General features: G+C 61.8%; 126 protein-coding genes and 1 tRNA gene (2 of these 127 cut by a window edge). 68 read left to right on the top strand and 59 right to left on the bottom strand.

From position 1 onward, the window contains the following. Positions 1 to 1,221: the 5' portion of a hypothetical protein gene (locus tag N0P34_RS09505; RefSeq protein WP_275606782.1), read on the bottom strand. It extends 267 nt beyond the left edge of the window; the window shows 1,221 of its 1,488 coding nt (coding positions 1–1,221); the start codon lies at positions 1,219 to 1,221; the stop codon falls past the left edge of the window. A gap of 208 nt (positions 1,222 to 1,429) precedes the next feature. Continuing rightward, positions 1,430 to 3,265: a DUF4214 domain-containing protein gene (locus N0P34_RS09500; RefSeq protein WP_275606781.1), complete on the bottom strand. Its 1,836-nt coding sequence runs from the start codon at positions 3,263 to 3,265 to the stop codon at positions 1,430 to 1,432. 164 nt (positions 3,266 to 3,429) lie between these two features. Between N0P34_RS09500 and N0P34_RS09495 the strand changes: the two genes are divergently transcribed. Next, complete coding sequence (locus tag N0P34_RS09495) at positions 3,430 to 3,861, top strand: MucR family transcriptional regulator (protein ID WP_275606780.1); 432 nt, start codon at positions 3,430 to 3,432, stop codon at positions 3,859 to 3,861. A gap of 85 nt (positions 3,862 to 3,946) precedes the next feature. Here N0P34_RS09495 and N0P34_RS09490 read toward each other — a convergent pair whose 3' ends face one another. Then, the gene (locus N0P34_RS09490; protein WP_275606779.1) at positions 3,947 to 4,402 is read right to left on the bottom strand and encodes a helix-turn-helix transcriptional regulator; all 456 of its coding nucleotides are present in this window, start codon (positions 4,400 to 4,402) and stop codon (positions 3,947 to 3,949) included. Positions 4,403 to 4,646: 244 nt separating this feature from the next. Between N0P34_RS09490 and N0P34_RS09485 the strand changes: the two genes are divergently transcribed. After that, the gene (locus tag N0P34_RS09485) at positions 4,647 to 6,323 is read left to right on the top strand and encodes a DUF4214 domain-containing protein (protein WP_275606778.1); all 1,677 of its coding nucleotides are present in this window, start codon (positions 4,647 to 4,649) and stop codon (positions 6,321 to 6,323) included. Between the two features lie 132 nt (positions 6,324 to 6,455). On the opposite strand, the gene N0P34_RS09480 is transcribed toward N0P34_RS09485, so the two are convergent. The 22 genes from N0P34_RS09480 to N0P34_RS09375 all read right to left on the bottom strand — a co-directional run bounded on the left by N0P34_RS09480 (position 6,456) and on the right by N0P34_RS09375 (position 23,570). Next, positions 6,456 to 6,722 carry a hypothetical protein gene (locus tag N0P34_RS09480; protein ID WP_275606777.1) on the bottom strand — a complete coding sequence of 89 codons (267 nt, stop codon included), beginning with the start codon at positions 6,720 to 6,722 and terminating at the stop codon, positions 6,456 to 6,458. A 4-nt stretch (positions 6,723 to 6,726) separates the two neighbouring features. Next, a complete protein-coding gene (locus N0P34_RS09475; RefSeq protein WP_275606776.1) occupies positions 6,727 to 7,119 on the bottom strand; it encodes a hypothetical protein in 393 nt (130 codons plus the stop codon). Position 7,120: 1 nt separating this feature from the next. Continuing rightward, a complete protein-coding gene (locus N0P34_RS09470) occupies positions 7,121 to 8,236 on the bottom strand; it encodes a hypothetical protein (RefSeq protein ID WP_275606775.1) in 1,116 nt (371 codons plus the stop codon). Next, positions 8,233 to 9,096 carry a hypothetical protein gene (locus N0P34_RS09465; RefSeq protein WP_275606774.1) on the bottom strand — a complete coding sequence of 288 codons (864 nt, stop codon included), beginning with the start codon at positions 9,094 to 9,096 and terminating at the stop codon, positions 8,233 to 8,235. Before N0P34_RS09465 ends, N0P34_RS09470 begins: the two co-directional genes overlap by 4 nt. After that, on the bottom strand, positions 9,068 to 9,265 hold the full coding sequence (locus N0P34_RS09460) for a hypothetical protein (RefSeq protein WP_275606773.1): 198 nt from the start codon (positions 9,263 to 9,265) through the stop codon (positions 9,068 to 9,070). The genes N0P34_RS09465 and N0P34_RS09460 overlap by 29 nt, the downstream gene beginning before the upstream one ends. 10 nt (positions 9,266 to 9,275) lie before the next feature. Beyond that, positions 9,276 to 11,564 carry a hypothetical protein gene (locus N0P34_RS09455; protein WP_275606772.1) on the bottom strand — a complete coding sequence of 763 codons (2,289 nt, stop codon included), beginning with the start codon at positions 11,562 to 11,564 and terminating at the stop codon, positions 9,276 to 9,278. After that, positions 11,561 to 12,190, bottom strand: coding sequence for a phage tail protein I (locus tag N0P34_RS09450; RefSeq protein ID WP_275606771.1), 630 nt, complete (start codon positions 12,188 to 12,190; stop codon positions 11,561 to 11,563). Before N0P34_RS09450 ends, N0P34_RS09455 begins: the two co-directional genes overlap by 4 nt. Next, the gene (locus N0P34_RS09445) at positions 12,187 to 13,110 is read right to left on the bottom strand and encodes a baseplate J/gp47 family protein (protein ID WP_275606770.1); all 924 of its coding nucleotides are present in this window, start codon (positions 13,108 to 13,110) and stop codon (positions 12,187 to 12,189) included. The genes N0P34_RS09450 and N0P34_RS09445 overlap by 4 nt, the downstream gene beginning before the upstream one ends. A gap of 24 nt (positions 13,111 to 13,134) precedes the next feature. After that, positions 13,135 to 13,515: a hypothetical protein gene (locus N0P34_RS09440; RefSeq protein ID WP_275606769.1), complete on the bottom strand. Its 381-nt coding sequence runs from the start codon at positions 13,513 to 13,515 to the stop codon at positions 13,135 to 13,137. After that, positions 13,515 to 13,733 (bottom strand): hypothetical protein, encoded by a 219-nt coding sequence (locus tag N0P34_RS09435; protein WP_275606768.1) that lies wholly within the window; start codon positions 13,731 to 13,733, stop codon positions 13,515 to 13,517. The genes N0P34_RS09440 and N0P34_RS09435 overlap by 1 nt, the downstream gene beginning before the upstream one ends. Before the next feature lie 8 nt (positions 13,734 to 13,741). After that, complete coding sequence (locus N0P34_RS09430) at positions 13,742 to 14,287, bottom strand: phage baseplate assembly protein V (RefSeq protein ID WP_275606767.1); 546 nt, start codon at positions 14,285 to 14,287, stop codon at positions 13,742 to 13,744. Then, entirely contained in the window at positions 14,284 to 15,051 is a 768-nt protein-coding gene (locus N0P34_RS09425; protein ID WP_275606766.1) for a hypothetical protein, read from the bottom strand. Before N0P34_RS09425 ends, N0P34_RS09430 begins: the two co-directional genes overlap by 4 nt. A 4-nt stretch (positions 15,052 to 15,055) precedes the next feature. Next, positions 15,056 to 15,457 carry a hypothetical protein gene (locus tag N0P34_RS09420; protein ID WP_275606765.1) on the bottom strand — a complete coding sequence of 134 codons (402 nt, stop codon included), beginning with the start codon at positions 15,455 to 15,457 and terminating at the stop codon, positions 15,056 to 15,058. Beyond that, positions 15,457 to 16,491 (bottom strand): major capsid protein, encoded by a 1,035-nt coding sequence (locus N0P34_RS09415; RefSeq protein WP_275606764.1) that lies wholly within the window; start codon positions 16,489 to 16,491, stop codon positions 15,457 to 15,459. The genes N0P34_RS09420 and N0P34_RS09415 overlap by 1 nt, the downstream gene beginning before the upstream one ends. 14 nt (positions 16,492 to 16,505) lie before the next feature. Next, complete coding sequence (locus N0P34_RS09410; protein WP_275606763.1) at positions 16,506 to 17,168, bottom strand: head decoration protein; 663 nt, start codon at positions 17,166 to 17,168, stop codon at positions 16,506 to 16,508. A gap of 13 nt (positions 17,169 to 17,181) precedes the next feature. Beyond that, the gene (locus tag N0P34_RS09405; RefSeq protein ID WP_275606762.1) at positions 17,182 to 18,396 is read right to left on the bottom strand and encodes a S49 family peptidase; all 1,215 of its coding nucleotides are present in this window, start codon (positions 18,394 to 18,396) and stop codon (positions 17,182 to 17,184) included. A gap of 10 nt (positions 18,397 to 18,406) precedes the next feature. Further along, a complete protein-coding gene (locus N0P34_RS09400; protein ID WP_275606761.1) occupies positions 18,407 to 18,679 on the bottom strand; it encodes a hypothetical protein in 273 nt (90 codons plus the stop codon). Next, complete coding sequence (locus tag N0P34_RS09395; protein WP_275606760.1) at positions 18,679 to 20,400, bottom strand: phage portal protein; 1,722 nt, start codon at positions 20,398 to 20,400, stop codon at positions 18,679 to 18,681. Before N0P34_RS09395 ends, N0P34_RS09400 begins: the two co-directional genes overlap by 1 nt. A 6-nt stretch (positions 20,401 to 20,406) precedes the next feature. After that, a complete protein-coding gene (locus N0P34_RS09390) occupies positions 20,407 to 22,233 on the bottom strand; it encodes a terminase gpA endonuclease subunit (RefSeq protein WP_275606759.1) in 1,827 nt (608 codons plus the stop codon). Positions 22,234 to 22,240: 7 nt separating this feature from the next. Next, positions 22,241 to 22,759: a hypothetical protein gene (locus N0P34_RS09385; RefSeq protein ID WP_275606758.1), complete on the bottom strand. Its 519-nt coding sequence runs from the start codon at positions 22,757 to 22,759 to the stop codon at positions 22,241 to 22,243. A 71-nt stretch (positions 22,760 to 22,830) separates the two neighbouring features. Continuing rightward, entirely contained in the window at positions 22,831 to 22,986 is a 156-nt protein-coding gene (locus N0P34_RS09380; RefSeq protein ID WP_275606757.1) for a hypothetical protein, read from the bottom strand. Beyond that, the gene (locus N0P34_RS09375) at positions 22,983 to 23,570 is read right to left on the bottom strand and encodes a hypothetical protein (protein WP_275606756.1); all 588 of its coding nucleotides are present in this window, start codon (positions 23,568 to 23,570) and stop codon (positions 22,983 to 22,985) included. The genes N0P34_RS09380 and N0P34_RS09375 overlap by 4 nt, the downstream gene beginning before the upstream one ends. 849 nt (positions 23,571 to 24,419) lie before the next feature. Between N0P34_RS09375 and N0P34_RS09370 the strand changes: the two genes are divergently transcribed. The 9 genes from N0P34_RS09370 (at position 24,420) to N0P34_RS09330 (ending at position 28,485) form a co-directional block, all read left to right on the top strand. After that, the gene (locus N0P34_RS09370) at positions 24,420 to 24,554 is read left to right on the top strand and encodes a hypothetical protein (RefSeq protein WP_275606755.1); all 135 of its coding nucleotides are present in this window, start codon (positions 24,420 to 24,422) and stop codon (positions 24,552 to 24,554) included. Between the two features lie 27 nt (positions 24,555 to 24,581). Beyond that, positions 24,582 to 24,773 (top strand): hypothetical protein, encoded by a 192-nt coding sequence (locus tag N0P34_RS09365; RefSeq protein ID WP_275606754.1) that lies wholly within the window; start codon positions 24,582 to 24,584, stop codon positions 24,771 to 24,773. Positions 24,774 to 24,814: 41 nt separating this feature from the next. Then, a complete protein-coding gene (locus N0P34_RS09360; protein ID WP_275606753.1) occupies positions 24,815 to 25,036 on the top strand; it encodes a hypothetical protein in 222 nt (73 codons plus the stop codon). Positions 25,037 to 25,264: 228 nt separating this feature from the next. Then, positions 25,265 to 25,768: a hypothetical protein gene (locus N0P34_RS09355; RefSeq protein WP_275606752.1), complete on the top strand. Its 504-nt coding sequence runs from the start codon at positions 25,265 to 25,267 to the stop codon at positions 25,766 to 25,768. A 3-nt stretch (positions 25,769 to 25,771) separates the two neighbouring features. Beyond that, complete coding sequence (locus N0P34_RS09350) at positions 25,772 to 25,987, top strand: hypothetical protein (RefSeq protein WP_275606751.1); 216 nt, start codon at positions 25,772 to 25,774, stop codon at positions 25,985 to 25,987. A 90-nt stretch (positions 25,988 to 26,077) separates the two neighbouring features. Beyond that, positions 26,078 to 26,338, top strand: a complete 261-nt coding sequence (locus N0P34_RS09345) for a hypothetical protein (protein WP_275606750.1) — start codon at positions 26,078 to 26,080, stop codon at positions 26,336 to 26,338. A gap of 34 nt (positions 26,339 to 26,372) precedes the next feature. Continuing rightward, complete coding sequence (locus N0P34_RS09340; RefSeq protein WP_275606749.1) at positions 26,373 to 26,783, top strand: MucR family transcriptional regulator; 411 nt, start codon at positions 26,373 to 26,375, stop codon at positions 26,781 to 26,783. A gap of 90 nt (positions 26,784 to 26,873) precedes the next feature. Next, positions 26,874 to 27,137, top strand: coding sequence for a hypothetical protein (locus N0P34_RS09335; protein ID WP_275606748.1), 264 nt, complete (start codon positions 26,874 to 26,876; stop codon positions 27,135 to 27,137). Further along, on the top strand, positions 27,127 to 28,485 hold the full coding sequence (locus N0P34_RS09330; RefSeq protein WP_275606747.1) for a helicase HerA-like domain-containing protein: 1,359 nt from the start codon (positions 27,127 to 27,129) through the stop codon (positions 28,483 to 28,485). Before N0P34_RS09335 ends, N0P34_RS09330 begins: the two co-directional genes overlap by 11 nt. 6 nt (positions 28,486 to 28,491) lie before the next feature. Here N0P34_RS09330 and N0P34_RS09325 read toward each other — a convergent pair whose 3' ends face one another. Both N0P34_RS09325 and N0P34_RS09320 read right to left on the bottom strand, forming a co-directional pair. Beyond that, positions 28,492 to 28,995: a hypothetical protein gene (locus N0P34_RS09325; protein ID WP_275606746.1), complete on the bottom strand. Its 504-nt coding sequence runs from the start codon at positions 28,993 to 28,995 to the stop codon at positions 28,492 to 28,494. Between the two features lie 391 nt (positions 28,996 to 29,386). Further along, entirely contained in the window at positions 29,387 to 31,717 is a 2,331-nt protein-coding gene (locus N0P34_RS09320; RefSeq protein WP_275606745.1) for an AAA family ATPase, read from the bottom strand. A gap of 62 nt (positions 31,718 to 31,779) precedes the next feature. Between N0P34_RS09320 and N0P34_RS09315 the strand changes: the two genes are divergently transcribed. After that, complete coding sequence (locus N0P34_RS09315) at positions 31,780 to 32,280, top strand: hypothetical protein (protein WP_275606744.1); 501 nt, start codon at positions 31,780 to 31,782, stop codon at positions 32,278 to 32,280. A gap of 5 nt (positions 32,281 to 32,285) precedes the next feature. On the opposite strand, the gene N0P34_RS09310 is transcribed toward N0P34_RS09315, so the two are convergent. The 11 genes from N0P34_RS09310 to N0P34_RS09260 are packed head-to-tail and all read right to left on the bottom strand — an operon-like array spanning position 32,286 to position 38,877. Continuing rightward, a complete protein-coding gene (locus N0P34_RS09310; protein ID WP_275606743.1) occupies positions 32,286 to 32,609 on the bottom strand; it encodes a hypothetical protein in 324 nt (107 codons plus the stop codon). Next, positions 32,606 to 33,112 (bottom strand): GcrA family cell cycle regulator, encoded by a 507-nt coding sequence (locus N0P34_RS09305; protein ID WP_275606742.1) that lies wholly within the window; start codon positions 33,110 to 33,112, stop codon positions 32,606 to 32,608. The genes N0P34_RS09310 and N0P34_RS09305 overlap by 4 nt, the downstream gene beginning before the upstream one ends. After that, positions 33,105 to 33,680: a hypothetical protein gene (locus tag N0P34_RS09300; protein ID WP_275606741.1), complete on the bottom strand. Its 576-nt coding sequence runs from the start codon at positions 33,678 to 33,680 to the stop codon at positions 33,105 to 33,107. Before N0P34_RS09300 ends, N0P34_RS09305 begins: the two co-directional genes overlap by 8 nt. Continuing rightward, positions 33,677 to 34,726 (bottom strand): hypothetical protein, encoded by a 1,050-nt coding sequence (locus N0P34_RS09295; RefSeq protein ID WP_275606740.1) that lies wholly within the window; start codon positions 34,724 to 34,726, stop codon positions 33,677 to 33,679. Before N0P34_RS09295 ends, N0P34_RS09300 begins: the two co-directional genes overlap by 4 nt. After that, positions 34,723 to 36,579, bottom strand: coding sequence for a DNA cytosine methyltransferase (locus N0P34_RS09290; protein ID WP_275606739.1), 1,857 nt, complete (start codon positions 36,577 to 36,579; stop codon positions 34,723 to 34,725). Before N0P34_RS09290 ends, N0P34_RS09295 begins: the two co-directional genes overlap by 4 nt. Positions 36,580 to 36,581: 2 nt before the next feature. Beyond that, the gene (locus N0P34_RS09285) at positions 36,582 to 37,118 is read right to left on the bottom strand and encodes a hypothetical protein (protein WP_275606738.1); all 537 of its coding nucleotides are present in this window, start codon (positions 37,116 to 37,118) and stop codon (positions 36,582 to 36,584) included. Positions 37,119 to 37,120: 2 nt separating this feature from the next. Then, entirely contained in the window at positions 37,121 to 37,573 is a 453-nt protein-coding gene (locus N0P34_RS09280) for a hypothetical protein (RefSeq protein WP_275606737.1), read from the bottom strand. Continuing rightward, positions 37,570 to 37,770: a hypothetical protein gene (locus N0P34_RS09275; RefSeq protein WP_275606736.1), complete on the bottom strand. Its 201-nt coding sequence runs from the start codon at positions 37,768 to 37,770 to the stop codon at positions 37,570 to 37,572. The genes N0P34_RS09280 and N0P34_RS09275 overlap by 4 nt, the downstream gene beginning before the upstream one ends. After that, complete coding sequence (locus N0P34_RS09270; RefSeq protein WP_275606735.1) at positions 37,767 to 38,216, bottom strand: hypothetical protein; 450 nt, start codon at positions 38,214 to 38,216, stop codon at positions 37,767 to 37,769. The genes N0P34_RS09275 and N0P34_RS09270 overlap by 4 nt, the downstream gene beginning before the upstream one ends. Before the next feature lies 1 nt (position 38,217). Then, a complete protein-coding gene (locus N0P34_RS09265) occupies positions 38,218 to 38,481 on the bottom strand; it encodes a hypothetical protein (protein WP_275606734.1) in 264 nt (87 codons plus the stop codon). Positions 38,482 to 38,541: 60 nt separating this feature from the next. Further along, on the bottom strand, positions 38,542 to 38,877 hold the full coding sequence (locus N0P34_RS09260; protein ID WP_275606733.1) for a hypothetical protein: 336 nt from the start codon (positions 38,875 to 38,877) through the stop codon (positions 38,542 to 38,544). A 438-nt stretch (positions 38,878 to 39,315) separates the two neighbouring features. On the opposite strand from N0P34_RS09260, the gene N0P34_RS09255 reads away from it, so the two are divergent. The 23 genes from N0P34_RS09255 to N0P34_RS09145 all read left to right on the top strand — a co-directional run bounded on the left by N0P34_RS09255 (position 39,316) and on the right by N0P34_RS09145 (position 50,012). Further along, on the top strand, positions 39,316 to 39,987 hold the full coding sequence (locus tag N0P34_RS09255; RefSeq protein ID WP_275606732.1) for a hypothetical protein: 672 nt from the start codon (positions 39,316 to 39,318) through the stop codon (positions 39,985 to 39,987). Further along, positions 39,984 to 40,235 carry a hypothetical protein gene (locus tag N0P34_RS09250; RefSeq protein ID WP_275606731.1) on the top strand — a complete coding sequence of 84 codons (252 nt, stop codon included), beginning with the start codon at positions 39,984 to 39,986 and terminating at the stop codon, positions 40,233 to 40,235. The genes N0P34_RS09255 and N0P34_RS09250 overlap by 4 nt, the downstream gene beginning before the upstream one ends. 353 nt (positions 40,236 to 40,588) lie before the next feature. Continuing rightward, positions 40,589 to 40,897 (top strand): hypothetical protein, encoded by a 309-nt coding sequence (locus N0P34_RS09245; RefSeq protein ID WP_275606730.1) that lies wholly within the window; start codon positions 40,589 to 40,591, stop codon positions 40,895 to 40,897. Then, positions 40,897 to 41,313: a hypothetical protein gene (locus tag N0P34_RS09240; protein WP_275606729.1), complete on the top strand. Its 417-nt coding sequence runs from the start codon at positions 40,897 to 40,899 to the stop codon at positions 41,311 to 41,313. The genes N0P34_RS09245 and N0P34_RS09240 overlap by 1 nt, the downstream gene beginning before the upstream one ends. Beyond that, positions 41,310 to 42,035 (top strand): hypothetical protein, encoded by a 726-nt coding sequence (locus N0P34_RS09235; protein WP_275606728.1) that lies wholly within the window; start codon positions 41,310 to 41,312, stop codon positions 42,033 to 42,035. The genes N0P34_RS09240 and N0P34_RS09235 overlap by 4 nt, the downstream gene beginning before the upstream one ends. A 2-nt stretch (positions 42,036 to 42,037) precedes the next feature. After that, positions 42,038 to 42,910: a phage recombination protein Bet gene (gene bet, locus N0P34_RS09230; protein WP_275606727.1), complete on the top strand. Its 873-nt coding sequence runs from the start codon at positions 42,038 to 42,040 to the stop codon at positions 42,908 to 42,910. Positions 42,911 to 42,916: 6 nt separating this feature from the next. Continuing rightward, entirely contained in the window at positions 42,917 to 43,408 is a 492-nt protein-coding gene (ssb, locus tag N0P34_RS09225) for a single-stranded DNA-binding protein (RefSeq protein ID WP_275606726.1), read from the top strand. A gap of 9 nt (positions 43,409 to 43,417) precedes the next feature. Next, positions 43,418 to 43,894 carry a recombination protein NinB gene (locus N0P34_RS09220; protein ID WP_275606725.1) on the top strand — a complete coding sequence of 159 codons (477 nt, stop codon included), beginning with the start codon at positions 43,418 to 43,420 and terminating at the stop codon, positions 43,892 to 43,894. Next, complete coding sequence (locus N0P34_RS09215; protein WP_275606724.1) at positions 43,891 to 44,028, top strand: hypothetical protein; 138 nt, start codon at positions 43,891 to 43,893, stop codon at positions 44,026 to 44,028. Before N0P34_RS09220 ends, N0P34_RS09215 begins: the two co-directional genes overlap by 4 nt. 29 nt (positions 44,029 to 44,057) lie before the next feature. After that, a complete protein-coding gene (locus N0P34_RS09210; RefSeq protein ID WP_275606723.1) occupies positions 44,058 to 44,234 on the top strand; it encodes a hypothetical protein in 177 nt (58 codons plus the stop codon). Then, complete coding sequence (locus N0P34_RS09205) at positions 44,231 to 44,686, top strand: nuclease domain-containing protein (RefSeq protein ID WP_275606722.1); 456 nt, start codon at positions 44,231 to 44,233, stop codon at positions 44,684 to 44,686. Before N0P34_RS09210 ends, N0P34_RS09205 begins: the two co-directional genes overlap by 4 nt. Next, entirely contained in the window at positions 44,683 to 45,117 is a 435-nt protein-coding gene (locus tag N0P34_RS09200) for a hypothetical protein (RefSeq protein WP_275606721.1), read from the top strand. The genes N0P34_RS09205 and N0P34_RS09200 overlap by 4 nt, the downstream gene beginning before the upstream one ends. Further along, a complete protein-coding gene (locus N0P34_RS09195) occupies positions 45,114 to 45,563 on the top strand; it encodes a hypothetical protein (RefSeq protein ID WP_275606720.1) in 450 nt (149 codons plus the stop codon). The genes N0P34_RS09200 and N0P34_RS09195 overlap by 4 nt, the downstream gene beginning before the upstream one ends. Further along, positions 45,553 to 46,002 (top strand): hypothetical protein, encoded by a 450-nt coding sequence (locus tag N0P34_RS09190; protein WP_275606719.1) that lies wholly within the window; start codon positions 45,553 to 45,555, stop codon positions 46,000 to 46,002. The genes N0P34_RS09195 and N0P34_RS09190 overlap by 11 nt, the downstream gene beginning before the upstream one ends. Before the next feature lie 11 nt (positions 46,003 to 46,013). Next, a complete protein-coding gene (locus N0P34_RS09185; RefSeq protein WP_275606718.1) occupies positions 46,014 to 46,571 on the top strand; it encodes a hypothetical protein in 558 nt (185 codons plus the stop codon). Further along, positions 46,568 to 47,242 (top strand): hypothetical protein, encoded by a 675-nt coding sequence (locus N0P34_RS09180; protein ID WP_275606717.1) that lies wholly within the window; start codon positions 46,568 to 46,570, stop codon positions 47,240 to 47,242. The genes N0P34_RS09185 and N0P34_RS09180 overlap by 4 nt, the downstream gene beginning before the upstream one ends. Before the next feature lie 7 nt (positions 47,243 to 47,249). After that, positions 47,250 to 47,459 carry a hypothetical protein gene (locus N0P34_RS09175; protein WP_275606716.1) on the top strand — a complete coding sequence of 70 codons (210 nt, stop codon included), beginning with the start codon at positions 47,250 to 47,252 and terminating at the stop codon, positions 47,457 to 47,459. Further along, complete coding sequence (locus tag N0P34_RS09170) at positions 47,452 to 47,676, top strand: hypothetical protein (protein ID WP_275606715.1); 225 nt, start codon at positions 47,452 to 47,454, stop codon at positions 47,674 to 47,676. Before N0P34_RS09175 ends, N0P34_RS09170 begins: the two co-directional genes overlap by 8 nt. A gap of 8 nt (positions 47,677 to 47,684) precedes the next feature. Then, a complete protein-coding gene (locus tag N0P34_RS09165) occupies positions 47,685 to 48,179 on the top strand; it encodes a hypothetical protein (protein ID WP_275606714.1) in 495 nt (164 codons plus the stop codon). Continuing rightward, positions 48,169 to 48,465: a hypothetical protein gene (locus N0P34_RS09160; protein ID WP_275606713.1), complete on the top strand. Its 297-nt coding sequence runs from the start codon at positions 48,169 to 48,171 to the stop codon at positions 48,463 to 48,465. The genes N0P34_RS09165 and N0P34_RS09160 overlap by 11 nt, the downstream gene beginning before the upstream one ends. Next, positions 48,462 to 48,686, top strand: coding sequence for a hypothetical protein (locus N0P34_RS09155; RefSeq protein WP_275606712.1), 225 nt, complete (start codon positions 48,462 to 48,464; stop codon positions 48,684 to 48,686). The genes N0P34_RS09160 and N0P34_RS09155 overlap by 4 nt, the downstream gene beginning before the upstream one ends. Then, positions 48,683 to 48,943: a hypothetical protein gene (locus N0P34_RS09150; RefSeq protein ID WP_275606711.1), complete on the top strand. Its 261-nt coding sequence runs from the start codon at positions 48,683 to 48,685 to the stop codon at positions 48,941 to 48,943. Before N0P34_RS09155 ends, N0P34_RS09150 begins: the two co-directional genes overlap by 4 nt. Continuing rightward, positions 48,915 to 50,012 (top strand): hypothetical protein, encoded by a 1,098-nt coding sequence (locus N0P34_RS09145; protein ID WP_275606710.1) that lies wholly within the window; start codon positions 48,915 to 48,917, stop codon positions 50,010 to 50,012. Before N0P34_RS09150 ends, N0P34_RS09145 begins: the two co-directional genes overlap by 29 nt. Positions 50,013 to 50,270: 258 nt before the next feature. Here N0P34_RS09145 and N0P34_RS09140 read toward each other — a convergent pair whose 3' ends face one another. The 4 genes from N0P34_RS09140 to xylF all read right to left on the bottom strand — a co-directional run bounded on the left by N0P34_RS09140 (position 50,271) and on the right by xylF (position 54,741). Beyond that, a complete protein-coding gene (locus tag N0P34_RS09140; RefSeq protein WP_275606709.1) occupies positions 50,271 to 51,398 on the bottom strand; it encodes an S-(hydroxymethyl)glutathione dehydrogenase/class III alcohol dehydrogenase in 1,128 nt (375 codons plus the stop codon). An 85-nt stretch (positions 51,399 to 51,483) separates the two neighbouring features. Beyond that, on the bottom strand, positions 51,484 to 52,263 hold the full coding sequence (locus tag N0P34_RS09135) for an ATP-binding cassette domain-containing protein (protein ID WP_275606708.1): 780 nt from the start codon (positions 52,261 to 52,263) through the stop codon (positions 51,484 to 51,486). Positions 52,264 to 52,273: 10 nt separating this feature from the next. Further along, a complete protein-coding gene (locus N0P34_RS09130) occupies positions 52,274 to 53,593 on the bottom strand; it encodes a sugar ABC transporter permease (protein ID WP_275606707.1) in 1,320 nt (439 codons plus the stop codon). Positions 53,594 to 53,706: 113 nt separating this feature from the next. Continuing rightward, positions 53,707 to 54,741 (bottom strand): D-xylose ABC transporter substrate-binding protein, encoded by a 1,035-nt coding sequence (xylF, locus tag N0P34_RS09125; RefSeq protein ID WP_275606706.1) that lies wholly within the window; start codon positions 54,739 to 54,741, stop codon positions 53,707 to 53,709. Positions 54,742 to 54,962: 221 nt separating this feature from the next. Between xylF and N0P34_RS09120 the strand changes: the two genes are divergently transcribed. After that, positions 54,963 to 56,204: an ROK family transcriptional regulator gene (locus N0P34_RS09120; RefSeq protein WP_275606705.1), complete on the top strand. Its 1,242-nt coding sequence runs from the start codon at positions 54,963 to 54,965 to the stop codon at positions 56,202 to 56,204. Between the two features lie 3 nt (positions 56,205 to 56,207). Here N0P34_RS09120 and cysN read toward each other — a convergent pair whose 3' ends face one another. Beyond that, entirely contained in the window at positions 56,208 to 58,082 is a 1,875-nt protein-coding gene (gene cysN, locus N0P34_RS09115; protein ID WP_275606948.1) for a sulfate adenylyltransferase subunit CysN, read from the bottom strand. 14 nt (positions 58,083 to 58,096) lie between these two features. Next, positions 58,097 to 59,005, bottom strand: a complete 909-nt coding sequence (gene cysD, locus N0P34_RS09110; protein WP_275606704.1) for a sulfate adenylyltransferase subunit CysD — start codon at positions 59,003 to 59,005, stop codon at positions 58,097 to 58,099. A 538-nt stretch (positions 59,006 to 59,543) separates the two neighbouring features. On the opposite strand from cysD, the gene N0P34_RS09105 reads away from it, so the two are divergent. After that, positions 59,544 to 59,619, top strand: a tRNA-Thr gene (locus N0P34_RS09105). 260 nt (positions 59,620 to 59,879) lie between these two features. On the opposite strand, the gene N0P34_RS09100 is transcribed toward N0P34_RS09105, so the two are convergent. Then, on the bottom strand, positions 59,880 to 60,926 hold the full coding sequence (locus tag N0P34_RS09100; RefSeq protein WP_275606703.1) for a LysR family transcriptional regulator: 1,047 nt from the start codon (positions 60,924 to 60,926) through the stop codon (positions 59,880 to 59,882). 258 nt (positions 60,927 to 61,184) lie between these two features. On the opposite strand from N0P34_RS09100, the gene N0P34_RS09095 reads away from it, so the two are divergent. From N0P34_RS09095 to N0P34_RS09065, 7 genes are all read left to right on the top strand, one after another. Continuing rightward, the gene (locus N0P34_RS09095) at positions 61,185 to 62,006 is read left to right on the top strand and encodes an ABC transporter permease (protein ID WP_275606702.1); all 822 of its coding nucleotides are present in this window, start codon (positions 61,185 to 61,187) and stop codon (positions 62,004 to 62,006) included. Between the two features lie 2 nt (positions 62,007 to 62,008). Further along, complete coding sequence (locus tag N0P34_RS09090; protein ID WP_275606701.1) at positions 62,009 to 62,836, top strand: ABC transporter ATP-binding protein; 828 nt, start codon at positions 62,009 to 62,011, stop codon at positions 62,834 to 62,836. A gap of 110 nt (positions 62,837 to 62,946) precedes the next feature. Then, entirely contained in the window at positions 62,947 to 64,677 is a 1,731-nt protein-coding gene (locus N0P34_RS09085) for a DUF1800 domain-containing protein (RefSeq protein ID WP_275606700.1), read from the top strand. A gap of 20 nt (positions 64,678 to 64,697) precedes the next feature. Further along, on the top strand, positions 64,698 to 65,945 hold the full coding sequence (locus tag N0P34_RS09080; protein ID WP_275606699.1) for a DUF1501 domain-containing protein: 1,248 nt from the start codon (positions 64,698 to 64,700) through the stop codon (positions 65,943 to 65,945). A gap of 44 nt (positions 65,946 to 65,989) precedes the next feature. Continuing rightward, a complete protein-coding gene (locus tag N0P34_RS09075; RefSeq protein ID WP_275606698.1) occupies positions 65,990 to 67,051 on the top strand; it encodes an ABC transporter substrate-binding protein in 1,062 nt (353 codons plus the stop codon). Between the two features lie 227 nt (positions 67,052 to 67,278). Then, on the top strand, positions 67,279 to 67,503 hold the full coding sequence (locus tag N0P34_RS09070; RefSeq protein ID WP_275606697.1) for a hypothetical protein: 225 nt from the start codon (positions 67,279 to 67,281) through the stop codon (positions 67,501 to 67,503). A 363-nt stretch (positions 67,504 to 67,866) separates the two neighbouring features. Beyond that, entirely contained in the window at positions 67,867 to 68,439 is a 573-nt protein-coding gene (locus tag N0P34_RS09065; RefSeq protein WP_275606696.1) for a glycoside hydrolase family 95-like protein, read from the top strand. Positions 68,440 to 68,514: 75 nt separating this feature from the next. On the opposite strand, the gene N0P34_RS09060 is transcribed toward N0P34_RS09065, so the two are convergent. The 4 genes from N0P34_RS09060 to phnD form a co-directional block, all read right to left on the bottom strand. Then, positions 68,515 to 69,672, bottom strand: a complete 1,158-nt coding sequence (locus tag N0P34_RS09060) for an ABC transporter substrate-binding protein (RefSeq protein ID WP_275606695.1) — start codon at positions 69,670 to 69,672, stop codon at positions 68,515 to 68,517. A gap of 25 nt (positions 69,673 to 69,697) precedes the next feature. Then, positions 69,698 to 70,816, bottom strand: coding sequence for an ABC transporter ATP-binding protein (locus tag N0P34_RS09055; protein ID WP_275606694.1), 1,119 nt, complete (start codon positions 70,814 to 70,816; stop codon positions 69,698 to 69,700). 4 nt (positions 70,817 to 70,820) lie between these two features. Beyond that, a complete protein-coding gene (locus tag N0P34_RS09050; RefSeq protein WP_275606693.1) occupies positions 70,821 to 72,680 on the bottom strand; it encodes an iron ABC transporter permease in 1,860 nt (619 codons plus the stop codon). Positions 72,681 to 72,743: 63 nt separating this feature from the next. Beyond that, entirely contained in the window at positions 72,744 to 73,694 is a 951-nt protein-coding gene (gene phnD / locus N0P34_RS09045; protein WP_275606692.1) for a phosphate/phosphite/phosphonate ABC transporter substrate-binding protein, read from the bottom strand. Between the two features lie 155 nt (positions 73,695 to 73,849). Between phnD and N0P34_RS09040 the strand changes: the two genes are divergently transcribed. Together N0P34_RS09040 and N0P34_RS09035 are read left to right on the top strand one after the other, a co-directional pair. Next, positions 73,850 to 74,536, top strand: coding sequence for a response regulator transcription factor (locus N0P34_RS09040; RefSeq protein ID WP_275606691.1), 687 nt, complete (start codon positions 73,850 to 73,852; stop codon positions 74,534 to 74,536). Next, on the top strand, positions 74,533 to 76,899 hold the full coding sequence (locus N0P34_RS09035; RefSeq protein WP_275606690.1) for a sensor histidine kinase N-terminal domain-containing protein: 2,367 nt from the start codon (positions 74,533 to 74,535) through the stop codon (positions 76,897 to 76,899). Before N0P34_RS09040 ends, N0P34_RS09035 begins: the two co-directional genes overlap by 4 nt. Before the next feature lie 173 nt (positions 76,900 to 77,072). On the opposite strand, the gene N0P34_RS09030 is transcribed toward N0P34_RS09035, so the two are convergent. Further along, the gene (locus N0P34_RS09030; RefSeq protein ID WP_275606689.1) at positions 77,073 to 77,330 is read right to left on the bottom strand and encodes a hypothetical protein; all 258 of its coding nucleotides are present in this window, start codon (positions 77,328 to 77,330) and stop codon (positions 77,073 to 77,075) included. Between the two features lie 161 nt (positions 77,331 to 77,491). On the opposite strand from N0P34_RS09030, the gene N0P34_RS09025 reads away from it, so the two are divergent. Beyond that, a complete protein-coding gene (locus tag N0P34_RS09025; RefSeq protein WP_275606688.1) occupies positions 77,492 to 78,634 on the top strand; it encodes a LuxR C-terminal-related transcriptional regulator in 1,143 nt (380 codons plus the stop codon). 17 nt (positions 78,635 to 78,651) lie between these two features. Here N0P34_RS09025 and rsgA read toward each other — a convergent pair whose 3' ends face one another. Together rsgA and N0P34_RS09015 are read right to left on the bottom strand one after the other, a co-directional pair. Next, a complete protein-coding gene (rsgA, locus tag N0P34_RS09020) occupies positions 78,652 to 79,638 on the bottom strand; it encodes a ribosome small subunit-dependent GTPase A (protein ID WP_275606687.1) in 987 nt (328 codons plus the stop codon). A 62-nt stretch (positions 79,639 to 79,700) separates the two neighbouring features. After that, positions 79,701 to 79,856 carry a hypothetical protein gene (locus N0P34_RS09015; protein WP_275606686.1) on the bottom strand — a complete coding sequence of 52 codons (156 nt, stop codon included), beginning with the start codon at positions 79,854 to 79,856 and terminating at the stop codon, positions 79,701 to 79,703. A gap of 210 nt (positions 79,857 to 80,066) precedes the next feature. Between N0P34_RS09015 and N0P34_RS09010 the strand changes: the two genes are divergently transcribed. From N0P34_RS09010 to N0P34_RS08955, 12 genes are all read left to right on the top strand, one after another. Next, a complete protein-coding gene (locus N0P34_RS09010) occupies positions 80,067 to 80,633 on the top strand; it encodes a TetR/AcrR family transcriptional regulator (protein ID WP_275606685.1) in 567 nt (188 codons plus the stop codon). A gap of 4 nt (positions 80,634 to 80,637) precedes the next feature. Then, complete coding sequence (locus tag N0P34_RS09005) at positions 80,638 to 81,618, top strand: NAD-dependent epimerase/dehydratase family protein (RefSeq protein WP_275606684.1); 981 nt, start codon at positions 80,638 to 80,640, stop codon at positions 81,616 to 81,618. Between the two features lie 157 nt (positions 81,619 to 81,775). Next, positions 81,776 to 82,336, top strand: coding sequence for a cupin domain-containing protein (locus N0P34_RS09000; RefSeq protein WP_275606683.1), 561 nt, complete (start codon positions 81,776 to 81,778; stop codon positions 82,334 to 82,336). A 297-nt stretch (positions 82,337 to 82,633) separates the two neighbouring features. Next, positions 82,634 to 84,085 carry an NAD(P)/FAD-dependent oxidoreductase gene (locus N0P34_RS08995; protein WP_275606682.1) on the top strand — a complete coding sequence of 484 codons (1,452 nt, stop codon included), beginning with the start codon at positions 82,634 to 82,636 and terminating at the stop codon, positions 84,083 to 84,085. Further along, the gene (locus N0P34_RS08990; RefSeq protein ID WP_275606681.1) at positions 84,082 to 84,696 is read left to right on the top strand and encodes a 2-hydroxychromene-2-carboxylate isomerase; all 615 of its coding nucleotides are present in this window, start codon (positions 84,082 to 84,084) and stop codon (positions 84,694 to 84,696) included. The genes N0P34_RS08995 and N0P34_RS08990 overlap by 4 nt, the downstream gene beginning before the upstream one ends. Then, positions 84,696 to 85,721: a dipeptidase gene (locus N0P34_RS08985; RefSeq protein WP_275606680.1), complete on the top strand. Its 1,026-nt coding sequence runs from the start codon at positions 84,696 to 84,698 to the stop codon at positions 85,719 to 85,721. Before N0P34_RS08990 ends, N0P34_RS08985 begins: the two co-directional genes overlap by 1 nt. A gap of 22 nt (positions 85,722 to 85,743) precedes the next feature. Then, on the top strand, positions 85,744 to 86,790 hold the full coding sequence (locus N0P34_RS08980; protein ID WP_275606679.1) for an ABC transporter substrate-binding protein: 1,047 nt from the start codon (positions 85,744 to 85,746) through the stop codon (positions 86,788 to 86,790). 26 nt (positions 86,791 to 86,816) lie between these two features. Then, the gene (locus tag N0P34_RS08975; protein ID WP_275606678.1) at positions 86,817 to 87,875 is read left to right on the top strand and encodes an ABC transporter ATP-binding protein; all 1,059 of its coding nucleotides are present in this window, start codon (positions 86,817 to 86,819) and stop codon (positions 87,873 to 87,875) included. Then, complete coding sequence (locus N0P34_RS08970; protein ID WP_275606677.1) at positions 87,872 to 88,726, top strand: ABC transporter permease; 855 nt, start codon at positions 87,872 to 87,874, stop codon at positions 88,724 to 88,726. Before N0P34_RS08975 ends, N0P34_RS08970 begins: the two co-directional genes overlap by 4 nt. 1 nt (position 88,727) lies before the next feature. Further along, positions 88,728 to 89,522 carry an ABC transporter permease gene (locus N0P34_RS08965; RefSeq protein ID WP_275606676.1) on the top strand — a complete coding sequence of 265 codons (795 nt, stop codon included), beginning with the start codon at positions 88,728 to 88,730 and terminating at the stop codon, positions 89,520 to 89,522. A gap of 11 nt (positions 89,523 to 89,533) precedes the next feature. Then, positions 89,534 to 91,024, top strand: a complete 1,491-nt coding sequence (locus N0P34_RS08960) for a carboxylesterase family protein (RefSeq protein WP_275606675.1) — start codon at positions 89,534 to 89,536, stop codon at positions 91,022 to 91,024. Between the two features lie 2 nt (positions 91,025 to 91,026). Further along, complete coding sequence (locus N0P34_RS08955; protein WP_275606674.1) at positions 91,027 to 91,956, top strand: LysR family transcriptional regulator; 930 nt, start codon at positions 91,027 to 91,029, stop codon at positions 91,954 to 91,956. A gap of 1 nt (position 91,957) precedes the next feature. Here N0P34_RS08955 and N0P34_RS08950 read toward each other — a convergent pair whose 3' ends face one another. Then, on the bottom strand, positions 91,958 to 92,974 hold the full coding sequence (locus N0P34_RS08950; RefSeq protein WP_275606673.1) for an AraC family transcriptional regulator: 1,017 nt from the start codon (positions 92,972 to 92,974) through the stop codon (positions 91,958 to 91,960). Positions 92,975 to 93,268: 294 nt separating this feature from the next. Here N0P34_RS08950 and N0P34_RS08945 point away from each other — a divergent pair, with 294 nt between their 5' ends. The 6 genes from N0P34_RS08945 (at position 93,269) to N0P34_RS08920 (ending at position 100,075) form a co-directional block, all read left to right on the top strand. After that, positions 93,269 to 94,135 carry a sugar phosphate isomerase/epimerase family protein gene (locus N0P34_RS08945; RefSeq protein ID WP_275606672.1) on the top strand — a complete coding sequence of 289 codons (867 nt, stop codon included), beginning with the start codon at positions 93,269 to 93,271 and terminating at the stop codon, positions 94,133 to 94,135. Then, the gene (locus N0P34_RS08940; RefSeq protein ID WP_275606671.1) at positions 94,132 to 95,646 is read left to right on the top strand and encodes a sugar ABC transporter ATP-binding protein; all 1,515 of its coding nucleotides are present in this window, start codon (positions 94,132 to 94,134) and stop codon (positions 95,644 to 95,646) included. Before N0P34_RS08945 ends, N0P34_RS08940 begins: the two co-directional genes overlap by 4 nt. Next, positions 95,643 to 96,626: an ABC transporter permease gene (locus tag N0P34_RS08935; RefSeq protein WP_275606670.1), complete on the top strand. Its 984-nt coding sequence runs from the start codon at positions 95,643 to 95,645 to the stop codon at positions 96,624 to 96,626. The genes N0P34_RS08940 and N0P34_RS08935 overlap by 4 nt, the downstream gene beginning before the upstream one ends. Then, complete coding sequence (locus N0P34_RS08930) at positions 96,623 to 97,609, top strand: ABC transporter permease (protein WP_275606669.1); 987 nt, start codon at positions 96,623 to 96,625, stop codon at positions 97,607 to 97,609. The genes N0P34_RS08935 and N0P34_RS08930 overlap by 4 nt, the downstream gene beginning before the upstream one ends. Before the next feature lie 60 nt (positions 97,610 to 97,669). Beyond that, positions 97,670 to 98,800 carry a substrate-binding domain-containing protein gene (locus N0P34_RS08925; RefSeq protein WP_275606668.1) on the top strand — a complete coding sequence of 377 codons (1,131 nt, stop codon included), beginning with the start codon at positions 97,670 to 97,672 and terminating at the stop codon, positions 98,798 to 98,800. 180 nt (positions 98,801 to 98,980) lie between these two features. Further along, complete coding sequence (locus N0P34_RS08920; protein WP_275606667.1) at positions 98,981 to 100,075, top strand: helix-turn-helix transcriptional regulator; 1,095 nt, start codon at positions 98,981 to 98,983, stop codon at positions 100,073 to 100,075. Positions 100,076 to 100,434: 359 nt separating this feature from the next. Here the strand turns inward: N0P34_RS08920 and N0P34_RS08915 are convergent, their stop codons facing one another. From N0P34_RS08915 to N0P34_RS08895, 5 genes are all read right to left on the bottom strand, one after another. Beyond that, on the bottom strand, positions 100,435 to 101,220 hold the full coding sequence (locus N0P34_RS08915; protein WP_275606666.1) for an NAD(P)-dependent oxidoreductase: 786 nt from the start codon (positions 101,218 to 101,220) through the stop codon (positions 100,435 to 100,437). Between the two features lie 4 nt (positions 101,221 to 101,224). Continuing rightward, entirely contained in the window at positions 101,225 to 102,901 is a 1,677-nt protein-coding gene (locus tag N0P34_RS08910; RefSeq protein WP_275606665.1) for an ABC transporter ATP-binding protein, read from the bottom strand. Positions 102,902 to 102,911: 10 nt separating this feature from the next. Then, positions 102,912 to 104,066 carry an ABC transporter permease gene (locus N0P34_RS08905; protein ID WP_275606664.1) on the bottom strand — a complete coding sequence of 385 codons (1,155 nt, stop codon included), beginning with the start codon at positions 104,064 to 104,066 and terminating at the stop codon, positions 102,912 to 102,914. Further along, a complete protein-coding gene (locus N0P34_RS08900) occupies positions 104,063 to 105,046 on the bottom strand; it encodes an ABC transporter permease (RefSeq protein WP_275606663.1) in 984 nt (327 codons plus the stop codon). Before N0P34_RS08900 ends, N0P34_RS08905 begins: the two co-directional genes overlap by 4 nt. Before the next feature lie 67 nt (positions 105,047 to 105,113). Beyond that, positions 105,114 to 107,021: an ABC transporter substrate-binding protein gene (locus N0P34_RS08895; protein WP_275606662.1), complete on the bottom strand. Its 1,908-nt coding sequence runs from the start codon at positions 107,019 to 107,021 to the stop codon at positions 105,114 to 105,116. Between the two features lie 206 nt (positions 107,022 to 107,227). On the opposite strand from N0P34_RS08895, the gene kdgD reads away from it, so the two are divergent. Continuing rightward, on the top strand, positions 107,228 to 108,133 hold the full coding sequence (kdgD, locus tag N0P34_RS08890) for a 5-dehydro-4-deoxyglucarate dehydratase (protein WP_275606661.1): 906 nt from the start codon (positions 107,228 to 107,230) through the stop codon (positions 108,131 to 108,133). Between the two features lie 66 nt (positions 108,134 to 108,199). Here the strand turns inward: kdgD and N0P34_RS08885 are convergent, their stop codons facing one another. After that, positions 108,200 to 109,207 carry a mannonate dehydratase gene (locus tag N0P34_RS08885; RefSeq protein WP_275606660.1) on the bottom strand — a complete coding sequence of 336 codons (1,008 nt, stop codon included), beginning with the start codon at positions 109,205 to 109,207 and terminating at the stop codon, positions 108,200 to 108,202. 172 nt (positions 109,208 to 109,379) lie between these two features. Between N0P34_RS08885 and N0P34_RS08880 the strand changes: the two genes are divergently transcribed. After that, the gene (locus tag N0P34_RS08880) at positions 109,380 to 110,102 is read left to right on the top strand and encodes a FadR/GntR family transcriptional regulator (protein WP_275606659.1); all 723 of its coding nucleotides are present in this window, start codon (positions 109,380 to 109,382) and stop codon (positions 110,100 to 110,102) included. A gap of 14 nt (positions 110,103 to 110,116) precedes the next feature. Next, positions 110,117 to 110,758, top strand: the 5' portion of a protein-coding gene (locus N0P34_RS08875) for an SMP-30/gluconolactonase/LRE family protein (RefSeq protein WP_275606658.1). The gene runs 231 nt beyond the window's last position; 642 of the gene's 873 nt are visible here — the first part of the coding sequence; the start codon lies at positions 110,117 to 110,119; the stop codon falls past the right edge of the window.

Genomic DNA, 110,758 nt, shown 5'->3' with positions numbered 1-110,758 from the left:
TGTGATGTTGAACCGGCCGAGATACATGCGGTTGGCCTTGATCTGGCCAAGCTCGATGTAGTCGCGCATGCGGTTCACATGGGCAAAGCGCCATTCCGTCTGATCGGACATGGTGTCATAGCCCCAGAACGAGAAGCCGCTGGAACCCGGAGCATCTTCGACACCCGCCTCTCCCTTGGCCACGATGCCTGCGCCGGCCGCCAAGTCTTCCTGGCCCTGCGACGTCTCGTCGGTGAGCGACAGGTGGATCTTGGGAGAAACGCCGACCAGGCCATAGACCGGCTGGTTGCAGATCGAGCCGGACGGGACGCCATCACGTTCCGAGTCACGGCGGGCATAGAGCGCCACGATGTAGGGCGACAGAGGAACCGTGATCAGTTCGCCATCCTCGTCATAGACCTTGGCGTCCTGGCGAAGCGGATGAAGAATGTCGGCCGATGTCGGCAGGGTTTCCAACCAGTCCAGCCAGTCCTGCCGGGAGTTGGTGGGGCCCTCAGGGAGGAACTTGGCCTTGAGGCGGCCAGTGACCGCCGGGATGGCAGCGCAGACGCCGTTGGAAACCTGTTCGAGGTCAACCGACGCAGAGGCGCCAGTGAGGCCCGTAGAGGCCGTGAAGGCCAAGGTGGGCTTGACGGTGTAGGAGCCCGGGTTGGTGATGGTGACGTTGGTCAGGGCGCCCGCTGTGACAGTGAAAGTGCCCTCGCCCCCGGTGCCCGTTCCGCCGGTGAACGACAGGGCGAACGTGCCATTGGTGCCGCCGGTGCCAGCCGCCGTGATCTCGGGATTGATCAGGCCGCGGACAGTCTGAGACGTGTAACCCGGTGCGATGATCAGACGGGGCGTGACGCCGAGGTCTTCGGGCGCATCGAGGAAGGCCCAGATGCCGGTGCCATTGGCCTCGCTGCCGACGAGGTTTGCGATCGTCTCCTGAACATTGGCACCTTCGGCGGTTCGAACCACCACCACCTTGGCGGCGCGAGCGCTGCCGTTGAGTTGAGCCGACATGCCGCGGATGGCCTGTGCCAGCGTACCCTGGCTGCCAAGCGCGGCCACCTTCAGGCGTTCGTTCGACTTCAGGTAGACGACCTTGTTCAGCGGGAACATATCCGCATCCGCGCCCTCGGCGGGGCCGATGACGCCGAGCACGTCCATGATGGCGCCGCTGGTGAATTGGGGCTCAATCCCATCTCGAAGATGCTTGATCCCGACTTCTAGTGCCATTGGAGATCTCCTTTTGATGGCAAAGAAAAAGCCCGGCGCAAAGGTCGGGCTGGTGTGCATGCGAAAGCGCCCGCGGGCCGGGTGGCGCGCAGGTGCGGGTGGTGTGCCGCTGTGGTGTGGGTGGGTTAGTTAGGTGGGACTAGGTGGGCAAAGAAAAGCACCCCCGTCGAAAACGGAGGTGCTGGGGCGTCGGGGGGGGTAGTGAGGGTTATTCGGGGACTACGACGTTGGCGACGTTGAACACGACATGGTTCTGTCCAATCAGAGATACCTCGCCGGTGTATTTGTCATTCGTGAAGACCTCCAGATACACATCGTACTGGCCTTCGCCCCATACCGCACCGGAACTCCAGAAAGGCGTCTGGATATTCTGCGTTACCGTTGCATTGCCGCCGTCATCAGCAAATGCGTACTCATTGAATTGGATGCCGTCCTTGATATTCGACCCGGTCTTCACCCAAACGTATTCAGAGTTGGACGTGTTCTTAGTGCCGTAGTTTCCGGTATTCAAATCGACCAGATCCATGGACAAAACGTCGGAAGTGCCATCAGACACTCGGACGCGGATGACGTATTCTCCCGTGGTGGTCGTTGTGGACACATCGCCGTTCTGCAAACCAGCTACAGAATAAGCGAAACGTACAGCGTCGCCACTTGTAAGGTCATAAGAAACTAAACCACCACCAGTCCCGGGCTCCACAATATCACCGTAGGCATAACGCGCGCCCAAGCCCAGTTCGAGGCCGTTTCCAAGATCGACGACATTGAAGCCGCCCGCCAAGTTCCCCTTGCCGGCAAATAGCTTGCCGTCAGAACCCGCCACTTCTCCTTGGCGAACAGTGGCATAATTCGAAGGCAGCACCGGATTTAGCTGAATGACATTCTGAGCTTCGATTTGACCCAGGTTGTTCGTCGCGGTCAGTCGAACGTCGTACTTTCCGCCATCCTTGATCAGTGCTTCACCGGTGTACCAGTGGAGTGCCTGAATATTCTGCGAAACCGCGTCGGTGCCGCCATCGTCTGTAATGGACTTGCCGTCAGCAACAGCGACGCCGTTCTGATCGACCTGGACCCAATCATACAGAGAGTTCGACACGTTGTAGGTATGCGTGTCAGCATTCGGGTCAGCACGAAGTTCAAACGTCACCCACTCTTGCGCATCTGAGGCGTCGATGTCGATCTCAAGCTTGTAGGTGTATTTCTGCAGATCGATCCCGCCATCCTGCGCTACGGAGTAGGCGAAGCGAAGGTCGTGGGCCCGTGCAAGATTGTCCGGTGTGCCCGGCGCGATGTCGGTAGGGTCATTGCGATAGCGCACGTCGAGCCCGAGCTCGATCCCAGCCTTGTCGTTCAAGGCTACGGCAAAGCCTGTGGCAGAGTTGCCTTTACCGGCAAAGAGCTGCCCCTCGGTGTTGGCGCCGATCAAACCTTCCACATAACGGACGTCGTAGGTCGGCTCTGGATCCACGGGATCAGGATTGTTGTTCCCGCCACCACCAGGATTAGGCGCGTTACCGGGCGCAGGATCCTGACCAGCAACAACCGCTGCCGATGCCTTCTCTACGCTCTCCGGCGTCGGCTTGTTATCCTTGTCTACAGTGTCGAGGAACTTCTTGGCCAGCGCAGCCGCATCAGCCCCCTTGTACGCGTCGATCTCCGCTTGCGTATCCAGCGAGGCGGTGAACAGCTCGGCGGCACCCACTTTGGCGTCCACGTCCGCTTTATCTGCGCCCTGCGCGCCCTGCATGATGTTGACGGCGATCGTTGCCAGGGTCTGCGCGCCCGATGCCAGCTGCCCCTTGAAGAAGGCCAGGCCTTCGGCGTCAGGGGCGCGACCGAACAGGTTCTGGTAGACAGTCGTGATCACCTGATCTGGCGTCTTGCCGGCATACTGATCAGTATATTCGGCCAAGCTTGGCAGAACGCGAAGCATCTCACTCAAATCGGCGCCGTTTTTGGTGACCCCGGCCCAATAGGCAAGACCCGCAGGATCGGCCGGACGACCGAAAAGCGCGACATAAATTCCCTGAATTGCAGCTGACATTGTTGTCCCTCACACAGATGAGGGACTTACGCCTTGTTTGCCGCCCCCGCTGGCAACCAATAAATCGCAGCAATTGGCGTTAATCAATGGTTAACTGTTCAAATCAATCGCTGCCTGAGCGAAAACTGTTATGTTAGGTTAACCGCGACCTCGGGGAGATCTTCATGTCAATTAGCAAGAACGAGTTATTACAAGCACTTGCAACCACTGCGGCGGGCTATTTCTCGGGCAACCCGACACCGCCCGTAAATGCGGCTGCTGTAATGAAAATGCTCGCAAAAGGCCTTCTTGAGGCAACGGAAAATCGCCTTGAGGTCACAGAGGTGCAGCCTGCGGTCCCGGTCGAGAAATCTCAGGGCGTGGACTACATGGTCTGCCTTGAATGCGGGCGCTCCATGCGATCGCTTAAATCCCACTTGCGAACCAGCCACAAACTGACCCCGGCAGACTACCGTTTCAAATGGGGGTTGCCGAACAACTATCCGATGATGGCTCCCGAAGCCTCGGCCCTGCGCTCGGGCATCTCAAAGCGAGTGCAAAAGAAGATCCAGACAGATCCCACTGTGAATAAGGGTGGTTGGCCGGGGCGCCGGTGAGTGGTCTCATCAACCTGCAATGAAAAAGGGCGCCGCCTATAGAAAAGGGAGCGCCCAAAATTCGAGAGTAGAGATGCTAAGCGGACTAGCTCAATTTGCTCAGCATGGCTTCGAGTTTGGCCAGACGCTCTTCCAGACTGACAACGTCCGCAGCACCCTCCGAGGCAGCTACAACGGGCTTCTGCTCAGGAGCCTTATTTTCCTCGCCCGGTCTGGGAATTGACTCGTCGAGCCCAGACGGCTCTGCATCAAACAGCGCATAGTAGGTCAATGGATCGTAATAACGCAGCAGCGTTTTCACGAACTCATGGAGCGGGATCTGGAGAGCAGTAGAGAATGCAATGTACTGCCCAGGAGGCAACCGACCGCGTCCTGATTCAAGCTGCGATATGAAAGTGTAGTAGTCAAAGCCCACAGCGCTTGCCAGCTCTTTCTGGCTCATACCCACGCGCTCACGCAGCGCTCGAAGCCAACGCCCCGCTTGCTGCCGCAACACCTGAGTTTCTGTAGCACCCTGCGCGAACTGTGGGTGAATGGTCATCTTATGCTCCTGGCAGCGCCCCGTGCCGGTATAGGTTTCACACTACATACAGCGAAGCGTCGCTGGTGTAAAGTGCTTTCATTACCTTCACGATTACCAGCCTTTCTAGACTCCATGGGTACTTACAGCGCAGCATAGGCAAACAGCAAATTACACACTGCGTCTTGACGTACAGTGAAACCGAGTCTAGTAGTCTGCGGACCGACTGAAAAAGGTCGCGCTTCAATTCGAGAGGAATTTCTCCATGGCAACCATCCAAGGCGTCTACGTCGCCCTGTTCGGCCGTCCCGCTGACCCGACCGGTCTGGCTTTCTTCAATGTCGCCACCAACAACGGCGCAAACCTGTCCGCCATCGGCGACCTGGCAGCAACCGCTGAATACCAGGACAAGTACAAGGGTCAAAACAACGTTCAGATCGTTACGGCTATCTATCAGCAGCTGTTCAACCGCAATCCAGAAGCGACCGGCCTGAATTTCTTCGTTGACGCGCTCAACAAGGGCACGCTCAACGTCAACAACATCGCAATCGCGATTCTTGATGGCGCCCAGGGCACTGACAAGACCATCGTTGATGCCAAGGTTGCTTCGGCAAATCTGTTCACCGCTGCCATCGACACGCCGGTCGAGGACGCTTCTTATCGCGGGCTTGACGCTGCCGCTGCTGCTCGCAACTGGATTGCCACCATTGGTGCAACCGCCGCGACTCAGGCACAGGCTGAAGCCGCTTTGAAGGTGGTTGTTGACACGAACTTTGTTGGCAACACGGTTACGCTGACGGCCGGTGCTTCTGTCGTCTCGAGCGACGCGGCAACTCTCGCGTTTGCCGACAAGGTGACCACCGCCAAGAATGACACCATTGTTGGTGGCACTGACTGGGACGGTGCTGCGGACACGATTGATGGCGGCCTGGGAATTGACACCCTGACTGCTACTCTCTCTGGGCCCGCCACCGCCGTGGGTGTTGACAAGCTCAAGAACATCGAAGTCGTCAAGTTCACTTCTGCCGCTGCAGCGACCGCAATTGACATGACCGAAGCCAAGCAGGTCACGGAAGTTTGGAACGCTGGGTCCGGTGTTGCTGCAAACGTTCTGACTGTTTCGGGCCTTGCACTGTCGACGACAGTTGGTTTGACTGGTTCGAGCGCCGGGATGACCACTTTCACGTTCGCTGACACCACGGGCACTTCCGATGTGGTCAACGTTGCGCTGAACGCAGCTACGGGCGCTGGCGGTCTGACGATCAATGGCGTCGAAACTTTCAAGTTCTCGGTAACTGGCGCTTCGAACATTGGTGCTGTCGCCGGCGACAGCGTCAAGGCAATCGAAGTCTCCGGCACGGGTAACGTTGCGCTCGACGTTTCTGGTCTGGCAAAGCTGGCAACCTACACCGGCGGCGAAAACGGTGATTATGTCACTACCGACGTTGCAGGTCTGACCGTCAACCAGGCGATCAATACCGGCGCTGGCGCTGACCTGATCACTATTGGTGCAGGCGCCGGTGCTGGCTTCTCGCTCACCCTCACCGGTGGTGCAGGTGCTGATAAGTTCGCTTTTGCAGCTCAGGCCAACGTGGCTGCTGGCACGCCCGCTGATCTCGAAGCTAATTTTGCTAAGAGCCTCATCACCATTGCGGACTTTAACAAGGCAGAAGACGTTATCCAGCTTACCGGCACTCGTGACGCCCTGGATAACTTCGAGCTGGGCGACATCGCAGGCCAGACTTCTCTGTTCGCCGCTGTCAACAAGGCTGCTTCGTACACGACTGGCGGGTCGACCTCGGTGTTTGTCTACGGCAACGACACCTATGTCTTCCAGAACGACGCTACCGCGACCTTCGGCGCTGGCGACGGCCTCGTGAAGATCACCGGCCTTACCAATCTGGCCGATCTGACTGCAACCAACTTTGTTGGTCTCGTATAATCTGTAGATTTCGGTCTGCAGGAAACCCCCGGCTTCGGCTGGGGGTTTTTCCTTGTCTATCTATCGGTATCGGACCAAAGCTTCGTCGACCCAGCGTCGCCGGGTGCAATGGCCCGTTTAGTGACTGTGCGCTCAGCGGCCGAAGATCGCCCGCACCTTGAGCACGAGCGGGTTGAGCCAGGGCTTGATCAGCCGGTAGAGCGGGCGGAAGACGATCATTGCGACAACGCAGAGGCCGACGAGGGGCCATGTCCAGCCCGGTGTTGCCGCCATGAGGCAGTCGAGCAGCATCCCGTCAGTGCCCCCGTTGTCGTGGATGACGCAGCAGTCACGGATCGGGAACATTGCCTCGAACAGCCAGAAGCCCGAGCAGCCGTCCGAAACGTCGAGCGGGGTCATGGCGCTATGCGGTCGGCCAGTTGTCGAGGACAGCCTGCCGCTGGGCCGTGCCGAGGTAACCGGCGGCCTCGATCGCGTCGAGGATTTGCGCGGTCAGCGGGTGGTCCCGCCAGATGACGTTGCCAACGTCTTCGCGCCAGATGCGCCAGAACAGGGCAAGGTTCGGATCGTCGCGAAAGGCCAATTCCTCCGCCGCCGACATGCCGGTAACGGCGCGGATAAGGCCCATAGCCTCAACCTTGTCGATGGAGCGATAGGAGGGATAGGCCTCTGGCTCTGGCTGCTCGCCCAAATATTCAAAGCGGCCAGGGTAAAACTCCTGAACGAATACTTCGTCGGCAACGATGCGGTTTACCTCGTTGCCGTCTGGATCGAGGATTTTGTAGATGTTTGCCATTTTAACTCAGAATCTCCAATGCCACCCAGCCGTCACCGCCCTTGCCAGAGACACAAGTATAAGCCTTGCGGCTCACACCGCCACTGGAGCCACCACCCATATAGCAAGTGCCACCGTTGTTCGGTTGTCCGGTTGACCCGTTATTTATGAAGGCACCGCCACCAGCAAAAAATCCGCCCGGCGAACCGGAGAGGGAAGCATTCCCCCCATCACCGACGCCTTGGGCATTACTCCCTCTGCCAACCTGGGGCGAGGTGACTCCGTTAACAGTTGTGCCCCCATAAATGGCGTTAAACGCATCAACGCCGAAGAGCTCAAACCCCGTTGGCAAGCTTCTTTGAGTACCCGCGACATCCAGCCCGAATGGGTTTTTTGATCGCCCCCACCCGCCGCCATTGGTGGCCCCCGAAGATGTGCCGCTTGCTGGGGTTCCTCCGGAACCAAAGAAGCTCCCTCCGCCAGTCGCAAAATATTGGTAGGATGTCGCGGCAAACGGACTGTAGTTCGGGATGTCGCCGCCATTGCAATCATTTAAGCCGAAGACATCCACGCAGCCGCCACCTGTTGCGAAGTTGAGGTTCCCGGCTGTGCCGGTATTGGCATAGGCGGGCATATCGCCACCCCGCCCGCCCGGTATATTCAGGTCGCCTCCGGTTGCAATCCCGCCCAGGCCGCCGAGGACATTGTCGGTAATTAGGCCTGCGTTGCCACCCTTGCCGCCGCCCGCGACGATGTTGATGTTCGGGCCGGTTACAAGGGTGTCACCACCGTTGACGCCAGAGAGCCTCTGACCAGAAACACCCACCTTAGATGCCCCGCCCGCACCTGGGGTAATGATGAGTTGCTCGCCAGCCTTTAGAAGCGCTCGCTTCTTAGCCCGAGCGCCAGCGCCAGCGCCGGAGGCCTTCATGCCGAACTCAGTCCCGCCCGCCAAGCCAGCGTTCATAGCTACGCCACCCGAACCACCAGGCCCCATCGCGTGGATGACCACTTCAATATCCGTGGGCGCTGTAAAAACGCCTGCCGCCCAGTAATAAAGCCAGGTTCTCAGCCCGCCCACATTTAGTGGTGTTGCCACCCCCTGACTGCTGCGAAAAAGATCGCTGAAATTGCTCATTTGACAAAAGCCCTTCCCTCAACAGTCCAGCCGCCGTCCATAAAGGTCAGCAGGGCAATGACCTTGTCCTGGTCGATAGTGAAGTTTTCGGCCAGACCACCAATGGTCTTGCCGTTCCGATTGATCGTCACCGCGTTTGCGCCGGAGCGCCAAACCTCGACGGTGTTGCCATTCGCAGGGGAAGGCGGAAGGGTTACAGCGAACGCCCCGCCCGCCGTCTTGGCGAAATAGACCCCACCGGCCACCGCGTTGGTGTTGGACGTGACGACCTCGGCGCCGCCTGCCTTGATGGCGGCCAGCCCGTCCGCGAGCGAAGTAGAAAATCCCGAAACCGTCTCGGAAAGCGCACCCAGGTCGGTGCGCAACTGCCCGATTTCGGCCTTCTGCGCCTCAGTGACGAACTGGTGGGTCACATCCTCGGCCACGTTTGCCGCCGGAATGCCGCCAGCAAGGATTGCGTCTACCTGGTCACGAACCGCGTCCACATCGGCCTGCAACGCAGCCACGGACGCAGCAATCGTTGCATCCAGCGCGGCGAGGGCCGCCGTAGTGTCCCCTTGGAAGTCAGTGATGATTTGTGCATTTTGCGCGATCGTGTCGGCGACAGCTTGCTGCAAATCTGCAAGTTGCGCCTGAGTGGCAGCAATCAGCGGATTGATTGCGTTGTCCAGAATCTGCAGGCCAAGACTCTGCAATTGCTCTTGGATCGCCTCAATGCCAGTCCCGACGGCTTCCAGAGCCCTAAGGCGCATGCCGACGCTGGTGCCGAAGCTATCCCACTCCTGCCGCGTCAGGCGGGCCGGTGACGGCTCTGGAGGCCAGTTGTAGTCGTTATCGGGGCTCAACACTGCGGACGACATCAGCGCCTCCATTCTCCTCCACAATCGCGTTGAGGGTGGCCCCCGTCATCACCGGGTTGTCGCGCGGCAGGTACTTGATCGCCCCGCGACGAACCACCCGGCTGAACGTGACCGCAACCGTCTGCTCCTCGTCATAAGGAAACGACGGCGCTTTAGGCTTTTTGGCCATGACATAATTCCTAGAAGGCGTTGAGTTGGACGTCCTGCCCAAAGGGTACGTCGATGATGTCTGTTGTCGTGGCGTCGATCCTGACCCTGGCACTGGGCGTGCCAGCAGGCAGGTCGAAGTCAGCCTGGATGCGGTAGCGCGTCGGCTTGGCAGGATCCTGCGCGATCATCACAACAGTTGCATCGACGACCGTACCGTCGGCCAACACCAGCTTCGGCACGGCGGTATGCTTGGCCGGATTGAAGTAATCCATCTGCAGCACGACCTGCGCCTGATCGGTGGTGAAACCGAAAGTGCGGATCTTGCTGATCGCCCGCATATCGTCCCGCAAGCGGCCAGAAACCGCCCTTGCATAAGTGTCCAGCTGGATTGCTGGCGCCACGTCCTCGGTGCCGATGAACACGGCTCGCAACTGCACCAGCGGCGGCAGATTGGCCAACGGATTGTCCACCCGCGCATCCATCGGGATCCACTCGGTGTCGCCCTGGGCCTTGATTTCCCACACAAGGGAGGTCGCAGCCGGAGCCCACTTTTTGTAGATCATGTCGATCTCGGTCATGCCGCCAGCCAGATCAAGGCTTTCGAACGGAACGACCAGGCGCGACTTGGTGAATTTCGCCGCGTTGACCCGGAAAGTGAAGTCTTCGGTCGTCGAGCCCTGCGACCATGCGCCATCCGATGAGACAAACGAGGTTCCGCCAGTGAATGCATTGCCGGTGTTCGTCATGATCTGGTGGTTGCCAGTCGTGACAGTGAACCAGGCGTAGCGCTTGCCCTGCCCCAATAGGGTGGGCTGGAAGCTGAACTTGTTCCAGCCGAGCGTCAGGCTGCTGCGCGGCTTCGTGACACGCGCAATAACCGCATTGTAGTCCGGCGCGCCGGAAGCACTGATCTCGCAGATGCAAAGCGTAACGTCGCCAGCAGCGGCATCGACGCGCGTGAAATTCAGATCAATCGAGGTCGCAACCATCACCTGGGACGACAGGAACGTCTGCCCGTAGATAGCGCCCGAAAGGCCGAACTCCTCGGTATTGTAGGTCGTGTACGTCTCGTAATAGGTGTCGCGGATGACCCGCGTCGCCGAGTAGTTCATGTGGCCGTTCTGGGCCGTCTCGGTCTGGTTCCACGGATTGGACGTGGCGCCGTTCGACACCCAGGACTCGCCACCTGCCTGGAACATCGTCCCAGCCTTACGATCACCGTATGCGCCCCACCCCGCCATGTTTTCACAGACGGTCACCGTCTCGCCATAGCGGATGCGTTCATGGGCCACGGTGTGCTGGACGGCCGTCACCACAGTATGAACCGTGTTGGCGATGTCCTTGCGGCCCCCGCCCTCTGGCGAAGTGATGCGCGTGACTTCGGTATAGGCAGGCATCACGAGCTGATTGTTCCAGATCGACACGTCGGGGCTGTCGTAGTTCAGCAGCCGAAGCGTGTGGTCCTTCTGCGCCACATAGGCAAAGCGAATGCCCTCATCGATGCGGTAAAAGCCGCCGGCCGTGAAGTCCCAGTCGTCCTTCACCAGCGCTTGGTCGAACCAGTAATTCCGCGCTTCGTCAGGGAGGTTCAGAGCCTGCCCGTGCCGAGCGGTGTCACGAACGATTTGCGCGAACAGCCGCGGATCAGGAATAGTCTTGATCTGGGCTGCGACGTTGGCCAGATCCGTGCGAATGCTTGCAGTGTCTTCGAATAGCTGCTCAATGCGCACTTCGATGGCGGTAACGCGCCCCTCGACCTCGTAGAGCGTCTTGGCGCGCCACTGCGAGCCCGGCACGATTTCAACGATCCCGGTAGTCTTGAGCAGCACGAATGCAACGCAGGCGTCAGTTTCGGCGATCGTCGGTTTTGCCGCCGGGCCAGGCACTGCAGAGCCCTCCTGCACAACCACCCGAGCGAAGCGCTCCGCGATGACCGGCCGTTGGTCCTGCACAGGTATACGGGTTTCAGGGTCTAGGCTGGTTTCGTACTGACGGGGTTCATCAATCAAACGCGGCTCACCGCGCAGGACAAGAGCGACCCACTTTTCGTCACTGGCTGCCAGCGGGAAATAAGTAATGAGGTTGAGGTCGACCGCCTCCGGAGCGGCATAAACCACACCATTCTCAAAGTAGCGGCCCGGCGTAATTGTGACGACCTGGGCCGTCTTCATGCTCACGGTGAAAGCCGCCCAATGGGCCGGATAGGCGATGACGCCGCCCACCACTTCGTCAATCGCCTCTTGGCCGAAGGTGCCAAGGCGATTGATGTCGGCGGGCTTAAGATACTGCCGAGTGTCAGCGACGACGCGCTTGCTCATAGCCTGTTCCTGTCGCGGTAGGAGTCGAGTTCGTGCCCGGCATCCAGGTCCCAACCATCATCTAAGGTGATGGGGACGCGGTGCCCGAAGGACACGGTGTATTGGGTCTCAGGAGCCTTGGAGATGGTCAGGGCCTGCATGGCCCGGTCCAGCGGTTGCTCGTCGATCGGGACAAGGGCGTCGTCGTCCAGCGCAGAGAGGCCAAGGCAGAATGCGGCCTTGTGAGCCGAGAGGTTCGTCTTAACCAGAAAGCGCGCCACATAGGCAGGATGGTCGTAGGGGTCGAGTCCCAACGCCATGTAATCAAGCGGGCGATTAGCGGGATGGGAGACCTTATGGACGATCTCGGCATCGACATAGGCTAGGAACCGAGCCGGTGCTGCCCGGGTGCCGATCAGGCTGGCCAGCGCCGTCCAATCGTCGATAATCTGACGCTTACGATCTTCTGACCAATCCGCGAACCAGAACCGGACCCCCTCATGGATTGCCAAGAACGGCAGCCATTCTGCAGATGTCTGGGCCGGGTCCATCACCGCGCCAAACGGGATCGGCAAATCCGCTTCGGCACCGGCCATCAAGGCCTTCTCGAACGGGTCCGAGTTGGACGGCAGCAACTCCACCGTCATGCTCGCACCTCGACATTTATGGTAAGCCCGGTCATTACCGGGATGGTGTAGAGGTCCGCGTCGAACACCACCGGGGCGGCATCGTGCACCCTGATGATGCTGGGCCCGTAGGCGGCACCAGCAAGATAGGCAGGGGGTAGCTCGCCCCCGATGATCGCACGGGCCTCAGCGGCGCGCTCGACGCGCGCTACAGCCTCGTTGCGAATGAGTTCAGGATCCGGCCCACGTGGCACCTCAAGGGTGAGGTGGACCGAATACTCATGGCGCTTGGCGTTCACAACAGTGACGGCGACGGCCTCCGGCTGCACCCACGGTGCGGTAACAGCTGCGCGAACTGTCGCCAGTTCTTCTTGTGTAGCTTCGCGACCAAAGGGGCCGGCAATGACAATGTCCGTATCGCCGCGTCGGCCGTGGACGGCATGGCCATTCACCCGAGCGTCCCACAGGCCCTGGGTGCGGCCCTGAGACTGCGGCCAAGCCGTCCGTGCTTCATAGAGGTAGCGCGCAGCCGAGCCCGCTGAAAATCGTTCGAAGCTGTCGAAGTAGCGCTTGAGGAGAGATTCATCGCTCTCCATAACCGCAGCACTGGTAGACGTAGCTGGGATGACGACCAGCCTCCCCACACCTTGACGGGCGACGACATTGTCGAGGTTCGTTCCCGTGCTCAGAGGCGCCAGCAGGGCCTTGATGGCATCATTAACGCGCTGGCGATCCAGCAAGCGCAGATAGCTCAGCGCCTGCCCCACGATGACCACTGGATCGGTTTCCAGCGGCTCCACGTCGTATTGCGGCAGGGTGGGGTCGAGTGCACGGGCAAGCGCCCATTCCTCGAGAAACTTGGTCACAAACCCTTGGAACAGCTGCTCATGCGAAAGCGGCTCTATCACCGCCGGCACCGGCAAGCGCGAGAGATCGATCATGAGCATGATTTCCGGTTTGAAAGGTCACGTCCCCGGCGCGAGCACTACAGCCCCATCGCGGATCGTGATGAAAAATCTGGCCTGCTGCCAGTCGAGATGGGCGTAGGGTCGAATTTCGCCCACCATTTCGAGGTCGAAGACCCCGTCTCTCGACATATCGAGAGGTGCAAAATGGCGGATACGAAAGCGCGGCTCGAAGAGTTCGACGAGCGCCCAGACAATCGTCACCCATTGGAGGATGACGCTTGCACCTGCGGTTTGACCGATCAGGCGCAAGCCTGGGTTCCCGACCCACTCTCGCATTATGCGCTCGCCAAGAGCCGTCGTGACGAGCTTGGATATGCTCTGCTCAATGTGGGGGAGCCCATCGATAACCTTGCCAGTACGCGCGTCGATCCCGGCCATTACGGACGCCTTTTGGCGCCGCCTGGCTTGCCATCATTGTCATGGTCGAACTTCTGAGGATCGACCCCATTGAAGGCGCCTTTTAGCCGAATATGGCCAAGACGCAGGGGGTGCGCCGCCTGATTGTCGGTCAGGAAAATGGGCTTGTTCGCGCCAGGGCTCTTCTGCCCCGCAACTTCCCGGCCGGCGGTCTCGGTAACGATGTATTCCTGCTTCATTGCTCACCTCAGTGGGGTACGTTGGTATCGGCGCCACCGGGCACCACGCCGCCGTGGACGTGTGTATCGCCGACATTGACACCGTTGTGGGTATGGCTCGGGCCGACGACAAAGACGCCGCCTTCGGTAATCTGAATTCCAGAGCCACCGACCATCACGGATATCTCGCTTTCAGACCACGAGACCTTCACGCTGCCCAGTTCCATGATCTTGACATCAGGATCATCGGACAGGGCCTCGAATCCTTCAGACCAATGCAGCGGCACTACGCGGGCCTGTTCGATGTCGCCGCTGGCTGATTGCAGGCTGACCTGCTGACCCACCGACGGCAGGTCGTGAAACTTCATCTTCCCGGCCGTCTGAGCCACCTTCACCCAAGGTGAAAGCACCTCCTCGCCATCCGGGTCAGTGCCGATAACAACGCGGACGGCATGCTTGGCGCCATCCACTTCCTTGACACGGCCGCGATACTCGACCCCAGCAATGCGTCGCTCCGCCTCTACGGCCCGGCTCAGCACCGATATGAGCAAGCGAACAAGTCTGTCGTCGCTCATGGCCGACGCTCCGTATCCGTGTATGTCACGCCAGAGACCAGTGCGGGATCATCCTGCGCAGTGCTGTCAGCCGGACCCAAGCCAATGCTGTCCACAGAGCCCCTGGAGAGGCCAAGGGCGGCTTGAACTTGTTCCCAGCTGGACAGGTCTTCGGGATCAGTGATCAGCTTCTCGAAGAAGCTGGCGTAGTCCCGATAGTCTGGATCGGCGGCCATCGCAGCGCACATTTTCTGCCATCCGGGCAGCAAATGGACGCCGAAGTCGGGATCGGGCACCGTGCGCAGTCGCATGGTCACTTCTACGCAGGGAACAGTGTTGCCGGCCTCGATCTGATAGAGGAGCGGCCGGCTCTCGATTTCCAGAACTTTGATGACGAAGATGTCCCAGATGTCTTGCCATGGCGCCGGCGCGCCCCTGAGCGCGGCTTCGATCTGTCGCCAGACAATATCCATGACCATGGCGCCACCAGTATTCGTGGTGGTCAGCTCGATATAGTCGTCCACTACAACCGGCGTTGGCGGCACCAGAATGTCGAAGATCAGTTCGATCGTGGCGTCCGTGCCCTGGGTGGCCTTGCCGATGATGTTCGGCGACCTCTTGCCGGTGTAGACGGCGATGCAGGGAAGGCTGTCACCCTCCCCCACCCTTGCCTTCCACTCGACCAATGGGTCGACTGGGCTGTTGAAGATCAGATCGCGAGCAAGCGTCCTGTCCTTCAGCATGCGGGAGACCACAAGCCGGAGGGCGAAGGACACAAGGCTCATTGGGTCACTCCGATTTCAGCAGCTTGCATGGGCATACCAGCCGTCCAACTTCGTCGGGCTGAGCGGCAATAACGTCAAGGCGATGCACGCCATCCTTCAACCGGGCAATCAGATGATCACCCTGCTGCGGCCAGTCGGCGCGCGACGTGAATGAAGCAATGTCGAAGGAAACATGCACCTTCTCAGCCGCCAAGTCGGGTTGGAAGGCATCATATTGTTCCTTGCCCTTCGCCGGGGTCACACGTGGGTTGAAGTCGACGATACCGACCAGATTGCGCTTGGGGCGGATGGGATCGTCAACGACACTCACCTCCCCGCGCTTCTTGGGATGGAACTCGACGGGGTCACCAAAGACCCCGTCAATGTGAGTGGAGACGATCCGCTCGTATTGAGCGAAGATCGACATCAGTCCTTGCGTCCGCGCAGCAGCATTTCTGGCCGGGTGCAGATGAACAGCGGATAGCTGTAGAGTTCAACACGGCGCCAGGCGTCTCGCTGAAGATCCTTCAGCATCAGCATGTAGCGATCGCGGCCACGCTGGTTCACATAGGGGAAGAACTCTGCAGGAGCCCAAGCCACCTGGAAAGCGCCGCGAGCACCCACCGGGAAGAACTTCACCTTGTTGGTGTCGATGGCCAGCGTGGTGCCGTCATCGGTGCCACGATAATTGATGAAGGTCACGCCCTCGATCTCGATCGAAGAGAACCCTTCGATGTTCTCGAGTTCGCGCGTGCGATCGTTGTTGACGCGCAGGTCGATGTAGTCCGGGTGCGAGACCAGGGCATCGAAGAACTCGTCGCCGGCCAGGCCGTAGACGCGGGTGCGCGTCGTCCAGAGGCCCTTGGAGAGCTTCTGCATGGTGCGCTTGAGATCACGGAGCTTCTTGCGCAGCGAGCCCTTGGCAGGGTTGGCAGCGGTGAGGCTGAAGTTGATCTCGGTTGGCTCAGCGACGTTCCACTGGGAATACCAGTTGTTGATCAGTGTGCTGCCATCGGCATCGTAGACTTTGCCGGTGATCGCGCCGAGACGCATGTGCTCCCACGTGAGCTCCATGTCCTCGGTGATACGCTGAGTGCGATCAGCGATTTCACGGCCCACTTCCTTCACCTGATCGCTGAACGGCAGAGACATGACGCCCTGCAGGGATTCAGCATAGATCGTCGAGCCCTTTGCCAGACGGGTTGTCTGGAAGGGGCGGAGCTTGGAGGGCTCAAGGCCGAGCTCGACAGGCGGAGCGCCGGTCTCGGAGGTGGGAATAAGCTCGAGCCCGCGATCGGTGTTGGCGATCAGGATGGTGCGCGAGCGGGAATAGATGGGCTCGAACAAGTTGAGAGAGCCCAGCAGTTCGGGCTTGTAGTCGACACGAGCGACGACTTTTTCGTTCAGCTCCGCCGTGCGAAAGGCCGCATGGTCGAAGATATTCATGACGGTTTCAGGCATGCCCTCGACCCCTCTTAGCGGAAGATGATGTGACGAGCGGCGAGTTGGGCCTGGGCGGCCGCCTGCTGCTCTGCGGTGATGCCTTCCGGCCACACGATGAGGCCGGCATGCACTTCGGTCTCGCGGACGTTCGCCACGGCGCGGACATCGACGGGGTTGTCGTCTCCGTCGACCTCGATCACGCGGCCTTCCCAGAGGATGCCAACCGCCTCCTCGAGGCCGTTGCCTGCGGACAGATCGAGCGGGCCATAGGGGCCGTCCGAGAGGTCGACGGTAATGTCGAAGCCGTCACCGGCCACGAAAGCAGTGCCGCCGGCCGTGATGGTAAAGCCCAGGTCATCCGAATAGGCGGAACCAGTGCTACCGGATTTCACCTTGAAGCCCTCAGGATCGACGACGTCGAACTTGGTCGCGGCGGTGAATTCGACATGATAGACGCCGGCCTTCGCGCCCTTCTTTGCCGTGACGGCGCTGACGGTGCCATTGCCGGTATTCCCGCCAGACTTTGCCGTGGCTGCGATTTCGCCAACGCGAACCTTGCCCAGGACGGTGCCGGTGACAATGCGGCCGGCCTCGGTGCCGCGCAGCGTGATCTGCTCGCGGGAGCGATAGATCTCTTCTGAAACGATGTGGTAGCCAGCGCCTTCGAGGCTGGTCGTCAGTGGTGCGGTGTACATCCTGCGCCCTCCTTTACTTCTTGCGCCCGAAGGCGTCGTCCCAGTCGAAAGCGACTTCCTGCTCACCGGCCTCACCGGCAAACGCCAGGCCATCGCCCTGCTTTTTCTGGTTCTTGAAATCTTCGGCCTTCTGGGCGTCAGTTTTCTCGACAGCGGCAGGGCCGGCATCTTTCAGGATGGCGATTGCGGCTTCAGCGGTGAGGCCAAGCTGGGCTGCGAGGCTTGCGGCGAGCTTGGGGTTCGCCTTGCCTTCATCGCTGCCTAGAATAGCCGTCTGGCGGGTCTGATAGGATGCGATGCCATCAGCAACCGCCTTGTCCAGTTCTGCCTTGGTGTAGGTCTTCTCTTCGCCGGACGCGCCGGGGTCGTTTGCCATGGATCGTGCTCCTGTTGGCTTTGTGGTGCGGCGCGAGCCGCGTTGAGTGAGGTCGGCAAATACGCTCTCGAAAGACCCGACAGCGTCGGCCATCTTGAGTTTCACGGCGTTGGCGCCGATCTCGACGCCGCCGGCGCCGAAGTCTTTGATGACAGTGGCCTCATCGATGCCGCGATGCTTCGCGACAGCAGCGATAAACACGGCTTCGAGTTCGTCGACGCGGCGCTGGATGAGGGCCTTGCCTTCGTCGGTGTCGTAGTCGGGGCGCTTGCCAGGGGCCTTGGAAGACACAAACTCGACAGTCTTCACGCCGCGGCGCTCGTCAGCCACCGTCCGGTCCTCGATGCCAAGGATGACGCCTATGGAGCCGACAATGCTTGCGTCACTCATGACGACCTTGCCGAAGGCCGTGCCCAGCCAGTAGCCCGCCGAGCACATTTGCCCGCTGACATAGGCCACCATCGGCTTCGCGCCGCGGGCCGCGAAGATGGAAGCTGCAAGTTCGTCGCAGCCGTTCACCGTACCGCCCGGCGTGTCGAACAGGCCGATGATGCCACTGATCTTTGGGTCATCAAGAGCGGTCTGGAAATCCGTCGCCATGGTGGCGTAGGACGTCGCTCCAGACATAGCCTGGAAGAGGTTCGCCTTCTTGAACATGGGGCCGGCGAAATCGATGATCGCGACATCGTCGCGGATACGCAGACCGGCGCCCTTTTCATGGAACTTGGTGCGATACGCCTCCAGGGCCTCCGGGGTGACCTCGTTGGTGCGCCCTGCGATGGCCAGGAGGCTTTCGAGCGCGTCAGCGCGCATCGCCCAGGCTTCCGCGAGGGCAACGTCATAAATTGACATGTCGAGTTTCCTACCTAGACCGGTAACCGGCTGTGATCGCGAAGCGGCGGGCAGGAAGCCCCCTCTTCTCCCGGCATTGCCGTTCCAGATCGCTCATGACGTCGGTCCACGCTGCCATGTCGGGCTTGTGAAACCAGACCTCGCGATCCCGGAACATGATCTTCTGAGGCTGCCCAGACAGGCGCGCCTCCATGTATGCCGGCCGCAGCGTCGAATACGCCACGCACGGATCGAACGGGGCATCAGGGGTGTCCGCGAAGACCACGTTGAAGTCGATCGCCATCACTCGGTCTCCAGATCGGACTCAATTTCCTCCGCCAACGCGTCTTCAGGGTCGCGTTCAGGGTCATCCTTGGCCCCACGGCGCTTCTTGGACGGCGGATTGCGCTTTTCCTGGCCGTCATTGTCCGGATCGTTCAGCTCCGCCTCCTGCCCCTCCCTGGTCTGAAGAGGATCTGTTGGCGCCCAGGGCAAGGGAAGCCCGAGCCGCTCAGCCAACTCGTTCTCACGAGCCTGCTGATGGAGCGCATCGTCCCAGTCCATTCCGTAGTCGGTGAAGATTTCATCGAGCGTAGTGGCACCCATGGACTTGCGAACCTCATGGGCTCGCGCGGTCTTGAAATCGTCCGCCTGAGGCTGGCGGGGACCAGCCCATTTGGCACGGCAGATCGCGTCCCGGTTCTCATAGAAGGCATCGAGGCCACCCGGGATCTTGATGCGGCCAGTGGCGATATCCTCCTCGAGGACGCTGTCTGCGGCCTCTTGGCAGAACGGAACAATCAGCCCGTCCCGTCGGCGGATCACACCAAGCCATTCCTTCGAACCCGCCATGCGGACAGAGGAATAGGTCGCCCCGCGATAGTCGCCGGTGGCGCTCTCGTAGGAGACACCAGCAGCAGCCGCGATTTCCAGCCAGAGCCAGCGGGCGATGGGGTCAAATTCATCGCCAGCCGCTTTGGACTCGACGAAATCGAGCTCATCGTTCGGAAACAGGTGAGCGATGCGGCCATGAGACGCCAGGTCGATCTTTGAGCCGTCATACCATCCGGCCTTGGCATCGCCGAACTTGGCGACGTCGAGGGCCGCGTTCTGCTGAACCTGATCCGTCTCGGTCATCAAACCTTCGAAGGCAGCCAGACCTTGAAGATTGCTCTTCACGACCGCAGCGAAAATTGTCTGGATCAGCTTCTTGGTCAGGTTGGCATCGGAATATTGCTCAAACTGACGGTAGGCCTTCATGCCAGTGGCAATGTCCGCGACGTTGCGCGTCTGTGCCACGGCCGGCATGAACCGGTGAATCACCCGGAGGAACCCGTGTCGGTCACGAACGGGAACCTCGCGCTCTTCCAGCGCCCCGTACGAGTTCTTCGCCAGGAGCCGAATTGCGATAGGCATTCCGTCGTCGTCGATGCGGACGCCCTGAACAAGGTTCATGCCGTCCGATGTGTTCGAGATGCGGGATGGCGGCAGCAGCTTGAACTTGGTCAGGTATTTCGAGCCCGGCCGCTCAATCGTTCGGTTCAGGGCAAGGCCTTCACCGAAAGCCAAGGCGCACCAGTAGTAGGCCTGCTGCTGCTGGCCGAAGTTCATCTGCGCACTGGCATCGCAGTGATATGGATTGCTGGCCCAAGCCTGGAAGCTGGATTCGCGCTGCCGGGAGAACTCCGCGGCGAACTCCTTGGACCAGCCCAAGGTGTCGATATCGGGCTGCGCGGACATCCTGAGCCCCGACCCCACGACCTGGGCCGTGCTGACGTCCAGCACGCCTCGGATGAAGCCAGAATGCTGATAGCCGTGAATGACACGGGCCGCCTGCTTTTCCCACGATCCGCCGACGACATCGGATTGCTCCCGCAACATCGGCATGAAGCCCTGTAGGAACGTGTTGGGCTCCCGATTGTACTGCACGTAGGGCGCCTGACGCTGGTCGAGCGCGGTCGTGGTAAGCGGCGATGTGCCTGCACGCACGCGATAGCGCGGTTTGGCCACCAGTTCTCCGCTCATGGAAACCTACCCGTTCAGCCTGCTGGCAATTGCTTTGAAATTAGGAGCAGCCTTGGGCTGCGGTCCCTTGGTCAGTTCAATACGGCGCGCGTCGTAGTCGAAGCGGCACAGGCTTTTCACGGCAATGGCGTAGACCAGAGTATCGAGCGCTTCCGCTTGGCGGTTCTCGATGCGCTCGAATTTCACCACCGGACGGCCGGAGACGTATTTCAGCTTCTGCGGCTCCGAATTGACCTGCCGGAACCACTCTTCGCCCAGTGTCTCGGAGAACCGGAATGCCTGCGGCCGCTTCTCGCCGTTCTCTAGCGTTCGGCTCAGCGGCAGGCTGATCGCGATATCGGCCTTGATCTGATCGACGCCAACATTGAAGAATGTCGCGCCCTTGAAGCGCTTGTGTTTGGAACGACTGATCGAGATGATCGGCTTTGCTCCGCCCACGCCCTTGATCGCCACCACCTTTCGGTCGAGCCGGGTCGCGGTGAAGTCGTAGACATACTGGGTCATATTGCCGTCGCCGGCGTCGATAGCAGCGGCCTCGATCCCGATAGTGCCGCCAAGCGGATGCTTCCAGCGCGTGATAAGGAAGCTGTCCAGCTCGTCCCAGGTGCTCTGTAGGTTAGGCGGCCCCATAATGACGTAGTGGCCCAGCGTGATACGCTGAACGCCATCCCAGCCCAGAATGGTGCATTCCAGACGGTCGACCTGAACGTCGACGCCAACCGTGATGAACGCGACCTCCGAGGGAATATCCTCCCGCCAACAATCGTTCTCCTGGTCCCACTCGATGCCGAACGCTTCCACGCGGCCCATAAGCTGTTCTTCGGTGACGCGATTACGCGTGGCAGACCAGACCTGGCCCAACACGGTGTTCACGAACACCTGCATGTCGGCATGGCTCTTTTCAGCCAGCACGAATTCTTGCGCCAGTTTGGCCCAGCTCGCGTTCTCGAAAAGCGAGATCAACGAATTAAGCCGGAAACCGGCATGCCCCTTCACCTCAGGCTTGGTAGCGCGCCATTCACCGGCCGCGACCATGGCGGCCTTGTTGTGTTCCTCGATTTCAGAGCCGCACGAGGGGCAGTTGGCGACGGCCTTTTCAGGCTGCCCTTTGGGCCACGACATGTGATCCCAAAGCAATTCGAACGGCGTTTCGCAATGAGGGCACGGCACTTCGAATATGCGCTGGTCCGATTCCTCGTAACGCTTCGCGATGATCGAGGCGTCTTCATCCGTCGGCGTCGAGCCGAAGATGATCTTGCGATCGGCCTTCGAAATCGTCCGCTTCTCAGCGAGCTTGATCGGATCGCCTTCCTTGGTGACCTCCATGCCGTCGACTTCGTCGCCGATCAGAACGCGAATGGTGTGACGGCGCAGGTTGCGCGGCGCCCTGGCCGAGATGACCTTGAGCGAGCCGCCGCCATGCATCTTGCGCTGCGTCAGCGTGTTCCGGCCATCCATGCGGCCCTGAACCATTAGACCGCGCAATGCAGGCACCGCCTTGAAGGCAGGATCGATCTCGTCGACCACAATGCCGCGAGTGTCGTCGTCGGTCGGCATCAAGAGCATGATGGCCGATGGATCATTAGCAGCGAATGCACCGATCGTGGCGACCAGGGACTTCGTGTAACCGGTGCGAGCTGCCTTGATGACAGACACCCGCTCGATCAGCGGATCGCCCATCGCGTCTAGAATGCCCTTCTGGAACTTCCAGGGGCGGAAGCGCTCGTTCGTGCCGTCGTCAACGAGGCGAAAGTTCTTCTCGGCCCAGTCGGAGTACGACAGGACCTCTGGCGGGCGCAGGGCAGCAGCAGCGCGAAGCGCCGCCGCCGACAATGCGTTGTTACTCATCTGACCTCAAATCACCGACGTGCGTGCCCGCCACGCCTATTTCGATCTCATCCGCGGTGCTATTGAGCACATCGCGAACGAGTAACCGGGCTGTTTCTTGTTCATGAGCCCCGAAGTGGGGAATCTGCGTGCGCAACTGGCCGGGAAGAGCCAACAGCGATGACTTGACGTGCTGGAGGATCGCGGCCCAACCGGTCGCCACCTCGCCCAGTGTCAGTACCTCGCCCTTCATCTGGGCGAGCTTGATTTCCGATATCTCGCGCTCGATTGCCGCCTGCTTGGCGCGCTCCTCTGCGAGGGCGCTGTCCTTGCTCCGACCCGCCGCCTTGTTGCGCAGATCCTCAAGGTATGCCGTGATGGTCGGCAGCGTCTGGTACATGCCACGCTGCTCGGCGGGCTGAACGACGCCAGAGGCAATGAGGTTGTCGATGGTCCGGATCGAGACGCCAAACAAGATCGACAGATCGGCTCGGCTACAGGTAGCCGGGATCCAGTCGCCTCCAGCGCTCAATTTAGCAATCCGTTCTAATTTATCAGGGGCGCTGCGCTACTCTGCGCAATGCAAACCGCACTTACGACCAGCTACACAGAATGAATTCGCTTCCGCTTCGCGTCCCGTCGGCGAGCATGGCGATTGCCGCGCTCCTCGAAGGGATTGCCGATGATCGGCACGTCCGGCAGCACGCCGGCATGCGGATTGACGCATAGGCAGGCCATGACAGCGAGCACGAAAATCATGTCACTACCCTCAGCACATGCCGGAGAACCCGGCGTTCTAGGTCCAGTTTGAGATAGGCGCCGGCCGCAAGCTCATTGCGCCAGCCGGGCTTGGACAATTCGTTCGCCAGTACGACGGAGTAGATCTTCCGAAGGCTCTTACTGTCCTTGCCGCGCCGGACCCATACAGTACCCTTCGCAAAGAAGGTGCCCTTGTGAATGCGCCTGCGCCCCCAGGCCGAGGCTTCAACACCAGGCATCGAACTGACAGCCCCGCCGCGGCGCCCTTCGGCAAAGGGGTTGAGGTCGCGAACCCAGTTTGGCGAGCCATATTCCTCCAAGCCCACAGCCTTATCGGCGGTCTGAACGACCGCCATCATGTTGTGCCCGGGGATCGCCCTTTTCACCGTCGTTGCCCGCGCCATTCGGCTGCGCGGCACCCCGGTAAAGTCTGACACTCGAGCCAATGACTGACGGCGCTGTTCTTCAGCGTGTTCCGTAAGGCCAGTTGCAGCGGCCCGTTTCATGGCTGGACTGGCCAGCACCTTCGCAATCGCCTTGAATTCGCTGACGTTCGTAACCCTGGCGGTCATTTTCACGGCCATGGCTGAACACCTTCGGGGCTGAACCCCCTATAAAATGAAAGTTGAGCGCGCATCGGCGGTCGGGTGCCGCCCCCAATCAGTCACACCTGCGTACGGTCCCTAAAGCATCGCTCCATGGCACAGGGAAGGCCGGTGGCAGGCCTAGTCGTGCATGTCCAACTCGGAGGTCGTCCGTCGCGCTTCGTCCGTCTATGGGCCTCTCTGTGGGTCGGCGTGTCCTGGGTGCCTGAGCGTGCCCGCGATCTGGCGTGTGGCTGCTCGAGCAGGCGCCGGCGCGTGTGCGGTCTGGCCTGGGCTGCAGTTGGTGCAGGCACGCGAACAGAAAGCCCCTCCGCTGGGTGTAGGCAGGAGCCCAGGCGGAGGGGTCGAGGTCGTCTCAAGTCAGGGAGGAGTGTCCCTGGCATACCTCTGTGAGGCTATCAGGGAACGAGGTGAAAGTGCCTGTATTTGACTCACCCGTCTATGAGGTGAGGAGAGTCCGCCCTTTGAGTTGGGGAGAGGCATTGAAGGGGCAGAGGGCGGAGGCGTTTCGGGTTCACATTTCCCCGGGCGGCAAAGCTGGTACGGCACCGCCGGCCACCAGGCGCCAGAGCAGCGCCTGCAGCCATCCCGGCTGAGGTCCACAGGCCAAACACCAGTCGCAGGCCTTGCCCCTCCCACGCCGGCCGAGGCCAGGTTAACCACTGGACAAGCCTGTGATATTTTTAGGGATTCATCCCGATTTTATCGCCGAATCATGTTGACGTTCGGGAAGTATCCCGATAGGGTCATTACATCGAAGGGGAACACAGAGGCGCTCATGCCGCCCCCTTCGCAAGGCGCTTATGCCGACCAGCAAGGAAGATGAAGATGACCTCAGTCCAGTTCGCAGTTTATGCCCTCGCAGCCGTCGTTTTCCTCCCCCTCATCTTTCCCGCCGTCGCAGTAACCTTCGCTACCATCGGCGCGGTCGCCAACCTCATCGAGCAGCGCCTTTCCCGCTAAAGGACGCGCGACACGGGAGTAAACTGCATGATCCGCTTTTCACTGAATCCGAATGTCTACAGCGACCGCAGGTGCCGAACTGGGGTGGTTCTGCGCCGAACTTTGGCCACCCACTGGCCCATGGAGGTTCGTTTCGACGACGGGACCGTGGGCTATGTCAACTCGCAAGACTACGAAACCATCGAACCGACCACCGCCGATCCGGCTCTGGCCGCTTAGTATCCACCAAGGCGCTTATGCCACCCGAAAGGAAACACCAGATGCCCCGTCCACCAGTTCAAGCCCAACACGCATACACGGTAGTCGAGAACGCCGGCTACGAGCGCGAAACCGATCTCAGATCGTTCCCCACTTACGGCGCCGCGCAAGCCTTCCTCGAGCGCCAGTACACCAACGACGAGCGCGATGTGATGTCAGAGACCTGCCTCCACCCTGCCATTCGTCTTGATCGCGCTGACGGCACCAGCTCGTACGAACTCTAGCGCCTCGCCCTGCCCTCCCACAGAGGGCAGCACCGGACGCTAGTCCACCCAGGGCGCTCATGCCCGCCGAGAGGAACCGATCATGCAGACCAACTGCGCACCCATGCCGCGCCCTACCCACCCACCACGGGGCGACAACCGCAAGCTGTTCAAGCTCGACCGCAACACCGCCCGCCGTGCCGCCGACGCTCGCAAGCGCGGCTGGCTAAATCAGTAGGAGCGCGACCCATGGCACACGATCAGAACAATATTGCTACCTGGCCGCTCCAAGAGCAGGCGAAGCGCCTCTGGGAAGTCGAGGGCGGACACTGCGTCTTGTTCTTGGTCAGCACCCTGGCCGGCGCGGATTATGAGCACGGCCCCGATGACCTTGGCAGTCTTATGGACGCCGCCGTCGAACTCTGCTCGCCCATTGAAGACTGGGACGCAGCAGCTACCGAAGAGGGCTGGGAAGCTGACGGGCGCGGCTTCTGGTTCCACCCCGACACCGACGAAGGCAAGGACGAAGACCTCAGGGCCGAAGATGTCGTCGACGAGCCCCATTACATGGAAATTTATGAGCATTGGATCGTGTCCGACTGGCTCGCTGACCAGCTCGCCGCCAAGGGCGAGAAGGTCGACAAGGACTTCGCCGGGCTGACCATCTGGGCCCGCACCACTACAGGCCAAGCCGTCTATGCCGATCACGTCATCGAGCAAATTGCCGCTGAGACTTATGGGCGGGAGGGCTGAGAGGTGCAGACCATCACTCGCTTCCGACGCGATCCCACCATGGCCCTTGTGATTGCCGCCGTGGCCTCGAGCTTCATCAGCGGCGGCGCCGTGGGAGTGCTCGCCACCCTCCCCGCCATTGCCCAGCCCGCTCAGGTGATCCCCTGCGCAATAGCTACAGACCCAATCGCCTGCCTGATTGAGGAGGCAGACGAAGCAGAGGAGCCGCCGCACTCATGAACCCCAATGTTTGGGCCACAGGCCCACCATGCGCGGGCCCTGCCCGCCTCCCTCGGCACTCATGCCAACCCGTAACAAGGAGATTTCCGAATGCCACCAACCGCAGAATATTCCGTGACCCGCGCCAGCTATGCAAAGGGCATGCTTGCCGTTCGCTGCCCCTCGAAAACCGGCTTAAAGACCCGCGCCGCCCGCCTGATCGGCGATGGCCTGAAATGCCGCTGGGTCAACCGCGAGGGCGCCTATATCGCGTCTCCCTCGAAGGTCGCCAGGTTCGAGCGCATGCATGCAGATGGCTGGGACGCCAACTATGTGACGGGTGCGCTGGAGCCACCAATGCAACCCGCCTAAGCCCTGTCCTTTCACACCTGCTTGGAGAACAAAATTGACCGCAGACCCAAATACTTTCCGCACCGTTGAGATCGTGTGTGCCTTTGTCAGCCACAACACCATTCCACCGTCCGAATTGCCTGCCCTGATTTCGTCCGTCCATGCGTCTTTGGCCGCTCTGGGAGCTATTGCCGCGCCACCAGCGCCCGCAATCGAGCCCGCTGTGCCCGTCCGCAAGTCGGTAACGCCGGAGTTCATAATCTGCCTAGAAGACGGCAAGAAGTTCAAATCTCTCAAGCGGCATCTGCGGACCCACTACAACCTGACGCCGGACGAATACCGGGCGAAATGGGGCCTTCCTGCAGACTACCCCATGACCGCTGCTGCCTATTCGGCGCGCCGCTCTCAGCTGGCCAAAGACAATGGTCTGGGTCGCAAGGCCAATCCTATCCGGGCCGTGGCCTAGTCGGACCATTTCACGGTTTGCGCCCTTGATGTCAGATGGCAGAATACGCGGACCACCACGGCGCTCATGCCAAGCTGAGGAGCAAGACCCTTGAAGCAATACCCCCGCGCCGAAAACAGAATGATGCCGGCGCAATTCTCCAAGGCACTCGACGATCTGAGCCTCAGCATGCGGGAATTCTGCCGCATCACTGGCACCAACGTTAAGACGGCGGAGCGCTGGCTAGAAGACGAGAAAGACATTCCGCAATGGGTGCCGGTCACACTGGCACTGATGACAATGCCAGGGGCGCTACCAATGGCGCGCAAAGTGGCTCAACACTTCAGTGCGGAGGGAAAAGGAAATGCAAATTGACATCGGCAAAACCAACGCCGGGAAGACAATCGCCCTCCCTCTCCGCTTTGCCAACCGTCATGGCCTTGTGACGGGGGCGACAGGCACCGGCAAGACTGTGACACTCCAGAGGCTGGCAGAGCAGTTCTCCGCTGCTGGCGTCCCTGTCTTCGCTGCCGATGTGAAGGGCGATCTTTCCGGCATCGCCACGGCCTCACCCGTCAAGCTCTGGGACGTCTTCGGCGCCAAGGGTTATCCGATCAAAACCAGCGTGCAGGAGATGGGGGCTGTACTCCTGTCCCGCATGCTCAACCTCAACGAGACGCAGGCCGGGACACTGGCAATTGCCCTGAAGAAAGCCGAGGACGATCAGAACTATCTTCTCGGCCTTGATGACCTCCGCTGGGCTCTGGTCGAAATGCAGGACGAGCGCGAAGAGGTCTGCCAGAAATATGGCAATGTCACCGCCGCATCGATCGCCACCATCCAGCGCAACATCCTGACGTTGGAATCCCAGGGTGGCGAAAACCTATTCGGGGAGCCGCCGTTCGACATCGTCCAATTACTCGAGCAACGCGACGGGCGCGGCGTCGTCAGCCTGCTGCACGCCGACCAATTGATGGAAGCCCCCAAGCTCTACGGCACGCTCATCTATTGGCTGCTGACCGAGCTGTTCCGAAAGCTCCCCGAAGTCGGCGATCTCGACAAACCGAAGCTCGTGTTCTTCTTCGACGAGGCGCACTTGCTGTTCCGTGACGCTCCGAAGAATTTGGTGGACTCCGTCGAGCGCGTCGTGCGCCTCGTGCGCTCCAAAGGCGTCGGCGTCTATTTCGTCACCCAATCCCCGGCCGATGTGCCTGATGGTGTCCTGGCCCAGCTCGGCAATCGCATTCAGCACGCCTTGCGCGCCTACACCCCGAAGGAGCAGCGGTTCGTCAAAGCCGCGGCTCGCGCCTTCCGGCCCAATCCGGCAATTGATGTAGAGAAAGCCGTTTTGGAAATGGGCGTCGGTGAAGCGCTCGTCTCAACGCTGATCGCGGATGGTGTCCCGTCACCGGTGGAGCGCGTCAAGATTGCCAAGCCCAATGGGCAGATTGGGCCGATCTCCGACGAAGAACGCGAGGTTGTCAATGGCGTGCTGCCGGCCCAGCGCCCCGATCAGGCCCGGCAATTCGAGAACCGCCAGCGCGTGGCCCGCGGGCTTGATGCGGTGCCGGTGGCGACTGGTGAGGCTGTAGACTTGGAATTCGTCTTGGCGCCTCTCTATGGGGCTCCTGCAGCCCGCCGGCCGATCATGCCTCGGCTGATGTTCGGCGTGGTGTGCTTGGTTGCTGCGGCGGGAATGCTGTGGCAGGCGGGAATGTTCTAACCTCCCTCACCAGACCTCCACACCCAATTGATTGAGCCGATGTGCAATGCGCCCGGCCGCAAAGTCCTTGTGCCGCAGGAACGTCGCCCGAGGCCAATTCGCCCGCCGGCATAGCTCTACCTCTGTCACCCCGTGGTGCTTGCACATTACCCAGGCCATGAGAGCCTTCCGGGGGCGCTCATAATCCATCAGTGGCCCGTTCAGCCATGCAGGCTGATGCTTGCCTGCTTCATCTCTCCAACCCAAGAGCACCATGTCAGCCCGGGCAATTTCAAAGCTGCTCCAGCCTCGGCGCTTCTTCGCCGCGTCTGTCCCCGATGTCGCCGCTTGGTCAATCCAGTCGTCCCACTCGCGATAGAAGTCAGGCCAAATTGCCCGCATGCGGTTCGGGCCAACCCGGCCCACAGTGTCACGGTAGACTTGATGCGCTTGCACCAGAGCCGCCTTGACCAATTTCGGCGTCCACAATGCCTGATCGCCGCTGGCATAGGCCGGAATGTCAATGATCATTGGAATTGACCCCGATCATTGCCCACGACATTGCGGAAGGTGGCGCGCTCGCGCGATCCCGCCACCAGCATCTGGCGACACCATTCTTCCTGCGATAACCCCTCCTGCCCTGCTCTCGCTGCAATCGTCGCACGGTCGCGCTGCTTCATCGGAACGACAACGAAACACTCGGAGGATCGGCCGTGACTGGGCAGGCCCCATTTTTTAGCCATGTCCCGAACGGTGGCATCGCTCGTGCCATCAGCGAGCCGCTGAGCGATCAACGGCGAGGAATATCCTCGGCCCAGCATAAAACCGACAAATGCGGCCCAGGCGTTGGTGCGCTTTTCTTCGAAGGCTTGACCCGGGCGCCACCGGGAAGTGCGTGGTCTCTTGATCATGTCGGTATCGCTTAGAATGGAACGGGGTCGTTTGAGAGGTCTTTTCGCACGTCATCAGCAATGCCCGCGCCGGGCTGCTCCGGTGGTCGCTCCATCTCCTGTCGTGGCGACCGCGGGCGATCGCTCTTGCCGGTCCACCAGACGATGCGCTTGTCATTGTCCCGGCCCATGTAGCCGGCATTGATGAGGGCCGTGGTGGTACGCTTGAGATAAGCCGCCAATTCGGTCTGGCGGGCCTCCTGCTCCTCCTCTGGCGCCTTGAACGACATGCGCTTGCGGACTGCGGTCATGAAGTCGGTATGGTTCACCGCTTTGTTGCCTGATCCCGGCCCACTGAGGGTACTGTCAGCCTGTGCAGCGATCAGGGCATCAAAGACGAGCTTCTGATCGCCGACGAGCTTGGTCTGATCCTCGGGCATGTCCGTGTTGCTGTGGCGCGCCGGCCGCGTGCAGATGCAAGTCGTGATCTCGTCGCCGTCACTGTCGATGCCGAGCTTGACCACCTCGAGCACGATCTTCCATTTCAGGTTGTTGATGCCGTTCTTGTTCTTCGTCAGCACGATCTGGCGGATGTGCCGGCCCTCACCGTCTAATACCGGCTGGGGCGATTCCTTGCGGTTCTGCGGCATGGTCATCAGCGGCCGGATCTCGAAGACCTGGCTGACATTGGCCTCAATCGAGGTATGGCCGCGCACGCGGCCTCCTGATGCGTTCATGTGGTGGACAAGGCAGATCGCAGCGCCGGTTTCGTCCTTCAGACGGTTGACCCGGGCCAGCACCTTGCCCACCTCGGCTCCGTCGATCTCATTGAGCCCTTCGGTGGCGACGGACAGCGTGTCGATGATGATCAACTCGACCGGCATGCCATAGTAGTCCTCCCACGCTTTGACCTGGGCGACGAGCTTGTCGATGACCTCGTCAATCATCAGCGTGAATTCGCGGTCCATGATGATGTAGGGAATGTCGGTGTCCGGGCTGATCTTATTGGCCTGTCGATAGCCCTCGGCGCGCATCTGGACGCCCTTGCCGTCTTCGCACGCGATGTGGATCACGATGCCCTTGCGGGTGATCCTGTCCCCGTACTGGAGACCCCGGGCGATCTTCATGCCCATGTCCATCACGACGAAAGATTTGCCGGCCTGCTTCTCGGCGGCGAGGATGAACACCCCATTTCGCTCGACTAGGCCCTTGATGAGCCAATCGTATTCGATCGGCTTCCCGGCGAGGCTGAGCATGGATCGAGCACCGAACCCAGCAGGCGGATGCGGGCGGTAGTCTGGCAGCTCGTCGAGGATCGCCTGTAGTTGCTCAGCGTTCCCGCCAAACTTGTCGACCCAGTCGGTAATGTCGCCCTTGTGGTCGAAGCCCGGCACGTGGTCAGCGAAGTTCAACACGCGGATGCGCCGGGCGATGCCCTTCAATGACTTCGCCAGCTTGTCGGCACGATCACCGGCCTCGTCATTGTCGAGGCAGATCACGACATCAGCGTCACGGAAGCAGGCGGCGTGGGTGTCGGTCCAGTGCTTGGAGCCGCTGGAGTTGGTCGTACCGCAGAAGCCGAGATGGGCGGCCGTATCAGCATCCTTCTCCCCTTCGGTCAGCAGGATCACCCTGCCCTCGGCAATGGCGACTTCTACGGCCGGGTGCTGATAGATCGTGTGCTCCGCGCCGGCATCGAAGAAGCGCGTCTCCATGCCGTCCATGAAGGCCTTGGCATTGAATGGCCTCCAGTCGCCGCCGGGCCGACGCATGAACTCGCCCGGCGCGAGGCTCCATATCCATTTACCTGCCCCGTCGGGCCGACGCTGGAGGAAGTTCTTCCACGTCCCCTTGCCGTCCTTGGTGCGTGCCCAGGTGCCGTCTGGCATCTTCTTCTGCAGGCGGCAGACCTGATACAGCAGATTGCCGTCGCGGTCGGTGTAGTCGTAGGTGCGCACGATCTGAGGTCGCACCTCTGCAGCAGATGGCTGTGGCGGCGTTTTCGTCTGTCGCGGCTGCTCTGGTGGTCGAGCGGGCTTAGGCTCGCCCTGCGCGTTCTCTGGCAGCGCGATGCCGCCTAGAGCCGCGACCTGAGCGACGGCTTCTGGGAACTCGATGCCGAGATGCTTGATCAGGAACTGGAACTGGTCGCCGCCCTCGCCGCAGCCATGGCATTTCCAATAGCCCTCGCGGTCATCGGCCTTGAAGGATGGTGTGCTTTCGCCATGAAGGGGGCAGCAGGCCCAGCGAACGTCGCCGGTACCCTGCCCCTTGTCCCATTGCACGTGCTGGCCGACCACATCGGTGATCGCTACGGCGGCGCGCAACTCGTCGAGGAAGGCTTCGGGGAAACGGTCGTTCATTGCAGGACTCGATAGAACTCAGCCGACCTGCTATTTCCCAGCCGGAAGCAGAGGGGGAATGAATGGATGAGCCGGTGGACTGGGCATTTTGGACGTGGGTCGTCAGTGTGTTCGCGCTTGGGGCAGCGCTCCTCGCGGCGCATTATTACCGACGGCAGGCGAGAGCTGCGGAAGGGGATTTGGCTCCGCAGTTTGATATGAAGGGTCAACGGCTTCACGCTGGGGAAATGGGCAGGCCGCTTGAGGTGATTGTGAGGAACCACAACCGGCAAACTATTCACATCCAGAGTATCGAGTTCTCTACTCCTGCAGGGCTCGACATTTCCTTCAAACCTAGTCCCAATGGGGCCTTTGGGCCGCCGACCAAAAAGGTTGTGCTCAAACTGGAAATGCCTGTAGCGCCAATTTCGACGGACAATCCAACCGAATTCCGTTTCGTCTATCGCTCGAACAAAAAGGCGCCCCTGCCGGCCAAGTTCTACATTCGATGCACGGTAAAATTTCGCGTAGGCGCAGGGAGATTTGCTCGTCGGGGACATTGCGCGATGCAGGTACAGGCCTGAAAACTTCATGCCGCCACCTCTTGCTCTGCCGCTGGCCGATCGAGCTCGATCTTTACCAGCACCATGATGGCCGTGAATGCTGTGGGCTGCTTATCGCGCAAATCCATCAGAAGCGCGTAGGCATCAGGATCGTCCGCGAGCTTCATCATCGACGCTTCAGCCAGCTTCAAGGCGGCCACGTCGCGTTGCCGGCTGGCGATCAACTCCCGGCGCATCGGCGAGGTCATGGGATCGTCCAATTCCGACCGCGGGAAATCCATCTCGATGGTCCTGGCGGCGTTGCCACATGCTTCTGCGGCAGTGACGAGCTTGGCTTGGCGCGGGGTCATCGTGCGTGCCCCATATAAACGCGGGCATGGTGCTCGTCGCAGTAGGACGAATCCTCCTTTGCCCGCTTACCGCAATAGCCGTGGACGTTCAGCGGATCGCCAGAAATCCAGCGGCAGTCATGGGCCTTCAGGTCCATGATGCCGATGAGGTGGGTGACGTCGTTGCCCATCTCCTCTTCCGGTAACGGCGCGGTTTCAAATTTTGGACCAGCGATGCGTGCAGCAATGGCCTGTGGCTTGGGCTGGCCCTTACCGTTCTTCGGGCGATTGGCCTTGATCGACTTCGCCGCCGCCCGGCCCATGGCGCTCTTCTGGCCTCTGCTCTGAGGGTTTGGCTTGGTCGGCAGTTTGAGCCGGTGACCCTTGCCAATGACAGCGTTCTTAGTGAAGCCAGGCCCAAGCTCCGTTGCGATCTGAGAGCAGGACAGACCGTCAATCCAGAGCCTCTTGAGCATAGCCACTGCGGCGTCGTTCCATGGGTATAGTGCTGGGCGTTCAAGCATCGTTCGCTCCTGCTAATGGAAGGTAGGCCTTGACCGCTGGGCCCGGGCGCTTGCGCCAATCCCACACCGCCCAGAAATGGTTCTCGGTGGGGCCGTTGTCTTTCTGGTCGAAATTCGTCCAACGGATGCGCTTGGTAAGCCGGTACTCGACCGCGAATGCAGGATGATCAGCGAATAGGTGCCGTCGGCCATCGGCGCTGTCGAATCCGACCTTCAGAAGCATCGCCACCTTGCCGCCATAGGGCCGCGTCAGTTCAAGCGCGTGCTCGATGAACCGCACTGCCAGGCGCGACTGCTTGCCGTATGGCGGATTGGTGACGATGTCCCAGCCATCGCCATCTGTGCAGTAAAAGAAGTCTTGCCGGATGACGTTGGCGGCATCAGGAGCGATGTCCGTTGCCAGGGTGCGCACGGTGGTTGGCAGGGCTCGGACAATGCCGCCGTCCCCGCCTGCGGGGTCCCACACCTTGCCGAAACTCTCCACCGACAGCAGAGCCTGCGTTGGCCAGGCCGGTGTAAAATACTTCTCGCCTTGAATGCGCTCGTACTGGGATGCACCGATCGTCATTTCTGGGGCACCTCTTTGCGGAAAGCCTCGATCTCCGGCCATTTCTTCGCCGCGCCCTTGAAGCGCTGCTCAGTGTCAAACCACGCCCACTTGCGGTTGCTGGTCATCAGCGGGCCGTTGTCGGCGGGGGAGCATTCAAGCGACTGGTGTACGTAGCGGCCCAGGCTGTCCCGCAGGTAAAATCGGGTGGATGGCGAGAGACGCTGTGGTTCAACCGGGGCATCGACGATAACCGGCGCCAGCTGCGACACCGTAATTGGCACAGGCGTGGGCTCGGGTTGCAGCGGCAATTCACCGGTGGAGCGCAGATAGTCCGCCTCACTGGGCACGCTAAGCTTCGCCCAACGAGCAAGGCCGCGAATATTGGCCTTGGGAACGCCTGTGGCTTCTGCGATTTTGGACGCGGGCCAAGTTGGGTTCTGCGCGTGGCATTGGCGGACGAGGTCGGTCTGCGTTGGAAACGAAGTGTTTTGCCCCGCCTTGATTGCGGCCGAGAACTCGTCGCGTCGCACCTTGCGAAACTCATACCCGATCTGCTCGCCGATGCGCCGCACGGCACTGACCGCTTTGTAGCCCAACGCTTGGGCGACCTCTTTGACCGTCATCGGCTCGCGATCCGCGACAAGGGCGCGGAATCGATCCGAAGCTGTGCCGCCAGGCGTCCTGCTCTTTGGAAGGGGTGCGGAGATTTCGGCGGTATCGCTCTCCGCTGGCGATGTTGCGTCGCGGTGAGGAGCCGCGTCCGCCTGCACAGGCGGGGGAACGGGCTGTGGTTCTGGTGAGGGGGCGACGGATGGAAGATCGCCAGCGAGGGAGGACGGGTTTGATCCTCCATCCGTCGTTTCGCCCGCCGCTTGGGTAACGGGCGTATCGGCAGCCGGTGCATGGGATGAGACTTCCGGCTGCGATGGGGTCATGCGTGGGCGCAGGGCCGAGATGATGGCGGCCTGCGAGACGCGGTGCTCCTTAGCCTGACTGGCAAGGAAAATGTCAAAGTCGAGAATGATGGTGTCGGCGGCGTGGGCCGAGAGGATTGGGGAGATCATTCCGCAGCCTCCCGAGCAACAGCCGCAAGGTCTGCGCAATTCGCACTGACCAGAGCTGCGGCAATGGGTGGGCACACGCTATTTCCGCACATGCGGACCTGGGCGGTGCGGGTCAGTGGCCGGCGCTCGCCGCCGTCGAATACGCCTGTCTCGATCTCGTAGTCGGCCGGGAAGCCTTGGGCCTTGAACAGCTCGCGCGGGGTGAGCATCCGCATGCCGATATCGACGATCTCGTAGTCGACGCCTTCGACGGTCACGATGCCGAAGCGGTCCTTCGTGGTGACGGTCGACAGCGGCTCTTCCAAGCGAGGATCCTGGTCGACGCCATAGTATTTCATCAGGAAGGCGCGGACCTCTGCAATGTGCTCACCGCCTGCAGTCTGGGTTGGCGTCTGCCCTTCGATTGGCAAGGACGAGCGGCATTCGCCCTTCATGTTCATCAGGCCAGCCGAGACAACTGCTTGCTGCGAGCCGGTGACAGTCAGTGTGGAAAGCGGCTCAGTCGCTGGTCGGCCTGGTTTCGGGTAGACGCCGCCTGATGGTTTCCGATCGTTGTTGTGCTGAGCAAGGAATGCCGCAACGGCAGCATGTTTTACGCCACCTGCAACGACTGTGCCTAACGGCGCTTCGACATCGAGGACGCGCGGCTCTTGGCCTTCGCGTTCGCCATAGCCGGTCTGCACCATCGTGGCGGCGAGGATCTGGTTCTGGTCCTTGGGCGACGCCGTGATGGTATGCACCGGCTCGTCGGCGGCCCGATTGGAACCGCCTTGCTGCGCAGCGCTGAGAACAGGCGCCATTAACGACAAACCCGCTCCGCCGGCAGTCACTGTATGGGTCGGCTTGTCAGCCTCGTTGTGAGGCTTGCCGGCGTTGCGCATCGTCATAAGGTGTGGTGTGACGATGCCGAGCGGTGCCGCGCCACCTGGGCGCTTAATGAAGCTGTTGGCGGTGACCGTAGGCAGTGGCTGATCAATGTCCGACCCAACCGCGCCGGTCTGGAACTTAATGACGAAGGGCTTCGCCGCGTCTAGCACGTACCGCTTCACGCCCTTCGCGATGCGGGCCAATGTGTTCTCGGCCAGTGGGCGAATGGCGCGGACGCCGAACTTCGCCATGATCTCTTCGCTGGTGTCGAAGATAGACGGGCACGGGATCGACCAGTCGATCACATGGCTGGCAGCGGTGTGATAGGGAAGCCGACCTGCACCATGAGTTGGCTCTGGCCAGACGATAGGCTTGCCGTCGCAACGTGCGATCAGGAACAGCCGCTTGCGGGTGGTCGGTGCACCGAAGTCACAGGCGCGAAGTTCTTTCCATTCAACCTTGTAGCCGTGCTTCTTGAGAGCGCCGATCCACTCCTTGAACGTCTCGCCTTTGCGGTCTGGGCACGGGAATATGCCCTTCTCGGTTTCAATCAGCGGCCCCCAGGTCTGGAACTCCTCGACGTTCTCCAGGATGATGACGCGGGGACGGACGCGTTCTGCCCACAGCACAACCGTCCAAGCCAGATCGCGGATCTCGCGCTTTACCGGCTTGCCGCCCTTGGCCTTGGAGAAGTGCTTGCAGTCCGGAGATGCCCAGAGAAGCCCAACCTTGCGCCGGCCAACCACGTCCATCGGGTCGACCTTGTAGATGTTCTTGGACAGGTGGACCGTGTCGGGATGATTGGCGCGGTGAAGTGCCAGGGCCTCGGGATCATGGTTGATGGCGTAGTCGGGCGAGCGGCCGAGAGCCATCTCGATGCCTGTGGACGCTCCGCCGCCGCCAGCAAAGCTGTCGATGATCAGTTCGTCGCTGTCAGGCGATGCTTGTTCAAACTGCCAAAAGGACGGCGGGAGTTGAGCGTTCAAGGCTATGCCCTCCCCTTACGGGATGATGGATGTTTGAGATCGGGGTTTTGCTCGGAGGCGACCGCCGCCCAGATGCACAAAGCGTCCGCGCGGTCAGGCTGCATGGTGTCGTGGCCGAGCCATCCGAGTTCGAGGCAACGGGCCTGGACAGCAGGCTTTGCCTCGCCTTTTCCGTACATGCCCTTCCCAGTGAAGATCTTGCGGGCAGAGGCAACCTTGATCAGACGCGGCTGGCGGCCCGTCTTGAGCAGCGCAACGCCCTGCACCATGAACTGGAGGCCGAGCAGCAGCGCTGAGGTGTGCGCAGAATTGCCGCCATTGCCTTCCCAAGCCGCCTCTATGGCGACCACATCGGGGATGCCGCCCACGATGACCGGCATCTCCTTAGTGAGCCACACAAGGGCCTTCGCCCCGACATCAGCTTCTGTGTGATGCGGCGTGCCGAACCGCACCGAGCCAGAGCGCGGCGCGTCGTCTGGACGTCCATACGCAAAACCGGTGCTGGACTTGCTGAGGTCGAGAGCGAGGATTAGTGACATGGCTAGTGCACCTGCCCGCCAGCAAGCTCGTCCAGCGCTTCCGCGCCTTCGGCCTGCTCTTGCTCGGTGACTTCGTCGATCTCGGCCTGGCGCTTACGCGCTGCGATCTGGGCGACATTGTCCTGCGGGTGATCCTCGTCCGGTTTCAGGAACGAAAACTGGCCGGCGGCATCGGCATAGAGCTCGACCATATCGTCAGGCACGCTCGCGCTGATCTTCGCCAGTTGGCGCTCGAGCTTGCGCTGCTTCAATACGGCCTTGAGGATATCTGTAGGAATGCCGAGTTCCTGCTTCGCGATAGTGATGCGGTTCTTCTGGCGGGTTTTGACGCCGCTGATCTTGCCGCGGGCAGTGGCAGAGATGGTTTCGATCTCTTCGTCCATCTCTTCGATTTCGGAGATGACGAGCTCGAAATCGCTGTCTTCGTAGCTGTTGGATTGTGGTTTCTTGCTCATGCCAACCACCCCCGCGCCGAGAAGACTGCAACGGTCAGGGCAATGAAGATGCCAACGGCCAGCACAGCTAGAGTGCCGAACAGCCAGACCAGCACACCGCCGGTTGGAGCGTCGTCGTCCCAAACATTGTCCGGGAGGTCATGGGCGAGTTCGATAGGATGGCGCTTGAAGTCAGCGGTGTTCTTGGGCTGGGTCATTTCGCACCGCCCTTGGCAATGGCCTCGATGGCGGCGGTGAGCCCGTAGACAATGCCGAGATAGTCGGCCTTGTCAGCCTCGAGCTGGACCATGGCTTCATCCTTGTCGTCGCCAAGACGGTCGAGAGCGCGCTGCATGGTGGCCTTGGCATCGGCGATGGCCTGCTCGTATTCCAGGCGGTGCTGGCGCTTGGCGGCTTCGGACGTTTCCTGCACCGTGATGATCTTGGCTTCGATGCCGAGAAGTGTCGCCTCGGCCTCGTCCTTCTGTGCCCGCGTGGAGGCCAAGAAGCGCTCGGTGCGGGTGAGCGGTGCCGATGGGGCAGGAACGGCGCTGGCCGGCTCTCGTTCGGCTGGTGGCGCATTGCCAAGCACGCGGGTCATGTCGAGAACGGTCGCGTCATCGACGGGTGTTGCGCGTTCGGTGGATGGTGGTCGCTGGTCCATGTCAGAACCCCTCCCGGACAAATCGGCCCATGCCGCGAAGGCCGATGCGGGTGCCCATCTTGATGTCCGCCATGAGGAGGGCGGCGCGGCTGCGCCGGATCGATACGTTCCGGTAGCCCTTAGTGGGGTGGAGGGAGCGGCCCTCAAGGCTGTCGTTATAGGCCTCGAGCTTTGTGCCGGAGCGCTTTGCGCCGCCTTCACCGGCGACCCGCTGGTGTGGGTTATGCGGAATGCGATGCAATCCGGTCTGCGATACTGGCCGCATAGATCTAGGCTCCTGTGGTTGTGGATGGGCGGAGAGTGCGGATGGCGGCGGGGATGTCGCTCATGCCGCCACCTGCCAGATCACGGCATCGGCGCTACATGGGGACCAGCCCCCTGCGCGGTTGTCGTTGGCAGCCATGCTGCGGTCGCGTGCCCGCGCCCAATCCATGTGGCGGCTGTCGACGCTGCCGTTGTCGTACTCGTCAGCGTTCCACCAGCGTTTGACCGTGCCGGCAGAAACCGGCTCACCAGTCTCGCGGGTGATGCGCTCAGCCAGCCAGGCGAACTGCAGGCCACGAGGAAGATGGGGCACTGACGCGAAGGCAATGCGGCGGATCATCGGCTGCATTTCCAGCCGGGGCCGTTCGGTTCGTTTTTGAGCCAAAGTTTCCCACATTTGGGATCAGTCTCCGGGCATAGCTTCACCGTCGGCGCTCAAGGCGCAGGGAGAAGCGGTGATGTTGAATTCAGTGGTAGTTAGCTCGCCACGGCCATAACGGCCTCTGGCTGACCTGGTGGTTCTGGTGGCGGGAGCGACTTTTCGTGCTCCACAAGCCAGTCCAAGACCCGCTGGTAAGTTCGCACTGTAAAATTCGAACCCCGCTCAACATTCGCCAGAAACTTGCTGTCCCGAACGGCTTCCTCGGATATGGAGGACAAGCTTCGTCCAGTCGCGGCTGCGAAGCGCTTAGCGCGCTCCAGAACGTGTGCTCGGATTTCGGTTTCGGTGATGTCGATTGGGTCGCTCATAAGTCCAATATTCGGGAAGTTTCCCTATTTGTCAAGGGATACTTCCCGATAGACGAGAAGTTTCCCGATAGGGATGATCCACGCCATGGAAGACCAACAAAAAAGCCTGTTTCAGCAACGAGTTGAGGAACGCCTGGAAGCGGTCGGGAAAAAGGCCGCACCCTTGTCCGTTGAGCTTGGCAAGAGTGACAGCTTCATTCGCGACATCATGCGCCGCCAGACGACCCCCATCGGCGACAACCTACTGCTGCTCGCCAAAGGTCTAGCGACCACTGCGGATTATCTGCTCGGCCGCACCGACGACCCCTCCCCGAATGCGCAGCGTCGCAGGCCGACCACGAAGATCGTGGGCCGGGCCGGCGCATCGACTGAGGGGCGAATTGAATTTGTAGATGCCGATGGGGGGATCGGAGAAGTGGAAATACCGGAGGGAGCGACGGAAGATTCCGTGGCTATCGAAATCGAGGGCTATTCGCAGGGCTTCATCGCTGATGGCTGCCTGATTTTCTACACCGAGGTACACATGGCCCCGACCGACGACATGCTCGGGACAATTGTGGTCGTGGGCACTGATGACGGTGAAGTACTCTTGAAGCGGTTACTGAGGGGCTCCAAGCCCGGCCTGTTCGATCTCGAAAGCATCAACGGCCCTATGCTCAAGGATCGGCGCGTAATCTGGGCAGCGCATGTGGATAGCCTGGTGCCGCCTTGGCGCGCGAAGCGACTGCGGGTGGACGCTTCGGAGATCAAGCTTTGAGCGACACGCCTACAAAACTCATCGTCTATGTCGCGTTCGTCCGAGATGAAGAGGGCGAGCTGCAGCCGGCATTCGAGGCCCGAGAGGCACAATCCGAATCCGCTGCAAAGCAGCAAGCACGCCTTCTGTGGGGCTCGGGGAAATACGCCGGCGCCATCGCCTGGTGGCGCTCTGCTGACCTGCAAAATGGTGAGTTCGGCGAGCCTGTCGTGCTGTTTCAAGAAGGCGATTTGCCTGATCTTGAATAGGCATTGAAGCAGGGAACTGCCTCGCGCGTACTGCCCTGCACAGATATCTCAGGAAGCGGAGAGTTCAGGGTTATAGAACCTTGAGATCGAGGGAGCGCCGCTAGGCGCGGCTCCCTCATGTTCCCGTAGATAGAACCGATAGTTCAGTGCTTGTCACTGCCATCGCCCCGACCACGACATCTTACTCCATAACCGCGTGTGTACGCGCGTGAAAGGTGCTCGTCAAGCCAAATTAGGGATACTTCCCGTTTTCATGTTGACTTTCGGGATACTTCCCTACTAAGGTTACTCCATCGACCGGAACGAAGACGCGAAACTCGCAGATCTTCCGGGCCCACCAGATGGAGGTCAGCGTGACGACCTGGAAAGACTACGAGGGCAATCCTCGTACGGTCATCTTCGGCGATGTCGAGATGCCGCTCTCGATCAAGGCACGATTGCCTGATCTCCCACCAATCACCGACGCAGATATCGCGGCCTTCTGCACTCAAGGCCCAAAGCAGCCCCGCCCACCCGTTACGGCTTGGAAGGGCGCAGATATGGACGCCTACCATTTTGAGGCAGGCGTCTGGCTTCACTGCCAAACGGGTGACCAGTGGGTCCCCAACCTGAACGACGTCACCGCCCATGTTTGCCGCGATCCGCTGAGGAGGGCTTCCTGATGCCCCTCGATACGGCACTGATCGTTCGCCACACCGAGAAGCTCGACACCATCGCCATTCGGCTTGCCCGGCCCGCAGATCAGGATGCTCTGCGCCAGCAGATGATCGATGGCTTTAAGGCCATGGCCACCGATATCGGCAAGATGGTCACAGTCTATGCCGATCCTGCCTGGAGCATGATGCAAGGCAAAATGCATGACCTGCGCTGGGCGGCCGTACAGGCCGATGAAAGCCGCGCAGCGACCTTCTCCCATGTTGGCGCAGAAATGGCGCTGCTGACCGCCCTTATCGCTTTCGCGTCGGGTCTGGGCTTCACGCTCGAAGACGCCGCCACTGCTCCCATCCCTGCCCCTGTCGACGATAACGACGCCATGTGCGCCGTCGAGGGCCATGACATGAAGGTTGCCGCCGAATGAGTGCCGCTCTGTCCGTAACCGAAAACGATCGCATCGCCATGGGCGCCAACAATCCCCCGGCGCTCGAAGCTCACAAGGTCAATATCGACGACCTACGCGCCGAGGCAGAAGCATGGCTGGATGGGCAGGCCGTAGAGAGCGCTGAGGAAGCCGAAGGGCTGAACATGCTGCTCGATATGGCTCGCAAGGCTCAGAAAGCCGCCGACGACGCCCGTACCGCGGAGAAGAAGCCGCATCTCGATGCCGGCAAGGCAGTCGATGCTCAGTGGAAGCCGCTGATTGACGCTGCTCAGCGCATTGTCGACTGCGCGAAGAAGGCACTGACGCCGTGGAATATCGCTGAAGCCAACCGCAAGGCGGAGGAAGCCCGCAAAGCCGCCGAAGCGGCGGAAGCCGAGCGACAGGCCGAAGTCGCCGCAACCCGCGCCGCGGCAGCGTCCGGCTCGATCACTGACGCTGAGCAAGCCGATCAGCAGGCCGCAGCCGCCAAGCAGGCAGAGCGCGTGGCCAAGCAGACGGAGAAGGCAGCCACGAGCGGGTTAGGCCTGCGCACCAGCTACCGGCCCGAACTGACCGACCCTAAGGCCGCAATCGCTCACTACTGGGCGACGCGCCGCGATGACTTCATCGCTCTCGTCAACGAACTCGCGGCCAAGGACGTCCGCGCCGGCAAGCGCGAGATCCCCGGCTTCACTGTCCACGCCGAACAGAAGGCATTCTAGCCATGAACGCTGTCGCCAAGATCGACGAGCACCGCGCCGTATCGGCGCCGACCACCGTCTTCAACGATGACCAGGTTGACCTGATCAAGCGCACCATCGCCAAGGGATCGACCGACGACGAACTGCAGCTATTTCTGCACCAGTGCAAGCGTACGGGCCTCGACCCGTTCGCCCGCCAAATCTATGCGGTGAAGCGCTGGGACAGCCAGCAGCGCCGTGAAGTCATGGCGGTGCAGACGAGCATCGATGGCTTCCGCCTCATCGCAGAGCGCAGCGGAAAGTACGCCGGCCAGGTCGGGCCATTCTGGTGTGGGGCCGATGGCGTCTGGAAAGACGTCTGGCTTTCCCCCGAACCGCCCGTCGCCGCCCGCGTCGGTGTTCTCCGCTCGGATTTCAACGAGCCGTGCTGGGGCGTTGCCCGGTTCGATGCCTATGCCGGCCGCACCAAGGACGGCAGCCTGACACGCATGTGGGGCACGATGGGCGATGTCATGATCGCCAAGTGCGGCGAAGCGCTAGCCCTGCGCAAGGCATTCCCGCAGGAGCTCTCCGGCCTCTACACCTCCGATGAGATGGCTCAGGCGTCGAACGGGGAAAGCGCCCCATCGGCGCAGGAGCAGCCGCTGGCAGAAAAGTCCAAGGCTGATAGCCGTGAGCTGTGGTCGCGCATCTCCCAGGCGAACCGAACCTGCGCCGATATCGCGGCATTCAACGAGCTCTGGGCGCATCCGGCCACAGTGAAGGCCATGGCGAGCTTCCCGGCTGACTGGCGCAAGACTCTTGAAGACGAGAAGGCCGACAAGGCCGCCGAACTGCATGAGCACGTTGGTCAGCAAAACGATGACGGTTTCCCCGGCGATTTGGGTCAGGAGTAGCCCGCAATGAGCAGCATCAACAAGGCCATCATCATCGGACGGCTCGGGCAAGACCCTGAAGTCCGCACCACGGACAACGGCACCAAAGTCGTTACGATTTCGGTCGCCACGTCCGAAAAGTGGACCGACCGCAACAGCGGCGAGAAGAAAGAAAAGACCGAGTGGCACCGCGTCACGGTCTGGGGCGGCCGCGATGGCGACGGCCTCGCAGGCATCGCTGAGAAGTATCTCAAGAAGGGCCACAACGTTTACCTGTCGGGCAAGCTCCAGACCCGCAAATGGCAGGCGCAGGATGGCAGCGACCGTTACAGCACCGAGATTGTCCTGAACGGCTTCGGCGCCGAACTCGTGCTGCTCGAAGGCACCCAGGGCGGCGGCAACCGGCCACCACCAGCGAACAGCCCGGACGACTACGGCCGGCAAAGCAGTGGCGGAAGCCCATCCCAGTCCGGTGGCGGATTTGATCCCAACGAAGCTCCAGACTCGATCCCGTTCTAGGAGCTCGTCATGGCCCGTCAGATCGTCACCCTCGCCAACCAACGCCTCGTGGGCCGCACCATCCAACTGGTGCGGGAGGCGTTCGCCAAAAAGCCAGGTAGCCGCGTCGAGATCAAAGGGCCGAAGCGCTCCAACGATCAGAACGCAGCCATGTGGTCAATGCTGGGCGACATCTCTGCCCAGCTCCTCTGGCACGTCGACGGCGGACGCCGGCTGCTCGATGTCGAGGAGTGGAAGCTGGTGATGCTCGACGCTCTGCGGCGCGAGAACCGCGACCAACTGAAGCTGGTTCCGAACACCGATCACACCGGATTCGTGAACATCAGCGGCACTTCTTCGTCGGATCTGGAGCACGAGGAAATGCGCGATCTGCTGACCATCATCCGGGCCTTCGGCGACCAGCACGGCGTCGTCTGGTCCGAGCCCAAGCCCAAGGGCGATCCGCGCCCTGCCCCGCCTCCCTCCGCTTATGAGGATGCACAATGACCACCAAGCCTTGGCACTACGACGCGACAGAAGGCCGCCCTGACTGGTCGAAGGTCATGGGCCAGGAATGTGCCATTGAGCGGCAGGATCGCAACGAAGAGCGCCGGGCTGCCGAGCGCGCGGGGAGGAAATGATGCGCAAGCTCTCCCCTGTCCAACGGACAATGCTCAGGCTCATTGCGGATGCCGAAGGGGCGTATTGCCCGGCTGCTGACCTCGACCCAACTGCTGTCCGCGCGCTGCACGAGCTCGTAAAGGCCAAGCGCCTGACCGTGGAGCCCAATGACGGCGCCCCGCCCCGCTACGTGCTTACCGCGCAGGGCTGGGAAGATGCCCAATGAGGATAGCATCCCAGAAGGTCATCGACAGCGCCAAGGGCGCGCCGTGCAGCGCCAGGTTCCCCGGCATCTGCAACCACGACCCTGCCACGACTGTCTGGTGCCATCTCAATGGCGCACGCTTCGGCAAGGGCATGGGCGTGAAGGCGCACGACATTGCGGGCTTCGCCGGCTGCTCGAGCTGCCACGAATATTACGACCGCATCCACGGCACCAAGCAGTTGATCAGCACTGACATGCTGCTGGAATGCATCCTGGGCGCCGTGGTGGAGAGCTACGTCCGGCTGATTGTCGCTGGCATCGTCACGGTGCCGCTGGACCAAGACACGCCGTCGCACCAGCGCCCTGTCCCGGCCCGCAAACCCCGCGATCAGCGGACCAAGGTGCCGAACAATCCGAACCGCAAGATCCAGTCACGCCCCTTCCCGGGCAAATCCGAAAGGAAGAACGCATGACCACCGATAGCAGCATGAGCGCGTCCGAGAATGGGCATACGGGGGGATACACGCCGGGGCCTTGGAAGCGCGGCAGTTGCGATAGCTGGATCATCTGGGCACCGGCCTATGCTTCCACCGATTGGAAGCGGGACCAAGACGGCGGACCAGAGTCAGTCGTTGTCGCGACCCTTGATGTCCCTGCTTGGGCCACAGTGCCGTGTGACGGCGAGACCCGCGATGCGTGGCTTGCTGAGGCCGACGCGACGGCGAACTTGATCGCCGCCGCCCCGAAGCTCAAGGACGCTCTCGCCGCCATGCTCGACTTCTGGGGTGGTTATGAGTGCCCCGAGGTCGATGCCGCCATAGCGGTCATGCAGGAGCTTGGCGAGGATCGCTGGTCGATGCAGGCGCAGATGGATTCAGCCAAAGCCGAAGGCGGTGCAGCATGAACCCCTCCAAGGAAGAAATCGCTGCTCTGGTTGAAAGGGTAAGGGGGCTGAAGGGGGCGGATCGGGAGGTGGACGTATTGATATGGCTTGCAACCACTGAAGGTGCGACGCGGAAGGCAACGACTGTCAGTTCAGCGCTTGGCCTTTGGGACCCGTACGTCATTGACGAGACCCGGGATGCATCCGGGCGGCTGATAGATGCCCCGCAGTTCACCGCGTCCGTCGATGCTGCCCTTGCTCTGTTGGAGAGGGTGCAGCCGGGGTGGGGAGTGGAAACGACGACGCCCGCCGGGGGTGGCAAAGCCTCCTGCCGGATTTACCCCGGAAGCAGCCTTGCGGCGAACGCATCGCGAACCGCTTTCGGTTCGGCCTCGACCATCCAGAACGCCATTCTCCTCGCCCTCCTCCTCTCTCTTCAATCCCAGGAGCCCACAAATGGGTTGTGACATCCACTCGACAGCAGAAAAGAAGGTCGGCGGTTCGTGGCAGGCGATACCTGACCTGCACCCGTTCGATTGGCGCTCCTATAGAGTGTTCGGGTTCCTCGCCAACGTCAGAAACTACTCGGCCGTCACTCCAATCTCAGACCCGCGTGGCCTGCCTCCGGACGCTGCGCTTGATGACGAGTTCGCTTACGGCGACCACTCTCGGTCTTGGTTGTCAGTCCAAGAGCTACTGGACTTCGACTACGACCAGATGACCGAGGACCGGCGGTACACGGGTATGGACCCAAGTGGCGGGTTCATGAGCGGCGCGCTTACAGCTGCTCCCGGCAACGGCAAGGCCATGTCGTATCGCGAGTTCCTTGGCGATGCGTTCTTCGAAGACCTTAAGAAACTCAAAGACGCAGGTGCCGAGCGCTTCGTCTTTGGCTTCGACAGCTAGGAACCCACGCCATGACACGAAACGTATCGAGTGAGAGGGTGAGCGAGGAAGCCGCTTGGCGGAACCTGGCCTTGCAGTTCGACGGCCATCGCATCGATGCGCTCTCAATGCTGCGTTTCGCTGTACGCTGCATCGAAGAGTACGCCACCGTGCGCGATATTCTCAAGCTGCCGCTTTCTGAGCTAAAGGCCTTTCTTGCCAAGCCGCCGCTCTCTGGCGATGAGGTGTTGAAACAGCGGATCGAACTGCTCTCCCTCCGTTCCAGTGTGAAGACGGTGGACGTAGAGCTGCTAATCGACAACGCCGCGACCGCCAGCCAGAACCGGACGTTGATTGACGATCAGGTGACGCGAGAAGCAATCAAGCTGAATATTGTCGCCCCTTTGCTTGAAGCCCCCGCTGCGTCAAGCGAGGTGACGGAGGAGCAAGTCGAGCGGGCAGCGAAGAAGTTCCACGCGCACCAGCATGGCCAAAATCTAGATGATTATGGCGATGGAGAATACTCGCGCGGCATCAAACATTCGATGCGTCTAGCGCTCACCGCTGCACTCAAGGGAGAACGCCCATGACCCTCAACAGTGAAGGGCTCCTGCCGTGCCCGTTTTGCGGATCGTTTAACGTCGACCCAATTGGTTGGGCCTCGACCGAAACAGCGGGGCCAGCTTGTGAAACCTGCGGTGCATCGGCCGGAGGCGTGAAGCACTCCGTCGAAGAGAATGTGTCCGCATGGAACCGTCGCGCCCTCCCACCTGTCGATGGGCTGGAAGTGGTGATGGAGAAAATCTGCCACAAACAGCAGATCGGCATCTGGGCGAACGAGATCACATCCGCGCTGGCACTGAGCGACTTCCTGCGCGAGGAATGGACGTTCGACGATAGCGTTGATCTCGAAAAGGAGATCGCCGCCCAGCTTCTCGACATCATCAAGTCGGCCATCACCCACCCGGGTTTAGACCTTGTAGCGTCCCTCCCCCAAGCCTCCTCCGTCATAGCAGGGCTGACAAAAGAGCGGGATGAGGCTCGAACGTATGCATCTGCATCTTCAACAGCAAAACTAGCGAGCGCAAACAACTCCCTATTGGCCCGCATCTCCTCCCTTGAGGAAGAGAACAAGAGGCAGAGAGAGGCGATAGACGCGATCGCGGACTTCGATGACCCAGTCGACTCGCTGGATCCTAATGTCATTCACCTAATCCGGATCGCCGGAGCGGCCCGTCGCGCCGCCCGCCAAGCCCTGTAGGATCACAATGGCTGAGAATATCGAGATGCTCGAACGCGAATGGGTTGGCGAAATTGTCGACGTTCTTGTCGTCGCGCCGTTCAACTGGACGCCGGAACAGGCCCGTGACCACGCGGAGGGACTTCTGTCGTTTGCCGGCCTGGAGAAGGACCCAATCGATGCCTTTGAGGAGGAACGACTGTACTGGACCCCGGCAACGGAGGATTACAATGGCTGACAAGGTGAAGCTAACGAAGCAGCGTGTTCTTGATGCCTTGGTGGACAGGGCTCTCGATATCTACGACCTGTCCGACAAGCTCGGCATGCAACCCGAACGAACTCTCGTCGATATGTGCAAGGGGCTTCGGGACGAAGGCTTAGTCGACTGGATGTATCGGGAGGACGCGCTTTCCATCACCCCCGCCGGCCGCGCAGCACTGGAGAACTCCCAATGAGCCCTCCAATGTCAAATGACCAGCCCCAATGGGCGAAGGATGAGGCGACCAATCTCGCCATCGCTTACGTAGACTGGCTTGGCCGAGACACAGTCGATGCTGATGCCGAGCAGGTTCTTGCCCAATCAGTCTCCCAAGCCCTTCTCTCTGCCTACGAGCGTGGAAGGGCGGAAAGGGAATGGCAGCCGATAGAGACCGCGCCGAAGGATGGGACGCCCATTTTTGCGTGGTGCGTACACGAGGCCGATCCGTACCATGACGAAGCCACTGGCAACCTGACGGACTACGGCTGCTGGGCGGAGGTCACAAGCCGCGTTGCCAATGGACCTCAGGTAGTCGTCTGGGGTGGCGAGGACAGTGACTACGACGAGTGGTCTGGAAAGACTTATACGTGGCCGAACTGGTGGTTCCGCCATGGGAGCGAGTTCGAAGAGGTTGCGAACCCCACCCACTGGATGCCTCTCCCTGCCCCGCCAGCCAAGGAGAACGACAATGAGCGGTGAGCAGGACAGCGATGTGTTCTGGGACACGGTTGCCGCCGGGCCAGAGAATGGCCCGCCTATGGCCATGGCAGATTTCCGCAGATGGGCGGCGCTCGCCAGTAAGCGCATCGCTGCCGCGGAACAGCGCGGATACGAGCGTGGAAGGAAAGAGGGGATAGAAGAGGCCGCGAAGGTGGGGTCACAGTTCATCGACGGGCGGCTCTACAAGCCGAAGATGCCGGCCTGCTCATATCACTCGGCAGAACTAGCCACTGCCATCCGCCAGCTATTGGAGGTGAAGGGATGAGTATCCGCGTCCGTAAAGACGGCACCATGTGGTGCGCAGCCCACACCCAGCCCGAGCCAGGGGACACCTATATCGACGACGCCCTGCACTACGAAATGAGCGTCGTGCACGGGGCTATTGTCGCTCTGCCGATGCCGGAACACCAGGACAACCCGCAATGGTGGTGGGCCGGCACCGCGCCTGCCGAATGCAACTTCATCAACGTGGAGGTGAAGGGATGAAGCTCAAGAACAGCGCCCTACCCCACTGGCCGGCGGCAATGAACCAGCAGATGGCGGCAGCCTATTGCGGGCTGTCAGTGGACGTGTTCACCGAAATATGCCCAGTTAAGCCGATCGCGATTACAGCGTCACGCTCTGGCAAGCGGTATCTGCGCCAGCGCCTGGACGAATGGCTTCTCTCGCTCGAGCAGGAAGCTCCCAAACGGTTCGGTTTGAAGGCGTTCATGGATGCCCAAGGTGAAGCTAAAAGGGCTTAACATTCGCAGCAATTCTGCTGGCAAATGGTACGTCTCATATCGCAAAACCGGCAAGGCTCTCCTTGTCGGTTTCTCTGGCACGCGTGAAGCCCTCGACAAAGAGATGGGGACGGCGAAGTTCCTGCTCGCCTATTCCCGCGAGCAGGCGGCGGCCAAGGCTGGCATCAAGCACGCAGACGGTACGCTGGGCGCCTTGATCGAATGGTATGAAACCCGCGATGAGTGGACCGGTCTGCGCGCGCGGACGCAGGAGGACTATAAGAAGGTCAAGGCGTTCTTATCCGATGCCATGGCCTTCCCTTACTTAGAAATCGCCACAGAGGACGTTCTGGACCTGCGCGATAAAGCGTCGGCCGATCGTTACATGAAGTTCTCGAACGATGTCGTCGCCTACCTCTCGGCGGTATTTCGGACAGCTGTCGATGGCCGCAAGATGAAGTCCAACCCCGCTCTAGGCGTGAAGCGTCTCTACAAAAGCGGCGACGACGCCAACCGCGCGTGGACAGAGCAAGAATACGAGACCGCACTCGGCATCGCTCCTGAGCACATCCGGCTCCCGCTCATCATTGCCCGGCACGCTGGCCTCCGTGGCCAGGACATCGCCATCCTCAAATGGGGGCACTACGCGGAGCACAAGCAGCTCGGCATGGCGCTGAAGTTTACCCCGCTCAAGAACGGCGAGAAGATTGGGGATCTGGAGATTGGCGCCGGCGCACAACTCCGCGCCGCCCTCGATAGTGCCAAAGCGGGCGGGGTTCTTCCTTCTGCGCCGATATGCCGTAACAGACGAGGCAGACAATACCCGTCAGAGAACGCCATGCGGAAGGTGTGGCAGGACTTCAAAGCGTCCGAAGCGTTCAAGGCCGCGCTGCCGAACAGCGCCGATCTGACGCTCCACGGGCTGCGAGTGACCTATGCCAGCGACCTGCGAGAGCGCGGTTTCACCGACAGAGAGATAGCAGACATGTTGGGGGATTTGACCGAGAGCATGGGCCGCCGATATGCACGCGGCGCTCGGATGGTCAAGACCAGCAAGAGGGTGTTGAAAAGGCTGGCCGAAGAAGGCTGAAATCTGTGTGCAAACCGCCTCTGCGAAGGTGGTTTTTGGTGGGTCTATCCAGACCCTGTGTGCAAAATAATGTAATGAAATCAGCGGTGAAAGCGGATTTGCAATCCGCTGCGTAACCACTCCGCCACGTGGCCTCTTATGCGGCTTTTCGGGAGTTTCTGCTCCGAAGTCAAGACGGAGATGCACACGCGACGAACGCGCGTGTGCAAAATGATTGGCCCGGGGTTTCCGGGCGCCCCTTCCGGGGTGTGGGAAACCTCAGAATACGACGACGCTGCGGATGCTTTCGCCCGAACGCATCATGTCAAAACCCTTGTTGATGTCCTCGAGACGCAGGGTGTGCGTAATCATCGGGTCAATCTCGATCTTGCCGTCGAGATACCAGTCAACGATCTTGGGCACGTCGGTCCGGCCCTTTGCCCCGCCAAAGGCTGTGCCCATCCATGTCCGCCCGGTGACAAGCTGGAACGGCCTTGTGGAGATTTCCTGCCCGGCGCCGGCCACGCCGATCACCACCGATTTCCCCCAACCGCGGTGGCTGGCTTCAAGCGCCTGGCGCATCACGGTCGTATTGCCCGTGCAGTCGAATGTGTAGTCGGCGCCGCCGATCAGATCGCCCCGGCGCTTTGTGAGATTGACGAGATACGGAACGATGTCCCCGTCGATTTCCCTCGGATTGACAAAATGCGTCATCCCAAAGCGCTCGCCCCACGCCTTCTTGTCGTTGTTGATGTCGACGCCGATGATCATGTCGGCGCCGGCCAGGCGCAGGCCCTGGATGACGTTGAGACCAATGCCGCCGAGGCCGAATACCACTGCCGTGGCGCCGATTTCGACCTTGGCCGTGTTGATGACGGCACCGATACCGGTGGTGACGCCGCACCCGACATAGCAAACCTTGTCGAAGGCCGCCGACGCGTCGATCTTGGCGACTGCGATTTCGGGAAGAACGGTGTAGTTAGAGAATGTCGAGCATCCCATGTAATGGAAGATGGGCTTGCCCTCGAACGAAAACCGGGACGTGCCATCCGGCATCAGGCCCTGCCCCTGCGTGGAGCGGATGGCGGTGCAAAGATTGGTCTTGCCCGACCGGCACGAATAGCACTCGCGACATTCCGGGGTGTAGAGCGGGATCACATGATCCCCCTTCTTGAGGCCGGTTACACCCGGCCCCACATCGACCACCACGCCTGCGCCTTCGTGGCCCAGGATGGCAGGAAAAAGGCCTTCAGGGTCTGCCCCGGAGAGCGTAAAGTCGTCTGTGTGGCAAATCCCCGTCGCCTTGATCTCGATCAGGACCTCGCCGGCCTTCGGACCTTCGAGATCAACCTCAACGATTTCAAGCGGCTTTCCGGCTTGGAACGCTACGGCGGCGCGGGTCTTCATGGCAAGATTCTCCTTGATCGATAGTCGAGCAAGGTTTGGCACGGCGGTCGCCATCGGGCAACCGCCGGTAGTGCCGCATGAGCGGTCAGAGTATCGCGCCGGGCCCAGGCATGGCCGTGGGCGGCACCTTGCCCATGATGATCATGCCCAGCACCTCGTCCTTGGTCACCTCGCTTGTCCGCGCCGAGCCGACCACGAGTCCGTTCTTCATCACGACCACCCGGTCGGCGAGGTCGAAGACGTCATGAATGTCGTGGCTGATCAGGAATATGCCGATCCCGTCAGCCTTGAGCTGCTTGATCAGTTCCCCCACCTGCGCTGTCTCCTGCGGGCCGAGCGCGGCCGTAGGCTCGTCCATGATCAGGATGCGCGCATTGAACAGGATGGCCCTGGCAATGGCGACGGATTGTCTCTGGCCCCCCGAGAGCGCCTTCACCGGCTCCTTGAATCGCCGGAAGTTCGGATTTAGGCGCCCCATGACCTCGCGGGCCCGGGACTCCATTGCAGCATCGTCGAGGGTCCCGAGCGCAGTCGTGATCTCGCGACCGAGAAAGAGATTGGCTGCCGCATCGACATTGTCCGCCACCGCAAGCTGCTGGTAGATGGTCTCGATGCCGTAGCTCTTGGCGTCGCGCGGATTGTTTATCGTCGCGAGCTCGCCATTGATCCGGATCTCGCCCGCATCCCGCCGATAGGCGCCGGAGAGAATCTTGATCAGTGTGGACTTGCCCGCGCCATTATGGCCGAGCAGTCCCACGACTTCGCCGCGGTGCAGGCTGATCGAGGCGTGATCGACCGCCTTGATCCCGCCAAAGGCAATCGAAATATCAGTCATTTCGACGAGCGGGGTGTTGGTGTCCAACATCTGAGGACTCCTAGTGCTTGTTTCGGCGGTACAGCGTGTCGAGCCACACCGCGAACACCAAAACGATACCGACGACAATGGATTGGAGGGGGCTGTCGAGCCCCATCAGAACCATGCCTGATTGGAGGGATTGCATGACCAAAGCGCCGAGCAGCGCTCCGGCTATGGTGCCGACGCCACCGGCGAGCGAGGTCCCGCCGATCACGGCCGCTGCGATCACGTAAAGCTCGTCCAATGTGCCCAGTGCATTGGTGGCCGCGTTGAGACGGGCGCTGGAAATGGCTGCCGCAATCGCGCAGAGCGCGCCCATGATCATGAAGATCTTGACCGTCACCCAGCGTGTGTTGATGCCCGCCAGCTCCGCCGCCTCGGGGTTGCCGCCCATGGCGTAGACATAGCGGCCAAACCGGGTCCGCGACGTCAGGAAAGTCATGACGACACCCACACCGACCGCAATGAGCACCGGAATTGCGACGCCATGCGCGATGAACAGACCGCCCTCCGGCACGTCCATCCCGCGGGCCGCGGCATAATTCTGCGCGATACGCACGGGCCAGGGATAGGAATTGGCGACCCAGACCGCGCCGATGGTTGCGCCGCAGCCGATCACCGCCAGAGCGATTTCTGCCCAAAGTGGCCGCTGCGGGAAATTGAAACGCTGCCTCTGCCGCCGCCCGAGATAAAGTCCGAGCACGATCGCGACGCAGGCAATGGCCGCAACCACCCAGCTCCAGGTGGCCCCGATAGCGCCCGCCGGTCCACCACCCATAAGCTGGAACGTAGAGTCCATCGGGGCGACAGTCCGCCCCATGGTCACCCACCAGGCGGCGCCTCGCCACACGAGATAGCCGCCGAGCGTGACGATAAAGGCGGGCACCTTGAGATAGGCGATGATGCTGCCCTGCAGCGCACCGATGCCCATTCCCACCGCCAGGCCCCCAACCAGCGAGAGAATCCAGATCATCGGATGCCCGAGGCCGAGACCGAGTTGCACCGGCAGGATCTGGGTCTGCATGACCCCCATGACCATGCCGACAAGCCCGAGTATGGACCCCACGGAAAGATCGATGTTTCGGGTGACGATGACGAGGACCATGCCGGTGACCATCACGGCCACTGAGGCGGTCTGCACCGACAAATTCCAGAGATTGCGCGGCGTCAAAAACAGCCCGCCGGAAAATATGTTGAAGCCAATCCAGATGATCGCCAGCGCACCGATCATGCCGAGCAGGCGCGTATCCATTTCAGTCGCCGCCAGGAACCGCTGAAGCGGGTTCTGGGCATGCGCGCTTGGATGAGCTGGGGTAGCAATGGCTTGCTGTTCGGCCATTAATGTCTCCCGTGGAAACAACGCCCCGGAGCTGCCCGAGGCAAGATCCAGTTACACGAGATGCCGCAGCGCGAACGCCGCGGCATCGTGAACCAGTCCAGAATGCTATTGGATCAATCGCAAGCGGCGACCGAGCCTGCAGCAACGCCCTGGCAGACGACATCCTTGGTCACCCAACCAGCATCGATAACCTCGTTGAGATTATCCTTGGTGATCGGCACCGGAGCCAACAGCACGGCATTCATCTCGACGCCATTCGGCCCATCCGAGAACTTGCTGGCACCCGCGACGGCGTCGAGGGCCGTGCCACCGGCGAGCTCGATGGCGATTTCAGCGGCCTTCTTGCCCAATTCGCGAGCGTCCTTCCAGACGGAGACAGTCTGCGTGCCGAGCGCGATGCGATTGAGCGCGGCATGGTCGCCGTCCTGGCCCGACACCGGCACGGAGCCGGCAAGACCCTGGGCAGCCAGGGCGGCAATGGCACCACCGGCCGTGCCGTCGTTCGACGCAACGACTGCGTCGACTTCGTTGTTATTGGCGGTCAGGAACTGCTCCATGTTGGCCTGGGCCACTTCTGGGTTCCAATTGTCGGTATAGGCTTCGCCGACATTCTTGATCGCGCCGGAATCGATCGCAGCTTTCAGCACTTCCATCTGGCCTTCGAAGAGGAAGTCCGCGTTGGGATCGGCCGAATTGCCCTTGATGAAGACGTAATTGCCTTCTGGCTGCACGGCGAAGACGCCCTGCGCCTGCATGCGGCCCACTTCCTTGTTGTCGAAGGTGAGGTAGAAGGCGTCTGGGTTTTCGATCAGGCGATCGTAGCCGACCACCGGGATGCCTTCGGCAACAGCGGCAGCGACAGCGGGACCGACAGCATCACTGTCCTGGGCCAGAACGATGATGGCGTCGGCGCCCTGGCTGATCAGGCTTTCGATGTCTGTCAGCTGCTTGGACGCAGAAGACTGAGCGTCGGCCGAAATATACTTGGCCCCTGCTGCGTCGAGCACGCCCTTGATGGCCGCCTCGTCGGTTTTCCAGCGCTCTTCCTGGAAGTTGTTCCAGGAAACGCCGATGACAATTTCATCCTGCGCGATTGCGGCGCCGGTCATTACGGTCGTGGCAAGCAAGACCGCCAAAAACTTGTTCATGTTGTCCTCCCAAGGGCAGGTCGCTGCCCACCTCGCAAAGCCGCGGCCTGCCCCCTCCAGGGCATGCCAGCCTTGTCAGAGCATTAATTTCAATGCTCGAAAAAAGACCTCGCACGCCCCTGCGTTACATGTCAACGTGATTTTCAGCCCTCCTGAGCAATCCGATGTTGCGGAGCGCGATCAGCTTTGATGAGTAAGGTAATGGGCAAGGAGAAGAGTGTGTGACGCGAACCGTCAGCGACAGCGACAGCGTCCGGCGCCTGAACCGGGGGCTGGTACTTGACGGTCTGCGCAGGCACGGCGCGCAGTCTCGAACCGCTCTGGCGAGCCTCACCGGATTGAGCCATGCGAGCATCACGGCCATCATGGCGGATCTGCTTGCCCAGGGCCTCGTGGAGGAACTCCCCGGAGAACGCCCTGATGGCCGCACCCGAGGCCGCCCGCCGACAAATGTTCACTTCCGCCGGACGACGGCCTATGCGGCCCTCTTCGAAATTGACGTCAATCGGTCTCGCCTGTCGCTCGTCGATTATGGCGGGGTGCTTGTCGACCGTATCGAAAACCCGATCACGCCCACCACCTTCGCCGAAACCCCGCCCGACCGCTTTTTTGCCGAGCGATTGACGACGCTGATGGATAGAAATCCCTCCGCCGGGAGCGCCCTGCGACGGGTCGCAATTTCGGTGCAGGGCATACTCGAACGTGACGCCTGCGGCCTGCGCTGGTCCCCTATCCCGCATCTTGCCGGCTCCGCCTTCGCTGCTCAACTGTCCGGCGAAATCGGGCTACCCGTCACGCTTCATAAGCGTGGTCGCCTGCTCGCCGAGGGTGTGCGCTGGCTCGACCCGGATCTGCACGCCGAAAGTGTCGCCACGGTTTTCATCGGCTCCACCGTGGCCATGGGCGTGACGTTTCGTGGCCAGATCATGGGTCGCGGCGATGAAGGCGCCACAGAGTTCGGCCACATGAACCATGCGCCCAACGGCGCCCTCTGCCGCTGCGGGATGAAGGGCTGCATAGAGGCCTATGCCGCCGATTATGGCGTTTTGCGAAATGCCTATTCCGTGCCGGAAAGTGCGCAGCCGGCGGCCTCTGTCCCCGCGGCCCAATATGACGCTCTCATGCAGCGCGCCGAGGCCGGCGACCGAGCGGCCACCCATGCCTTCAACCTGGCCGGCCGGGCCATCGGCTACGGACTGAGCCGTATGCTCGCCATTTACGATCCCTCCGATGTGTTGATCGTCGGCCCGGGTGCGCGCGCACTCGAACTCATGCGCCCCGAAATCTCCATGGCCCTGAACGCTTCGCTTGTGTGCAGGATCAATGGCGCACCCCGCATCGTGGCCTACCGCGACGAGAAGGAGCCCATCTTCCGCGGCCTGCTCATGAAGACGCTGCACGACATCGACCAGGCCGACTTCGCCGCCCTGGCCGGCGCGGACCGGTTGGGCGGCGCAGTTTAACGCTCAGAGTTTAAGCCAGTCATGAAGCTCGTCGGCCAGCTCCGTCGGCTCGGCAATTGCCCCATGCAGAACGAGTTCAGGCGCACTCGGCGCTTCGAACGGCGAGTCGATACCGGTGAAATTCTTTATTTCGCCGGCCCGCGCCCGCTTGTAGAGCCCCTTGGGGTCCCGTGCCTCGCATACCTCGAGCGGCGTATCGACATAAATCTCTGAAAAATTGATGTCGCCGGCGATTTCCCGGGCCAGACGCCGTTCCTTTTCAAACGGCGAAATAAACGACACGAGCACGATCAGTCCCGCATCCGCCATGAGCTTGGCCACTTCTGCGACGCGACGGATGTTCTCGACACGCGCCGCCTCGGTGAAGCCGAGATCCTTGTTGAGCCCATGACGGACATTGTCACCGTCGAGGATATAGGCATGCCGCCCTTCCGCCGTCAGGCGCTTCTCAAGCAAATTGGCGATGCTCGATTTGCCCGACCCGGACAGGCCGGTGAACCAGACGATACGGGGCTCCTGCCCCTTCATTTCGGCCCGAACCTGACGGTTCACGTCGAATGATTGATAGGTAAGGTTCTGTGCCCGCCGCAATCCGAACTCGATCGTCCCTGCCCCGAGCGTCGCATTGCTCAGCCGGTCGATCAGGATGAAGCCGCCGGTGACCGGATTGGCTTCATATGCGTCGAACGCAAAAGGCCGGTCGGTGGCCACGGTGACCGTGCCCACTTCATTGAGCTCGAGCCGTGTTGCCGGCGCCCTCTCCAGCGTATTGACATTGGTGCGGAATTTTATGGCGGTGATGGTTGCTGGCACCAGCTGCGCGCCAATCTTGAGAAGGTAGGACCGCCCCTGATAGGCAGGCTCCTCTCCCATCCACACGATCCTGGCCTGGAACTGATTAGAGAATTCGGGCGTCGATCCGGGATGTGTCAGCACATCCCCGCGCGACACGTCGATCTCCCGGTCGAGCACCAGTGTCACTGCCTCGCCGGCCCCCGCCCTGCTGCGATCACCATCCATCGTTACGATGCGCGCGACAACCGCCGGTTTCCGCGACGCCGCAACTAGCACCTCATCGCCGACCGCTACTTCGCCGGACGCGACTGTGCCCGAAAAACCCCGGAAATCCAGATTTGGTCGATTGACCCACTGCACCGGAAAACGGAGCGGGCCTTGGGCGCGATCAGTGGCGACCTCGACCGTCTCGAGATAGGGCACCAGGGCCTCGCCCGCGAACCACGGCGTCCGGTCGCTCCTGGTCAGGATATTGTCGCCACTGAGCGCCGAGACCGGCACGACGTGCAAAGTCTCAAATCCGAGCCCCGCGGCAAAGGCCCGGTATTCTGCCTCGATCCCGTCGAAGACCGCCTGGTCGTAACCGACGAGATCGATCTTGTTGATGACCAGCACCACATGCTTCACCCCGATAAGGGACAGGATGAAACTATGCCGCCGCGTCTGGGTGAGAAGGCCCTTGCGCGCGTCGACCAGCACCAGTGCCAGATCGGCATTGGACGCCCCGGTCGCCATATTGCGGGTATATTGCTCGTGCCCCGGAGTATCGGCGACGATGAACTTGCGCTTGTCCGTCGAGAAGAACCGATAGGCGACATCGATCGTGATGCCCTGCTCGCGCTCGGCCTGCAAGCCGTCCACCAGCAGCGAAAAATCGATACCCTCGGCACCGACCGAGCGATTGCGGCTCTCGTTCTTGAGGCTGGCCAACTGGTCGTCCAGCACTTGCTGGCTGTCGTAGAGCAGCCGGCCGATCAGTGTGGACTTGCCATCATCGACGCTGCCGCAGGTCAGGAAGCGCAGCAGCGATTTGCCGGTCTGTTGCTCGAGCCAGAGGTCGAGGTCTGTATTCGGATTTGCCATGGCGAGGGACATGCTCAGAAGTACCCTTCCTGCTTCTTCTTCTCCATCGACCCTGCGGAATCGCTGTCGATCAACCGCCCTTCGCGTTCCGATGTGCGGCTGGCCTGCATCTCCATGATGATCGAAGGAAGATCGGCGGCATTCGACCGGATGGCACCCGTCAGCGGATAGCAGCCAAGTGTTCTGAACCGGACCATTTCGTTCCGCGCTTCTTCACCCGGTTCGAACGGCAGGCGCTCGTCATCCACCATGATCAGCGTGCCCGAGCGTTCGACGACCGGCCGGGGCTTGGCGAAATAGAGCGGCACGATTGGAATGTTCTCGGCATAGATATAGGTCCAGACATCCAGCTCGGTCCAATTGGAGATCGGGAAAACCCGCATGCTCTCGCCCGGGTTGAGCCGCGTATTGAACACGCGCCACAGCTCTGGACGCTGGTTCTTTGGATCCCAGGCGTGGGTGATATTGCGATGCGAGAAGATGCGCTCCTTGGCGCGGGATTTCTCCTCGTCGCGCCGAGCGCCGCCGATGGCGGCATCATACCGCCCCTCATTCAACGCTTGGCGCAGTGCCGCCGTCTTCATGATATCGGTGTATCGCGAAGAGCCATGGGTAAAGGGATTGACGCCGTCGCGCGCACCCTCCGCATTGGTGTGGACGATAAGGTCGAACCCGTATTCCTCCGCCGTGCGATCGCGGAAAGCGATCATTTCGCGAAATTTCCATGTCGTGTCGACATGCAGCAGCGGAAACGGGATGCGACTGGGATAAAAGGCCTTCCGGGCGAGATGCAGCAGAACGCTCGAATCCTTGCCGATCGAATACATCATCACGGGCCGCTCGAAACTGGCGGCGACCTCGCGCAGGATCTCGATGCTCTCTGCTTCGAGAGCCTGCAAATGCGTCAGGCGGTTGCGATCCACTTTACTTCCAATCCCGGCAGAATATCAAAAACACGCGGCCCCCAACCACGCCCTTGGTTACGGTGACCAGCGCTTTCCATCAAGCCGCAAAGTGCCGGATTTGCTGGGCTTTCAGGGCCGTTTGGCAAATTTGTGCGGGCTTGCGACCCTGCCCGCCAAGCCCCTCCACCAGCCGAGAATTCGTCGAAGCTTAATGTTCGTTTCGAGCGGCAATGACGAAAAAATAGTTCTGCCCCAACTGGGAGGTCGTCGGGAACTCTCGGTCGCGCCGCCGGTTTGCTTTGTGAAAGCCAAAGGAGCGCCAAGATGACGAGCAACAAGTCGACGCCGGCCCCCCTCGAGACGACCCCGGGTGAGCAGCAGGACGACAACATTGACGATCTGGGTCGGAAGAAGGGCGGATCCACCTTGGATCAACCCGTCGGCGACCAGCGGACGGCTCCCAGGCCAACCCCTCCGCCCAAGCCAAAATGAGCTGTGCCAAAAGCACTCCCCCCATCTTGCGAGCCGACAATAGCAATGCTAGACGGCTGCCACTGCCGGTATAGCTCAGTTGGTAGAGCACCTGATTTGTAATCAGGGGGTCGCGGGTTCGAACCCTGCTGCCGGCACCACAAAATCCAATGACTTAGCAGGCATTGCCTCAGTCTTCTGCGGGCCAGTTTGCAATTGGTTTGCAAAATTTGTTCTAGTTTGGTGCTCGCACTACGCCGCGGCGATCCTGCTCCAAAATGACGATGTGGCGCGGAAGCGACGTCTCAGCTGTGCACTACCCCGCCTTCCCTCCCCTTACATCCCGGCGTACGGCAATCCCATGCGCTATAGGCAAGCACTTCATGGCCGCGCCATTGCGAGAAACAGCGCCGTGATAAAATCACAAATTCGCCGTCTGCGCCCTCATCAGGAAGGGCGGGGTCTCCAGTAGCCCGGGAATGGCGTGGCGATTGGAAATGCTCTGCAGGATGTCGAGCAGGCCCTTGTACGGCTCTGCATAGCGGTACTGCGAGGGGATGAGGGCTGCAATCTTGCGCTCCGGCGCTTGCACACGATAAAGGCGCAGGCTTTCGGCACGATCAGGCTGCTGAAGCGCTGTCAGCCCTGGAGCCAGGCACACGCCCGCCCCGGCGCGAACAAGTCCAATGGCCGTATCGTAGCTGCGGCACTTGGCAATTATCCGGTGCTGAGGCAGTACGCTGTCATACCAATCCGCAACCCGTTGCGCCTGCTGGCTGCCAAAGATGAACTGAATAGAGCGATTGAGAACGGCAAGCTGCTCGGGCGGCAGTTCTATCTGCGGATCGACGACGCCATCGAGCACCATGTTTTCGGGCACCGCCAGGACATAGGGGTCGTCCACCAGCGGGATCTGCACAAGGCCCACGCTGGCCTGCGCCACCGAATTGGTAGCCAACAGACCCAGATTGACCCGCCGGCTATAGAGCATGTCCAGGATCTCGGCGGGCGCACTCTCCTGGAGGTCGAAGTCGACGCCCGGATAGCGCTCCTGCATCAGCGTGATGACCTCGGGCATCAAAACACGAAGCACCGAGTTGATCCCGGCGATGCGCAGGGTCATGCGGTCACCACCGCGAAACTGCGCCAATCCATCTTCGACCTCGGCAATGTTCCGGAGAACCTGCTCGACCTTGGGCAACAGGAAGTGGCCGGCTTCGGTCAGCTCCATCTCGTTCGAACGCCGATGGAACAATAGTGTACCCACATTGGCCTCGAGCTTGCCCAGCTGTTGGGAGAGCGAAGGCTGAGCCAGACCGAGCTGCTTGGCGGCGCGGGTCAGCGTTTCCGAATGAGCCACAGCCCAGAAGATGCGTAGTTGATGAAGCGTGAGGTCACTGGCCTTGGGCTGCAGCCGCCCCACTGCCCCTGCATCGCTCGGATCTGAACGCTTGCTATTCCTCGCCATGCCAAACTCTCCCAGCGCCAAATACGCACCCGCCATCCTCCGCTTCTAGCGCAAAAGCGCGAGGCTGAAAGGCTGAACTCTTTGGTTTCAAGCGTTTGCAGCGGCAATTTGGTTTTTCCTATCGCATCGATAGGCGCCGATGAGCTTGTCGCGTGGCGGGTGTCGGGTGACAGTCGCGCCATATTGCAGAAGAGAATTTTTATGTCAGTTGAGCGGGCGGAACGACCGCTGTTACGCGAACGCGGACCAAAGCGGTCTGTGTCCGCAGCTCCCGCACTTTCGGCCCATGTCATTCGGGCCCGTCGGCAGCGCAGCCTCGAAAGCGGTGCGGTTTTCGGCACGCAGATCCTGATCGGACTGGGTTTGCTGGCAGGGATGTATGCCCTCAACGCCGTAGGCGGCAATTTGCTCATGCCGAGCCCCACTGACGTCGTGGAAGAAAGCATCCAGATGTGGTCCGACGGCACGATGCTGTCGGGGCTTGGGCAGTCGCTCACCGTGATCACCCTCGGATTTCTGCTTTCAGCCAGCACCGGCATCTTTCTGGGCGTTCTCCTCGGAGGCTTTCGCGTTCTGGGACGTGTCCTCGAGCCGTTCGTCAACGCCATGAATTCGACGCCCGGAGCCGCCTTTATCCCGCTGATCATCGTCTGGTTCGGTCTCTACACCGAAGCCAAGGTGGTCGTGGTCTGGAACGCGGCCTTCTTCCCGATCCTGATCAATACGACGGCCGGCATCGCCAACGCCAACAAGGACCTCGTTGAAATGGCGCGGGCCTTTGGCGCCCGGCGCGCGACCCTGTTCTGGAAAGTCATGGTGCCGGACGCCCTGCCCTCGATCCTCAGCGGTTTGCGCATCGGGGCGGCGATCTGCACCGTCGGCACGGTGATCGCTGAGCTGACGATGGCACAATCGGGCCTCGGCGGCCTCCTCGCCGCCGCCGGCAATCGCTTCCAGATGGACCGGTATTTCGCGGTGGTCATCGTGCTGATGGCCCTGGGCACGGCTATTACCGCCCTGTTGCGCTTTGCCGAGCGGCGCCTCGGGCGCTGGCGTGTCAGCCTGGCGAACGGGCGGTGACCATGGACAAGACCGTGCAGCCCATCATCTCTCTCCGCAATGTCGGCAAGTCGTTCAAGGAGGGGCAGATCCGCGCCCTCCAGGACATTTCTTTTGACGTCAATCCGGGAGAATTCGTCAGCCTCGTCGGCCCCAGCGGCTGCGGCAAGACGACTTTGCTCCGCCTCATCAACGGGCTCATCGCGGCTGACGAAGGCGAAATTCGCGTGCAGGGTGTTGCCCCGGAACCGGGGCCCGATCTCGCCATGGTTTTTCAGTCCGCCCGCCTCCTGCCCTGGCTGACGGTGGCGGCGAATATCGAGTTCGTCCTGAAGCTCAAGGGCCTGTCGGGCAGCGAACGTCCTGCTCGTGCCCGAGCACTTCTGGGCGCGGTCGGCCTGCGTGATTTCGCCGAAGCCTTTCCGCATGAATTGTCAGGCGGCATGCAGCAGCGCGTTGGCCTTGCCCGCGCTCTGGCGGTGGAACCCAAGGTGCTCCTCATGGACGAGCCCTTTGCAGCGCTTGATGCGATGACGCGAGAAGTCTTGCGTATGGAGCTGCTCCAACTCTGGTCGCGTCGCGGCATCGCCATCGTGTTTGTCACCCACGACATCGACGAGGCCGTGCTCCTGTCGCAACGCGTGATTTTGCTGCGGCCTCGCCCAGGCCGCATCGACGATATCGCCGATGTCAGCTTTCCCGAGCCGCGCTGGCAGAACGATCCGCGCACCCTGCCCGCGTTCAAACAGATGCGCGAGCATCTGTGGGGCCGCATCCACGACATGGTTCGCGACGGCGCTGAGCTCGAGGAACTTGCGGGTGCTTTCGGTGGAGCGAGCCTTGCGTCCTGATCTCCCCGATAGGCCAATCCTATTGCAGTCACAGGGTCTTAGCCCCGTTTCAGCATGTGTCCCGGCCCAAGCCGCCCTTCCAACATCAGACTAAATTCGCGGGGAAGCCAGTGTCGACTGGATCAATCACAATCGAAAATCTGTCGCCGATCAGCGTCGCTGACTGGACCTATGAGCGTGCGGCGCATCTGCTCGAGCGCGCGGGCTTCGGCGGCACCCCGGCGCAAATCGAGCGTCTGGCGCAAATGTCCCCACAAGAGGCCGTGGCCTCCTTCGTCGACTACATGCACGCGGACAATTCCCATCTCCCGGCCTTCGAGGAATCCGGGTTCTGGGAGCCGTCCTTCAAGGACTTCCCCGTCAGCCGGCCGGCAGCGACCGAACTGGCCGAGCGCAGCGGCGAAGCCATGGGCGTGCGTGTCAAACCGTCCGGCGACCGTCCTCTGCAGCCCGTCACCAACCGATTCTTTTATTGGCTTCGCGCCACTGTCCTGGAAACGCGGCGCCTCGCCTTCTGGTGGCTCGACCGGATGGTGAGAAGCAATCGTCCGCTCGAAGAAAAGATGACGCTTTTCTGGCACGGCCATTTTGCGACCAGCGAAGAAAAGCTTCGCGATTATCGCAAGATGCAGCTCCAGCTTGATACGTTGCGTAAGGGTGCCACCGGCAATTTCGGCGACCTTCTCATTGCCGTCGCCAAGGACCCGGCGATGCTGGTGTTCCTCGACGCGGCGCAAAACGTGAAGGGCGCTCCCAACGAGAATTTCGGCCGCGAGGTCATGGAACTCTTCACCATGGGCGTCGGCAATTACACCGAGGACGACATTCGCGAGGCCGCCCGCGCCTTCACCGGCTGGGGCAATGACGATCTCACTTTCGTCGTCGACCCCGACAAGCACGATGGCGGCACCAAGCGCTTCCTTGGGCGCGAGGGCAACTTCAGCGGAGAGGATATTCTGCGGATCATCCTCGAGCAAAAGCAGACGGCGACCTATATCGCGAGCGCTCTCTATCGCTTCTTCGTCCGCGATCAGCTGAGTCCTGACTTTGCCGAACAGCTCGGCGATCTCCTGCGCGACAATAGCTACGAAATCGCGCCCTTCCTGACGGCGATATTTCTCTCGGAAGATTTTTACAGCGAAGCCTCGGTCGGCACGCACATCAAGTCGCCAACGGAGCTCCTGGTTTCCACCTATCGCAAACTCGGCCTCTCCGAACTTCCGGGCATTCCCGATCCGCACACCGTCTGCAAAACGCTCGGTCAGGTGCTCCTATATCCCCCCACTGTGGCCGGCTGGGGCGAGGGCCGCAGCTGGATCACGCCCGGACTGCTCTATGAGCGGGCTAATTTCGCCCGGGAAGTCATGTTCCCCAATATCATCGAGTTCCGCGATCCCAATCACAATCCGGGCGGCGAAGTGCGGCGGGTCAATCGCAACATCATCGCCGGCATGGAGATCACCGCCGCCACGCTCGAAGATGATGCGGCGCCCAGCAGCACGGCCGGAATCCAGGAAACCTTCAACACCCGTTATGCCAGCCTGATGGGCTATTCCGAGGCGCTGCGCAAACTCAAGCCGCTGCCGCGGGCTGCCGCCCAGTTCAGCCTGTCTGACATTGTCAGAGATGCTGGCGCGCGCACTGCGGCCGAGGCGGTCGACGTGCTGCTCGGCCAGCTCCTGCGCGTTCCGCTGGCGCCACCGGCGCGGCAGGCGCTGGTCACCACCCTCACCGAGCAATTGGGGACCGCCGATCTCAGCCAGGCTGAAACCTATCTGGAGCATCCGCTGCGCTCGGTCGCCCACCTCATCATGAGTTCACCCCAGTTTCAGCTCGCCTGAACGCCGCGCAGGAGACAAGCATGGCCAAGACACCCAAGCTCACGAGTGGCGAACGCGAGACCCTGATCCGGTCCGGCTTCGGCTCTCTCGTTCTCGAAGGCGCCGGTGGCGTCGCCACATCCCCCGTCTGGTCCAAGGTCGCCAAGACCCAGGCCGACCAGAACGACCGCATCCTGGTTATCGTGGAACTGTCCGGGGGCAATGACGGGCTCAACACCGTGATCCCCTACGAGGACGAGGCCTATTACAACGCGCGCCCCAATCTAGGCATCCGCAAGGACAAACTCCTGCGGATCGATGAGCAATTCGGCTTCCAGAAAACCATGGGCGGCTTCGAGCGGCTCTATAAGGACGGCATGATGGGGATCGTTCATGGCGTCGGCTATGAACAGCCCTCCTTCTCCCATTTCTCTTCCATGGCCTTCTGGCAGACCGGCGCGCCCAATAGCGGCGAGGCCTATGGCTGGCTCGGGCGCATGGCCGATGCGATCGACCCGCTCGGCCATACAACCAATTTCCTCGTCAACATCGACGACAGCCAGTCCCTGGCGGTGCGCGCCATGAACCACGTGCCGCTGGTGTTCAACGATCCCGACAATTTCACGCGCCACATGTTCCACGAACAGCAGGAAGCCATTGCTGCCATCGATGCGCGCGGCAATGGCAGCGCCAACCCCTCGCAGGACTTCCTGTTCGACATCGCGGCGAGCGCCACCCATTCCGAACATCTGGTGCGCGCTGCCTGGAATTCATATTCCACGCCCATCGACTACGGCCTCGTCAAATTCGGCCTCGAACGCGTTGCCGCGCTGATCGCTGCCGATTTCCCCACCAAGGTCTACTACGTCCCCTATCGCAACAACGCCTTCGACACCCATGTCTATCAGGGCGATCTGCATGCGCGGCTGTGGTCCTACACCTCGGATCATATCTCGGCCTTCGTGCGCGACATCGAGCGTCTCGGACGGGCCGATGATGTCGTAGTCATGGTGTTCAGCGAATTCGGCCGCCGTGTCGCCGAAAATACCAGCCTGGGCACGGATCACGGCACTGCAGGTCCCGCGTTCATCATCGGCAAGCCGGTCACTGGCGGCCAATATGGCGCGCCGCCGAGCCTCACCGATCTTGACGAGGGCAACCTCAAATTCACCACCGACTATCGCCGCATCTATTCCACCCTGATCCAGGGCTGGATGGGGCACGACAAGACCTCGGCCATTTTGCGCAACGATTTCAGCCCCCTTCCCATCTTCGGCCGCACCGCCTGAGCGCGGCCGCTTTCCCAAATGCGGACTGTCCGCAGGAGACAATTATGCACCTGACAATCACCTCCCTGCTGCGCGGCGGAGCCACGCTTCTGGCCTCGGCCACGCTTGGCCTCATGGTCTCGACCAGCGCCATGGCACAACCGACCGATGTGCTGGAACTCAAGCTCGCCCTGGGCGTCGCCGACACGCAGTTCAACGTCACCACATCGTCGGTTTTCCAACTGGCCGAGCAGTTCGGCTTTTATGAAAAGCACGGCGTCAAGGTCACCATCGTTCCGCTCGACGGCACGCCCCAGGCGGTCGCGGCGCTCAATGCCGGCGCCGTCGACATCGCCGACATCGCCATTGACGCAGCCCTGCGCCTGCGCGCCGAAAACGACTTGCCCGTTCGCGGCTTCGTCGCCGTCGGCCGCGGCGCGGCCTTTCTGATCGCCGCCCGCTCCGAGATCGAAACCATCGAAGATCTCGCAGGAAAATCCTATGCCATTGCCGATAACGGCAGTCTCGATCACACGCTGACCGAGGCCGTTCTCCGCAGCTATGGCATGGACGCGAGCGCACCCAATTTCGTCGCCATCGGCCCACCGGACGTCCGCATCCAGGCCCTTGCTGCGGGCCGCATCGACGCGACGACCGTCTCCTACGGCACGTTCCAGTCGATCAACAACCCACCCGGCATCAGCGTCCTGATCGATCCCGATGATTTCTCGTCGCGCGCTCCGGCACTCAACAAGTTCGTGGCGGCACTCGACAGCACCATCGAGACCAAGGGCGAGGCCATCCAGCGTTTCACCAATGCGCTGATCGACACCTCGCGCGCCATGAAGGCCGAGCCGCAGCGCTGGATCGACGCCATCACCGAGGGCCGCCCCGAATTGTCACCGGAAAGCATCAAGGCGACGAGCGATCTGGTGCACAAGCGCTGGTGCGTCAACGGCTGCTTCAGCCCCTCCGAACTCGTCAAGAGCGTCGATTTCACCTACGAAAACCCAGATTTCGCTGACGTCACGGTCATCTCGGCCGACGACATCGTCGACCAGCGGTTTACCACCGAGGCAATCGAAACCCTTGGTACGTTTACCGGCGACACCATCGACGTTCGATGATCGCGTGATTGGTCCGCATTGAGGTACGCGTCCACTGGTGATCAACCTGCAAGTTCAGACGCAGGGGTCACCCGACGAAAAGCCCTCAATGCCGACCCCGGCGTTTTGAACGCCGCTCAAAACGCGCCGCGCCAAGCCTGCGAGGCAAAACGGCAGGCGTAACTGTCCTTGGACGGATCGCCGGCCGACCCACCTTGTCCGGCCCCCTCCCCGCACCGGCGTGGGACATGCACGCACCACGACTTCCAGCGCTGGCGCTGGCCACAACGGCCTTCGCGCCGGCACTAGCCATTGCCCAGACATCGCTCGGCGTGTTCGCCCCGCAAACGGCGACCATGGATCTCGACACCGCCTGGTTCACGACCCAGGTCGAAGAAAAATTCGGTGTCGATCTGAACTTCGAAACAACCGGCTACGATTCCAGCGCCGCGGCTGACCAGTCTCCTCTATAAAGGCAAGTATCCCGCGGACAAGCTGTTCCCCTATTGGAGCCTCTGGACCGACGCGTCCACGGCTGACGAGCTGGCCCAGCTGCAGGTCAACCTCCAAAACTACTTCACGCAGTCCAATGCCGAGTTCATCACTGGCCAGCGTGACATCAACGACGATGCCGCCTGGGCAGCCTACCTGGCCGACATCGAGAGCCTGGGGCTGCCTCGATATCTCGAAATCTTCCAGGCCGGATATGACGCCTCGTCCAATTAGGACCCGAACCACCTGAACTGGGGCCTGGCTCACTCCTGCAGGACGTGTGGAGCGCCAGAGCCCGGTTATCTGGTCACAAGGTGGGCACCGGCGGGCAATTGCAGGAATGGTTGGACGACTGGGACCTCAGCGCACCGGAAATGGATCACCGCCACGTGTCCCACCTCTATGGCCTTTATCCCAGCCATCAGATCACGCTGGACCAGACGCCGGACCTGGCCGCCGCTGCTCGACGTTCGCTGGAGCTTCGGGGCGATGAAGCAACCGGCTGGGCCATCGCCTGGCGCCTCAATCTTTGGGCGCGGCTCGGTGAAGGCGAACACGCTCACGCGGTACTGAAATTGCTGCTGAGCCCGGAGCGGAGCTATCGCAATTTGTTCGATGCTCACTCACCCTTTCAGATCGACGGCAATTTTGGTGGTGCTGCAGGTATTCTTGAAATGATCGTCCAATCCCGGGAGGGATCCATCGGCCTCCTCCCTGCCCTCCCCACGGCCTGGCCAAGTGGGTCGATACGCGGCGTTTGGGCGCGCGGCGGCATCTCTATCGATATGGACTGGCACGACTCCAAGCCCACGCGCGTCGAACTGAATTCAACCGTGCCCGTAAATTGCGTGGTGTCCTGGACGGACAAATCCGGGTCGGTGAACCTTCCAGGAAATGCAGGGCTTCGGATTATCTGACCGTCGATCAAACGCGCTGCCCCTTGCGGGCAAAGGAATGGTGACAGCGGCGCGACCGCCGCTGCCACCAGATTGTCAGCGGTTGCTGATGGTCCAGAAATCCTGCCAGTCCTGCAGCTTTGCGAAGTCGTCAGGCGTGGTGACCGAATTGTTCACATAGAGCTGGTCGCTGTAGTGGATGACGCCTGAAGCTTCGTCTTCCGGCATGCGGGCCTTGGTGTTGGTCGAGATCTTGCCGTCGGCCAGCTGCGGCGCCATGCCTTCCTCGGTCATCATGAAATGCACGAAGAGCTTGGCCGCGTTCGGGCTGTCCGTCCCCGTGGCGATCACGGCGACACGCGGGGTCAGTTGGCCCACCCATGGCTTGACGCCTGCGCAGAGGCCCATGAAGAAGTTGTTGTCGCGTGCGTCGCGGAAGATGGCGGCGCTGACAAAACCCATGAAGGGTTCGGTCTGTCCGGGTGCGCCCACGATCGGGCCGACATCGGTGTCCGAGCGCGTCACATTGGGGCTGTTGCCCGCCAGGCGCTTCACCCATTCAGCCGTGGCGCTGGCTTCCGTGGTTTCGAGCGGCGTGCCGTAATGGGCTTCGTAGGCGGCGCGAACCGCGTCATCGGCATTTGTCTCGATCTGGTTGAACCAGAACATGGTCTCGTTGCGCAGCAGCGGATCGGGGATCGCGACGCGGCCCTTCCACTCTTCGTCGGTCAAGGCCCAGATATTGCTGATCGGGCAGGTCTCGCCATAGACCTCGGTATTATAGACCCAGACCCAGGGATTATTGCTGGTGATGGCGGGGTTCTGGTACTCGATCGGGACAAAGCTGGCGAGATCGGGCGGGAACCAGCTGATGCCGGCATTCTGCGGAATAATGCGCGACATGACCGATGGCAGATTGCTCATGTTGAACACGTCGGACTGCACATTGTTGGCAGCGTGCTCGCGCAGCAGAACGTCTTCCTGCTCCTGGGCCGCAAGCTTAACACCGGTTGCCTGGATGCCGTATTTGGCTGTGAAATTCTCGGCCATCTTGACGATCTTGCCGGTCGCGTCGACCACGACGATCGGGGGCTCGGACTTGGCCGCTTCGATCAGCGCCTCGAGGGTATAGCCCTCGTCCGGGATACCGAGGCTGGCCTGCTGGGCCAGTGCCGCGCTGCCGACCCCAGCCACGGCGGCCATCGTCACGGCAGCAAAAATCGAGCGGCGAAGGCCGCGTTCAGAGATCATCATGGGATCCTCCTTGGATGATGACGTTTTAGAAAATTTGCCCGCCCTGGGCAGGCGACCGGCGCATTCCGTCCGCGTCGAACAGGTGCAGGTGCGATGGCTCGGCCCAGAAGCTGACATCTTCGCCCGCCGACAGCGTCGGCGGCTCTGCCGTCAGCGCAAACACCTTGCGCTGCTCGGTCACCATTTCGACGATCCAGTTGCCGCCGGTGGGGACGACGTCGACCAGCGTGGCATCGGCCGTGACCGGCGCCGAGCGCGGACGCGCCGCCCCTCGCGGTGCCAAATGGATGTTTTCCGGACGAATGCCGACCGAAGCGACGGAGCGAGCCTGTTGGGCGTCGCCGGACAGATAGTTTTGCATCCAACGGGTGACGGGATCCGAATCCGCCATGGTGACGATGTTGATGGGCAAATTGCCGACGAACTCAGCGACGAACCGGTTGGCCGGTCGCTCATAGATGTCGTCGGGGGTGCCCACCTGCTGCAGCAGGCCTTCGCTCATCACTGCGATTGTGGTCGAAAGCGTCATCGCTTCCCACTGGTCGTGGGTAACGAAAATGAAGGTTGAGCCCAATTCGCGATGGATGCGCTTGAGTTCGGCGCGCATGTCGAGGCGTAGCTTGGCATCGAGATTGGATAGCGGCTCGTCCAGCAGGATGACGCTGGGATTGATGGCGAGCATGCGCGCCAGTGCGACGCGCTGCTGCTGCCCGCCGGAAAGCTCGGACGGATAGCGAGCGCCATATCGGCCGATGCCCAGCGTATCCATCACCCTGGCCGCAATGGCGACGCGCTGGCTTTTTTCCACCTTGCGCAGCTTGAGACCGAATTCGACATTCTCCTGCACGGTCAGATGCGGCCACAGGGCATAGTTCTGGAACACGAGGCCCATGCCCCGGCGCTCGGGCGGCAGGAAGATACCGTCATCGACGGAGTCTACGGGCTTGCCATCGATCAGGATCTGGCCGGCGGTCGGATGTTCCAGCCCGGCGATCATGCGCAGGGTGGTGGTCTTGCCGCAGCCGGAGGGACCGAGCAGGCAGAGAAATTCCGATTCCGGGATTTCGAGGGTCAGGTTCTGCACCGCGCTGGGCATGCCGCGGCGATAGGTTTTTTCCACATTGCGCAAACTGACGCTGGACATAGCTTTATCCTCCGATGCCGTCGGCGAGACTGCTCTTGCCGAGTTTCTGCACGAGCATCGTTCCGCCGAAGGCCACGATGCAGATCATGATGACGACCGCGTTGGCGGCCTGGCTGTAGCCGTAATCGACCAGCCGGATGGCGTAGGTAGTCAGCAGGTCCGTGCCCGGCACCGCCAGCACGACCACGAGGCTCAATCCCTTGATGCCGGAGATGAAGGGCAGCAGGATCCCCGAGGTCAGGGCGCGTCGCTGAATGGGCAGGACGATGCTGGTCATGCGCCGCCACCAGCCGGCGCCGGCCACCTGCGCGGCCTCCTCGGAATCCTTGCCCAGCTGCATCATCGCCGAGATGCCGGCGCGCGAGGCGAAGGGCATCTGGTCGGCGAGCAGCGCGATGATCAGGATGGCCGAAGTACCGTAGAGCGCCGGGACCGGGCCGCGTTGCACCGCGAACATCGAGAGATAGGCGGCGGCAAAGGCGATGCCCGGCACCAGATACGGCAGGAAGGTAATCTGACGCAGCAGCACGCCGACGCCGCGTATCGGCGAACGCACCACAACATAACCCACCAGCAGTCCCAGCAGGCCTGCGCCGATGGCGGCCGAGCCGACCATCCAGATCGTATTCCACGTCGCCGTCCAGAATTCGCCGGTGAGCAGAATGCCCTGGCGAAGGGCTGTGGTGGTGAGGTTGGAGCCGATCCAGTAATCGAGGGTGAAATTGGACAGGGAGAAGTCTGCGGGCACCCGCATGATCGTGGTGAGGAAGAGCGCCATCAGCGGAATGAAAGCGCTGACGAGGAACACGAGGCCCGCAAGTGCGGTGGCCGGCATGCGCCATGCCCCGAGTTTGGTGGTGCCGCTCTTGCCGCCCTTCGCGCCGATGGTGACAAAGCGCTTGGCTTGCTTGAGCAAGGCCATGTCGATCAGCACCGAAGCCGAACCCAGCACGATGATGGTGCCCGCCAGAACAGCGGACATACCGGACTGACTGGTGGAAATGGCCCGGAACAGCGAGGTTGCGAGCACGTCGAACCCCACGGGCACGCCAAGGACGTAGGCGACGCCGAAATCCCCCAGACATTTGGCAAAGATCAGCGTCAGCGCCGAGATCAGCGCCGGGCGCATCAACGGCAGGATGATCTTCGTCGCCACCACAAAGGGGCTCGCACCAAGCGAGCGCGCCGAATCTTCGAGTTGGGTATCGAACTGGCGCAGCGCATTGCCGAACAGCAGGATGACGAAGGGTGCGTAATGCAGCGCCAGGATAATCGCGATCGGCATCATGCCGTAGGACAGCCAGTTGGGCGGCGCCCATCCGAGCGCCTCCGCCCAACTTTTCATGCCGCCCGTGGTGCGGTTGCTGAACAGCGTCATCCAGGCGAGGGCGAAGGTCCAGGACGGCAACATATAGGGCACGATCAGGGCTGTGGCGAACCAGCGGCGGCCGAGCAGATCGGTGCGGCTGATCAGCCATCCCATGGCGCCGCCCACGACCAGCGCCACCACCATCGCGAGCATGGCGACGAGACCGGTATTGAGCAGCGGGAACCAGAAAATGTCCTGTGCGACGCGCGACAGGAAAGCGCGCTCGAAATAGTAGGTGGTAAAGGCCCCCAGATCCGCGCCGATGCGCGCCTGGTCGGCAAAGTGCACGCGAACCGCATCACTGAGCAGCACGACGATGGGCGCGGCGATGAGATAGGCAAACAGGGCCAGAACCAGCAGCCCGACCATGGCCGTAGGCTCGGCGGTGGCAATGCGCAGGGCGTAGACAAATGGTCCGATTCCGCCTTTTCGTGGCGCCTCGCCGGTTGGCGCAAGGGTTGATGCATTGGTTTGGGTCACGGCAAAAACTCGCAAAAAGCTTCCCTTGGCCGCGCAGGGGCGCAGCCGGCACATGGACATTTCTGGGTTCAGTGAGCGCTAGTGTGGGGCGGCTTGCCCCTCGTCCTCGGGCGGATCGACTACGGTGCCCGGCCCGGCCGATTGGCGCGCGACGGCATTCACGACCGCCCAGTCCCGCGCATACGAAATCGGCACGAATTGCTCGTCACCGTGAAATTCCTCCCGCATTTCGTCGGTAAAGCGGAAGCTGAAGAAACACGCTTTCAGGGCCTCGGCCAGCTCGGGTGCCAGATCATGCGCATGGGCAAAGGACGAGGTGGGAAAGGTGGGGCTGGTATAGATGACGCGAATATCGTCACGCCGGACGAGACCGCGCTCGATCATCCGCTCCAGCACATCGGAGGCGACGGCGGCCATCTCATAGTCACCGGCAATAACGCCCTGGATCGACTTGTCATGCCCGCCGGACATCACCGGCACATAGTCGATGCCCGGCTCGAGGCCCTCGGCGGGGAAAAGCGCGCGCGGTGCAAGATTTCCCGAATTGGAAGACGGCGAGACATGGGCCACGCGTTTTCCCTTGAGGTCTTCCAGAAGCTGATAGGGACTGCCGGCGGCGACAACGGCGATCAATTCATAGCCGCGCAACACGTCGCCCACGCCCTTGCCCGCGAAAGGAACTGCACCGGCCTCATTGACCGCAACGCTCGTGGGACCGGTAGCAAATCCGGCAAAATGCAGGCGCCCGGTCTTCATCGCATCGATCTGAGCGGTGTTGGACTGAACCGGGTAATAGACCACCTGGCGATCGAGACATTGCTCCAGGTGATTGGTCAGCGGCTTGAACACGCTGGCATAGACGGCTGGATCTTCGATGGGAGTATAAGCCCAGACCAGCGTCTTGGGCGTGCGCCACTTTGCTTGGTCCAGCGGAAGGTCTGCAACTAAATCTGAATTGTTGTCGCAGAATTCTGCAGAGAGTTCGAGCGTCTTCTGACATTCTTCGGCCAGAACTGCAGAAGAAGACAATAATACGCCTCCCGCAATGCAGGTTAATTTCCAGAACATGTTGCAGATACCTCCGGCGACAGGGCCGGAATCATCTTGATGTGATTTCCGACCTTGCCGATTTCGAGCAATTCTATATTCTGTTTTGGCTGTCATAATCCTGTCACTTCGCAAGAATGCGCATCCTCCTTATCGAAGACTCCCGCGACATTGGCGACGCTATCGCGGCCAAGCTCGCCCGCGAAGGCTACAAGGTCGACCGCGCCAGCGATGGCTTGAGCGGCGAGGACTTCGCTGTGAGCGGCAGCTATGACCTTGTCGTGCTCGATATCAACCTTCCGGGCAAGGATGGTTTCGCCATCCTGCAATCCATGCGCGAGGCCAGGACGCCGACCCCCGTGCTCGTCATTACGGCCCGCAATCAGGTCGCCGACAAGGTCAGCCTGCTCGACCTCGGCGCTGACGATTACCTGGTAAAGCCGTTCGATCTGCTCGAATTGACGGCCCGAATTCGCGCTGTGATCCGACGCAGGAACGGGGTCAGCCAGTCGATCAACGTGCATGGCCCGTTGCGGGTCGATCTGGGTGCCCGCGCCGCTTCGCTCGATGGCCAGCCGGTCGATCTCGGCAAGCGGGAATTCGAACTGCTGGAACTGCTGGTCGCCAATTTCGGCAATCCGGTCAGCAAGGAGCAGCTTGTGCTGCGCCTGTTCGGTCACGACGATCAGGGCTCACCCAATGCCATCGAGCTATTGGTGTCGCGCCTCAGGCGAAAGCTGGAAGATAGCGGCATCGAAATCGTCACCCAGCGTGGGGTCGGCTACCAGATCGGGCTTGCAACGACGCCTGCGACGCCCCGATGAGCCACACGGCGTCTATCCAGCAGCGCATCCTCATCAGCGCCGCCCTGTTGTTCTCGTTAATCGGGCTGGTCCTCTTCGCGATGGCGCAACATCTCGGCCAACGGGCCGCCGACGAGGCCTTTGACCGTGTTCTCAGCGCCGCGGCGCTGTCGATTGCCGATACGATCGAAATCCAGGATGGCGGCCAATTTGCCGTCGACATTCCCTACGCGGCCTTTGCCATCCTTGGGACCTCGAAGCTCAATCGCATCTTCTACAAGATCGCTGCCCCCGATGGCTCGGTTGTCACCGGCTCGCCCCTCCTCGGGCTAGACCTGCCGCCGGCAGTCGGCCCGGACATGCGACTGGTGGACAGCACCTATCGTGGCGCACCGGTCCGCATTGCGTCAGTCGCCCGCTACCACGCCGGAATGGGTGGCCTCGAAGGCGGCTGGGTGGACATAGTGGTGGGTGAAACCCGCGAAGCGCGCGAGGAACTCTCGCGCCAGCTGACATTCAACGCCGTCTTCCCCGCGATCGCCGTCGCCACTCTGGCTTTCCTGCTCATCGGCCTCAGTGTTCGCCAGGCCTTCGTGCCATTGCGTGCGGTGGAAAGGGCGATCCGTCGGCGAGCACCGTCCGATCTTGGCCCCATCACCGGCGCCGTGCCACGCGAAGCGCAGGCCCTGGTGTCCACGCTCAATGAATTCATGGAGCGGCTGGATTCAGCGCTGACCGGCCTGAAGCGGGTCACCGCCGATGCGGCCCATCAATTGCGCACGCCCCTCACGGCGCTTCGTGCGCTCGCCCAAATCGCTGTGGAGGAGGCCCCCGCCGGTCCATTGCGCGACCGGATCGAGCGCATCCATGCCAATGCAGTGGGCGCCACAGTGCTGGCCAACCAGTTGCTGAGCGACGCCACCGTGCTGCACCGGCTGGAAACACAGGCCAGCGAACCCGTGGATTTCGTGGCGCTGGTGCGGGAGGCCGTCGATCGCCTCGAGGCGAGGGACGACGCTCTCGCCATGCGGATAACCTCTGATCTGCCCGATCAGCGCGTACTCGTGGAGTGTGACCCGGTGGCCGCCCGCGAAATGGTGCGCAATCTCATCGAGAATGCCCTCGTCCACAGCCAGGGGCCGGTGGAGGTGAGCCTCGTGCGCCACAGATCCAGTGTTGACCTCGTAATTGCCGATCGCGGGCCGGGCATCCCCCCTGAAATGCGGACGCGCGTCTTCGAGCGTTTCGTGCGCGGCGACGAGTTCGGGCCAGGATCGGGCCTTGGCCTCGCCATCGTCGACGCCGTGATCCGCGCGTCCCATGGCACGATTTCACTCAAGGACCGGCCCGGTGGTGGCCTGGTCGTGACGGCCACACTACCGCGCAAGCCATCACCAAATCGGGCAGCGCTGGGGCTGACGCTCCTGCTTGCGCCTCTGGTGTTCGGCATGGGTCTGCAGCCACACCCCACTTGGGCCCAGAGTGCATCGCGGATCGAAATCATGGGACCGGTCGAGCCCTCCCGCATGTCGGCGGCGCTCGATCTGCTGTCGAGGACAGGGCTGAGCGCTGACTATGTTCAGGCGCGTCCGCGCCAGATCGCGTCACGCATTCAGACCGGCGCCCAGCCGGCGCCCGACCTCGTGATCCTGCCGGCGCCGGACATGGCGGTGTGGCTGGCCAATGAAGGGCACGGTTACCCGAATTACCCCCAGAGCGATCCCGGTTCCGCAGAGGTGTCGCATTGGCGCAATGAGGTCTTCGCCATCGCTTCGGAGCCGGCGGTGTTCGTGTTCCGAAGCGACGCGTTCACCGCCACCGAGATCCCGCAAAGCCGCCTCGCACTGGCGCGCTTGCTCGAAACCAATGCCGAGCGCCTGTCGATGCGGGCCGGGCTGGTCAATATCGGCATAGACGAGTTGAGCTACACATTGGCCGCACAGGATTCCCTGCGCTCGCCCCTGTTCTGGCGCGTGGCGCGGGCGTTTGGCGCAGCGGCCGCCCGCATCTACGACACACCCGACGAAATGCTGGTCGCGCTGCGTGAGGGCAAGATCGACCTTGCCTACAATGTCCCGCTCTCGGTGGCCCGCGTCTACTCTGAAGCCGATCCGACCATAAAGATCGTCATCCCGGCTGATTATGCACTCGCCCTGCCCTGGGTGGCGCTCATTCCCGCGACGGCCAAGCGCCCCGATTTGGCGGGCATCGCCATCGACGCACTCCTTGGTCCAGATGGCCAAAGAGCCCTTGTGGGACAACTATCGGACGCAACGCCCACCAATCTGCAGCGTGTCGAGCTTGGACCCGAACTCCTGGTCTATCTCGACGCCATGAAACGCACGCGGTTCCTGGACACCTGGTTCCAGTTGGTCACGCAATAGTCGCGGCCCCTGGCTCTGGTCGGTCACCGGTGCATTTCTGATCACCACGAATAGTGCCTCTGCTCAAGACGCAAAGGCAGCTCGAGATCGCTCCGGCGTGCTGTGGCAAAGGGCCGCCTCCCTTCCATGGCAGGGAGGGGGCCCACAATGTCCGGGGCAAAGGCCGGTTCTTGTCAGGCGAGTTTCGCGGGAGGGCTCGAAACCTTGTGCGCGAACAGGTTTCGCCCAAACATCAACCACGACCACGACCGGCTGCGCTGCTCAACGACAGGTTCGTCGAACGGCGCTACATCCTCGACCACGCGACCGCCGACACGCTTGTAGCCGATATCCCACAGCATGCGGTCGCTCAGCCCGTCAAGGTCACCACTACCGCGAAAGCCGTCGAGATCGACGGCCAGGCCGTACGCTAGAAGTAAAGAGTAGTCCATGATACCCTCTCCATTGCGAAAGCGCCGAACTCTGAGTGAGTAGCGTTGTTGCCTGTCACTGGTTGGCGTTCTCAAGTGGATCACCCTGGGCGCTATGACACCTCCACCGTTTGGTGGAGCTCCTCGAATGAATTCAAGTTCTGTGAGCTCCGGAGGACGGAATGGAGCAAGCAATTGCCGTGGAGGCAATGTCGGACCTGGTGGCATCGATCTATGACTGCGCCATCGATCCCAACGAGTGGCCGCGGACATTGGCGGCCCTTTGCGATGCGATGAACTTCAAGAGCGCGGCGCTCAATCTGCGCAGCTACCCCTCAGGCGACATTCTGCTGCTTTACACCACCGGCATCGAGCAGCATTGGCTCGAAAAGCTGCATGGCTACGGCGCCGAGGCGCTGGAGCAGTGGGGCGGGATTGGCAAGCTCCTCACCTATGACCCCAACCAGCCTGCCCTGATGTCCGAGAAGCACAAGGAAGGGCTCACCGAGGCCAGCCGCATCTATGTCGAGTGGACGCGACCGCGCGGAATGATTGATGTCATGGGGGTGGGACTTGCCCGCGATGGGGCCGCCATGGGCACCATAGCGTTCGGCCGCCATCGCGATGCCGGCCCGGTTACCGAGCGAGATCTCTCGCTCGCCCGCCTCTTGCTTCCCCATCTGCAGCGATCCGTTGCGATATCGCGCTTGCTGGATATCGGCTCCATCAAGTCGGACATGTTCCAGAGCGTGGTGGATGCGTTGTCCGTGGGCGTGGTCATGACCGATGCCAGCCTCAAGGTCATTCACGCCAATCAGGTCGCTCGACGGATGCTCTCCATGGGCGCGCCGGTGACTGCGATCAATGGCCGGTTATCGGTGCCGTCCCCCGGGGCCACCGCGGCGCTTTCGCGGGCCGTGACCAAGGCCGCGATGGATGAGAAATCGCTTGGACCGAATGGCTTCGGCGTTCCCTTGCGGCTGGGGGATGAAACACATGTTTTTCACGTCCTGCCCCTCCGCTCGGGGCAATTGCGCCCAACTGTCAGCGTCGCGGCCGACGCGGCCATCTTCATTGCGCCATCCCGCCAATCTCCCCTTTGGCCCGAACTCGAGATCGCGGCCCTGTTTGATCTGACGCCGGCAGAGGCTAGGGTATTCGAACGGATATCGGCAGGAGTGTCGCCCGGGCAAATCGCGGCCGAAACCGGCGCGGCCCAGAGCACGATAAAGACTCATTTGCTGCAAGTGTTCGCCAAGACCGGTTGCCACCGTCAGGCCGAGCTCGTTGCCTTGGCCTCGTCGCTCAAACTGCCGGTTTGGTGACCCCCGAGAGCGAAGAATCAGCGGCTGCGCTTGCCGCTATTGCTCTCGGCCTGAAGCTTGCGCCATCGGTCCAGCCGGTCGGGATCGAGACTGCCGTTGGCGACGGCAGCAAGAACCGCGCAACCGGGTTCATGGTCATGCGTGCAATTGCGGAACTTGCACTGCGGTGTCAGCTCGGTGATCTCGGCAAAAAGGATGTCGAGACCCTCGCCGACATCTTTGAGATGCAGGCTTCTGACCCCCGGCGTATCGATCACCCAGCCGCCACCGGTCATTGCGTGGAGGGAGCGCGACGTCGTGGTATGCCGCCCCTTGGAATCGCCCTCGCGAACACTCCCGGTCAATTGCGGCTGCCGCCAGCCCTTGCCCACCAACGTATTGACCAGTGTCGACTTGCCAACGCCGGACGATCCCACCAGCGCAACGGTCGCCCCTGCCCCGCACCATGGCTTGAGGGTGTCCACCGCCTCTTCCGAGCGCGCATTGATGGTCACCACGGCCAGCCCCCGCTGCAGGGCGGCGGCCTGTCGTTGATACTCCTGCGCGCCGTCCGCCATATCGGCTTTGGTCAAGACGACGACGGGCTCGGTGCCGGCATCGTTGGCGAATGCCAGATAGCGCTCGAGGCGGGCCAGGTTGAAGTCGGCATTGCAAGACCCCACGATAAACAGGGTGTCGACATTCGCGGCCACGAGCTGTGTCGGCCTTTGCCCATCTCCGGGACGCTGGAGCAGGGCCTTCCTCTCCAGCCGGCGCGACAGCACGCGCGTAAGCGGATCCGCCAGCACCCAATCGCCGACCGCATATTCGGACGTATCCGAGCGCGGCGGCAGCCCGACTTCGACTTGTTCCTGACCGGACAGTGCCGTCATCCGCGCCCGGTGGACAGCGTCGATACGCAGGGGGGACAGCGCGAGATCATCCTCGCTCAACTGCTCCTGGAAAAAGCTCTGCCAACCGAGGGGCCGCAGTCGCTCAAAGGACTGGTCTATCGGAAACGCCATCACTCCGACCTCCAGAGACCATGCTCGAGCGCCCCATATGCACGACTGCCGCGGAAACGCACCTAGCCTTCCTCGCCGGGGGGCTGATCGGCTGCATCGCTGGCGACATCGTCGTCCGCCGCAGGTGCCACTTTTGCCCGGGCGCGCTCCTCGTTCTTTTGCTTCTTGAGCCGCTCGCGCTCTCTGCGCTCGAAGTCGTAGTTGGGTTTGCGTGCCATTTTGCCTCAAATCTTGAAATCTGTTCCTCTGCTCAATCGCCGCAGAATGCAAGCTCCGCCGTGGTCTGAAGCACTGCTATGGCGCGGGAGCTCCAATGGAAACGCAAGCAGGGTGCGGTCGGATCCGATCCGCTTTTTCTTCTGGCATGCCGCTCACGCAAACCTATAGCACCGCTATATACACGGTGGTAACAGTGCTATACGTTGAGAATGAAAACACGCGAAACCCTTGTCGCTGCCGCCTTGCAGGTCCTGGAACAGGATGGCGAAGCTCAATTTTCCACCCGAGCGGTCTGCGTCATCGCCAAGGTCACGGCCCCGACCCTTTATCATCACTTCGGCAATGCCGACGGCCTGCTCAGCGCCGCCATGGAAGAGGCGTTTGCGCAGTTCCTTGCGGGCAAGCTGGCCGCCACGCAGTCGACTGACCCCGAAACGGCCCTGCGCGAGGGCTGGGACAATTATGTCCGCTTTGCTGCGGCCAGACCCCGGCTCTACGTCGCGATGATGAGCCGCTTTTTGCTGGGTGCCGAAATCCCCGCGGCACGGAAGGCCTATGACCTCCTTCTCGCGCGGGTTGGCGCGGTCCAGGCCGAAGGGCGCCTTGCGTTGCCAGTCGAGGCTGCAGCGGATCTTGCCTGGGCGTCCGCGAACGCGGCGTCCCTCCTCCATGTGACGGCGCACCAGCGCGGAGCGACGCCGCCCGATCCCGCCATCGTCGACGATCTGCGTGACCGCGCCATGCAGGCGATAATCCATTCTGAAAAGAAGGACTGAGATCATGAGGATCCTTGTTACCGGCGGCACCGGTTTCCTTGGCACGCGCATAATCGCCCGCATGGCCGCCTCGGGCCACGAAGTCTACGCGCTGGCCCGATCACCATCATCGCAAGGCATATTAGCCGCGATGGGCGCCAAGCCGGTCGAGGGCGACCTCGAAAGCCAGTCTCTTGCATTGCCGCCCATCGATGCCGTTGTGCACGCGGCCGCCCATTTTCGCTTTGCCGGCCCGCGCAAGCCCTATTTCCGCACCAATGTCGATGGCACGGCCGCGCTCATCGGGGCGGCCAGGACGGCCGGCGCAAAGAAGCTGATCTATGTCAGCGCCGCCGGCATCATTATGGATGATCGCGGCTCGCCGGTGCGTGGCGCCGATGAAAGCGCCCCTGCCCATCCCGACAGCTTTTCGGCCTATCTCGCCAGCAAGGCTCAGGCCGAGGAACTGGTGCTGGGCGCCGGTCAGCCCGGCTTTCGGACGATCGCAATCCGTCCCCCCGGCATCTGGGGACCGGGCGACATGTGGACCCGGGAGCTTCCGGCGGCGATCGCGTCGGGACAGTTCGCCTTCATCAACCGCGGCGACTACGCCTACGCCACCTGCCACGTCGACAACGTCGTCGAAGCCATAGAATGCGCCCTCGATCGCGGAATTGGCGGTCGCGCCTACTTCGTGAACGACCAGGAAAAACTGACCTTCCGGGAGTTCATCGCCATGATTGCCGGCCTTCAGGGGCTCTCGGTGGAGACGCTCCGTTCGATGCCATATGGACTGGCGTTCATCGTGGGCAAAATGATGGAAATGGTCTGGGCCATGAGGTGCCGAGCCGAAGATCCGCCCCTGTCGCGATCGATGGTGCGCATGATCGGCCGCGAATTCAGCACCAGCGACGCCGCCGCCCGTCAAGACCTCGGCTATGTCGGAAAAACCTCGATCGCCCAGGGCTTGCGTCAATATCAGACAGCTGGCGCAACCTCCGGCTGATCACCTCTCGCGCGCACCCTGAACACTCGGCTGTATGCCCTAGACCAGCCATCCCCGATTTTCTGCCAAACACTGCACTTGTACGGGCGCGTTCATGCAGTACAGTCTTCCTATCGTCCCGACGGTAGCGCCTGGGGAAAGCGCAAGGAGGATTAGGATGAAGACCGAACAGCACTGGTCAAAGCCGGTAGGACTTCTGCCCAATAGCCGTTTCCCCCTCTTGATCCATCGCGGCGCCCTGCCTGGCGGTGGCGAAGACCAGTTGATCGCCTTGTTCAAGAACAATGGCTGGCTCAACAATTGGCGTTATCCCGGCGTCTATACCTACCCGCATTTTCATTCGACCACGCATGAATGTCTTGGCTGCGCGCGGGGCTGGATGGATGTCGAGCTGTTCGGCGATGGCGGAATAAAGGCCCGGGTGGAGGCCGGCGACGTGATCGTGCTGCCGGCGGGTGTTTCCCATGCCATGGTCGACCATTCCGACGACATCATGATGGTGGGCGGCTATCCCGACGGGCGAGACTGGGACAATATGCCGGTCGCGTCGCTTGACGAAGCCGGACGCCGGGCAGCGGTCAAACGCATCATGATGCTGCCGATACCCGCCCGTGATCCCGCTACCGGCCAGCCGATGAGGGACTGGAGCGAAGCCCCCTCCTCCGTCGACGCCGGCTGGAACGATTTTCGGGACAGCCTTGATGACGCGAGCCAATAAGGGGCGGCGCATCCGCAACAAAAGTCGGGCAGTCACCAAATAAGGCGGGCCGTCGGGGCATAATGGGGCCCGGCTGGCAGCCAAAACCCCCGTTCCGCGCTCGGCTTGGCGCGCAGAACCGCCGCCCGCGCGCGATCAGCTTGTCCCGCAACCAATCGCCCCGCCCCGGTCACGCTGCCCGCCACCCTCCAGGGCGCGCAACGGGAACGAATTTTCGTTCCCGACATCACAGTCAGAAAATTCATTCTGAACATAATGTCGCGATGAAAATGCAAAATATGCATACTAGAAATCGCAATGCACATTCTCCCCGACTCCCATTCCCGGCTGCAAGCCCTCGAAACACGCCTTCGCCAGGAGCTGGTTTGGCTCGCGCTGCCGGCGAAGCACTGGGTTCCCGCTCGAGTAGAGAATGGCGCCAGGATACTCGATGTTGCCATTGTCGGCGGCGGCATGCTCGGCCTCGTGTCCTGCGCAGCCCTCCGCAATATCGGCATCGCCAATGTGCAGATCTTCGACAAGGCCATGGAGGGCCGGGAGGGGCCGTGGGTCACTTCGGCACGAATGGAAACGCTGCGCACGCGCAAGGAAGCCGCCGGAACGGCGCTCGGCATTCCGGCTCTGACCTTCCGCGCCTGGTTCGAAGCGCAATATGGCGCGGCGGCATTCGAAGAAATGCACCTCGTGCCGCGATTGATGTGGATGGACTATCTGCTGTGGTACCGGCGAGTGCTGGACCTTCCGGTCGAAAACGGCAGTGAGATCACCGCGATCAATTTGACTGACGGCGGCCTCGTTGAATTGACGCGGGTTCGCGATGGCATGTCCGACACGATCCTCGCCCGGCGCGTGATCCTCGCCACCGGCATCGACGGTTTGGGGCAACCTGCGGTTCCATCCCTCGCGCAGTCCATTTCGCCTGAGCGAATGGCCCATTCCTACGATGTCTTTGACATCAACGCTCTCGCGGGAAAACGCGTCGCCATCGTCGGCGCTGCCGCCTCCGCCATGGACAATGCCGCAGCCGCCCTCGAGGCAGGCGCGGCGCGCGTCGATATCTTTATCCGTCGCCCCACCATGCCGCGCGTCGACAAATTCACCGGAACCGGCAGCCGGGGCATGACCTATGGCTTCCTCGGCCTGCCCGACGATGTCAAATGGCGCTTCATGGCCGAAGGAGAGCGTTTTCAACTCCCCGCTCCGCGCCACAGCGTCCTGCGCGTCTCGCGACACGACAATGCCCACTTCCATTTCGCAAGCCCGATCACTGGCCTCCGCGAGCTCCAGGACCACCTCGAAATCACGACGCCAAAGGGCACTTACGACGCTGACTTCATTGTTTTCGCCACCGGATTTTCGGTCGATTTCAGCGCCCGCCGGGAACTCGGCACGCTCGATCCCCACGTCAAACGCTGGGCCGATGCCTATACCCCGCCGGCAGAGCTCCAGAACAGGGGCCTGAGCCAGATGCCCTATCTCGGGCCCGGCTTCGAGTTCCTCCCCCGCGACGGATCGCCCGGAGCAATCTCGAATATCTACTGCTTCTCGCTTCCGGCGGTCATGACCCACGGAAAGATCACCAGCGGCATCCCTTCCATCGGCGAAGGCGCGACGCGGCTGGCCCAGTCCCTGGCGCGCTCGATCTTCGTCGAAGACCGGGACATCCACCTGCAGAATTTCCTCGACTACGACATCCCCGAACTTCTGGGTGATGAGTGGATCGAGGCCGACCAGGACATTTCAGCATGAGTATTCCCGACCTTCAGGTCTTTTACGGCATTTCCTCGCCCTGGGCCTATTTCGGCGCCCAGCGCGCCAAATCGATAGCCGACGCTGCCGGTGCCCGGCTCATCCTGCGGCCCATCCGCATCATCGAGGCCAATGGCGGCATCCCGCTGCGCACCCGCCCCGAGGGCCGTCAGGCCTATCACGCGGTGGAGTTGACCCGCTGGCGCGCGCACCTCGGCATTCCGCTCAACCTCGCGCCCAAATTCTATCCCTGCCGCACCATCGAAATCGCCGCCCAGGCCGTCATCGCCATGCAGAACGCGGGCCTTGATGCCTTCGCCTTCTCCTTTGCCGTCCAGCGCGGCCTCTGGGCCGAGGATCGCGACATCGCCGATCTAGACACTTTGCGCGAATTTGCCCGCGCGACGGTCGGCACGGAAGGCGAGCAGTTCATCCGCGAGCCGCAGGACGCCGACATCGTCGCCCAGTGGCACGCCAATCTCGCCGAGGCCGAGGCACGCGGCATTTTCGGCACGCCGACCTACGTCATCGGTAACGAACTCTTCTGGGGCCAGGACCGCCTCGATTTTGTCCAGCGCGCCCTCGCCGCCGCAATCAAGGAAACAGCCTGATGAGCACACCAACCCCTGTGATCCCGCCCGAGGCGCAGGCGCTGCACGATCGCGCCATCATCGTTGACGGGCTGCAAACCTCGCTCTGGGGCCGCCCGATCTTCGAGGAGATGCGCGCCGGTGGGATCACCGCCGTAAACGTCTCCACCGTGCTCTGGGAAAATTTCCGCGAAGGCATCGACTATGTCTCGCAGTGGAAGCACTTCCTGCGTGAAAATAGCGACATCCTCCGCCCCGTCCGCCGTGTCGCCGATATCGAGGCTGCCAAGGCCGAGAACAAGACCGGCATCATCATGGGCTGGCAGAACACGTCCCCCCTCGAGGACAAGCTCGACTATGTCGAGATCTTCAAGGACCTCGGCGTGGGCATCATGCAGCTCACCTACAATACCCAGAACTATTCCGGCTCCGGCTATCTCGAGGAAAACGACAGTGGCCTCAGCGGTTTCGGCCGCGAAGTCCTCGACGAAATGGCGCGCGTCGGCGTCCTCTGCGACCTCAGCCATGTCGGCGACAAGACCAGCGCCGACGTCATCGAATACGCCAAGGGTCCCGTCTGCATTTCGCACATCCTGCCGCGCGCCCTGCACGACGTTAAGCGCAACAAGCCCGACCACCTCTTCACCGCCTGCGCGGAAAAGGGCGGCCTGATCGGCATCAGCCTCTTCGCGCCTGGCCTTGCCGCCGGCAATGACGCGACGGTCGAAGACGTCCTCGACGCCATGGAATATGTCATCAATCTCGTCGGCGAAGACCATGTCGGCATCGGCACCGATTTCTCGCTCGATCGCCCCCGCCCCAGCGACTGGCTCCTCTGGGCCAATCGCGACAAGGGCACTGCGCGAAAGCTCACCGAATTCGGCTCGGTCAAGATCAACAAGCCGGCTGGCATCAGCCGCATGACCGACATGCCAAACTTCACCGCGCGCATGCTCGCTCGCGGCTGGAGCGAAGAGACAATCACCAAAATTCTTGGCGGCAATTGGCTTCGTGTTCTCGACGCCGCCTGGACCCCGCGCCCCTGATTTCAACCTCGGAAACATCACCATGATCCGTCTTCTTGCCACTGGCCTTCTGGCCGCCACTGCCTTCGGTGCCGTCAGCGCCGCTCAGGCCCAGGACGTCACCACCGTGAACGTCGTCGGCTTCTCCGGCGTCTTTGCCGAGAACTACGAAAAGTTCGTCATCTCGGCCTTTGAGGAAAAGCACCCCGAGATCGACATCGTCTACCAGCCGTCCAAGAATTCGGCTGAGACGCTGGCCCTGCTGACCCTGCAGAAGGACGACCCGACCGTCGATATCGCACTGATCGACGTGGCCGTGGCCATCACCGCCGCCAAGGAGGGCCTCACCGCCCAGCTCGATCCGGCTGCCGTGCCGAACCTCGCCCAGCAGCCCGATTGGGCCCGCATCGAGGAAGATCGCGCCATTGCCTTCTCGCAGGACAATCTGGCGATCCTCTACAACACCAAGACCGTCACCGAGCCGCCAACCAGCTGGAACGACCTCAAGGACGAAAAGTACAAGGGCCGTATCGCTGCTCGCCTCGGCGACACCCGCGGCGTGATCCTGCTGCCGATCCTCAACTCCATGGCCGGCGCCGACTACAAGGAAACCATTGATCCGGCGATTGCCGCGATGAATGAGTTCGCCCCCAACGTCCTCACCTGGGACCCGGCTCCGGATTGCTACGCCGTCGTCCAGAACGGCGAAGTCGATCTCTCGATCTGCTGGAACGGCCGTGCCCAGTACCTGCACGACACCCAGGACGGCGTTATCGGCATTGCCGCTCCCCTCGAAGGCAGCATCGGCCAGACCAACACCATCAATCTGGTGGAAGGCTCCAAGAACGCTGAAGCGGCGCAGCTCTTCATTGACTACGCCCTCAGCGCCGAAGCCCAGGCAACCTTTGCCGAAAAGAGCTTCTACGGTCCGGTCAACACCACCGTCGAGCTCTCGGACGACGTCGCCGCCCGCATCTATGGCTCCAAGGAAGCGCAGGCCGCGCAGATGACCCTCGATTGGTCGTTCATTGCCACGGTCTATTCCGACTGGATCCAGCGCATCAACCGCGAAGTCATCGCCTTCAATTAATCCCCGTCGAACCGGACAGCACGCCCATGTCGAACAAGCACGTCACCGTCGAAAAACTGGTGAAGACCTACCCCGGCAGCAGCGTGCCGTCCGTTGATCACGTCGATTTCGATCTCGAGAAGGGCGAAATGCTCGCCCTTCTCGGCCCCTCGGGCTGCGGCAAGACAACCATCCTGCGCATGGTCGCCGGCCTCATCACCCCCACCTCCGGCCACATCTGGCTCAATGGCCAGGACATGGCCCAGATCCCCGTGCACAAGCGCAATATGGGCATGGTGTTCCAGTCCTACGCGCTGTTCCCGCATATGAGCGTGGCTGAAAACGTCGCCTTTGGCCTCGAAATGCGCGGCGTTCCGCGCGCCGAACGTGCCGAGCGCGTCGAACGCGCCCTCGATCTCGTGAAACTGGCCGGTTACGGCTCGCGCCGCATCACCCAGCTCTCTGGTGGCCAGCAGCAGCGTTGCGCCATCGCCCGCTCTCTGGTGATCGAGCCCAATCTCCTGCTGCTCGACGAGCCCTTGTCCAATCTCGACGCCAAGCTACGCGACGAGATGCGTGATGAAATCCGCTCGATCCAGAACCGCACTGGCGTCACCGCCATCTTTGTCACCCACGATCAGGACGAAGCCCTCTCCATGGCCGATCGGCTCGCCGTCATGTCGGCCGGCAAGATCGAGCAGATCGGCACGCCCCGCCAGATTTTTGATTACCCGGCCACCGAATTCGTCGCCAACTTCATCGGCGCCGGCAATTTCTTCACGGGCCGTCCCACCGGCTCCCGTACTGCCGAGGTCGATGGTCTTGGTATCATCACTGTCGGCCAGGATATTCCGGCAGGCCAGGATGCCCGCCTCCTCGTCCGCCCCCACCGGTTCACCCTCGGCGCCGACGGCCCCAACAGCTTCTCCGGCACTGTCACCCACCTCGTCTATCGCGGCGAAACCCTGACGCTGGACGTCGAGGTCGGCTCCCGCACCCTCAAGGTCGACCTGCCCACCCATGCCGGCGCCCTGCCAGATCGCGGACAGACCGTCACCCTCAGCGTCTCGCCTGAAGACATTACCCTCATCGGAGCGCAGCAGTGACGGCGGTCGATAAAAAGACCAGTCGCACTCTGCTACTGGTGCTGTTGGTGCCGGGCCTTCTCGCCCTCGGGGTCAGCTTTGTTGCCCCCATGCTCTGGCTCCTGCGCGCCTCCTTCTCTACCTCCGCCCTCGGCGGCGGAGACGATTGGACGCTGGATAAATATTCCGAAATCCTGGCCGACCCCTTCTATTGGCGCGTCGCCGGAAACACGCTCAATTACGGCGTCACCGTCGCCATCTTCGCCGTCATCCTCTCCTATCCGATCGCCCTTTTCCTCGCGCGCTCGACCAGCAGATATCGCGGCATCCTCACCGCTCTCGCCATCGCCCCGCTCCTCACCTCGAGCGTTGTCCGCACCTATGGCTGGATGGTGATACTTGGCGACCGCGGCGTCATCAATTCGACGCTGCAATGGCTGACCCTCACCGACGCGCCGCTGCGCCTGAGCAATAACCAGCTCGGCGCTACAATCGCGATGATCGAGATTCTCATGCCCTATGCGATCCTCGCAATGCTCTCGGGTTTCGGTCGCCTCAATTCACAGCTTGAAGAAGCCGCCACCATGCTCGGCGCCAACCGCTTCAAGGTTTTTACCCGCATCATCCTGCCACTGAGCCTGCCCGGCGTCATCACGGCGGCGCTGCTGGTCTTCGTGCTCGCCATTTCCGGCTTCATCACCCCGCGCCTCATGGGTGGTGGCCGCGTCTTCGTGCTCGGCACCGAAGTCTTCCAGGAGGCAACAGTCACCCTCAACTGGCCGCTCGCCGCCGCACTCGCCGTCATGCTCCTCGTGCTCTTCAGCTCGGTGATCGTCATCTATCGCCGCGCCCTTCGGGCTCTGGAGGCCTGATATGGACAAGACCTCTCCTCTGGCCGCATTCGCATGGCGCGGCCTCATCACACTGCTCTACATCTTCCTTCTGGCGCCGATCATCATCGTGTTCGTGGTGTCCTTCGACACCCGCAAATACCTGGCCTTCCCGCCCGAAAGCTGGTCCTTCGGCTCCTATATCGCCGTGTTGCAAAACGAGGCCTTCATCTCCGCCTTCTGGCGCAGCCTCGGGCTCGGCACCATCGTCGGCATCGGCGCTGTCGCCATCGGCACGCTGTTGTCCATGGCCCTCACCCGCCACAAATTCCGGGGTGAAGGCGCGGTCAACTTCCTCGTTATCGCCCCCTTCATCGTGCCCAATATTGTGCTGGCCGTTGGTTTGGTTCTGGTGCTGGCCGCCTTCAAGCTGCTCGACAGCTATATCGGCATCGTCATCGCCCATCTTGGCGTCACCATCCCCTACACCGTCCGCACCGTGACCATGAGCCTGATGGCGGTAGACCGCCGTGTCGAGGAAGCAGCCCTGGTTCATGGCGCCTCCCCGCTCCAGGTGTTCTGGCGCGTGACCCTGCCATTGATCCGTCCAGGCATCATCGCCGGCGGCGTCATCGCCTTCCTCATCTCCTTCGATGAGACGACGATCTCGCTCTTCATCGTCTCGGTCAAAACCTCGACCCTGCCGACCGAAATCTACCGCTACCTCGAATACTCCACCGATCCGCAGATCGCCGCCCTCTCCGTGGTGCTTATTCTCATCTCGGTGGCCGTGGTGGTCGTAGTCGAAAAGCTGATTGGTCTGCGCAAGGCCGTTTGAGGACAAATATAATGACCCGCATCACGGTCCCCGGCGGCGAAATCGAAGGCTTTGTCGAACACGGCAATCACTGTTTTCTCGGCGTCCCTTATGCGGCCCCGTGCACGCCCGAGCGCCGCTTTGAAGCCCCACAAGCTGTCGAACAATGGGATGGCGTTCGCGACGCCACCCGCCACGGCAGCGTCTGCCCACAGATCCCCACCTATGGCCCCGTAGGCAAGGGGGCGACTTCCAACCTGACCCAGGGCGAGGATTTCCTCACCCTCAACATCCGCACCCCCGACCTCGCCGGCAACGCCCCGGTGTTTGTCTGGGTCCACGGCGGCGGCTACGCCGTCGGTTCGGCCAATGAGCCCATTGTCCAGTCAGGCGCCTTTGCCTCAAGCGGCATCGTGGAAGTCACAATCAACTACCGCCTCGGCGCGCTGGGCTTCCTCCATCTCGAAGGCAAGCCCGACAATCGCGGTCTCCTCGACCTCTTGGCCGCCCTCAAATGGGTGCAGGCGAACATCGCCCATTTCGGCGGCAATCCTGCTCGCGTCAGTTTCGGCGGCCGGTCGGCCGGCGGCTTTGCCATCGCCGCCGTCATGGCCATGCCCGAAGCCAAGGGGCTCTTTGCCCGCGCCATTCCCCAGAGCGGCGCCAGCACCGCCATTGCCTCAATGGACGACGCGCAAAAGCTCACCAACCGCATGTGCGCCGCCCTCGGCACCGATGAAACTGGCATTCTCACCGCACCCATCGACGCCCTGCTGATTGCCCAGCGCGACCTCTGCAACGAGAGCTATGAGCACCACGATTACGACCGCGACGGCTCCGCCGCCATGCTCGGCGTGCCCTTCGTTCCGGTGATCGACGGCGTCACTCTCCTCGAACACCCTGACACCGCCGCCGCCGCCGGTCGCGTCACCCAGGTGCCGATGATGATCGGCACCACCACCTCCGAATATCTCACCCACGCGACCATACTGCCCGCCGACCTCACCTTTGAGGCTGTCGCTGCCCTGATGCACGAGCGCGCACGCAACCTCGGCAAGACCGGCGCTGAAATGGTCGCGACCTATCGCGCCGCCCTGCCCGATCATTCCCCTTACGGCATCTGGCGCGCCATCGGTGGCGACCTCGTGTTCCACAACCCGACAACGCAGTTCGCTCGCCTCCATTCCCGTCACCAGCCGGTCTACAAATATCTCTTCGGCCGCATCGAAGCCGATGAGCTCGGCGCGGCCCACGGCGCCGAAGTCGGCCACGTCTGGTACCGCGAGGGCATGGACATCACGCGCCTCCGCGATTTCCAGGCCATTTCCTGCCTCGATACGGCGCGCGAAGTCCACGCCGTCTGGCGCGATTTCATCGCCGGAGTGGACGACAAATCAGCCTGGCCGGAATATTCTGAACAAAACCCGGTCGTGCTGCGCCTCGGCGATGGCCCGGCCCGGGTGGAGGGGGACCTGTTCGGACAACGCCTTGATCTGTGGGGTCCGGACCAACTCGCAGGGTAAACATGCGATCCAATTATCTGGACACGCGCCAGCTCGAAGCCTTTGCTGCCGTCGTTTCGGTCGGCAGCATCACCGGCGCGGCCAAGGCCATCGGCCTGTCGCAACCGGTCATCACCCGCCAGATCCAGGATCTGGAGGCGCAGATCGGCTTTGCCCTGCTCCATCGCAGCGGCCCGCGCGTCACCCCCACGCGCCAGGGCCTCGCCTTTTACGAAGACGTCGAAATGTTCCTCACCGGGCTGCGGACGATTTCGGACAAGGCCCAGGCCATAAACACCGCCGAAGCCCTGCCTCTCACGGTCGCGTCCATTCCATCCCTCGCCACCGGCATCCTCCCCCCGGCCATCGCTGCCATGGACGAACGCCTCCGCTCGCGGCAATTGCAGATCCAGGCCATCTCGGCGGAAAACGTGGTGCAGGCCGTTGTCTCCGGCACTTCGGACCTCGGCCTCGCCAGCTGGCCGGTCGACAATGCCGGGCTCGACGTCCACTGGCAGGCCGAAGTGCCCTGCCACGCCGTCGTCTCCCGCACACATCGCCTCGCCAGCGCCGCAGTTCTAACCCCGAATGATCTCCGCGATGAACCGCTGATCATGGCGGCCAACCCCTACCGCCTGCGCATGCTCATCGACGGCGCGCTGGCCGAACAGGGCGTCTCCCCGCGCTCCGTCACCTCCTGCAACGCCACCTATGTGTCGCTGTCCATGGCCAGCAACGGCCTCGGCATCGCCATCGTCGAGCCCCTGACCGGCGCCGGCCTGCCGTCCCCCGATCTCGTCGCCGTACCGCTGTCCTTCCACGTCCCGTTCCGCTGGAGCGTCATCACCGCCATTGGCCGCCCACTCACGCCGTCCGTGGCGGCCCTCATTGACGCGATCAAGACGACGGCCTCGGCCACTATTCCCTCGCTCCGCGCCACCAGCGCCGACTAGATCACGACCGGCTTTCCTGCGGCGAGAACCCGAAGCGCCGCTTGTAGCAGGTCGCGAAATACTGGCTCGACGAGAACCCGCATTCGAACGCGATCTCGGTCACCGTCGCGCTCGCCCGCTCGGCCAGCCAGCGTTTCGCCGCTTCCAGCCGCACCATCTGCAGATAGCGCACCGGCGTCATATTGGTCAGCGCCTGGCAATGCTGGGAAAACTGCGTCCGCGACAGCCCACATTCGGCGGCCATGTTCTCCAGCGTCCAGTTCTCGTCCAGCGCATGTTCGAGCCGCGCCAGAAAGATCTGCACCGTGCGCCGCGAACTGGTCAGTTCCGCGTCCAACACTGGCTCGGCCCGCTCCATCTGCTCCATGAACCGCAGCAGCAGCATCGAAATATGCAGCCGCATCTTGGTCTCGCTGCCCACCACATCGCCTCCAGCCACGATTTCGGCGATGTCGTGGAAACTGCGCGCGACGTCGCGACTGGCCGTCAGCACATGTTGCTCATTGCAGGACAAAAGCGTCGTCAGCCGCGCGCTGTCGCGTTCCGACCAGCCCATCCAGTCCGGCCACAGCCATTCCTCATGCGGCCGCCGCACGCCCACGTCGAACAGCACCCAGACGATCTGGCTGGCCGCCACATGCGGATCGCCGAACTGGTGCAATTGCCAGGGCCGGACGACAAACATCTGCCCTTCGCTGACTTCATGCCGCTGTCCGTCGATCTTCAGCACCATGGTGCCACGCGCCATATAGGCGATCTTGACGCCCTCGTTGCAATGCTCCCGCAGCCCCCAATCCTGGGATTTCACCGCGTCCCAACCGCCCACGGACAATACCTGCGGCAGGGCCTTCCCAAGCGGTCTGCCCGGATATTTTCGCCGCGTCCAGGCGTTCAGCGTCACCTTCCCCGCCAGCGATGCATCGTAGAGATCTGCGCAATTGCCCGCATACATCAGGGCGCCGGGCTCAGTGAAAACCGCCGGCCGCGCCAGCGCCTTTTCGCGTGCCTCAGAGTTCATGCGATCTCTCCCGTATGTATAAAAATTACCAGTGTTCGTATTTGAACGCCGAGATCTATTGCGGTGGGTAATGATGATGACGTCGGTAGCGCGCACCAATGCTAGCGAGCAGCATGCCCGAAAGTCAACAAGTGCCGCGTTAAGCGGACAGATCTTCGCTTTTCGGCGCCAGGGAGAAGGAATGAAGCCTCTCAGTGCAGACGGCGTTCGAATTTTGCCAAAAGATGACCGTACCTCAATTGTTGTACGTGCCTCAAAACGCCTCCTGCACCCCGGCTTCAAGGGGGAAAACGTATGAAATTGGGCATTAACCTGTTGTGCCTGACCGATTTTGTCACCGAGGCACACCTGCCCGCGATCCGACAAATCAAGGCCGAGGGCTATGACGGCGTGGAAATCCCCGTCCTCTCGGGCGATCCCGCTCATTATGCTTGGCTCGGCCAGCAGCTGGACGCCTTGGAGCTGGAGCGCTGCACCACCTCAGTGGTCCCCAGCCCCGATGCCAATCCGCTCTCCTCAGACCCCGAAATCCGCGCCCGCGGCAAAGCGCATCTCGATTGGGCGCTCGATTGCGCCATCGCTCTCGGCGCCCAGAGCGTCGGCGGCCCGATCCACGCCCCCATCGGTCATTTCACCGGCGCCGGACCCACCGAGAGCGAGATCGCCTACGGCGCCGAGGCCCACCATGCCCTGGCCGAACGCGCAGAGGCCAATGGCCTCTACATCAGCCTCGAACACCTCAACCGCTTCGAGACCTATTTCCTCAACACCACCACCCAGTGCCGCGATTATGCGCGCCGTGTCGACCACCCGGCCCTGCGCATCATGTACGACACCTTCCACGCCAATATCGAAGACCGCGACCAGGTCGCGGCGTACGAAATCGTCGCGCCCCATGTCGGCATCGTCCATATCTCCGAGAACGATCGCGGCATCCCCGGCCGCGGCCACATCGATTTTCCCGCCATTCTCGGCGCTGTCCGCCGTTCCGGCTACGACGGCTGGGTGACGCTCGAAGCCTTCGGCGCGGGCCTGCCTGCCATTGCCGCCGCCACCCGCGTCTGGCGCCCGCTCTTCCCGGACTACGAAACCCTCTTCACCGAGAGCGCCGCCTATATCCGCCGCACCTGGGATGCTGCCGGCAAGGAGCTTGCGGCATGAGTGGCACCCCGGTCATCGAGATGCGCGGCATCACCAAATCCTTCCCCGGCGTCAAGGCGCTGCGCGGCGTTTCCTTCGCCTGCGGTCGCGGCGAGGTCCACGCCCTTTGCGGCGAAAACGGCGCCGGCAAGTCGACGCTGATAAAAATCCTCTCCGGCGTCTACAAGCCCAATGAGGGCGAGGTGCTGATCGACGGCAATGTCCAGCACTTCTCCCACCCGCAACACGCGCTCCTCGCCGGCATTTCGGTGATCTATCAGGAGTTCTCGCTCCTGCCCGAACGCAGTGTCGCGCAAAACCTCTTCCTCGGCCGCGAGCCGCGTCGCAATGGGCTGATTGACACCAAGGCCATGGTCGAAGAGACCCGCCGCGTCCTCGGCCTCTTCGGCGTCCGCCACCGCATCGAGCCCGATACCCTGGTCTCCGATCTCGATGTTGCCAGACAGCAGATGGTCGAAATCGCCAAGGCAATCTCGCTCAATGCCAAGGTCATCGTCATGGACGAGCCCACCGCCGCGCTCAACGAAAGCGAGTGCGAGGTGCTGTTCAGCCTTGTCGATCAGCTGCGGGCCTCGGGCACCGCCATCATCTACATCACCCACCGCATGCGCGAGGTCACGCGCCTCGCCGATCGCGTCACAATCATCAAGGACGGCGAAGTCGCCGCCAGCTTTGACCATGTCCCCGCACCCGACGCCATCGTGCGCGCCATGGTCGGCCGCGACATTGCCGAGTTCTATCCCGAGGCCGCAAAACCCGACGACATCGGCGCCGCCATCCTCACCGTCACAGGCGGCAATAATGCCGCCCTGCGCGACATCAATCTCGAACTGCGCGCCGGCGAAATCGTCGGCTTCGCCGGCCTTCAGGGCGCCGGCCGCACGGCGCTGGCCATGGCCCTCTTCGGCGCCACGCCCTTTGCCGCAGGCACGCTCACGCTCAATGGCCAGCCGGTTTCCTTTCAGTCCCCGCGCGACGCCATCCGCGCCGGCATCGGCATGCTCCCCGGCGATCGCAAGGCCAGCGCCCTCGTCCTCATGCAGTCCGTCCGCGACAACGGCATGCTCACCGCCCGCAGCTTTTCCAGCGCCATCGGCGGCGCCGATGCCAACAGCTTCATCGATCAGCCCGGCATGGACGCCCTCCTCGACGAGATGCGGGTGAAAGCCCCCTCCTACGAGCAGGAAATGCGCTTCCTCTCCGGCGGCAATCAGCAAAAGGCCATCGTCGCCCGCTGGCTTGCCCTCAAGCCAAAGGTGCTGATCTTCATCGAGCCCACCCGCGGCATCGATGTCGACACCAAGGCCAGCATCTACCATCTGATGCGTGACCTCGCCCGCACCGGCACCGCCGTCATGATGGTCTCCTCCGATCTCCCCGAAATCCTCGGCGCCTCCGACCGCATCCTCGTCATGCGCGAAGGCCGCATTGTCGGCGAGTTCGACCGCACCGCCAGCGAGGCCGATCTCATGCTTGCCGCCACCGGCGAAATGGCAGGAGCAGCCGCATGACCGACACCCCGCACGCTCTCCCGCCGCGTCGCTTCCGCTTCGACCGCCACGCCTCGACCCTCCTCCTCCTCGCCGCCATCCTGATCTATGTCGGCCTCGTTCTGGCGCTCGGCCAGACGCGCTTCCTCACCCTCGAAAACCTCGTCGCCATTCTCGGCCGCTCGATCACCCTGGGCATCACCGCTATCGGGCAGACCTTCGCCATTCTGGTCGCGTCCATCGATCTCAGCGTCGCCAGCGTCATCTCGGCGGCGGCCGTCGTCACCTCCGTGGTCATGAACGGCAACCCGGCCATGATGCTGCCCGCCATCGCTGCCGTCCTCGCCATGGGCGCCGTGATCGGCCTTATCAACGGCCTCGTCATCGCCCGGCTCGAGGTCAATCCGCTGATCGGGACGCTGGGCATGTCGCTGATCATCCAAGGCATTTTGTCCTATTATTACAATAACTTCGCTGGAAATGTTCCGGCCGAATTCCAGATCTTCGCCTATGGCTCGATCGGCATCGTCCCCTATTCGCTGATCTTCATGTTCGCGCTGGCGGGCCTCGCCTGGTTCGTCCTCCGCTTCACCCGCTTCGGCTCCGACATCTATTCGGTCGGCGGCAATCAGGACGCGGCCCGACTAGCCGGTATCAAGACCACCCGTGTGGTGATCGGCGCCCATGTGCTCTGCTCGCTCTGCGCGGCAGTCGCCGGCATCTACCTCGCCTCGCGCCTGCGCTCCGGCGCGCCCTGGATCGGCGCCGAGGGCGTCTATGATCTGGAATCCATCGCCGTGGTCGTCATTGGCGGCACGGTCCTCGCCGGTGGCCGAGGCGGCATCTGGGGCACCATGGCCGGCGTCATCATCTTCTCGCTGATCGACTCCATCTTCAACGTCGCCGGCGTCGATGCCTTCGTCAAACAGGTGCTGCGCGGCATCATCATCGTGGCTGCCGTCGCCTTCTACGCCGCCCGTTCCCGGAGGCCCGTGGCATGATAGATCACTCCCTCACCGCTGCCGAACGGCCCCGCCGCAGCCTCCCCCGGATCAACCCGGTCTATGTGCTTGTTATCGCGCTGATCATCGCCATCATCGTGCTCAACCCGGCCTTCGCCGAGCCGACCGGCTACATGAATTATCTCAAGCGCGTGGCCGCCCTCGCCATCCTTTCGGGCGGCGCGCTCTATGTCATCGTCTCGGGCGGCTTCGATCTCAGCGTCGGCTCGCTGATGACCCTCACCGTTATCGGATCCTCCATGCTGGCCAGCAATGATCCCAATTCCACCTATTGGATCATTCCGCTGATGCTCGGCATCGGCCTCGTCGTCGGCCTCATCAACGGCCTCGTCGTCAGCTTCCTCAAAGTGCCCTCGCTGATCGCCACTCTGGGCATGATGATCTCGCTCAATGGCGTAGCTTTCATGTGGTCCGGTGGCGCGCCACGCGGTTATCTCCCCGATACCTTCCGCTTCTTCGGCCGCTACAACATCACCGATGTGCCGATCATCGGCATCCTGCCCATCGCCGTCATCTGCCTCCTCGTCTTCGGCACGATCCTCTGGTGGGGCATGCACCGCACCAATTACGGCCGCATGCTCCATGCCGTGGGCGACAATCCGCAGGCCGCCCGCCTCGCCGGCGTGCCGGTCACCAAGGTGCGCATCGCCGCCTTCGTCGTCTCTTCGCTCACCGCCGTGCTGGCCGGGGTCATCCTCGGCGGCCGCGCCGGCGTGTCGGTCGACATCGGCTCCGGCTTCGAGCTCCAGGCCATTACCGCAGCCGTCATCGGGGGCGCCCAATTGCTCGGCGGCCGCGGCTCCGTTCCCGCCACCATTGCCGGCGCGCTGGCTCTGGAGGCGATCTTCACCCTGCTCAACCTGCTCGGATTGTCCCAACCGGTCCGGTTGGTTGTGCAGGGCCTGATACTCATCGGCGCGGTGGCCTTCGCCACCTATCAACGCAAACGCGTGGGCCGATGAGCGACGAAAGGCGGGTCACACCGTCGAGAATGGGTTTTAAAACCTCAAAGGGAGGACGACTTGAAAAAGAGCCTTATTACTCTTGCCATGCTGGCCATGCTGCCGACCGCAGCCAATGCCCAGGCCCCGAATTTCGATGATCCCGCTGAATTCGCCAAGCAGCGCGAACAGCTGACCGCCTCGTTCAATGGCCCCGCCGATCAGCGCCATCTGCAATATGCGGGCGACGCCATGGTCGACACCGCCCAGTTCAAGAAGGAGGGTCCCTGGACCGTCTGTTTCTCCAATGCCGGCGTCAACAATCCCTGGCGCGTGGTCGGCTACACCGACATGACCGAGGAAGTGAAACTCCATCCGGAGATCGGCACCTTCACCCATGTCGACGCCGAAGGCTCCGACGACAAGCAGATCGCCGACATCGATGATTTGCTCGCCGGCGGCAATTGCGACGCCCTGATCGTCTCGCCCAACTCCACCGCTGCCCTCACCCCGGCCGTCGAAAAGGCCTGCGCCGCCGGTCTGCCGGTCATCGTCTTCGACCGCGGCGTCACCACCGATTGTCCGGTAACCTTCGTGCATCCGGTTGGCGGCTACGGCTTCGGCATCCAGGCGGCTGACCACATCATCGCCAATGTCCCCTCCGGCGGCAAAGTGCTGATGCTGCGCATCCTGCCTGGCGTCGACGTGCTCGAAACCCGCGCCTCGGGCGCCCGCAACATGTTCAAGGAAGCGGGCCTGACCATCCTCGGCGAAGAATTCACCGATGGTGACAACGCCAAGACCAAGTCCATCGTCGAGGATTATCTCCAGCGCGGCACCATCGACGCCGTCTGGATGGATGCCGGCGCCACCGCCGTTGCCGCCGTCGAAGCCTTCGAGGATGGCGGCTACGACATCCCTGTCGTCACCGGCGAAGACCAGCAGGATTATCTCCAGAAATGGCGTGACCTTGGCTTCAAGGGCATCGCCCCGACCTACCCCACCTATCAGTGGCGCACGGCCATCGTCGCAGCCGTGAACACGCTCAAGGGCGAACAGGTCCCCGGTCCGGAATGGGTCCTGCCCCAGCCCGCCATCACCCAGGACGTGCTCGACCAGTACATCAACGAAAAAATGCCGCCGCTCCACTACGCCATGTGCGGTTGCGAAGACATGCCGAACTATCCCCAGGCCTGGGGCGGCACACAGTAAGGTCCTTCCTCCCCCCGGCGAGGACCTGGGGCGCCCACGGGCGCCCCGAACTGCTCGAGCAGGGATCGCTCCCAGTCCTGCCGCTCGGCCCTCAATTCACATACATGCCAAGTAGTATGGTCTGGAAAAACCAGCTAAGATTATTGTCGTCTCGGGCTCGTCAACAATTGGTGGCGACAGATGTTGTATGCGGCCAATACCACCGACCTGATCGACGACATCTACGAAGCCGGCGCTGATCCCGCCAATTGGCTGGCGACGATGCGCAAGATCGGCGATGCCGTGCACGGCGTTGACGCCGTCCTGGGCGGCATGACCATGGGACACGTCCCCCTCTTTGTCGCCCCGCGTACCGATCCCCACATGGTCCGGCTCTATGCCGAACATTACCATGAGCGCAACCCGATGCCGCTCGCCCTCCAGAAGCAGATGCATGGACGGGCTGTCGTCGATGCCGATCTCGCCGACCTCCGCCAATTCCACCGCAGCGAGTTCTACAACGACTGGTGCCTGCCACAGGGCCATCTCGCCGGCGTTGGCATGAAGATCAGGACCACTGGCGGCTGGGAAGCGATCCTGATGATTTCATCCCGCCGGGAGATCGAGGCCGAAACGCTCGGCATTCTCGAACAGCTCGCCCCGCATCTGACCCGCGCGCTCCGGATCAACCAAATCCTGCGCGAAAACCACGCCAGGACCCTCGGCGTCTTCTCAGCGCTGGACCAAACCGATCGCGCCGTCTTTCTCGTGTCAGCCAATCAGACCTGCGAGCCCGCCAATGAACTCGCCCAGGCGATGGTCTCCGCCCCAGATGGCCTGATCCTCCGCAACGGTCGCCTGCAATGCCCCAGCCAGGGCGACACCAACGCGCTCCATCGTGCGATATTCCAATGCTCCCGGGGCCAGGGGGCAAAGACCGGCGCCAGTCTCTCCGTGGCGCGGCAGGGCTCGCCGCTGCCGCTCCAGATATTCGTCGTGCCCCTGCCCGCAGGCGGGGTGACCTGGGACGGACGACGCTGCGACATCATGCTGGTCGTCACCGATCCCGAAATCACCATCGCCCGAAAGATCGGCCGGCTTCGCCAGCAATATGGCCTCACTCCAGCCGAGGCCGAAGTGCTCCGCGAACTGGCCTTTGGCGGTGACCGCGAAGAGATCGCCCGCCGCCTCGGCATATCGCTCGCAACCGTACGCACCCAGCTGACGAGCATCTTCGACAAGTCCGGCCTGCGGCGCCAGACCGATATCGTCCGCCTGCTTATGGCCCCGCACTAGGTCGAACACACTGCCACAACATGCCGCCCCCGGTGCCCGGCCGGGGGGCAATCCAGGCACCGGAGACGGATGGATCGGTTCAGTGGCCGCGGCTCAGCGCCGGGCGGCGATAATCGCCCCCATCCGAGCAATGGCCACCGTCCGACGTCACAAAGCGCGCGGAAATCCAGCCTCAGGGCCGTTCCATTGCACGCGATACCGATTGTTCCGGGTTCCGGCGATGAGAACCATCGCCGACAGCACTGTCTTTTTGATCATCGCTCCGAACTCCAGCAGAAGAGGATGGAGCGAGTGTAATGATCGGCGAAGCGCCGGCATCGAACAGACGTTCGATGCCAAGACGCTTTCGGCTCCGTGGCCTATTCGTCGTCCATATGTCCCCAGGTCGAAAACGCCCCGCCCACCAGCACATTCGACTGAATAGTCTTGTCCAGCGGCGCATGCGGATCGAGCGGCACCAGCTCGCTGCCATTGTGCTCGGGCGCAAAATGCCAATCGGCATCATCTTCATTGTAAAAGAAAGCGTTCTCGCGGTTGGAAATCCCGAACACCGTCCGATGCCCCAGCGCCGGCACATCCAGCCCATGCTCCACCATGCGCGCCATGTCGTCCCGGTTGAACCACAGCCGCGACTCCCGGTCGGTTCCCGGATTGCCCGCCGTGCAGATGCGGATGGCGAGGCACTCGATCCCGAACTTGTCGTGATAAAGCCGGCTCAGCCCCTCCCCGAACATTTTGGACACCGCATAGAGCGAGTCCGGCCGGAACGGTGCGTCGAGCGCGATCGGCGCGTCGTCGCTCAGATACATGCCCTGCACGTGATAGGTCGAGGCATAAATGATCCGCCCCACCCCCGCCTTCCGCGCCGCCTCGAAGATATTATAGGTGCCCACGATATTGGCATCGAGCACACTCTGCCACTTGTTCTCCTTGGCCATCCCGCCAAAGTGCACCACCGCCGAAATATCCCGCGCCATCAGCGCGTCGATATCAGCCCGATCCGCCAGATCGGCAATCTCCACTTTCTCCCCGTCCTCGGGCTGAACGATATCGCTCGCCAGATAGTCCCGGCCATTGGCTTTGAACCAGTTCCGCAAATGGGTCCCCAGCCGCCCCGAGGCGCCGGTCAGCAAAATTCTCGTCATAAAATTACCCTAGGGCCGGCGCGTCCGCTCTCAATCTGGGATTGGGCCGCGGCACCGCGCTGATCAATGTCTTGGTATATTCATGCTGCGGCCTCTCGCAGATCTGCGCAACATCGCCGATCTCGACAATCCGCCCGTTTTTCATCACCGCCACCCGGTCGCAGAAATAGCGGATCACCGAAATGTCGTGGCTGATGAAGAGATAGGACAGCCCAAATTCAGCCTGCAGATCGCGCATCAAATCGAGCACCTGGTGGCGCAGCGACACATCGAGCGCCGAGGTCGGCTCATCGGCAATGATCAGCCGTGGCCGCACCGCAATGGCCCGGGCAATGGAAATGCGCTGCCGTTGCCCGCCCGAAAAGGCGTGCGGATAGCGGTCTCCAATATCCGACGGCAGCCCCACCCGCGCCAGCAGTTCCTCCACCCGGCCGCGCATCTGCGCCTCGGTCATCTTCGTATTGGTGCGCAAGGGTTCGCTGATGATCTGATAGATGGTCATGCGCGGATTGAGCGAAGAATGCGGGTCCTGGAAAATCATCCGCACTTCGCCATAGAGCGACTTCATCCCCTCGTTGCGCAGCGAGGCGATATCGACAATCGTGCCGTCGCTGCGCCGATAGTTCACCTGTCCCTCAGTGGGCGTATAAACGCGCAGCAGCGTCCGCCCCAGCGTCGTCTTGCCCGAACCGGACTCTCCCACCACGCCGACCGTCTCGCCTTCATTGATGGTCAGCGACACCCCGTCGATGGCCTTCAAATAGGCCGTCGGCTTGCCGAAGAACCCGGCATTGAGCGGAAAATGTAGCGCCAGATCATCGATCTGCGCCACCGGTGTTTCCGTCGCCGGCCGCACCGGTCGCGGCCCCGGCGTCTCAAGCTTCAACACTGAGCCGAGCAGCGCCTTGGTATAGGCCTGCTGCGGCCGCTCGAAGAGGTCAAACACATTGGCCTCCTCCACCTTGTCGCCGCGGAACATCACCATCACCCGGTCGGCGATCTGCGCCACAACGCCCATATCATGGGTGATGAACAACACCGCCATACCGCGGTCCCGCTGCAGTTCCTTGATCAGGCTGAGGATTTCGGCCTGTGTCGTCACATCCAGTGCCGTCGTCGGCTCGTCGGCAATCAGCACTTCCGGATTGCACGACAGCGCCATGGCGATCATCGCCCGCTGCCGCATCCCGCCCGAAAATTCGAACGAATACCGGTCAAGCGCCTGTTCCGGATTGGGGATACGCACTCGGTCCAGCAGCGCCGCCGCCCGCTTTCGCGCGTCTTCCTTGCTGATCTTTTCATGCAGCAGAATGGTCTCGATGATCTGGTGCCCAATCGTGTGCACAGGCGACAGGCTCGTCATCGGCTCCTGAAAGATCATCGCAATCTTGCGCCCGCGCACCCCGCGGATCGCCGGGCCGGAACTGCCCAGGGCGACGATATCGGTCTCCTTGCCATCGCTGTTGAGGATGATCTGCCCGCCCGTGATCGCGCCCGGTTTGGCGATCAACTGCAGAATGGCCCGGGCGGTCACCGACTTGCCCGAACCGCTCTCCCCCACAAGGCACAGCGTCTCGCCGCAATGGAGATCAAACGAGATGTTCTTGACGGCATTGAGCACCCGCTTGTTCAGCGGAAAATCGACCGAAAGGTTCTTTACCGACAGGATTGGCGCGGACATCAGCCTCCCCTCACTTTGCATAGGGGTCGGCGGCGTCGCGCACGCCATCGCCGAGGAAATTGAGCGAGAGCACCGCGATCACCACGCAAATCCCCGGAATGAACAGCCACGGCGCCTGCGTGATCGCCCGCAAATTCTGCGTATCCTGCAGCAGCACGCCCCAGCTGACGATCGGCGGCTGCAGCCCCAGCCCGAGAAAGCTCAGCGAAGTTTCCGCCAGGATCATATTGGGAATGGCCAGCGTGATCGCCGCGATGATGTGCGAATAAAGCGAGGGCATCATGTGCCGCATGATCAGCCGGAATTCGCTCACCCCATCGAGCCGCGCCGAGATCACGAAATCCTCGCTCCTGAGACTCAGAAACCGGCCGCGCACCACGCGGGCAATTTCCGTCCAGCCGATCAGCGACAGGATGACGAGGATCGAGAAATAGACCTGCAAGGGCGGCCAGTCCTTCGGCATCGCCGCTGCCAGTCCCAGCCACAGCGGAATGGTCGGCACCGAGCGGATGAACTCGATGACGCGCTGGATCACCCGATCCACCATGCCGCCGCGATAGCCCGAAATCCCCCCCAGGATCATGCCGATCACCAGCGACAGCCCAACACCCACCAGCCCGATCGACATCGAAATGCGCGTGCCGTGAATGGTGCGGCTCAACAGGTCACGCCCCAGCCGGTCACCACCGGCGAGGAAAAACGGCTGGTTCTGATCAATCGGCCCGACAAGGTGCCGGTTGGCGTCGAACAGCCCCCAGAGCTTATAGGGCTGCCCCTCGACAAAGAACCCGATCGGAATGATCGCTTCCGGGTCCGTCGTGAACTCACGCCGAAAGCTCACCGGGTTGAGCTCGATCTTGTAGCCGGTCACATGCGGCTGAAACCTGCTCCCGCCCGCCCCGTCATCAACGAAAAAGCCGATGCTCTGCGGCGGCACATAAGTATAGCGCGGATCGAATTTGCCGGGGTCATAGGGCGCGAGGAATTCGGCGAACAGCGCCACGAAATAGATCAGCCCCACAACAACCAGCGAGATCACCGCCAGCTTGTGCTTCCTAAACTTTGCCCAGACCATTGCCCATTGGCCAGCCGCCTGGAACTGTCCGGCGGTCACCTGCTGGTCGAGCAGCTCATTGGGATCGAATGGCTTTGCCTCGAGGGTCATGACAGGCGGATCCTCGGATCGGAGATGGCAAGGAGAATGTCGGAGATCAGCGTGCCGATCAGCACCAGCGCTCCGCTGAGGAGGATAAAGGCCCCGGCCAGATACATGTCCTGGCTCTTGAGCGCCTGCAGCAGCAGCGGCCCGGCCGTCGGCAGATTGAGCACGGTGGAAACGATCAGCTCGCCCGAGATCAGCGCCGGCAACACCCAGCCCACGGTGGAGATGAACGGATTGAGCGCCACCCGCGTCGGATAGGAAAGGATCAGCCGTGCTTCCGGCAGGCCTTTGGCCCGCCCCGCCTCGACATAGGGCCGGTGCAGCTCATCAAGCAGATTGGCCCGCATGATACGGATCAGGCTCGCCGTCCCCGCCGTTCCCAAGACGAAGATCGGCACCCAGGCATGGGTGATGAAATCCCAGAGTTTTCCCAGCGACCACGGCGCACTCTCATATTGCGGCGAAAACAGCCCGCCCACCGAAACGCCGAACCACATGGTGGTGATGTAAAGGAGCACAATGGCCAGCAGGAAATTCGGCGTCGCCATGGCGAGGAAGGCAAAGGCGGTCGAGAGATAATCCACCACCGAATATTGCCGCGCCGCCGAATAGATCCCGATCGGCAGCGATACCAGCCACATCAGGATCAACGTGCAGATCGAGATCAGCGCCGTCATCCCCATGCGGCCCCAGATCAGCTCCGTCACCGGCTGGCGCCATTCAAAGCTGTCGCCGAAGTCCCCGCGCAGCACGCCCGAGATCCACTTGGTGTACTGGACCACCATGTTCTCGCCGAGCCCATAGCGCTCCCGCAGGGCATTGAGCGCGGCGCTGTCGACATTCTCGCCGGACTGGGCCAGCTGCGCCGCATAGGTCGAAACATAATCGCCCGGCGGCAATTGGATGACCGTGAAGGCCAGGATTGAAATCGCGAACATTGCCGGGATCATGCCCAGCACGCGTTTGACAATGAAGGCAAGCATATCGACCACCCGTCTTGTAACCAGAGACACGGCCCGACCGCCGAGAGCAGCCGGGCCGCAAGCAGGCTTACTTGAAGTAGAACTGCTCGGTGTTCAGCGTGCCCGGATCGGGGTGGATCCAGCCCGTCGGGGTGCCATCCGGCACATTGCCGAGATTGTTCTTGGCGATCGAATAGAGCGGAACCGCCGTGCCGATACCGATCTGGTAGAACTGGTCGGCAGTGATTTCGAGCAGCCGCTGGAACAGCTCGTTCTGCTCTTCAGGCACCGAGGTCGCCTTGATCTGGTCGTAGAGCGCCCACTGCTCCTTGACGTAATCGGGCGGCTCCACCCCACCATCGCCGATATAGTTCTTGGCCCACTCGATGGCGAAATTGCTCTCTGTCGAGAACGGGAAATAGTCACGCGGATCGATGAACACGTCGATACCGCCCGAGGTCGCGCCCCACACCACGATATCGTGCTGGCTGGCGGTCTTTTCCTCATAGAACCGCGTGCGGTCCATGGCGGTAAAGCGCGCATCCACGCCCACTGCCTGCCAATATTGCACGAACAGTTCCGCCGCATCGGCCATATTCCCGAGCGCCGTCACCGCCGCGACATTGACCACCAACGGGCTGCCATCGGGCGCCAGCCGCATGCCATTGCCGCCCCGCTTGTCGAGCCCGATGCTGTCGAGCAAGGCATTGGCCTTCTCCACATCATGCTCAAGATACTGCGTGGCCAGCCGCTCATTGTAATAGGGCGTGCCCTCGCGCGGCGACACCTGCTGGGGCGTCGATTGCCCGAGATAGATGGTGTCGATGATCGCCTGGCGATCGAGCGCATGCGACAGCGCGATGCGGAAATCCTTGTTCTGGAAGATCGGCGCCTTGGTCGCGTCCTGCGAGTTGAGATTGACCGAGATGGTCATCACATTGCCCACCCGGGACTCGCGCGGGCTGATGCGATAATCCCCCTGCTCCACCCCTTCGGCGATCACCGGCAGATTGGTGGTGTTGGTCGTGTGGCGCACTTCATAGTCGATTTCGCCGGCCAGCACGCTGAGCAGCAGCGTCTGGGATTCCGCATTCACCCCGATCGAGAGATCATCGATATAGGGCAGTTGGTTTCCGTCGGTATCGACCTTCCAGTAATAGGGATTGCGCTCGAAGGTGACGCGCGTCGCGCCCGCCACATAAGGGTCGACGATCTTCCAGGCTTCCAGCACCGGGCGCTCCGGATTGCGCCAGCGCTCGATGGCCTCAATCCCCACGCCGCACTTGGCGACCATGTGCTCGGCCCAGCCCGCAGCCCCGGCGGCAACCGCCTCAGCGTCGGCATTTTCGTTATATTTAGGCAGGAATTGGCTGCAATATGCCTTGTTCAGCAGCGCCAGCTGCACGCCATAAACGCTCGCCGCATTGAGAATGAAAAGCCCGTTCGGCTTGCTCCATGACATGGTGAATTCCGTCGGCGAGATCACCGCAATACTCGGCAACTCCCCCTCGACCGTCAGCCAACCGGGCTTGGTCGGAAACAGCTTTTCATCGGGCAGAATGTCCTCGATGAAAAACGCCACATCGTCGGCGGTGAACGGCGAGCCGTCCGACCACTTCATCCCCTCACGCAGGGTGAAGGTGAAGGATCGGCTATCCGCGCTGGCCGTATAGCCGGTCGCGATATTGGGGTGCACCTCGCCGGTCCAGTCAGCGTCCCAGGCGAGCAGGCCCTCATAGCCAAAATAGGTGAAAAGCATGTTGCGATCATTGCCGCCCACCATGCCGCCGCGGAACGTGCCGCCATATTTGCCGACGCTCTCGACCGGCGTCAGCACGCGCGGATTGGCGCCAACGCGTTCGGCCACGGCCGGCAAGGCGCCGCTGGACACCAGCGCGTCGAGTTCCGGGGCCTGTTTGTAATCCTGCGCCATGGCGCTCGTCGCCAGCGCAAACAATGAAATACCCGCCAAGGCGGCAATTCTCACCCGCTGCATCATTCCCTCCCGAAAGATTTGCGTCTGCCCGGCAGGCCTCCCCCGTCCGAACCCATGCACTTTCGTATGACTGCATTTGCACTGTCAATAAGAAATCATACTTCTTTTGGATCAGAGACTAAAGGCCAGCGCAGAATGTGCCGTTGACAGGGCCGGATTACCGATGTTACGCAAAAGCAGTATGACTACTTTTGGGAGGCAAAAAGGTGGATTACGAAGCACTCAAAACCAAAATCGGTTCAGGCCTTTTGTCCTTCCCTGTCACCGACTTCGACGCTGCCGGCGAGTTCGACCGCGCGTCCTATGCAAGCCGCCTGCAATGGCTCTCCTCCTACGACTCGGCCGGTCTTTTCGCCGCCGGCGGCACGGGAGAATTCTTCTCCATCGGTGCCGATGAATATGATGATGTCATCGGCACAGCCGTAACCAATAGCGCACCGAACGTGCCGGTCCTGGCCGGTGTCGGCTACGGCACGCGCATGGCCGTCGACCTCGCGCGCCGCGCCGAAAAGGCCGGCGCCGCCGGCATTCTGGTCCTGCCGCACTATCTGATGTTCGCCGAGCAGGACGGCATAATCGCCCACATGAAGGCCGTCTGCGACGCCGTCGATATCGGCGTCATTTATTACGCCCGCGACAACTCCCGCCTCACCCCGGCCTCTCTGGTGAAGCTGGCCGAGATGTGCCCCAACCTCATCGGCTACAAGGATGGCATCGGCGATCTCCAGCTCATGGTCCAGATCGCCCACGCCGTCGGTGAGCGCCTCGTCCATATCGGCGGCCTGCCCACGGCCGAAGTGTTCGCCCAGCCCTATCTCGAAATGGGTGTCACCACCTATTCCTCGGCCGTCTTCAATTTCGTGCCAGAGCTTGCCCTGCGGTTCTACCGTGCCGTGCGCAGCCGCGACACGCAGACCATCGAAACCCTGCTCAAGAGCTTTTATCTGCCCCTCATCGAGCTCCGGGATCGCAAGCGCGGCTATGCCGTCTCCATGGTCAAGGCCGGCGCAGATATTGTCGGCCACTCCGCCGGTCAGGTCCGCAGCCCCCTCACCGAGCTCACCCCGGCCGAGCGCGACACCCTCGCCGACCTTATCGCCACAAATCGCTGATCTCCCCAGCGACGAGAAAAGGCCCGGTTCGCAAAATCCGGGCCTTTTCCATTTTATGCCAGAGCTTTACCGACCATAGGGATCCCAGCCATTGGCCTGGAAAAGCGCAATTATGTAACCAAAACAGAACGCGAATGCCGTCTCGAACGGCGCTTCACCGTCGATATGCGGCACGTGATCGGGCATGATCATGCAATCAACGCCCGTCTCCTTGTAGATCCTGAACGCCGCGGGCATGTCCATGTCGCCCGCATCTGGAAACTCCTCGGTGAAGGAGTAGCGACCACCCTTGATATTGCGGAAGTGCACGTTGAAGATCTTCTTCCGCTCACCGAACCAGCGGATGATATCGCCGATTTCCTCGTGCGGATTTTCGAGGCTTTCCGCCACCGTACCCTGGCAGAAATTGAGCCCATGATAGGGGCTCTCGCAGATCGACACGAACTTCTTCAGCCCGTCCGCCGTGCTCAGCACCCGCTCTTCCATGCCCCTATATCCCGGCGGCGTCATCGGGTCATGCGGATGGCAGGCCAGCCGCACCTTGTTGGCCTCGGCCACCGGAACCACGCGCTCGAGGAAATAGGTGATACGCTCCCACATCTCGTCAACGGACACTTTGCCGGCGCTCGTCATCACCTCGCCATCAGTCGCCTTGTCGGCCCGATAGGTGGAGAGCTCGGCCCCGCCGCGCCCCCGTTCGGACGCCGTGCGCGGAATGCCCAGAATGTTGAAATTATACTTGGTCGCCCCGATGCCCATGGCGCCCAGATCCTCGATCAGCTTGCAGATCAAATCGATCTCGCGATCCCGCTCACCCGCCCCCAGCACGATACCCGGCGACGGATGGCCATTGTCCAGCCCGCCCGAGGTCATCGGCAATTGCACCATGTCGAGCACCAGCCCGGCCGCATCGACGCGATCGATATGTCGGCGCAGGCAATCGCGATCCCACCCCGTCGCCGGCCCCGGCGGATCGATACACACATGCACCACGCCCAGCTGCGCCAGCTGGCGCAGATAGCGGTCTCCATATTGCTCCAGCGCGCTCCCGCTCAGCTGAGTACCCACATACATTCCCATCCCTCCCGATATGACTTCTCAAAAGTTGTATGAAAGATTTTGCCATGCTACAAGCGAAAGCGTGTTTCATTGCCGGATAAGGCCAAAGCCCCACTAGGGTTTTCGCGTCGTCGATGGTAAGATGTATGACAAGCCCGCTGGCATTTTTGGCGACTAGAGATTTGAAATGACGGAACTTCAGGCCGCCCGGCTGACAGATCGCGTAAAGGCCGACCTCGGCAGCCTTATCGCCCGCCAGAACCTCAAGCCCGGCGACAAGCTCCCGGCCACCGAGCAGCTCTGCACCGAGTTTGCCGTCAGCCGAACCGTCGTGCGCGAGGCCATCGCCAGCCTCAAGGCCGAAGGCCGCCTACGCTCCCTTCGCGGCAGCGGCGTCTATGTCAGCGAACCGGCAAAACCCACCGGCGGCTCCATGTTCATGGAAGCGCCGCAGGACATCGGCGACGTCCTCGATTTCATGGAATTCCGCATGAGCATCGAGATCGAGGCCGCCGGCCTTGCTGCCGAGCGCCGCACCGAAACCAATCTCCTGCGCATGGAACAATCCATGAGCCAGTTCGCCCGCCAGCTCGAGGACAACAGCCTCGGCACCGAGGCTGACCGCGCCTTCCACCGGGCCATTGCCGACGCCACCAACAATCAGCGTTTTCGCATCTTTGTCGACGAGATGGGCGACCGTCTCCTGCCCCGCCGCGCCCTGCGCGCCGGCTTTGGCGATGAAACCGAGAAACATCTCTTCCTCGACGTGATCCAGACCGAGCATCGCCGCATCTTTGACGCCATCAGCGCCCGCAAGCCCGACGAGGCCCGCCAGGCCATGCGCCAGCACCTCGAAGGCGGCCGCAAGCGCTACCGCGAGTGGAGCCTCGCCCACGACACCAGCCTCTAGCGGACGAGCCCACAATGTTCTCCTCGGCACCCAGGATGGAATTGATCGTCGCTGAACGGTTCGGCGTGGGCGAGAGCCCGGTCTGGGACGCGGATAGCAATCGCCTCCTCTGGTGCGATATTCCCGCCGGCCGCATCCACGCCCTCAGCCTTGCCACCGGTGCGCGCAAGCTCTGGCAGTTCGACGGTCCGGTCCCAAGCTTCGGCCTCGCCCAGAACGGCCGCTGGGTCGTGGCGCTGGCCAATGATGTCATCCTCTTCGATCCGGAAACCGGCGACCGCGAGATCATCGCCACCATCACCCACTCCAAGCCCGATATGCGCCTCAACGACGGCAAAATCGGGCCCGATGGCGCCTTCTGGGTCGGCAGCATGGATGGAGGCCAGCAAGCCCCGCTCGGCGGCAAGCTCTATCGCGTCGCCCCGGACGGCGCCGTCACCACCATCGCAACCGACATCGCCATTTCAAACGGCCTCGCCTGGAACGCAGACGCAACCCGGCTCTACCACTCGGACTCGCGTGGGGGCATGTGGATCGACTGTTGGGATTTCGACGCCGCAACGGGCACGGTTCGCAACCGCCGCCGCCTCCGCGACAATGATCTCGCCGCCGGCCGCCCCGATGGCGGCGCCTGCGACCTTGCAGGCCACTATTGG

The organism is Devosia sp. FJ2-5-3 (assembly GCF_029201545.1).
Classification (GTDB): Bacteria; Pseudomonadota; Alphaproteobacteria; order Rhizobiales; family Devosiaceae; genus Devosia.
This window is presented reverse-complemented; position numbering and strand designations above follow the sequence as displayed.

Coding starts and splice junctions, on each gene's coding strand:
- N0P34_RS08930 (WP_275606669.1), top strand. CDS start 96,623: ATGATAGATCACTCCCTCACCGCTGCCGAACGGCCCCGCCGCAGCCTC.
- N0P34_RS09455 (WP_275606772.1), bottom strand. CDS start 11,564: ATGAGCAAGCGCGTCGTCGCTGACACTCGGCAGTATCTTAAGCCCGCC.
- N0P34_RS09070 (WP_275606697.1), top strand. CDS start 67,279: ATGCACGCACCACGACTTCCAGCGCTGGCGCTGGCCACAACGGCCTTC.
- N0P34_RS09015 (WP_275606686.1), bottom strand. CDS start 79,856: ATGGCACGCAAACCCAACTACGACTTCGAGCGCAGAGAGCGCGAGCGG.
- N0P34_RS09345 (WP_275606750.1), top strand. CDS start 26,078: ATGCCACCAACCGCAGAATATTCCGTGACCCGCGCCAGCTATGCAAAG.
- N0P34_RS09160 (WP_275606713.1), top strand. CDS start 48,169: ATGAGCGGTGAGCAGGACAGCGATGTGTTCTGGGACACGGTTGCCGCC.
- N0P34_RS09260 (WP_275606733.1), bottom strand. CDS start 38,877: ATGTGGGAAACTTTGGCTCAAAAACGAACCGAACGGCCCCGGCTGGAA.
- N0P34_RS09425 (WP_275606766.1), bottom strand. CDS start 15,051: ATGAGCCTTGTGTCCTTCGCCCTCCGGCTTGTGGTCTCCCGCATGCTG.
- N0P34_RS09140 (WP_275606709.1), bottom strand. CDS start 51,398: ATGAAGACCCGCGCCGCCGTAGCGTTCCAAGCCGGAAAGCCGCTTGAA.
- N0P34_RS08985 (WP_275606680.1), top strand. CDS start 84,696: ATGAGCACACCAACCCCTGTGATCCCGCCCGAGGCGCAGGCGCTGCAC.
- N0P34_RS08915 (WP_275606666.1), bottom strand. CDS start 101,220: ATGACGAGAATTTTGCTGACCGGCGCCTCGGGGCGGCTGGGGACCCAT.
- N0P34_RS08900 (WP_275606663.1), bottom strand. CDS start 105,046: ATGCTTGCCTTCATTGTCAAACGCGTGCTGGGCATGATCCCGGCAATG.
- N0P34_RS09200 (WP_275606721.1), top strand. CDS start 44,683: ATGACCACCGATAGCAGCATGAGCGCGTCCGAGAATGGGCATACGGGG.
- N0P34_RS09310 (WP_275606743.1), bottom strand. CDS start 32,609: ATGACCCCGCGCCAAGCCAAGCTCGTCACTGCCGCAGAAGCATGTGGC.
- N0P34_RS08935 (WP_275606670.1), top strand. CDS start 95,643: ATGACCGACACCCCGCACGCTCTCCCGCCGCGTCGCTTCCGCTTCGAC.
- N0P34_RS09495 (WP_275606780.1), top strand. CDS start 3,430: ATGTCAATTAGCAAGAACGAGTTATTACAAGCACTTGCAACCACTGCG.
- N0P34_RS08995 (WP_275606682.1), top strand. CDS start 82,634: ATGCACATTCTCCCCGACTCCCATTCCCGGCTGCAAGCCCTCGAAACA.
- N0P34_RS09090 (WP_275606701.1), top strand. CDS start 62,009: ATGGACAAGACCGTGCAGCCCATCATCTCTCTCCGCAATGTCGGCAAG.
- N0P34_RS08955 (WP_275606674.1), top strand. CDS start 91,027: ATGCGATCCAATTATCTGGACACGCGCCAGCTCGAAGCCTTTGCTGCC.
- N0P34_RS08920 (WP_275606667.1), top strand. CDS start 98,981: ATGTTGTATGCGGCCAATACCACCGACCTGATCGACGACATCTACGAA.
- N0P34_RS09370 (WP_275606755.1), top strand. CDS start 24,420: ATGACCTCAGTCCAGTTCGCAGTTTATGCCCTCGCAGCCGTCGTTTTC.
- N0P34_RS08960 (WP_275606675.1), top strand. CDS start 89,534: ATGACCCGCATCACGGTCCCCGGCGGCGAAATCGAAGGCTTTGTCGAA.
- N0P34_RS09330 (WP_275606747.1), top strand. CDS start 27,127: ATGCAAATTGACATCGGCAAAACCAACGCCGGGAAGACAATCGCCCTC.
- N0P34_RS09315 (WP_275606744.1), top strand. CDS start 31,780: ATGGATGAGCCGGTGGACTGGGCATTTTGGACGTGGGTCGTCAGTGTG.
- N0P34_RS09395 (WP_275606760.1), bottom strand. CDS start 20,400: ATGAGCGGAGAACTGGTGGCCAAACCGCGCTATCGCGTGCGTGCAGGC.
- N0P34_RS09375 (WP_275606756.1), bottom strand. CDS start 23,570: ATGGCCGTGAAAATGACCGCCAGGGTTACGAACGTCAGCGAATTCAAG.
- N0P34_RS09480 (WP_275606777.1), bottom strand. CDS start 6,722: ATGACCCCGCTCGACGTTTCGGACGGCTGCTCGGGCTTCTGGCTGTTC.
- N0P34_RS09285 (WP_275606738.1), bottom strand. CDS start 37,118: ATGTCACTAATCCTCGCTCTCGACCTCAGCAAGTCCAGCACCGGTTTT.
- N0P34_RS09410 (WP_275606763.1), bottom strand. CDS start 17,168: ATGTACACCGCACCACTGACGACCAGCCTCGAAGGCGCTGGCTACCAC.
- N0P34_RS09170 (WP_275606715.1), top strand. CDS start 47,452: ATGGCTGACAAGGTGAAGCTAACGAAGCAGCGTGTTCTTGATGCCTTG.
- N0P34_RS09435 (WP_275606768.1), bottom strand. CDS start 13,733: ATGAAGCAGGAATACATCGTTACCGAGACCGCCGGCCGGGAAGTTGCG.
- N0P34_RS09180 (WP_275606717.1), top strand. CDS start 46,568: ATGACCCTCAACAGTGAAGGGCTCCTGCCGTGCCCGTTTTGCGGATCG.
- N0P34_RS09470 (WP_275606775.1), bottom strand. CDS start 8,236: ATGAGCAATTTCAGCGATCTTTTTCGCAGCAGTCAGGGGGTGGCAACA.
- N0P34_RS09205 (WP_275606722.1), top strand. CDS start 44,231: ATGAGGATAGCATCCCAGAAGGTCATCGACAGCGCCAAGGGCGCGCCG.
- N0P34_RS09445 (WP_275606770.1), bottom strand. CDS start 13,110: ATGATCGATCTCTCGCGCTTGCCGGTGCCGGCGGTGATAGAGCCGCTT.
- N0P34_RS08910 (WP_275606665.1), bottom strand. CDS start 102,901: ATGTCCGCGCCAATCCTGTCGGTAAAGAACCTTTCGGTCGATTTTCCG.
- N0P34_RS08940 (WP_275606671.1), top strand. CDS start 94,132: ATGAGTGGCACCCCGGTCATCGAGATGCGCGGCATCACCAAATCCTTC.
- N0P34_RS09265 (WP_275606734.1), bottom strand. CDS start 38,481: ATGCGGCCAGTATCGCAGACCGGATTGCATCGCATTCCGCATAACCCA.
- rsgA (WP_275606687.1), bottom strand. CDS start 79,638: ATGGCGTTTCCGATAGACCAGTCCTTTGAGCGACTGCGGCCCCTCGGT.
- N0P34_RS09025 (WP_275606688.1), top strand. CDS start 77,492: ATGGAGCAAGCAATTGCCGTGGAGGCAATGTCGGACCTGGTGGCATCG.
- N0P34_RS09485 (WP_275606778.1), top strand. CDS start 4,647: ATGGCAACCATCCAAGGCGTCTACGTCGCCCTGTTCGGCCGTCCCGCT.
- N0P34_RS09130 (WP_275606707.1), bottom strand. CDS start 53,593: ATGGCCGAACAGCAAGCCATTGCTACCCCAGCTCATCCAAGCGCGCAT.
- N0P34_RS09060 (WP_275606695.1), bottom strand. CDS start 69,672: ATGATGATCTCTGAACGCGGCCTTCGCCGCTCGATTTTTGCTGCCGTG.
- N0P34_RS09460 (WP_275606773.1), bottom strand. CDS start 9,265: ATGGCCAAAAAGCCTAAAGCGCCGTCGTTTCCTTATGACGAGGAGCAG.
- N0P34_RS09055 (WP_275606694.1), bottom strand. CDS start 70,816: ATGTCCAGCGTCAGTTTGCGCAATGTGGAAAAAACCTATCGCCGCGGC.
- N0P34_RS09185 (WP_275606718.1), top strand. CDS start 46,014: ATGACACGAAACGTATCGAGTGAGAGGGTGAGCGAGGAAGCCGCTTGG.
- N0P34_RS08980 (WP_275606679.1), top strand. CDS start 85,744: ATGATCCGTCTTCTTGCCACTGGCCTTCTGGCCGCCACTGCCTTCGGT.
- N0P34_RS09195 (WP_275606720.1), top strand. CDS start 45,114: ATGAACCCCTCCAAGGAAGAAATCGCTGCTCTGGTTGAAAGGGTAAGG.
- N0P34_RS09360 (WP_275606753.1), top strand. CDS start 24,815: ATGCCCCGTCCACCAGTTCAAGCCCAACACGCATACACGGTAGTCGAG.
- N0P34_RS09430 (WP_275606767.1), bottom strand. CDS start 14,287: ATGAGCGACGACAGACTTGTTCGCTTGCTCATATCGGTGCTGAGCCGG.
- N0P34_RS09040 (WP_275606691.1), top strand. CDS start 73,850: ATGCGCATCCTCCTTATCGAAGACTCCCGCGACATTGGCGACGCTATC.
- N0P34_RS09450 (WP_275606771.1), bottom strand. CDS start 12,190: ATGACGGTGGAGTTGCTGCCGTCCAACTCGGACCCGTTCGAGAAGGCC.
- N0P34_RS08880 (WP_275606659.1), top strand. CDS start 109,380: ATGACGGAACTTCAGGCCGCCCGGCTGACAGATCGCGTAAAGGCCGAC.
- N0P34_RS09100 (WP_275606703.1), bottom strand. CDS start 60,926: ATGGCGAGGAATAGCAAGCGTTCAGATCCGAGCGATGCAGGGGCAGTG.
- N0P34_RS09035 (WP_275606690.1), top strand. CDS start 74,533: ATGAGCCACACGGCGTCTATCCAGCAGCGCATCCTCATCAGCGCCGCC.
- N0P34_RS09005 (WP_275606684.1), top strand. CDS start 80,638: ATGAGGATCCTTGTTACCGGCGGCACCGGTTTCCTTGGCACGCGCATA.
- N0P34_RS08975 (WP_275606678.1), top strand. CDS start 86,817: ATGTCGAACAAGCACGTCACCGTCGAAAAACTGGTGAAGACCTACCCC.
- cysN (WP_275606948.1), bottom strand. CDS start 58,082: ATGGCAAATCCGAATACAGACCTCGACCTCTGGCTCGAGCAACAGACC.
- N0P34_RS09440 (WP_275606769.1), bottom strand. CDS start 13,515: ATGGCCGGGATCGACGCGCGTACTGGCAAGGTTATCGATGGGCTCCCC.
- N0P34_RS08895 (WP_275606662.1), bottom strand. CDS start 107,021: ATGCAGCGGGTGAGAATTGCCGCCTTGGCGGGTATTTCATTGTTTGCG.
- N0P34_RS09075 (WP_275606698.1), top strand. CDS start 65,990: ATGCACCTGACAATCACCTCCCTGCTGCGCGGCGGAGCCACGCTTCTG.
- N0P34_RS09465 (WP_275606774.1), bottom strand. CDS start 9,096: ATGTCGTCCGCAGTGTTGAGCCCCGATAACGACTACAACTGGCCTCCA.
- N0P34_RS09210 (WP_275606723.1), top strand. CDS start 44,058: ATGCTCAGGCTCATTGCGGATGCCGAAGGGGCGTATTGCCCGGCTGCT.
- N0P34_RS09000 (WP_275606683.1), top strand. CDS start 81,776: ATGAAGACCGAACAGCACTGGTCAAAGCCGGTAGGACTTCTGCCCAAT.
- N0P34_RS09295 (WP_275606740.1), bottom strand. CDS start 34,726: ATGATCTCCCCAATCCTCTCGGCCCACGCCGCCGACACCATCATTCTC.
- N0P34_RS08905 (WP_275606664.1), bottom strand. CDS start 104,066: ATGACCCTCGAGGCAAAGCCATTCGATCCCAATGAGCTGCTCGACCAG.
- N0P34_RS09135 (WP_275606708.1), bottom strand. CDS start 52,263: ATGTTGGACACCAACACCCCGCTCGTCGAAATGACTGATATTTCGATT.
- N0P34_RS09320 (WP_275606745.1), bottom strand. CDS start 31,717: ATGAACGACCGTTTCCCCGAAGCCTTCCTCGACGAGTTGCGCGCCGCC.
- N0P34_RS09280 (WP_275606737.1), bottom strand. CDS start 37,573: ATGAGCAAGAAACCACAATCCAACAGCTACGAAGACAGCGATTTCGAG.
- N0P34_RS09215 (WP_275606724.1), top strand. CDS start 43,891: ATGACCACCAAGCCTTGGCACTACGACGCGACAGAAGGCCGCCCTGAC.
- N0P34_RS09415 (WP_275606764.1), bottom strand. CDS start 16,491: ATGCCTGAAACCGTCATGAATATCTTCGACCATGCGGCCTTTCGCACG.
- N0P34_RS09145 (WP_275606710.1), top strand. CDS start 48,915: ATGCCCAAGGTGAAGCTAAAAGGGCTTAACATTCGCAGCAATTCTGCT.
- N0P34_RS09365 (WP_275606754.1), top strand. CDS start 24,582: ATGATCCGCTTTTCACTGAATCCGAATGTCTACAGCGACCGCAGGTGC.
- N0P34_RS09240 (WP_275606729.1), top strand. CDS start 40,897: ATGCCCCTCGATACGGCACTGATCGTTCGCCACACCGAGAAGCTCGAC.
- N0P34_RS09175 (WP_275606716.1), top strand. CDS start 47,250: ATGGCTGAGAATATCGAGATGCTCGAACGCGAATGGGTTGGCGAAATT.
- N0P34_RS08990 (WP_275606681.1), top strand. CDS start 84,082: ATGAGTATTCCCGACCTTCAGGTCTTTTACGGCATTTCCTCGCCCTGG.
- N0P34_RS09190 (WP_275606719.1), top strand. CDS start 45,553: ATGGGTTGTGACATCCACTCGACAGCAGAAAAGAAGGTCGGCGGTTCG.
- N0P34_RS08950 (WP_275606673.1), bottom strand. CDS start 92,974: ATGAACTCTGAGGCACGCGAAAAGGCGCTGGCGCGGCCGGCGGTTTTC.
- xylF (WP_275606706.1), bottom strand. CDS start 54,741: ATGAACAAGTTTTTGGCGGTCTTGCTTGCCACGACCGTAATGACCGGC.
- N0P34_RS09405 (WP_275606762.1), bottom strand. CDS start 18,396: ATGTCAATTTATGACGTTGCCCTCGCGGAAGCCTGGGCGATGCGCGCT.
- N0P34_RS09080 (WP_275606699.1), top strand. CDS start 64,698: ATGGCCAAGACACCCAAGCTCACGAGTGGCGAACGCGAGACCCTGATC.
- N0P34_RS09475 (WP_275606776.1), bottom strand. CDS start 7,119: ATGGCAAACATCTACAAAATCCTCGATCCAGACGGCAACGAGGTAAAC.
- ssb (WP_275606726.1), top strand. CDS start 42,917: ATGAGCAGCATCAACAAGGCCATCATCATCGGACGGCTCGGGCAAGAC.
- N0P34_RS09235 (WP_275606728.1), top strand. CDS start 41,310: ATGAGTGCCGCTCTGTCCGTAACCGAAAACGATCGCATCGCCATGGGC.
- N0P34_RS09420 (WP_275606765.1), bottom strand. CDS start 15,457: ATGTCGATCTTCGCTCAATACGAGCGGATCGTCTCCACTCACATTGAC.
- bet (WP_275606727.1), top strand. CDS start 42,038: ATGAACGCTGTCGCCAAGATCGACGAGCACCGCGCCGTATCGGCGCCG.
- N0P34_RS09155 (WP_275606712.1), top strand. CDS start 48,462: ATGAGTATCCGCGTCCGTAAAGACGGCACCATGTGGTGCGCAGCCCAC.
- N0P34_RS09275 (WP_275606736.1), bottom strand. CDS start 37,770: ATGACCCAGCCCAAGAACACCGCTGACTTCAAGCGCCATCCTATCGAA.
- N0P34_RS08885 (WP_275606660.1), bottom strand. CDS start 109,207: ATGTATGTGGGTACTCAGCTGAGCGGGAGCGCGCTGGAGCAATATGGA.
- N0P34_RS09255 (WP_275606732.1), top strand. CDS start 39,316: ATGGAAGACCAACAAAAAAGCCTGTTTCAGCAACGAGTTGAGGAACGC.
- N0P34_RS09325 (WP_275606746.1), bottom strand. CDS start 28,995: ATGATCATTGACATTCCGGCCTATGCCAGCGGCGATCAGGCATTGTGG.
- N0P34_RS09030 (WP_275606689.1), bottom strand. CDS start 77,330: ATGGACTACTCTTTACTTCTAGCGTACGGCCTGGCCGTCGATCTCGAC.
- N0P34_RS09380 (WP_275606757.1), bottom strand. CDS start 22,986: ATGATTTTCGTGCTCGCTGTCATGGCCTGCCTATGCGTCAATCCGCAT.
- N0P34_RS09270 (WP_275606735.1), bottom strand. CDS start 38,216: ATGGACCAGCGACCACCATCCACCGAACGCGCAACACCCGTCGATGAC.
- N0P34_RS08965 (WP_275606676.1), top strand. CDS start 88,728: ATGGACAAGACCTCTCCTCTGGCCGCATTCGCATGGCGCGGCCTCATC.
- N0P34_RS09500 (WP_275606781.1), bottom strand. CDS start 3,265: ATGTCAGCTGCAATTCAGGGAATTTATGTCGCGCTTTTCGGTCGTCCG.
- N0P34_RS09355 (WP_275606752.1), top strand. CDS start 25,265: ATGGCACACGATCAGAACAATATTGCTACCTGGCCGCTCCAAGAGCAG.
- N0P34_RS09305 (WP_275606742.1), bottom strand. CDS start 33,112: ATGCTTGAACGCCCAGCACTATACCCATGGAACGACGCCGCAGTGGCT.
- N0P34_RS09150 (WP_275606711.1), top strand. CDS start 48,683: ATGAAGCTCAAGAACAGCGCCCTACCCCACTGGCCGGCGGCAATGAAC.
- N0P34_RS09165 (WP_275606714.1), top strand. CDS start 47,685: ATGTCAAATGACCAGCCCCAATGGGCGAAGGATGAGGCGACCAATCTC.
- N0P34_RS09220 (WP_275606725.1), top strand. CDS start 43,418: ATGGCCCGTCAGATCGTCACCCTCGCCAACCAACGCCTCGTGGGCCGC.
- N0P34_RS08945 (WP_275606672.1), top strand. CDS start 93,269: ATGAAATTGGGCATTAACCTGTTGTGCCTGACCGATTTTGTCACCGAG.
- N0P34_RS09490 (WP_275606779.1), bottom strand. CDS start 4,402: ATGACCATTCACCCACAGTTCGCGCAGGGTGCTACAGAAACTCAGGTG.
- N0P34_RS09300 (WP_275606741.1), bottom strand. CDS start 33,680: ATGACGATCGGTGCATCCCAGTACGAGCGCATTCAAGGCGAGAAGTAT.
- N0P34_RS09010 (WP_275606685.1), top strand. CDS start 80,067: ATGAAAACACGCGAAACCCTTGTCGCTGCCGCCTTGCAGGTCCTGGAA.
- N0P34_RS09400 (WP_275606761.1), bottom strand. CDS start 18,679: ATGGCGATCGACTTCAACGTGGTCTTCGCGGACACCCCTGATGCCCCG.